At 52.6% G+C, this 115,343-nt stretch carries 108 protein-coding genes, 1 tRNA gene, 3 rRNA genes and 1 pseudogene (2 of these 113 running past the window's edge); 38 read left to right on the top strand and 75 right to left on the bottom strand.

The window, feature by feature from the left end:
* Positions 1–55: the 5' portion of a quinone oxidoreductase gene (locus tag HVZ39_RS23125; RefSeq protein WP_016155445.1), read on the bottom strand. Its footprint begins 929 nt before the window's first position; the window shows 55 of its 984 coding nt (coding positions 1–55); the start codon lies at positions 53–55; its stop codon lies off the left edge, out of view.
* A gap of 64 nt (positions 56–119) precedes the next feature.
* Between HVZ39_RS23125 and dnaB the strand changes: the two genes are divergently transcribed.
* The 5 genes from dnaB (at position 120) to HVZ39_RS23100 (ending at position 5,432) form a co-directional block, all read left to right on the top strand.
* Positions 120–1,535, top strand: coding sequence for a replicative DNA helicase (gene dnaB / locus HVZ39_RS23120; protein WP_003826610.1), 1,416 nt, complete (start codon positions 120–122; stop codon positions 1,533–1,535).
* A 47-nt stretch (positions 1,536–1,582) separates the two neighbouring features.
* The gene (alr, locus tag HVZ39_RS23115) at positions 1,583–2,662 is read left to right on the top strand and encodes an alanine racemase (protein WP_016155354.1); all 1,080 of its coding nucleotides are present in this window, start codon (positions 1,583–1,585) and stop codon (positions 2,660–2,662) included.
* 130 nt (positions 2,663–2,792) lie between these two features.
* Complete coding sequence (gene tyrB / locus HVZ39_RS23110) at positions 2,793–3,986, top strand: aromatic amino acid transaminase (protein WP_181633015.1); 1,194 nt, start codon at positions 2,793–2,795, stop codon at positions 3,984–3,986.
* Positions 3,987–4,235: 249 nt separating this feature from the next.
* Positions 4,236–4,949: an acid phosphatase AphA gene (gene aphA / locus HVZ39_RS23105; protein WP_003826615.1), complete on the top strand. Its 714-nt coding sequence runs from the start codon at positions 4,236–4,238 to the stop codon at positions 4,947–4,949.
* 126 nt (positions 4,950–5,075) lie between these two features.
* Positions 5,076–5,432 (top strand): MmcQ/YjbR family DNA-binding protein, encoded by a 357-nt coding sequence (locus HVZ39_RS23100; protein ID WP_016155357.1) that lies wholly within the window; start codon positions 5,076–5,078, stop codon positions 5,430–5,432.
* 94 nt (positions 5,433–5,526) lie between these two features.
* Here HVZ39_RS23100 and uvrA read toward each other — a convergent pair whose 3' ends face one another.
* On the bottom strand, positions 5,527–8,349 hold the full coding sequence (gene uvrA, locus HVZ39_RS23095) for an excinuclease ABC subunit UvrA (RefSeq protein WP_016155358.1): 2,823 nt from the start codon (positions 8,347–8,349) through the stop codon (positions 5,527–5,529).
* Between the two features lie 251 nt (positions 8,350–8,600).
* On the opposite strand from uvrA, the gene ssb1 reads away from it, so the two are divergent.
* Positions 8,601–9,128: a single-stranded DNA-binding protein SSB1 gene (gene ssb1 / locus HVZ39_RS23090; RefSeq protein WP_016155359.1), complete on the top strand. Its 528-nt coding sequence runs from the start codon at positions 8,601–8,603 to the stop codon at positions 9,126–9,128.
* A 66-nt stretch (positions 9,129–9,194) separates the two neighbouring features.
* Here the strand turns inward: ssb1 and HVZ39_RS23085 are convergent, their stop codons facing one another.
* Entirely contained in the window at positions 9,195–9,476 is a 282-nt protein-coding gene (locus tag HVZ39_RS23085) for a YjcB family protein (protein ID WP_016155360.1), read from the bottom strand.
* A 551-nt stretch (positions 9,477–10,027) separates the two neighbouring features.
* Between HVZ39_RS23085 and HVZ39_RS23080 the strand changes: the two genes are divergently transcribed.
* Entirely contained in the window at positions 10,028–11,614 is a 1,587-nt protein-coding gene (locus tag HVZ39_RS23080) for an EAL domain-containing protein (RefSeq protein WP_181633014.1), read from the top strand.
* A 2-nt stretch (positions 11,615–11,616) separates the two neighbouring features.
* On the opposite strand, the gene soxS is transcribed toward HVZ39_RS23080, so the two are convergent.
* Entirely contained in the window at positions 11,617–11,940 is a 324-nt protein-coding gene (soxS, locus tag HVZ39_RS23075) for a superoxide response transcriptional regulator SoxS (protein WP_016155362.1), read from the bottom strand.
* An 86-nt stretch (positions 11,941–12,026) separates the two neighbouring features.
* Between soxS and soxR the strand changes: the two genes are divergently transcribed.
* The 3 genes from soxR (at position 12,027) to HVZ39_RS23060 (ending at position 16,243) form a co-directional block, all read left to right on the top strand.
* On the top strand, positions 12,027–12,485 hold the full coding sequence (gene soxR / locus HVZ39_RS23070; protein ID WP_016155363.1) for a redox-sensitive transcriptional activator SoxR: 459 nt from the start codon (positions 12,027–12,029) through the stop codon (positions 12,483–12,485).
* Between the two features lie 604 nt (positions 12,486–13,089).
* Positions 13,090–14,439: a guanine/hypoxanthine transporter GhxP gene (gene ghxP / locus HVZ39_RS23065; RefSeq protein ID WP_016155449.1), complete on the top strand. Its 1,350-nt coding sequence runs from the start codon at positions 13,090–13,092 to the stop codon at positions 14,437–14,439.
* A gap of 157 nt (positions 14,440–14,596) precedes the next feature.
* Complete coding sequence (locus HVZ39_RS23060) at positions 14,597–16,243, top strand: Na+/H+ antiporter (protein WP_016155450.1); 1,647 nt, start codon at positions 14,597–14,599, stop codon at positions 16,241–16,243.
* A gap of 84 nt (positions 16,244–16,327) precedes the next feature.
* Here HVZ39_RS23060 and HVZ39_RS23055 read toward each other — a convergent pair whose 3' ends face one another.
* Positions 16,328–17,218 carry a LysR family transcriptional regulator gene (locus HVZ39_RS23055; protein WP_016155366.1) on the bottom strand — a complete coding sequence of 297 codons (891 nt, stop codon included), beginning with the start codon at positions 17,216–17,218 and terminating at the stop codon, positions 16,328–16,330.
* A gap of 101 nt (positions 17,219–17,319) precedes the next feature.
* Here HVZ39_RS23055 and HVZ39_RS23050 point away from each other — a divergent pair, with 101 nt between their 5' ends.
* Positions 17,320–17,730: a CidA/LrgA family protein gene (locus HVZ39_RS23050; protein ID WP_065554808.1), complete on the top strand. Its 411-nt coding sequence runs from the start codon at positions 17,320–17,322 to the stop codon at positions 17,728–17,730.
* A complete protein-coding gene (locus tag HVZ39_RS23045) occupies positions 17,723–18,412 on the top strand; it encodes an LrgB family protein (protein WP_016155451.1) in 690 nt (229 codons plus the stop codon). Before HVZ39_RS23050 ends, HVZ39_RS23045 begins: the two co-directional genes overlap by 8 nt.
* Positions 18,413–18,454: 42 nt before the next feature.
* Here HVZ39_RS23045 and actP read toward each other — a convergent pair whose 3' ends face one another.
* From actP to acs, 3 genes are all read right to left on the bottom strand, one after another.
* Positions 18,455–20,104 (bottom strand): cation/acetate symporter ActP, encoded by a 1,650-nt coding sequence (gene actP, locus HVZ39_RS23040; protein WP_016155369.1) that lies wholly within the window; start codon positions 20,102–20,104, stop codon positions 18,455–18,457.
* Positions 20,101–20,415, bottom strand: a complete 315-nt coding sequence (locus HVZ39_RS23035; protein WP_016155370.1) for a DUF485 domain-containing protein — start codon at positions 20,413–20,415, stop codon at positions 20,101–20,103. The genes actP and HVZ39_RS23035 overlap by 4 nt, the downstream gene beginning before the upstream one ends.
* A gap of 236 nt (positions 20,416–20,651) precedes the next feature.
* Positions 20,652–22,610: an acetate--CoA ligase gene (acs, locus tag HVZ39_RS23030; RefSeq protein WP_016155371.1), complete on the bottom strand. Its 1,959-nt coding sequence runs from the start codon at positions 22,608–22,610 to the stop codon at positions 20,652–20,654.
* A gap of 434 nt (positions 22,611–23,044) precedes the next feature.
* Between acs and nrfA the strand changes: the two genes are divergently transcribed.
* The 7 genes and pseudogenes from nrfA (at position 23,045) to gltP (ending at position 31,208) form a co-directional block, all read left to right on the top strand.
* On the top strand, positions 23,045–24,481 hold the full coding sequence (nrfA, locus tag HVZ39_RS23025) for an ammonia-forming nitrite reductase cytochrome c552 subunit (RefSeq protein ID WP_016155372.1): 1,437 nt from the start codon (positions 23,045–23,047) through the stop codon (positions 24,479–24,481).
* A 44-nt stretch (positions 24,482–24,525) separates the two neighbouring features.
* The gene (nrfB, locus tag HVZ39_RS23020; protein ID WP_131347398.1) at positions 24,526–25,092 is read left to right on the top strand and encodes a cytochrome c nitrite reductase pentaheme subunit; all 567 of its coding nucleotides are present in this window, start codon (positions 24,526–24,528) and stop codon (positions 25,090–25,092) included.
* Positions 25,089–25,760 carry a cytochrome c nitrite reductase Fe-S protein gene (gene nrfC / locus HVZ39_RS23015; protein ID WP_131347400.1) on the top strand — a complete coding sequence of 224 codons (672 nt, stop codon included), beginning with the start codon at positions 25,089–25,091 and terminating at the stop codon, positions 25,758–25,760. Before nrfB ends, nrfC begins: the two co-directional genes overlap by 4 nt.
* Positions 25,757–26,713: a cytochrome c nitrite reductase subunit NrfD gene (gene nrfD, locus HVZ39_RS23010; RefSeq protein WP_016155452.1), complete on the top strand. Its 957-nt coding sequence runs from the start codon at positions 25,757–25,759 to the stop codon at positions 26,711–26,713. Before nrfC ends, nrfD begins: the two co-directional genes overlap by 4 nt.
* A gap of 8 nt (positions 26,714–26,721) precedes the next feature.
* Positions 26,722–28,933 (top strand): annotated as a pseudogene (nrfF, locus tag HVZ39_RS23005) (heme lyase NrfEFG subunit NrfF).
* Positions 28,930–29,550, top strand: coding sequence for a heme lyase NrfEFG subunit NrfG (gene nrfG / locus HVZ39_RS22995; protein ID WP_016155455.1), 621 nt, complete (start codon positions 28,930–28,932; stop codon positions 29,548–29,550). The pseudogene nrfF and the gene nrfG overlap by 4 nt, the downstream one beginning before the upstream one ends.
* Positions 29,551–29,894: 344 nt before the next feature.
* Positions 29,895–31,208: a glutamate/aspartate:proton symporter GltP gene (gene gltP, locus HVZ39_RS22990; RefSeq protein WP_016155378.1), complete on the top strand. Its 1,314-nt coding sequence runs from the start codon at positions 29,895–29,897 to the stop codon at positions 31,206–31,208.
* Between the two features lie 50 nt (positions 31,209–31,258).
* On the opposite strand, the gene yjcO is transcribed toward gltP, so the two are convergent.
* The 3 genes from yjcO to HVZ39_RS26485 all read right to left on the bottom strand — a co-directional run bounded on the left by yjcO (position 31,259) and on the right by HVZ39_RS26485 (position 34,459).
* On the bottom strand, positions 31,259–31,948 hold the full coding sequence (gene yjcO / locus HVZ39_RS22985) for a Sel1 family TPR-like repeat protein YjcO (protein WP_016155379.1): 690 nt from the start codon (positions 31,946–31,948) through the stop codon (positions 31,259–31,261).
* A 103-nt stretch (positions 31,949–32,051) separates the two neighbouring features.
* Positions 32,052–34,199 carry a formate dehydrogenase subunit alpha gene (gene fdhF / locus HVZ39_RS22980; RefSeq protein WP_103928834.1) on the bottom strand — a complete coding sequence of 716 codons (2,148 nt, stop codon included), beginning with the start codon at positions 34,197–34,199 and terminating at the stop codon, positions 32,052–32,054.
* Between the two features lie 95 nt (positions 34,200–34,294).
* Positions 34,295–34,459: a hypothetical protein gene (locus HVZ39_RS26485; protein ID WP_176443285.1), complete on the bottom strand. Its 165-nt coding sequence runs from the start codon at positions 34,457–34,459 to the stop codon at positions 34,295–34,297.
* Positions 34,460–34,487: 28 nt separating this feature from the next.
* On the opposite strand from HVZ39_RS26485, the gene HVZ39_RS22975 reads away from it, so the two are divergent.
* Positions 34,488–35,219, top strand: a complete 732-nt coding sequence (locus tag HVZ39_RS22975) for a response regulator transcription factor (RefSeq protein ID WP_016155458.1) — start codon at positions 34,488–34,490, stop codon at positions 35,217–35,219.
* A 14-nt stretch (positions 35,220–35,233) separates the two neighbouring features.
* On the opposite strand, the gene HVZ39_RS22970 is transcribed toward HVZ39_RS22975, so the two are convergent.
* From HVZ39_RS22970 to HVZ39_RS22945, 6 genes are all read right to left on the bottom strand, one after another.
* Entirely contained in the window at positions 35,234–36,238 is a 1,005-nt protein-coding gene (locus tag HVZ39_RS22970) for a carbohydrate kinase family protein (RefSeq protein WP_181633718.1), read from the bottom strand.
* Positions 36,235–37,095: a ketose 1,6-bisphosphate aldolase gene (locus HVZ39_RS22965; protein WP_016155383.1), complete on the bottom strand. Its 861-nt coding sequence runs from the start codon at positions 37,093–37,095 to the stop codon at positions 36,235–36,237. The genes HVZ39_RS22970 and HVZ39_RS22965 overlap by 4 nt, the downstream gene beginning before the upstream one ends.
* A gap of 14 nt (positions 37,096–37,109) precedes the next feature.
* Positions 37,110–37,793, bottom strand: a complete 684-nt coding sequence (locus tag HVZ39_RS22960) for a D-lyxose/D-mannose family sugar isomerase (RefSeq protein WP_019077855.1) — start codon at positions 37,791–37,793, stop codon at positions 37,110–37,112.
* Positions 37,794–37,913: 120 nt separating this feature from the next.
* Complete coding sequence (locus tag HVZ39_RS22955; protein ID WP_019077849.1) at positions 37,914–38,855, bottom strand: ABC transporter substrate-binding protein; 942 nt, start codon at positions 38,853–38,855, stop codon at positions 37,914–37,916.
* A gap of 29 nt (positions 38,856–38,884) precedes the next feature.
* Positions 38,885–39,880 carry a hypothetical protein gene (locus HVZ39_RS22950; RefSeq protein ID WP_016155386.1) on the bottom strand — a complete coding sequence of 332 codons (996 nt, stop codon included), beginning with the start codon at positions 39,878–39,880 and terminating at the stop codon, positions 38,885–38,887.
* Positions 39,873–41,396: a sugar ABC transporter ATP-binding protein gene (locus tag HVZ39_RS22945; protein ID WP_181633013.1), complete on the bottom strand. Its 1,524-nt coding sequence runs from the start codon at positions 41,394–41,396 to the stop codon at positions 39,873–39,875. The genes HVZ39_RS22950 and HVZ39_RS22945 overlap by 8 nt, the downstream gene beginning before the upstream one ends.
* Before the next feature lie 114 nt (positions 41,397–41,510).
* On the opposite strand from HVZ39_RS22945, the gene HVZ39_RS22940 reads away from it, so the two are divergent.
* Both HVZ39_RS22940 and yjdP read left to right on the top strand, forming a co-directional pair.
* Positions 41,511–43,775, top strand: coding sequence for a hybrid sensor histidine kinase/response regulator (locus tag HVZ39_RS22940; protein ID WP_181633012.1), 2,265 nt, complete (start codon positions 41,511–41,513; stop codon positions 43,773–43,775).
* 69 nt (positions 43,776–43,844) lie between these two features.
* Positions 43,845–44,174, top strand: coding sequence for a DDRRRQL repeat protein YjdP (gene yjdP / locus HVZ39_RS22935; protein WP_101700875.1), 330 nt, complete (start codon positions 43,845–43,847; stop codon positions 44,172–44,174).
* 69 nt (positions 44,175–44,243) lie between these two features.
* Here the strand turns inward: yjdP and phnP are convergent, their stop codons facing one another.
* The 16 genes from phnP to HVZ39_RS22855 form a co-directional block, all read right to left on the bottom strand.
* Positions 44,244–45,002, bottom strand: a complete 759-nt coding sequence (phnP, locus tag HVZ39_RS22930; protein WP_016155390.1) for a phosphonate metabolism protein PhnP — start codon at positions 45,000–45,002, stop codon at positions 44,244–44,246.
* Positions 45,003–45,010: 8 nt separating this feature from the next.
* The gene (gene phnO / locus HVZ39_RS22925) at positions 45,011–45,445 is read right to left on the bottom strand and encodes an aminoalkylphosphonate N-acetyltransferase (RefSeq protein WP_046274567.1); all 435 of its coding nucleotides are present in this window, start codon (positions 45,443–45,445) and stop codon (positions 45,011–45,013) included.
* Complete coding sequence (phnN, locus tag HVZ39_RS22920) at positions 45,432–45,986, bottom strand: ribose 1,5-bisphosphokinase (RefSeq protein ID WP_016155392.1); 555 nt, start codon at positions 45,984–45,986, stop codon at positions 45,432–45,434. Before phnN ends, phnO begins: the two co-directional genes overlap by 14 nt.
* A 2-nt stretch (positions 45,987–45,988) precedes the next feature.
* A complete protein-coding gene (gene phnM / locus HVZ39_RS22915) occupies positions 45,989–47,125 on the bottom strand; it encodes an alpha-D-ribose 1-methylphosphonate 5-triphosphate diphosphatase (RefSeq protein ID WP_016155393.1) in 1,137 nt (378 codons plus the stop codon).
* A complete protein-coding gene (gene phnL, locus HVZ39_RS22910; protein ID WP_049269401.1) occupies positions 47,122–47,808 on the bottom strand; it encodes a phosphonate C-P lyase system protein PhnL in 687 nt (228 codons plus the stop codon). Before phnL ends, phnM begins: the two co-directional genes overlap by 4 nt.
* A gap of 116 nt (positions 47,809–47,924) precedes the next feature.
* Positions 47,925–48,683: a phosphonate C-P lyase system protein PhnK gene (phnK, locus tag HVZ39_RS22905; protein ID WP_053389716.1), complete on the bottom strand. Its 759-nt coding sequence runs from the start codon at positions 48,681–48,683 to the stop codon at positions 47,925–47,927.
* Positions 48,680–49,471 (bottom strand): alpha-D-ribose 1-methylphosphonate 5-phosphate C-P-lyase PhnJ, encoded by a 792-nt coding sequence (gene phnJ, locus HVZ39_RS22900; RefSeq protein WP_049259807.1) that lies wholly within the window; start codon positions 49,469–49,471, stop codon positions 48,680–48,682. Before phnJ ends, phnK begins: the two co-directional genes overlap by 4 nt.
* A gap of 46 nt (positions 49,472–49,517) precedes the next feature.
* Positions 49,518–50,585: a carbon-phosphorus lyase complex subunit PhnI gene (locus HVZ39_RS22895; RefSeq protein WP_016155475.1), complete on the bottom strand. Its 1,068-nt coding sequence runs from the start codon at positions 50,583–50,585 to the stop codon at positions 49,518–49,520.
* Complete coding sequence (gene phnH / locus HVZ39_RS22890) at positions 50,585–51,169, bottom strand: phosphonate C-P lyase system protein PhnH (RefSeq protein WP_181633011.1); 585 nt, start codon at positions 51,167–51,169, stop codon at positions 50,585–50,587. Before phnH ends, HVZ39_RS22895 begins: the two co-directional genes overlap by 1 nt.
* Positions 51,166–51,618, bottom strand: coding sequence for a phosphonate C-P lyase system protein PhnG (gene phnG, locus HVZ39_RS22885; RefSeq protein ID WP_019077841.1), 453 nt, complete (start codon positions 51,616–51,618; stop codon positions 51,166–51,168). Before phnG ends, phnH begins: the two co-directional genes overlap by 4 nt.
* Entirely contained in the window at positions 51,619–52,344 is a 726-nt protein-coding gene (gene phnF, locus HVZ39_RS22880) for a phosphonate metabolism transcriptional regulator PhnF (RefSeq protein WP_181633010.1), read from the bottom strand.
* A 20-nt stretch (positions 52,345–52,364) separates the two neighbouring features.
* Positions 52,365–53,144, bottom strand: coding sequence for a phosphonate ABC transporter, permease protein PhnE (gene phnE / locus HVZ39_RS22875; protein ID WP_016155398.1), 780 nt, complete (start codon positions 53,142–53,144; stop codon positions 52,365–52,367).
* 104 nt (positions 53,145–53,248) lie between these two features.
* A complete protein-coding gene (gene phnD, locus HVZ39_RS22870; RefSeq protein ID WP_016155399.1) occupies positions 53,249–54,265 on the bottom strand; it encodes a phosphonate ABC transporter substrate-binding protein in 1,017 nt (338 codons plus the stop codon).
* A gap of 80 nt (positions 54,266–54,345) precedes the next feature.
* The gene (gene phnC, locus HVZ39_RS22865) at positions 54,346–55,134 is read right to left on the bottom strand and encodes a phosphonate ABC transporter ATP-binding protein (RefSeq protein WP_181633009.1); all 789 of its coding nucleotides are present in this window, start codon (positions 55,132–55,134) and stop codon (positions 54,346–54,348) included.
* Between the two features lie 132 nt (positions 55,135–55,266).
* Positions 55,267–55,713, bottom strand: coding sequence for a VOC family metalloprotein YjdN (yjdN, locus tag HVZ39_RS22860; protein WP_016155401.1), 447 nt, complete (start codon positions 55,711–55,713; stop codon positions 55,267–55,269).
* A 139-nt stretch (positions 55,714–55,852) separates the two neighbouring features.
* Positions 55,853–56,188, bottom strand: a complete 336-nt coding sequence (locus HVZ39_RS22855) for a zinc ribbon domain-containing protein YjdM (protein ID WP_003031835.1) — start codon at positions 56,186–56,188, stop codon at positions 55,853–55,855.
* 539 nt (positions 56,189–56,727) lie between these two features.
* Here HVZ39_RS22855 and crfC point away from each other — a divergent pair.
* On the top strand, positions 56,728–59,085 hold the full coding sequence (gene crfC, locus HVZ39_RS22850) for a clamp-binding protein CrfC (RefSeq protein WP_181633008.1): 2,358 nt from the start codon (positions 56,728–56,730) through the stop codon (positions 59,083–59,085).
* Complete coding sequence (locus tag HVZ39_RS22845) at positions 59,082–59,975, top strand: diguanylate cyclase regulator RdcB family protein (protein WP_016155403.1); 894 nt, start codon at positions 59,082–59,084, stop codon at positions 59,973–59,975. The genes crfC and HVZ39_RS22845 overlap by 4 nt, the downstream gene beginning before the upstream one ends.
* A gap of 30 nt (positions 59,976–60,005) precedes the next feature.
* Here HVZ39_RS22845 and kdgT read toward each other — a convergent pair whose 3' ends face one another.
* Positions 60,006–61,004 (bottom strand): 2-keto-3-deoxygluconate transporter, encoded by a 999-nt coding sequence (gene kdgT, locus HVZ39_RS22840; RefSeq protein ID WP_016155482.1) that lies wholly within the window; start codon positions 61,002–61,004, stop codon positions 60,006–60,008.
* A gap of 699 nt (positions 61,005–61,703) precedes the next feature.
* On the opposite strand from kdgT, the gene proP reads away from it, so the two are divergent.
* Together proP and pmrR are read left to right on the top strand one after the other, a co-directional pair.
* Positions 61,704–63,206: a glycine betaine/L-proline transporter ProP gene (gene proP / locus HVZ39_RS22835; protein WP_016155405.1), complete on the top strand. Its 1,503-nt coding sequence runs from the start codon at positions 61,704–61,706 to the stop codon at positions 63,204–63,206.
* An 82-nt stretch (positions 63,207–63,288) separates the two neighbouring features.
* On the top strand, positions 63,289–63,378 hold the full coding sequence (gene pmrR / locus HVZ39_RS22830) for an LpxT activity modulator PmrR (protein WP_016155406.1): 90 nt from the start codon (positions 63,289–63,291) through the stop codon (positions 63,376–63,378).
* Here the strand turns inward: pmrR and pmrB are convergent.
* From pmrB to melR, 7 genes are all read right to left on the bottom strand, one after another.
* The gene (gene pmrB, locus HVZ39_RS22825; protein WP_016155407.1) at positions 63,372–64,454 is read right to left on the bottom strand and encodes a two-component system sensor histidine kinase PmrB; all 1,083 of its coding nucleotides are present in this window, start codon (positions 64,452–64,454) and stop codon (positions 63,372–63,374) included. The genes pmrR and pmrB overlap by 7 nt on opposite strands.
* Positions 64,455–65,123, bottom strand: a complete 669-nt coding sequence (gene pmrA / locus HVZ39_RS22820; RefSeq protein ID WP_016155408.1) for a two-component system response regulator PmrA — start codon at positions 65,121–65,123, stop codon at positions 64,455–64,457. It abuts the gene before it with no gap.
* A gap of 4 nt (positions 65,124–65,127) precedes the next feature.
* Positions 65,128–66,765, bottom strand: coding sequence for a phosphoethanolamine transferase EptA (gene eptA / locus HVZ39_RS22815; RefSeq protein ID WP_181633007.1), 1,638 nt, complete (start codon positions 66,763–66,765; stop codon positions 65,128–65,130).
* A gap of 145 nt (positions 66,766–66,910) precedes the next feature.
* Positions 66,911–68,248 carry an arginine/agmatine antiporter gene (adiC, locus tag HVZ39_RS22810; protein WP_016155410.1) on the bottom strand — a complete coding sequence of 446 codons (1,338 nt, stop codon included), beginning with the start codon at positions 68,246–68,248 and terminating at the stop codon, positions 66,911–66,913.
* A gap of 127 nt (positions 68,249–68,375) precedes the next feature.
* Complete coding sequence (locus HVZ39_RS22805; protein WP_016155411.1) at positions 68,376–69,137, bottom strand: AraC family transcriptional regulator; 762 nt, start codon at positions 69,135–69,137, stop codon at positions 68,376–68,378.
* Between the two features lie 315 nt (positions 69,138–69,452).
* Entirely contained in the window at positions 69,453–71,720 is a 2,268-nt protein-coding gene (gene adiA, locus HVZ39_RS22800) for an arginine decarboxylase (protein ID WP_016155412.1), read from the bottom strand.
* 277 nt (positions 71,721–71,997) lie between these two features.
* Positions 71,998–72,930 carry a transcriptional regulator MelR gene (gene melR, locus HVZ39_RS22795; protein WP_016155413.1) on the bottom strand — a complete coding sequence of 311 codons (933 nt, stop codon included), beginning with the start codon at positions 72,928–72,930 and terminating at the stop codon, positions 71,998–72,000.
* A 269-nt stretch (positions 72,931–73,199) separates the two neighbouring features.
* Here melR and melA point away from each other — a divergent pair, with 269 nt between their 5' ends.
* From melA to HVZ39_RS22780, 3 genes are all read left to right on the top strand, one after another.
* Entirely contained in the window at positions 73,200–74,555 is a 1,356-nt protein-coding gene (melA, locus tag HVZ39_RS22790) for an alpha-galactosidase (protein WP_049259806.1), read from the top strand.
* A gap of 92 nt (positions 74,556–74,647) precedes the next feature.
* Positions 74,648–76,078 (top strand): melibiose:sodium transporter MelB, encoded by a 1,431-nt coding sequence (gene melB / locus HVZ39_RS22785; RefSeq protein WP_181633006.1) that lies wholly within the window; start codon positions 74,648–74,650, stop codon positions 76,076–76,078.
* A gap of 2 nt (positions 76,079–76,080) precedes the next feature.
* Positions 76,081–76,335, top strand: coding sequence for a SemiSWEET transporter (locus HVZ39_RS22780; protein ID WP_016155416.1), 255 nt, complete (start codon positions 76,081–76,083; stop codon positions 76,333–76,335).
* Positions 76,336–76,361: 26 nt separating this feature from the next.
* Here HVZ39_RS22780 and HVZ39_RS22775 read toward each other — a convergent pair whose 3' ends face one another.
* From HVZ39_RS22775 to HVZ39_RS22750, 6 genes are all read right to left on the bottom strand, one after another.
* Positions 76,362–76,979 carry a DUF2238 domain-containing protein gene (locus HVZ39_RS22775; protein ID WP_019077832.1) on the bottom strand — a complete coding sequence of 206 codons (618 nt, stop codon included), beginning with the start codon at positions 76,977–76,979 and terminating at the stop codon, positions 76,362–76,364.
* A gap of 147 nt (positions 76,980–77,126) precedes the next feature.
* Positions 77,127–78,773 (bottom strand): class I fumarate hydratase FumA, encoded by a 1,647-nt coding sequence (gene fumA, locus HVZ39_RS22770; RefSeq protein WP_016155418.1) that lies wholly within the window; start codon positions 78,771–78,773, stop codon positions 77,127–77,129.
* Between the two features lie 96 nt (positions 78,774–78,869).
* Positions 78,870–80,210 carry an anaerobic C4-dicarboxylate transporter DcuB gene (dcuB, locus tag HVZ39_RS22765; RefSeq protein WP_003031873.1) on the bottom strand — a complete coding sequence of 447 codons (1,341 nt, stop codon included), beginning with the start codon at positions 80,208–80,210 and terminating at the stop codon, positions 78,870–78,872.
* A gap of 118 nt (positions 80,211–80,328) precedes the next feature.
* On the bottom strand, positions 80,329–80,619 hold the full coding sequence (locus HVZ39_RS22760; protein ID WP_220133217.1) for a hypothetical protein: 291 nt from the start codon (positions 80,617–80,619) through the stop codon (positions 80,329–80,331).
* 309 nt (positions 80,620–80,928) lie between these two features.
* A complete protein-coding gene (gene dcuR / locus HVZ39_RS22755) occupies positions 80,929–81,648 on the bottom strand; it encodes a two-component system response regulator DcuR (protein WP_016155419.1) in 720 nt (239 codons plus the stop codon).
* A complete protein-coding gene (locus HVZ39_RS22750; protein WP_181626599.1) occupies positions 81,645–83,276 on the bottom strand; it encodes a sensor histidine kinase in 1,632 nt (543 codons plus the stop codon). The genes dcuR and HVZ39_RS22750 overlap by 4 nt, the downstream gene beginning before the upstream one ends.
* Positions 83,277–83,873: 597 nt before the next feature.
* On the opposite strand from HVZ39_RS22750, the gene HVZ39_RS22745 reads away from it, so the two are divergent.
* The 3 genes from HVZ39_RS22745 (at position 83,874) to rrf (ending at position 88,767) form a co-directional block, all read left to right on the top strand.
* A 16S ribosomal RNA gene (locus HVZ39_RS22745) occupies positions 83,874–85,415 on the top strand.
* 234 nt (positions 85,416–85,649) lie between these two features.
* Positions 85,650–88,556, top strand: a 23S ribosomal RNA gene (locus tag HVZ39_RS22740).
* Between the two features lie 95 nt (positions 88,557–88,651).
* Positions 88,652–88,767, top strand: a 5S ribosomal RNA gene (rrf, locus tag HVZ39_RS22735).
* Together the 16S, 23S and 5S rRNA genes form the textbook arrangement of a ribosomal RNA operon.
* Positions 88,768–89,477: 710 nt before the next feature.
* Here rrf and HVZ39_RS22730 read toward each other — a convergent pair.
* The 16 genes from HVZ39_RS22730 to HVZ39_RS22655 form a co-directional block, all read right to left on the bottom strand.
* Positions 89,478–90,320, bottom strand: coding sequence for a DUF4942 domain-containing protein (locus HVZ39_RS22730; protein WP_001548928.1), 843 nt, complete (start codon positions 90,318–90,320; stop codon positions 89,478–89,480).
* An 84-nt stretch (positions 90,321–90,404) separates the two neighbouring features.
* The gene (locus HVZ39_RS22725; protein ID WP_000839269.1) at positions 90,405–90,602 is read right to left on the bottom strand and encodes a DUF957 domain-containing protein; all 198 of its coding nucleotides are present in this window, start codon (positions 90,600–90,602) and stop codon (positions 90,405–90,407) included.
* 11 nt (positions 90,603–90,613) lie between these two features.
* On the bottom strand, positions 90,614–91,102 hold the full coding sequence (locus HVZ39_RS22720; protein WP_001547769.1) for a DUF5983 family protein: 489 nt from the start codon (positions 91,100–91,102) through the stop codon (positions 90,614–90,616).
* On the bottom strand, positions 91,099–91,476 hold the full coding sequence (locus HVZ39_RS22715; protein ID WP_000854726.1) for a TA system toxin CbtA family protein: 378 nt from the start codon (positions 91,474–91,476) through the stop codon (positions 91,099–91,101). The genes HVZ39_RS22720 and HVZ39_RS22715 overlap by 4 nt, the downstream gene beginning before the upstream one ends.
* Positions 91,477–91,565: 89 nt before the next feature.
* On the bottom strand, positions 91,566–91,892 hold the full coding sequence (gene yafW, locus HVZ39_RS22710) for a type IV toxin-antitoxin system antitoxin YafW (protein ID WP_001548930.1): 327 nt from the start codon (positions 91,890–91,892) through the stop codon (positions 91,566–91,568).
* An 18-nt stretch (positions 91,893–91,910) separates the two neighbouring features.
* A complete protein-coding gene (locus HVZ39_RS22705; RefSeq protein ID WP_000691994.1) occupies positions 91,911–92,132 on the bottom strand; it encodes a DUF987 domain-containing protein in 222 nt (73 codons plus the stop codon).
* Positions 92,133–92,140: 8 nt separating this feature from the next.
* On the bottom strand, positions 92,141–92,617 hold the full coding sequence (locus HVZ39_RS22700; RefSeq protein ID WP_000811693.1) for a RadC family protein: 477 nt from the start codon (positions 92,615–92,617) through the stop codon (positions 92,141–92,143).
* Positions 92,618–92,632: 15 nt separating this feature from the next.
* Entirely contained in the window at positions 92,633–93,091 is a 459-nt protein-coding gene (locus HVZ39_RS22695; RefSeq protein WP_000211838.1) for an antirestriction protein, read from the bottom strand.
* A 97-nt stretch (positions 93,092–93,188) separates the two neighbouring features.
* Positions 93,189–93,428 (bottom strand): DUF905 family protein, encoded by a 240-nt coding sequence (locus HVZ39_RS22690; RefSeq protein ID WP_000194654.1) that lies wholly within the window; start codon positions 93,426–93,428, stop codon positions 93,189–93,191.
* A 76-nt stretch (positions 93,429–93,504) separates the two neighbouring features.
* Entirely contained in the window at positions 93,505–93,972 is a 468-nt protein-coding gene (ykfB, locus tag HVZ39_RS22685; RefSeq protein ID WP_001385283.1) for a protein YkfB, read from the bottom strand.
* Between the two features lie 22 nt (positions 93,973–93,994).
* Positions 93,995–94,438 (bottom strand): YfjS/YafY family lipoprotein, encoded by a 444-nt coding sequence (locus tag HVZ39_RS22680; protein ID WP_000649865.1) that lies wholly within the window; start codon positions 94,436–94,438, stop codon positions 93,995–93,997.
* A complete protein-coding gene (gene ypjK, locus HVZ39_RS22675; protein WP_001144031.1) occupies positions 94,438–94,674 on the bottom strand; it encodes a protein YpjK in 237 nt (78 codons plus the stop codon). The genes HVZ39_RS22680 and ypjK overlap by 1 nt, the downstream gene beginning before the upstream one ends.
* Positions 94,675–94,714: 40 nt before the next feature.
* Positions 94,715–95,416, bottom strand: a complete 702-nt coding sequence (locus HVZ39_RS22670) for a WYL domain-containing protein (RefSeq protein ID WP_042111317.1) — start codon at positions 95,414–95,416, stop codon at positions 94,715–94,717.
* Between the two features lie 216 nt (positions 95,417–95,632).
* Positions 95,633–96,454 carry a DUF932 domain-containing protein gene (locus HVZ39_RS22665; RefSeq protein WP_042111319.1) on the bottom strand — a complete coding sequence of 274 codons (822 nt, stop codon included), beginning with the start codon at positions 96,452–96,454 and terminating at the stop codon, positions 95,633–95,635.
* A 91-nt stretch (positions 96,455–96,545) separates the two neighbouring features.
* Positions 96,546–97,409 carry a GTPase family protein gene (locus tag HVZ39_RS22660; RefSeq protein ID WP_059362149.1) on the bottom strand — a complete coding sequence of 288 codons (864 nt, stop codon included), beginning with the start codon at positions 97,407–97,409 and terminating at the stop codon, positions 96,546–96,548.
* A gap of 106 nt (positions 97,410–97,515) precedes the next feature.
* Entirely contained in the window at positions 97,516–98,442 is a 927-nt protein-coding gene (locus tag HVZ39_RS22655; protein ID WP_042111109.1) for a hypothetical protein, read from the bottom strand.
* Between the two features lie 449 nt (positions 98,443–98,891).
* Between HVZ39_RS22655 and HVZ39_RS22650 the strand changes: the two genes are divergently transcribed.
* From HVZ39_RS22650 to HVZ39_RS22635, 4 genes are all read left to right on the top strand, one after another.
* On the top strand, positions 98,892–99,098 hold the full coding sequence (locus tag HVZ39_RS22650; protein WP_001547758.1) for an AlpA family phage regulatory protein: 207 nt from the start codon (positions 98,892–98,894) through the stop codon (positions 99,096–99,098).
* A 404-nt stretch (positions 99,099–99,502) separates the two neighbouring features.
* Positions 99,503–100,114 carry an inovirus Gp2 family protein gene (locus tag HVZ39_RS22645; protein ID WP_042111110.1) on the top strand — a complete coding sequence of 204 codons (612 nt, stop codon included), beginning with the start codon at positions 99,503–99,505 and terminating at the stop codon, positions 100,112–100,114.
* Between the two features lie 521 nt (positions 100,115–100,635).
* Complete coding sequence (locus HVZ39_RS22640) at positions 100,636–100,875, top strand: hypothetical protein (RefSeq protein ID WP_008325051.1); 240 nt, start codon at positions 100,636–100,638, stop codon at positions 100,873–100,875.
* A gap of 56 nt (positions 100,876–100,931) precedes the next feature.
* Positions 100,932–101,561, top strand: coding sequence for an SNF2-related protein (locus HVZ39_RS22635; RefSeq protein WP_042111112.1), 630 nt, complete (start codon positions 100,932–100,934; stop codon positions 101,559–101,561).
* A 10-nt stretch (positions 101,562–101,571) separates the two neighbouring features.
* Here HVZ39_RS22635 and HVZ39_RS22630 read toward each other — a convergent pair.
* From HVZ39_RS22630 to mug, 5 genes are all read right to left on the bottom strand, one after another.
* A protein-coding gene (locus HVZ39_RS22630; RefSeq protein ID WP_244606946.1) for an IS1 family transposase occupies positions 101,572–102,269 on the bottom strand; the annotation gives its coding sequence in 2 pieces (ribosomal slippage) (positions 101,572–102,020 and positions 102,020–102,269; 699 coding nt in all).
* A 50-nt stretch (positions 102,270–102,319) separates the two neighbouring features.
* Entirely contained in the window at positions 102,320–103,528 is a 1,209-nt protein-coding gene (locus tag HVZ39_RS26805) for a CatB-related O-acetyltransferase (protein WP_181633005.1), read from the bottom strand.
* Between the two features lie 17 nt (positions 103,529–103,545).
* Positions 103,546–104,211 carry an ABC transporter ATP-binding protein gene (locus tag HVZ39_RS22620; RefSeq protein ID WP_042111145.1) on the bottom strand — a complete coding sequence of 222 codons (666 nt, stop codon included), beginning with the start codon at positions 104,209–104,211 and terminating at the stop codon, positions 103,546–103,548.
* Entirely contained in the window at positions 104,208–104,984 is a 777-nt protein-coding gene (locus HVZ39_RS22615; protein ID WP_042111143.1) for an ABC transporter permease, read from the bottom strand. Before HVZ39_RS22615 ends, HVZ39_RS22620 begins: the two co-directional genes overlap by 4 nt.
* 548 nt (positions 104,985–105,532) lie before the next feature.
* Positions 105,533–106,039 (bottom strand): G/U mismatch-specific DNA glycosylase, encoded by a 507-nt coding sequence (gene mug / locus HVZ39_RS22610; RefSeq protein WP_023294604.1) that lies wholly within the window; start codon positions 106,037–106,039, stop codon positions 105,533–105,535.
* A 69-nt stretch (positions 106,040–106,108) separates the two neighbouring features.
* Between mug and HVZ39_RS22605 the strand changes: the two genes are divergently transcribed.
* The gene (locus tag HVZ39_RS22605; protein ID WP_001067855.1) at positions 106,109–106,813 is read left to right on the top strand and encodes an IS6-like element IS26 family transposase; all 705 of its coding nucleotides are present in this window, start codon (positions 106,109–106,111) and stop codon (positions 106,811–106,813) included.
* 239 nt (positions 106,814–107,052) lie between these two features.
* On the opposite strand, the gene HVZ39_RS22600 is transcribed toward HVZ39_RS22605, so the two are convergent.
* The 7 genes from HVZ39_RS22600 to aspA all read right to left on the bottom strand — a co-directional run bounded on the left by HVZ39_RS22600 (position 107,053) and on the right by aspA (position 114,529).
* Complete coding sequence (locus HVZ39_RS22600) at positions 107,053–108,318, bottom strand: integrase arm-type DNA-binding domain-containing protein (RefSeq protein ID WP_032170149.1); 1,266 nt, start codon at positions 108,316–108,318, stop codon at positions 107,053–107,055.
* A 196-nt stretch (positions 108,319–108,514) separates the two neighbouring features.
* Positions 108,515–108,590 (bottom strand) — tRNA-Phe (locus tag HVZ39_RS22595).
* Positions 108,591–108,899: 309 nt separating this feature from the next.
* Complete coding sequence (locus HVZ39_RS22590; protein ID WP_008785982.1) at positions 108,900–109,475, bottom strand: transcriptional regulator; 576 nt, start codon at positions 109,473–109,475, stop codon at positions 108,900–108,902.
* A gap of 36 nt (positions 109,476–109,511) precedes the next feature.
* On the bottom strand, positions 109,512–111,221 hold the full coding sequence (locus HVZ39_RS22585; RefSeq protein ID WP_181633004.1) for a protein-disulfide reductase DsbD: 1,710 nt from the start codon (positions 111,219–111,221) through the stop codon (positions 109,512–109,514).
* Positions 111,197–111,544, bottom strand: a complete 348-nt coding sequence (gene cutA / locus HVZ39_RS22580) for a divalent cation tolerance protein CutA (protein WP_003025447.1) — start codon at positions 111,542–111,544, stop codon at positions 111,197–111,199. The genes HVZ39_RS22585 and cutA overlap by 25 nt, the downstream gene beginning before the upstream one ends.
* A gap of 131 nt (positions 111,545–111,675) precedes the next feature.
* Complete coding sequence (gene dcuA, locus HVZ39_RS22575; protein WP_016151387.1) at positions 111,676–112,977, bottom strand: anaerobic C4-dicarboxylate transporter DcuA; 1,302 nt, start codon at positions 112,975–112,977, stop codon at positions 111,676–111,678.
* A 115-nt stretch (positions 112,978–113,092) separates the two neighbouring features.
* The gene (aspA, locus tag HVZ39_RS22570) at positions 113,093–114,529 is read right to left on the bottom strand and encodes an aspartate ammonia-lyase (RefSeq protein ID WP_016151388.1); all 1,437 of its coding nucleotides are present in this window, start codon (positions 114,527–114,529) and stop codon (positions 113,093–113,095) included.
* Between the two features lie 338 nt (positions 114,530–114,867).
* Here aspA and HVZ39_RS22565 point away from each other — a divergent pair, with 338 nt between their 5' ends.
* Positions 114,868–115,343, top strand: partial view of an FxsA family protein gene (locus HVZ39_RS22565; protein WP_016151389.1) — the 5' portion only. Its footprint extends 1 nt past the window's final position; 476 of the gene's 477 nt are visible here — the first part of the coding sequence; it begins with the start codon at positions 114,868–114,870; the stop codon is cut by the window's right edge — 2 of its three bases fall inside, at positions 115,342–115,343.

The following is a 115,343-nucleotide window of genomic DNA, read 5'->3' as shown; positions in this document are numbered from 1 at the left end:
CAGCCTTGAGTACATCAGGGCCACCATGCTTGTGAAATTCAATACGTGTTGCCATGCTTCCTCCAAAAGAAATGTGGTAATCTTTCGACCCAATCATTATCTCGGTAACTCCATTCACTATGGCAGGAAATAAACCCTTCAACAAACAACAGACTGATGCTCGTGAGCGCGATCCCCAGGTCGCCGGGCTGAAAGTACCGCCGCACTCGATTGAAGCGGAACAGTCGGTGTTGGGCGGTTTAATGCTGGATAACGAGCGCTGGGACGATGTGGCTGAGCGTGTGGTGGCGGAAGATTTTTATACCCGACCGCATCGGCACATCTTCACCGAAATGCATCGCCTGCAGGAGATGGGAAAACCCATCGATCTGATCACGCTCGCAGAGTCGCTGGAAGTTCAGGGGCAACTGGACAGCGTCGGCGGTTTTGCTTACCTGGCTGAGTTATCTAAAAATACGCCAAGTGCGGCGAACATTAGTGCCTATGCGGATATTGTCCGCGAACGTGCTGTTGTTCGTGACATGATTTCGGTGGCGAACGAGATCGCGGAAGCCGGGTTTGATCCGCAAGGCCGTTCCAGTGAAGATCTGCTGGACCTCGCGGAATCCCGCGTCTTTAAAATTGCTGAAAGTCGCGCCAATAAAGACGAAGGTCCGAAAAATATTACCGATGTGCTCGACGCTACCGTCGCGCGTATCGAACAGCTGTTCCAGCAGCCACACGATGGTGTCACCGGGGTCAACACCGGTTATGACGACCTTAATAAAAAGACTGCTGGTTTGCAGCCGTCAGACTTAATTATCGTCGCCGCGCGTCCGTCGATGGGTAAAACGACATTTGCAATGAACCTCGTCGAAAATGCGGCGATGCTGCAAGATAAACCGGTTCTTATCTTTAGTCTTGAAATGCCCTCAGAACAGATCATGATGCGTTCCCTGGCCTCACTCTCACGTGTAGACCAAACCAAAATCCGTACCGGTCAACTGGATGATGAAGACTGGGCGCGAATTTCCGGAACAATGGGTATTTTGCTGGAGAAACGAAACATCTATATTGATGACTCCTCCGGCCTGACGCCAACGGAAGTGCGCTCACGTGCCCGTCGTATCGCCCGCGAACACGGTGGTATCGGACTTATCATGATCGACTACCTGCAGCTGATGCGCGTGCCGTCGCTCTCCGACAACCGTACGCTGGAAATTGCTGAAATTTCCCGCTCGCTGAAAGCGTTAGCGAAAGAACTGCATGTGCCGGTGGTGGCGCTGTCGCAGCTTAACCGCTCTCTGGAACAACGCGCCGATAAGCGTCCGGTCAACTCGGATCTGCGTGAGTCCGGCTCCATCGAGCAGGATGCCGACTTAATCATGTTTATCTATCGTGATGAGGTTTATCACGAAAACAGCGACTTGAAAGGCATCGCCGAGATCATTATCGGTAAACAGCGTAACGGCCCGATCGGTACGGTGCGCCTGACGTTTAACGGTCAGTGGTCGCGCTTCGATAACTATGCTGGCCCGCAGTACGACGACGAATAACAACACTGAATCAGGTTACTCAAGCAAATACTTATCAAGGAATACAAATGCAAGCGGCAACTGTAGTCATTAACCGCCGCGCTCTGCGACACAACCTGCAACGTCTGCGTGAACTGGCTCCAGCCAGTAAACTGGTTGCGGTCGTGAAAGCGAACGCTTACGGCCATGGTCTGTTAGAGACCGCGCGAACGCTCCCCGATGCGGACGCTTTTGGTGTCGCTCGTCTTGAAGAAGCCCTGCGGTTGCGAGCGGGAGGGATCACGCAGCCCATCCTGCTGCTGGAAGGATTTTTTGATGCTTCCGATCTGCCGACTATCTCCGCGCAGCGTCTGCATACTGCCGTCCACAACCAGGAGCAGCTTGAAGCTCTGGAAGCCGCGGTACTGGCTGAACCGGTCACCGTCTGGATGAAGCTCGACACGGGAATGCACCGCCTGGGCGTGCGTCCTGAGCAGGCCGAGGCGTTTTATCAGCGCTTGACGCAATGCGAAAACGTGCGCCAGCCGGTCAATATCGTCAGCCACTTTGCGCGCGCGGACGAGCCTGAGTGCGGCGCGACCGAAAAGCAGCTCGATATCTTCAATAGCTTTTGCGCAGGCAAACCGGGTCAACGTTCGATCGCCGCGTCAGGTGGTATTCTGCTGTGGCCGCAGTCTCACTTCGACTGGGCGCGTCCGGGTCTGATTCTGTATGGCGTATCGCCGTTGGAAAACCACTCTATCGGTGCCGATTTTGGCTGCCAGCCGGTGATGTCGCTCACTTCCAGCCTGATTGCGGTGCGTGAACACAAAGCGGGCGAGCCGGTTGGCTATGGTGGAACCTGGCTGAGCGAGCGCGACACGCGTCTTGGCGTGGTGGCGATGGGCTATGGCGATGGTTATCCGCGCGCAGCGCCGTCTGGGACACCGGTACTGGTCAATGGCCGTGAAGTGCCGATCGTCGGTCGCGTCGCGATGGATATGATTTGCGTCGATTTAGGTCCCGAGGCGCAGGATAAAGCCGGCGATTCGGTTATCCTGTGGGGTGAAGGCCTGCCCGTTGAACGCATTGCTGAAATGACGAAAGTAAGTGCTTACGAACTTATCACGCGCCTGACCTCAAGGGTGGCAATGAAGTACATCGATTAAGTTCATGATGTGCCGGATAAGGCGGTTACGCCGCCATCCGGCAATATTCCTCTCAACATCCTCTCGATCTTCTCCCGCTTCCGGTTTATTGTGTTCTTAACCCCCTGCCTGTAAACCTGGAGAACCACACGTGTTTCAAAAAGTTGACGCCTACGCCGGCGACCCGATTTTATCGCTCATGGAGCGTTTCAAAGACGATTCACGTAGCGACAAAGTGAACCTCAGCATCGGTCTGTACTACAACGAAGACGGCATTATTCCTCAGCTTAAAGCGGTGGCAGAAGCGGAAGCCCGACTGAATGCCAAACCGCATGGCGCTTCGCTGTATCTGCCGATGGAAGGCCTGAACACTTATCGCCATACTATTGCGCCGCTGCTGTTTGGCGCAGAGCATCCGGTTCTCCAGCAGCAGCGCGTCGCAACGATTCAGACGCTGGGCGGCTCCGGTGCGCTAAAGGTTGGTGCAGACTTCCTGAAACGCTATTTCCCTGATTCTGGCGTGTGGGTCAGCGATCCGACCTGGGAAAACCACATCGCGATTTTTGAAGGTGCTGGGTTCGAAGTAAGTACTTACCCCTGGTATGACGACACCACCAATGGCGTGCGTTTCAACGACCTGCTGGCCACGCTGAACACCTTACCGGCGCGCAGCATCGTACTGCTGCATCCGTGCTGCCATAACCCGACGGGTGCGGATTTAACCCCCGCGCAATGGGATGGTGTCATTGAGATCCTGAAAGCTCGCGATCTGATCCCGTTCCTGGATATTGCTTACCAGGGTTTCGGCGGTGGAATGGAAGACGATGCCTATGCGATCCGCGCCATTGCCAGCGCCGGATTACCTGCACTGGTCAGCAACTCATTCTCGAAGATTTTCTCTTTGTACGGCGAACGTGTCGGCGGACTTTCAGTGGTCTGTGAAGACGCTGATGCCGCCAGCCGCGTTCTGGGGCAGCTAAAAGCGACGGTGCGTCGTAACTATTCCAGCCCGCCAAACTTTGGTGCGCAGGTTGTGGCCGCAGTGTTGGGTGATGACGCGCTGAAAGCCAGCTGGCTGGCGGAAGTCGAAGAGATGCGTACCCGTATTCTGGCGATGCGCCAGGCGCTGGTTAACGTATTGAATGCGGAGATCCCTGGTCGTAACTTTGATTACCTGCTGCAACAGCGCGGGATGTTCAGCTATACCGGGCTCAGCGCTGCTCAGGTCGATCGCCTGCGCGATGAGTTCGGTGTGTACCTGATAGCCAGTGGTCGTATGTGCGTGGCCGGGTTGAATCACGGTAACGTGCAGCGGGTGGCGAAGGCATTTGCCGCCGTCATGTAACCGGGTTTTTAGGCCTGATAAGCGTCGCTCCATCAGGCATTGTATTGCCGGATGGCGGTGTAATCACCTTATCCGGCCTACTTTCTTTCAGCGTGCTATTGGCCTGTTTTCCAATGTGATCATGCTCTTTTTCCAGGACAAAACCAGAGAAAATCCTTCCTTTCCCTCCCCCTAAGGGGTAAGGTCAGATAGTTTTTTGACCAGTTGTTAATAAAAAAATGATAACTAACTGACTACTTAGGGAAAAATATGCGCAAGTTTACGTTGGCACTGAGTGCCGTTTGTTTATTGTTCACGCTAAATCAGCCGGCCCAGGCGTTAGTTTCTTCTCCCTCTCAGCTTAATCCAGGCACCAACGTTGCAAAACTCGCTGAGCAGGCACCCATTCACTGGGTCTCCGTGGCACAAATTGAAAACAGCCTGACCGGACGCCCGCCGATGGCCGTCGGGTTTGATATCGATGACACCGTCCTCTTTTCCAGCCCAGGCTTCTGGCGCGGAAAAAAAACGTATTCTCCGGACAGTGAGGATTACCTGAAAAATCCGGCCTTCTGGGAAAAAATGAACAATGGCTGGGACGAATTCAGCATTCCGAAAGAAGTGGCGCGTCAGTTGATTGATATGCACGTGCGTCGCGGCGACAGCATCTTTTTCGTAACCGGGCGTAGCCAGACGAAGACCGAAACGGTGTCGAAAACGCTGTCCGATAACTTTCACATCCCGGCCGGCAATATGAACCCGGTCATTTTTGCCGGTGATAAGCCGGGCCAGAATACGAAAACGCAGTGGCTGCAGGATAAAAATATCCGTATGTTCTACGGCGACTCTGATAATGACATTACCGCCGCCCGAGACGTGGGTATTCGCGGCATTCGTATTTTACGCGCTTCTAACTCCACTTATAAACCGTTGCCACAGGCCGGCGCGTTTGGTGAAGAGGTGATCGTCAACTCGGAGTATTGAGGACGTTGCTTGCGGTTGTTGTTTTTTTAAACAAATTTGCGTTACCTGCTTTTACCTTTTGCGGACTTGCTGCACACTGAATAAAAGATGTTCTCATTAGGCAATATGCTGGTAAGGGGAATTAAGATGACGAATTCGGAGTTGCTGCAATACTGCATGGCAAAAATGGGCGCCGAGCAGAGCGTACACAGTGACTGGAAGGCCACACAAATCAAAGTCGAAGATGTGCTTTTTGCCATGGTAAAAGAGGTGGAAGAACGCCCGGCGGTGTCACTGAAAACCAGCCCGGAACTGGCAGAGTTGTTACGTCAGCAGCATAGCGATGTACGGCCAAGCCGGCATCTCAATAAGGCGCACTGGAGTACGGTGTATCTGGACGGCTCGCTGCCGGATTCGCAAATCTACTACCTGGTAGACGCCTCTTATCAGCAGGCCGTAAACACGCTGCCGGAAGATAAACGCCGGATACTGGCGCAGTCCTGATCTGTTTTCCGCAATGAGGCGCCAGCGCCTTATCCGGCCTACAAGCAATTATGCATATTTTGTAGGCCTGATAAGCGTAGCGCCATCGGCATGATTACAACAGTGGTTTGAGGAAACGGGCCGTGTGTGAGGCTTCACACTCAGCGACTGTTTCTGGTGTGCCTGAAACCAGAATTTCCCCGCCGCCGCTGCCGCCTTCCGGACCGAGATCGACAATCCAGTCAGCGGTTTTTATCACGTCCAGATTGTGCTCAATCACTACGATGGTGTTGCCCTGATCCCGGAGTTGATGCAGCACGTCCAGCAGTTGCTGAATATCCGCAAAATGCAGACCGGTGGTCGGTTCATCGAGAATATACAGCGTTTGACCGGTACCGCGTTTGGACAGTTCACGCGCCAGCTTCACGCGCTGCGCTTCACCGCCCGAGAGCGTGGTGGCGGACTGACCCAGTCGGATGTACGTCAGACCCACGTCCATCAGCGTTTGCAGCTTACGCGCCAGCGCCGGAACGGCATCGAAGAACTCACGCGCCTCTTCAATCGTCATATCCAGCACTTCGTGGATAGTCTTGCCCTTGTACTTAATCTCCAGAGTTTCGCGGTTATAGCGCTTGCCTTTACACTGATCGCACGGCACGTAGATATCCGGCAGGAAGTGCATTTCGACTTTGATCACGCCGTCGCCCTGACAGGCTTCACAGCGTCCGCCGCGGACGTTAAAGCTGAAACGACCCGGAGTATAACCGCGCGCACGCGACTCCGGCACACCGGCAAACAGTTCGCGCACTGGCGTAAACACGCCGGTGTAGGTTGCCGGGTTAGAGCGCGGCGTACGGCCAATCGGGCTTTGGTCAATGTCGATCACTTTGTCGAAATGTTCCAGACCCTGAACATCACGATATGGCGCGGGTTCAGCCAGCGTGGCGCCGTTCAGCGCCGTCTGCGCAATCGGGAACAGCGTGTCGTTAATTAGCGTCGATTTACCCGAACCGGAAACACCGGTAATGCAGGTAAATAAACCAACCGGCAGCGTCAGGGTGACATCTTTCAGGTTGTTACCGCGCGCGCCGGTCAGCTTCAACACTTTTTCCGGGTCTGCCGCCACGCGCTGTTTCGGCACTTCAATCTTGCGCTTACCGCTCATGTACTGGCCGGTCAGCGACTCAGGCACGGCCATGATATCTTTTAGCGTACCTTCGGCAACCACCTGGCCGCCGTGAACGCCCGCGCCGGGGCCGATGTCGATAACGTGGTCAGCGGCGCGAATCGCGTCTTCATCGTGCTCAACCACAATGACGGTATTGCCCAGATTACGCAGGTGGATAAGCGTACCCAACAGACGCTCGTTATCGCGCTGATGCAGACCGATAGACGGTTCATCCAGCACGTACATTACGCCGACCAGACCTGCGCCGATCTGGCTTGCCAGACGAATACGCTGGGCTTCGCCGCCGGAGAGCGTTTCTGCTGAACGCGACAGCGTCAGATAGTTGAGGCCGACGTTGACCAGGAACTTCAGACGATCGCCAATCTCTTTGAGAATTTTCTCTGCAATCTTCGCTCGCTGACCCGCAAGCTTCAGGTTGTTGAAGAAATCCATGGCGTGACCGATGCTCATGTCGGAAATCGCGGGCAGCGGCGTATTTTCGACAAATACGTGGCGGGCTTCCCGGCGTAAACGCGTCCCCTCACAGCTGGCGCACGGTCGGTTGCTAATGAACTTGGCTAATTCTTCACGTACCGCGCTGGATTCCGTCTCTTTATAACGGCGCTCCATATTGTGCAATACGCCTTCGAACGGATGGCGGCGTACGGACGTATCGCCGCGATCGTTCATGTATTTAAATTCGATATTCTCTTTACCGGAACCGTACAGCACCACTTTATGCACGGCAGGGTTCAGGCTGGCCCATGGGGCTTCGACGTCGAATTTATAGTGTTCCGCCAGTGACTTAAGCATCTGGAAGTAATAGAAGTTACGGCGATCCCAGCCGCGGATAGCACCACCGGCCAGCGACAGTTCCGGATTTTGGATCACCCGGTCAGGATCGAAATACTGCTGCACGCCGAGACCGTCACAGGTCGGGCATGCGCCCGCTGGGTTATTGAACGAGAACAGGCGTGGTTCCAGCTCGCGCATGCTGTAGCCGCAGATCGGGCAGGCGAAGTTGGCGGAGAACAGCAACTCTTCCGCTTTCGGATCGTCCATATCGGCGACCACCGCCGTACCACCGGACAGTTCCAGCGCGGTTTCAAAGGATTCAGCCAGTCGCTGGGTGAGATCGTCGCGTACTTTAAAGCGGTCAATCACCACTTCAATAGTGTGTTTCTTTTGCAGTTCAAGCTTGGGCGGATCGGAAAGGTCGCACACTTCACCGTCGATACGGGCGCGGATATAGCCCTGGCCTGCCAGGTTTTCCAGCGTTTTAGTATGCTCGCCTTTACGCTCTTTAATCACCGGCGCCAGCAGCATCAGACGTTTGCCTTCCGGCTGCGACAGAACGTTGTCCACCATCTGGCTAACGGTCTGGGCCGCCAGGGGAACGTCGTGATCCGGGCAGCGCGGTTCGCCAACGCGGGCAAACAGCAGACGCAGATAGTCGTGAATTTCGGTAATCGTACCTACCGTGGATCGCGGGTTGTGGGATGTCGATTTTTGTTCAATTGAGATGGCGGGAGACAGCCCCTCAATGTGGTCGACATCCGGCTTTTCCATCAGCGACAGAAACTGACGCGCGTACGCGGAAAGGGATTCAACGTAACGACGCTGCCCTTCGGCATACAAGGTGTCGAAAGCGAGCGAAGATTTGCCTGAGCCCGAAAGCCCGGTGACGACAATCAGCTTGTCGCGCGGGATGACGAGGTTGATGTTTTTGAGATTATGGGTGCGGGCGCCCCGAACTTCGATCTTATCCATTCATCTTTCCCGGATTAAACGCTTTTTTGCCTGGCTGCATGGTGCTACCGGCGATCACAAACGGTTAATTATGACACAACCTGACCTGAATGGATATACAGTATTGGAATGCAAAACGCAGATGCCTGTGCAACAATGTCTGTCTGGGGTTGTTTACTGGAATCGATCTCGCAACGTAGTAAAAGCGCTATTGGAAATGCTACAATCCCGCGCTTACACTTATTCAGTAACGTTTTTCAGGAGACACGATCATGGCCAGCAGAGGCGTAAACAAGGTGATTCTCGTCGGTAATCTGGGCCAGGACCCGGAAGTACGCTATATGCCGAATGGTGGCGCAGTTGCCAACATTACGCTGGCTACTTCCGAATCCTGGCGTGATAAAGCGACCGGCGAAATGAAAGAGCAGACTGAATGGCACCGTGTGGTGCTGTTCGGCAAACTGGCGGAAGTTGCCAGCGAATATCTGCGTAAAGGTTCCCAGGTCTATATCGAAGGTCAGCTGCGTACCCGCAAATGGACCGATCAATCCGGCGTAGAAAAGTACACCACTGAAGTTGTGGTTAACGTTGGCGGCACCATGCAAATGCTGGGCGGTCGTCAGGGTGGTGGGGCTCCGGCAGGTGGCGGCCAGCAGCAGGGTGGTTGGGGTCAGCCTCAGCAGCCGCAAGGTGGCAATCAGTTCAGCGGCGGCGCGCAGTCTCGCCCGCAGCAGCAGTCGGCTCCGGCAGCGCCGTCTAATGAGCCGCCGATGGATTTCGACGACGATATTCCGTTCTAATCCTTCTGCTTTTCGCTGAAAATTATGGCTACCTCAGGACTGGGGTAGCCATATGCAATTCTGTTATCAGTTCAACACCATCGGCCAGTCTGGCGGTGTATGGCTCATCACTTCAACCATTACGGTTTCAATGTTCTTCCAGATTGCGGACATATCCACCAGGGTTATGCCGAGTAATCCGGTCGCAAACCAGCAGGCAAATACCAGCCCTAAACCGCTGCTAATGACGGCCAGGCCAATATAATCTGATTTACGAAAACGGATATTGAGCGTACTGGCTAAAAACATCAGCACTGCACTGAGTAATTGCCACCGCAGAAGAACCACGCCAGTTGTTATCGTTGCCATGAAAAACGTCCTCAGAAAGTCTGGATGCCCAGGACAGCGCGGGGGTGTTCACCGAGGGTGTAGTACTCTGGCTATCGACGGGCAATAACATAAATGAAACATCGTTTCTGTTACATGATTTTTGTGAACTATATCACATATGCTCGTTTGTTCACCAGTGTTGGGCGTATTTTTTGCAGGACGATAACCATGTTAAATATGTGGTTATATTCAAGGAAGCAACGATACTAAATAATCAATCTTAAAGATGCATTTTTATTACCTGTTTTATTTATCCTAAATTCATCGTTAAAAAAATCTAATGAATTTCTTAAATAAAGCCAGGATAGTGCTTATAAAAAATTACTCCTTGGGGATAATAACGTTATGAAATAAGCATAACTTTAAGTTTGCCTTACGGAAAAATAATATCATCATCAACTATTATCAGACTTTTACATAGAGAAGTCTGTTGCTAATACTGATAGATTCATGCAACTTAATCAGTCGGTGTTTATAGCATCTTGCCTTAATGGGTTCTGGCATATACGAAACAGGGAAACAGGGCTGACATGAATCACAGTGCGCGACGCAAGATACTGAAGTTCCTCGGAACATTCATGGTGGTATTGCTCCCCGTGGTGCTGGCGTTATGGTTTGCTCAAATCCGGGCAATGTCCGAAACCCGTAATCAACTTCGCTCTTTTGCGCAACTGGTGTTAAATAAAACTGAATTGGTGATCCAACAAGCCGATTTAGCGCGAGATATGGCCCTGTTGTATCAAGGTAAGATGTGTACCCCGGCACATCAGAAAAATATGCTAGATATTATTCGTGGTCGTTTATATATCAGCGAGCTAATTTATGCGCAGGGCGATCATTTTTTGTGCTCTGCGTCGATGGCGCCGCCAGTCGCCTATATTATGCCGACCGCCGACTATAAACGTACGCCGGACATCTCCATCTATTACTATCGCGATACCCCCTTTTTCGCTGGCTACAGAATGACGTATATGCAACGTGGAAACTACGTTGTCGTCATCAACCCATTATCTTACAGCGAAGTTATGTCAGATGACCCGGACCTGTCCTGGGGCGTGTATGACACGGTAACGGGTACTTTTTTCTCTGCCAGCGAAGAGGCGCCTATTGCGCAGTTATTGCCGTTGGTGCACGGTGAAGCCTCAACCTTCCAGTTGGACGATCGCTTCTACACCAAAGTGCATTCAGAAAAACGCCCGATTGCGATTATTGTGTCGACCTCGGATAAACGCATACATTCGATTTTCTATCATGAGGCTGCGTTAACGATTCCTTTCGGGATTATCTGCAGCATCCTGATGCTGTTAATGTGGTGGCGCACGCGTCAGGAATACTTATCTCCCCGCCGCTTGTTAAAACGCGCAATCAAAAAACGTCAACTGTGTCTGCACTACCAGCCGATCATTGATATCGAAAACGGTCAGTGCGTAGGGGCTGAGGCTCTGCTGCGCTGGCCGGGCTGTGATGGTGAAGTAATGAGCCCAACCGAGTTTATTCCGCTGGCTGAAAAAGAGGGAATGATTGAGCGGATCACGGATTACGTGATTGAAGAGGTATTCAACGATTTAGGATATTTTCTTTCGGCGCATCCTCAGCTTTATATCTCGATAAACCTCTCTGCTTCTGACTTTCATTCATCCCGACTTATTGCCCTGATTACCGACAAAAACCGTGAGTACTCTGTGGCGGCCCAGCAAATTAAAGTCGAGGTGACGGAACGCGGGTTTATTGATGTAGATAAAATGACCGCGGTAATCCAGGCGTTTCGTCAGGCGGGTTATGAAGTGGCGTTTGATGATTTTGGGACGGGATATTCCAATCTACACAATTTATCCGCGTTGAATATCGATATCCTGAAGATCGACAAATCATTTATTAGTACGTTGTCCACCAACAGCACCAGTCACCTGATTGCCGAACATATCATCGAAATGGCGCAAAGCTTACACCTGAAGATGATTGCGGAAGGGGTAGAGACGGTTGAGCAAATCGAGTGGCTGCGCGAACGTGGCGTACAGTATTGTCAGGGCTGGTATTTTGCGAAGGCGCTGCCGCCACAGGAGTTCATGCACTGGATACAACGGTCGCCCGCCATACTGACGCAGAGCGGGCAATAATCTTACAGGCGGTGGCGGTAATCGCTAGGGGTACGATCAAACTCGCGGCGAAACACGCGTGAGAAGGTTTGTTGTGATACATAACCAAGATCCATCGCGATATCGAAAATAGGTCGCTCGGTCGTCCGCAGTTCAACAGCAGCCAGCAGGAGTCGACGCTGGCGGATATAGTCACCCAACGTCTGGCGCATCACCGTGCGGAACATTCTCTGTAAATACCACTTCGAGTAACCTGATTTTTTCGCCACCGCCTCAATGTTCAGCGGCTGATCGATATGGTCGTCAATCCATTCAATAAGGGTCTGAATAATCTGCTGATGGGACATAGGGCTGCCTCTTTTTCAGTATTCGATTCGTCGTTTTGTCTGTGGGCGAGTATAATTCCTCAAGTTAACTTGAGGTAAAGCGATTTATGGAAAAGAAATTACCCCGAATAAAAGCGCTGCTCACGCCTGGTGAAGTCGCAAAGCGTAGCGGCGTGGCGGTATCAACCCTGCATTTCTATGAAAGCAAAGGGTTAATCAGCAGTATGCGCAACAGCGGCAATCAGCGCCGATACAGACGTGATGTGTTGCGTTATGTGGCGATTATCAAGATTGCTCAACGCATCGGGATCCCGTTGGCAACGATCGGTGATGCGCTCGGCGTATTACCTGAAGGACATTCGCTCAGTGCTAAAGAGTGGAAGCAGCTCTCTTCGCAATGGCGTGAAGAGCTGGATCGACGCATTCATACTTTAGTGGCGCTACGCGATGAACTGGATGGGTGTATTGGTTGCGGTTGTTTGTCGCGCAGCGATTGCCCGTTGCGTAACCCAGGCGATCAGCTTGGCGAGAAGGGGACCGGGGCGCGTCTGCTGGAAGATGATTGATGTGAAATATCTGATGGATTGACGGATATAAAACTAAAGCGCCACAGAGGGCGCTTTAGTTTGGTTCCGGTCTTTGTCTTTCACTCTATCCCGCTGGTTCACGGGAGGGTTTCCCCCGACATCAACACCCCTCAGTCGAGCACATTAGGTGAGGTTCCGGTCTGTGTTGATAATGTAATTGTAAGCCACCTCTCTCCATTTACCAGTAAAATGGTGATTTTTTAGCCAAAAAATTTTCCGCATCTTCACCGGTTTTCTTGCGCAAGTTTGCGTGAAAAAGGCACACCGATGTTGTAATAACTCCGCAAATTTTGTTGCCAGACTGCGCATTGACGATAACGTTTGCGCATCGACTGATTATTTATTGCGCGTTATAAGAAGAAATGAGTAAAAAGCGGCAAAGTTCAGTTGAAAACCAGCGTATGATCGCTGGATAATCGTTTGCTTTTTTTTACCACCCGTTTTTTATGCGCGGAGCTAAACGTTTGCTTTTTTGCGACACCCCTATTGACGCAAACCTGGCACATGGAGAAAACGTTTAGCAGGCAGTGGATTGTCCAGCACGCATAATGACGAAAAAATAAACTCTCAGGGGATGTTTTCTATGTCTACGCCTTCAGCGCGTACCGGCGGTTCACTCGACGCCTGGTTTAAAATTTCGCTCCGCGGCAGTACCGTTCGTCAGGAAGTCGTTGCCGGATTAACAACGTTCCTGGCCATGGTCTACTCCGTTATCGTGGTTCCGGGGATGCTGGGTAAAGCCGGATTCCCGCCTGCCGCTGTATTTGTGGCAACCTGTCTGGTCGCGGGCGTCGGTTCTATTGTGATGGGCCTGTGGGCAAACCTGCCGCTGGCGATTGGTTGCGCCATTTCTTTGACGGCGTTTACCGCATTCAGCCTGGTACTGGGACAACATATCAGCGTGCCTGTTGCGCTGGGTGCGGTGTTCCTGATGGGTGTCCTGTTTACCATCATTTCCGCGACCGGTATTCGTAGCTGGATCCTGCGCAATCTACCGCAGGGTGTTGCGCACGGTACGGGGATTGGTATCGGCCTGTTCCTGCTGCTGATTGCGGCAAACGGCGTGGGTCTGGTTATTAAAAACCCGCTGGACGGCCTGCCGGTTGCGCTGGGCGATTTCGATACCTTCCCGGTGATTATGTCGCTGGTAGGTCTGGCGGTGATTATTGGCCTCGAAAAACTGAAAGTACCGGGCGGCATCCTGCTGACTATTATCGGTATTTCCGTAGTGGGTCTGATTTTCGACCCGGCCGTACATTTCTCCGGTATTTTTGCCATGCCGTCTCTGAGCGACGAAAACGGTAACTCGCTGATCGGTAGCCTGGATATTATGGGCGCACTAAACCCGATCGTACTGCCGAGCGTGCTGGCGCTGGTCATGACCGCTGTCTTCGATGCGACCGGAACCATCCGTGCGGTAGCCGGACAGGCGAATCTGCTGGATAAAGACGGACAGATTATTGACGGCGGCAAAGCGCTGACCACCGACTCCCTGAGCAGCGTGTTCTCTGGCCTGGTGGGCGCTGCACCGGCGGCGGTTTATATTGAATCCGCAGCGGGTACGGCGGCAGGCGGCAAAACTGGCCTGACGGCGATCACCGTTGGCGTACTGTTCCTGCTGATCCTGTTCCTCTCTCCGCTCTCTTATCTTGTACCAGTATATGCAACGGCGCCTGCGCTGATGTATGTGGGCCTGCTGATGTTGAGCAACGTAGCGAAAATCGACTTTGCTGACTTTGTCGACGCTATGGCGGGGCTGGTAACGGCCGTATTTATCGTGCTGACGTGTAACATCGTGACCGGCATTATGATTGGCTTTGCTACCCTGGTGATTGGCCGTATCGTCTCTGGCGAATGGCGCAAACTGAACATCGGCACTGTGGTCATCGCCATCGCGCTGGTGGCCTTCTACGCTGGTGGTTGGGCTATCTAATCCTCATTTGATGAAGATTCTGAAAACGGGTGGCTTTGGCCGCCCGTTTTTATTTTCACAACACTCTCGTTGTCTTTTGCGTTACTCTCAAGTAGATAGAATTGAGGCACGACGCCTCTCATCACTGATCATAAGAAACATCGCAAACAGGGAACGCATGGAAATCTTTTTCACCATACTCATCATGACCCTTGTGGTCTCGCTGTCGGGGGTTTTTACTCGCGTATTGCCATTCCAACTCCCTTTACCCCTTATGCAGATCGCCATCGGCGCCTTGCTGGCGTGGCCGACGTTTGGTTTGCATGTGGAATTCGATCCTGAGCTTTTTCTGGTTCTGTTCATCCCGCCGCTGCTTTTCGCCGATGGCTGGAAGACGCCAACCCGTGAGTTTCTGGAGCACGGGCGAGAGATCTTCGGCCTTGCGCTGGCACTGGTTCTGGTCACGGTGGTCGGGATTGGCTTTATGATTTACTGGCTGGTGCCGGGGATCCCTCTCATCCCGGCCTTTGCGCTGGCCGCTGTCCTGTCGCCAACCGATGCCGTTGCCCTTTCCGGCATAGTGGGGGAGGGACGCATACCGAAGAAAATCATGGGCATCCTGCAGGGCGAAGCGTTGATGAACGACGCCTCCGGTCTGGTGTCACTGAAATTTGCCGTCGCCGTGGCGATGGGCACGATGGTGTTTACGGTTGGTGGCGCAACGCTTGAATTCTTCAAGGTAGCGATTGGCGGTATCCTGGCCGGTTTTGTCGTCAGTTGGCTGTACGGGCGCTCCCTGCGTTTTCTCAGCCGCTGGGGTGGTGATGAACCGGCAACGCAAATCGTTCTGCTGTTCCTGCTGCCGTTTGCGTCTTACCTGATTGCGGAACACATCGGTGTTTCCGGCATCCTCGCGGCGGTCGCAGCCGGGATGACGATTACCCGTTCCGGGGTAATGCGCCGGGCGCCGCTGGCGATGCGTTTACGTGCTAACAGCACCTGGGCGATGCTGGAGTTTGTGTTTAACGGCATGGTTTTCTTGCTATTAGGACTGCAGTTGCCGGGGATTCTGGAGTCTTCTTTGGCGGCGGCAGAAGCCGATCCGAATGTAGAAATCTGGATGCTGTTTACCGATATCGTGCTGATTTACGTAGCGCTGATGCTGGTACGTTTTGGCTGGCTGTGGACGATGAAGAAGTTTAGCCTGCGCTTTCTGAAGAAAAAGCCGATGGAGTTTGGTTCCTGGACGACGCGTGAAATCATGATCGCCTCCTTTGCGGGCGTGCGTGGGGCCATTACTCTCGCCGGTGTGCTCTCCATTCCGCTGCTGTTACCGGATGGTAGCGGCTTCCCGGCGCGATATGAGCTGATCTTCCTTGCCGCGGGCGTGATTCTGTTCTCGCTGTTTGTTGGCGTGGTGATGCTGCCGCTTCTGCTGCAACACCTGGAAGTGGCAGACCACTCGCAGCAGCAGAAAGAGGAACGAATTGCCCGCGCTGCCACGGCGGAAGTGGCGATTGTCGCCATCCAGAAAATGGAGGAACGTCTGGCCGCAGACACCGAAGAGAACATCGACAATCAGTTGCTCACCGAGGTAAGTTCACGCGTCATCGGTAACCTGCGTCGACGCGCCGACGGACGCAACGACGTGGAAAGCTCGATGCAGGAAGAAAACCTCGAGCGGCGTTTCCGTCTGGCGGCCCTGCGCTCCGAGCGCGCGGAACTTTATCACCTGCGCGCCACGCGGGAAATTAGCAATGAAACGTTGCAAAAACTGCTGCACGATCTGGATTTGCTGGAAGCGCTGTTGATCGAGAACGAATAAACGGTTGTGCCTGATGGCGCTATGCTTATCAGGCCTACGGAATCCAATTGTAGGTCTGATAAGCGTTAAGCCGCACCCGGCATTTTACGACTCTTGCGTTAGCCAGAACCCTTCACAGCATTTGAGCCACGCCTGGGCGCTGTGCGACAGATACACACCTTCGCGCCAAATCATGCCCAACTGCCAGCGTAAATCACTCTCCAAAGGGATCCAGCGCAGCGTCTGCTTATCCAAGCGCTGGCAAATCGGCTCCGGTAAAATGGCGATCCCGACTCCGGCTTGCACCATCGCCGCCAGAAAATCCCACTGCCCACTGCGTACCGCGATGCGGGGTTTGACATTGTGCTGGTTAAACAGCTCAAGCAACTGACGGCTCAACGCGAAATCTTCGTTATAGATAAGCAGGGGATGCTCCGCTAACGCCTCGGGGGAAATGGATTCACACGTTGTCCACTGACCGGAACGGGGGACCAGCACGCAGAGCGGATGGCTAAAAAGTGGTAAGGTCGCCAGGCCGCTCTCTTCTTCAACCGGCAGCGCGGTCATCGCGACATCCAGATCGCCATTCATCACCGCCTGCTGGACGGTTAAGCCTCCAAATTCAGACACCTTCAGTTCAACGCCGGGATAGCGCTGGCGAAACAGGCTGATAGGCCCGGCCATCAACATACCGACCATGGGCGGAATGCCGAGGCGTAGCACTCCCTTGTTGAGGTGATTAATGTCGCTGAGTTCTGCTTCGAGCTGGCGAAACTCGGCGAGGATCGCCAGGCCGCGTTCGAAAACAACCTGTCCAGTGTCGGTTAACAGCAGTCGCCGACCGTCGCGGATTAACAGCGTGCAGTTAAGCTCGTCTTCAAGGTTCTTCAACATCTTGCTGATGGTGGGCTGGGTGACAAAAAGCTTCTCCGCTGCGCGGGTAAAGCTCTGCTGACGAACCACCTCAACAAAATAGCGCAGCGTTCTGATATCCATGATTATTCCTTAAGACTATGCCTGCAATGAGTTTAATTCATTTCAGTCCTGGACGGGGGCTCTCTATACTGGCGCTCTCTATTTTTTAAGGACATACCCTCATGGCTGTGGCGATAAGCCGCGTGACGCCTGCCGTTATTCATCGACTCCAGATCCCCGTTCAGGTTCTGTTGTACGCAGGTCTATTTGTATTTGCTCAATATCTTGTCTCCTGGCTGCATCTGCCGCTTCCTGCCAACCTGGTTGGGATGGTGCTGATGTTGGCGCTGATTGTCTGTCGGGTTATCCCGCTGAACTGGATTCGCGCAGGCGCTCGCTGGTTACTGGCTGAAATGTTGCTGTTTTTTGTTCCGGCGGTGGTGGCTGTCGTCAACTATACGCAGCTGTTGTTGGTCGATGGTTGGCGCATATTTGCCGTCATTGCGCTAAGTACGTTGATGGTGCTTGGCGCAACGGCATGGGTCGTGGATAGAGTGTATCGCTATGAAATGAGCAGGCTAAACCGTGAGTAATTTCCAGCTAAGCGTGCTGTGTCTGGTGATTACGCTGGGCATCTATTTTGCCAACAAGCGCCTGTATCGCCGTTTTCGTAAATTACCGCTGATGCCGTTAGTGTTCACTCCTGCGCTGCTGGTCCTGATACTGGTCTTTGGGCATATCTCCTGGCAAAACTATATTGGTGAATCGCACTGGCTACTGTGGCTGTTAGGCCCTGCGACCATCGCCTTTGCCGTTCCGGTCTATGACAACCTTGCCGTGATTAAGCGGCACTGGATGTCACTGACGGCGGGCGTGGTGACGGCAACGCTGGTGGCCGTTACCAGTTCCGTGTGGCTGGCGCGTCTGTTTATGTTGCCTGATGAAATCCAGCGTAGTCTGGCGGTGCGCTCCGTCACCACGCCATTTGCGCTGGCGGCAGCAGAGCCGTTGGGCGGGCAACCAGACCTGGTGGCATTGTTCGTGGTAGTGACCGGTGTATTCGGTATGGCGGTTGGCGATGTACTGTTTTTACGGCTTTCTATTCGGGAGGGGATGGCGAAAGGCGCAGGATTTGGCGCAGCCTCGCATGGTGCGGGCACGGCGCGCTCTTATGAGCTCGGCCAGCAGGAGGGCGTGGTCGCCAGCCTGGTGATGATGCTTTCCGGCGTGGTGATGGTGCTGGTGGCACCGCTGGTCGCGATGGTGATGTTCTGAAAAAATGCCCCGGTCGTTCAGACCGGGGAAGAGGAGGAGTGGTTAGTGCGCGCGACCTTGTTCTACGCCGTACCCGGTCTGGGAACGGATGAACTGGGCACGGAACTGCTCGCGTTCGCGATTACCTTCTTCTGAGTTATCGGTAGCAGAGAAGAACCAGATCCCGAGGAACGCTACGCTGATGGAGAACAGCGCCGGATATTCATACGGGAAAATGGCTTTTTCGTGACCAAGGATCTGGACCCAAATCGTCGGGCCAAGCACCATCAGCACCACCGCCGTCAGCAGACCTAACCAGCCGCCCAACATCGCGCCACGCGTGGTCAGTCTTGACCAGTACATGGAGAGCAGAATGATCGGGAAGTTGCAGCTGGCTGCGATAGCAAACGCCAGACCTACCATGAAGGCGATATTCTGGTTCTCAAACAGCACGCCGAGCAGGATGGCAATCACGCCCAACACCAGTACGGTGATTTTCGACACCTTCAGCTCTTCACGTTCGGTTGCGCCTTTACGGAACACGTTGGCATACAGGTCGTGAGAAACGGCCGATGCGCCCGCCAGCGTCAGGCCTGCAACCACCGCCAGGATGGTGGCAAACGCCACGGCTGAGATGAAGCCCAGGAACAGGTTGCCGCCCACTGCATTCGCCAGGTGAACCGCCGCCATGTTGTTACCGCCGATCAGCGCGCCAGCAGCGTCTTTATACGCCGGATTAGCGCCCACCAGCATGATCGCGCCAAAGCCGATGATAAAGGTCAGGATGTAGAAATAACCCATAAAACCTGTGGCATAGAACACGCTCTTACGCGCTTCGCGGGCATCGCTGACCGTAAAGAAGCGCATCAGGATGTGCGGCAAGCCTGCCGTACCAAACATCAGGCCGAGACCTAACGACAGGGCGGAGATCGGATCTTTTACCAGTCCGCCCGGGCTCATAATGGCTGAACCTTTCGGGTGTACCGCCATTGCTTCGGTGAACAGGTTGTTGAAGCTAAAGCCGACGTGCTTCATCACCATAAAGGCCATAAAGCTGGCGCCGAACAGCAGCAGAACGGCTTTGATGATCTGTACCCAGGTGGTCGCCAGCATGCCGCCAAACAGGACGTACATCATCATCAGCACGCCAACCAGTACGACGGCGATGTGATAGTTCAGACCAAACAGCAGCTCAATCAGCTTACCTGCGCCGACCATCTGGGCGATCAGATACAGCGCGACCACCACCAGAGAACCACAGGCCGACAGAATACGGATTGGTCCTTGCTTCAGACGATAAGAAGCAACATCTGCAAAGGTGTAACGACCCAGGTTACGCAGACGCTCAGCAATCAGGAACAGGATAATTGGCCAGCCGACCAGGAAGCCGAGTGAATAGATCAGCCCGTCATAACCGGAGGTAAACACCAGCGCGGAAATCCCGAGAAACGATGCCGCCGACATATAGTCGCCCGCAATCGCCAGCCCGTTCTGGAAACCAGTGATGTTACCGCCGGCGGTGTAGTAGTCATTACGCGAACGTACGCGCTTAGACGCCCAGTAAGTAATACCGAGCGTAAAGATGACGAAAATCAGGAACATGACAATCGCCTGCCAGTTGGTTGGCTGGCGTTGGACTGCACCGCTAATAGCATCCGCCGCGTTTGCGGCGAAGGGCAGCGTGGCGGCAAGCGCCGTCAGGACTCTCTTCATGATGCTTTAACCTCGTGCAGAACCGCATTGTTCAGGCGGTCGAATTCACCGTTTGCCCGCCAGATATAGATCCCGGTCAGGATGAAGGAGATGAGGATCACACCGACCCCAATCGGAATACCCCGGGTGACGCTGGTTCCCGCGTGTAGCGGCGTACCCAGCCAGCCAGGCGCAAAGGCAATCAGTAAAATAAAGCTGATGTAAACTGCCAGCATGATGATGGACAGAATGGTGGCAAACCGTTGCCTTTTTTCAACTAACTCCCTGAAACGCGCACTGTCTTCTATCCGCTGATAAATAGAGTCATTCATCACAGAGTTCTCCAGAGGCCCCCTTCGTCTTTCACGTTGCAGGTATGTTGGCCGCACTCGCCCACCTCAGTCACATAGTGAACTATGCTCCTGGGGATGCGCTCGCTTGCCGTCTTCCTGCAACGCGAAATCCTTTGGGGTGGGTTATTATATTTTCCCTCCCGGTCAGGGGAGGGGTAGGGGTAGGATTTGTAGGCCCGATAAGCCGCGCACCATCGGGCATTTCACGGTTATGGTTATGATGGCATCGCGATGGCCTGCTTCTCTTCGAGCAGTTTCTCTACCACGCCAGGATCGGCGAGGGTCGAGGTATCGCCCAGATTGCTGGTATCGCCCGCCGCGATTTTACGCAGAATACGGCGCATGATTTTGCCGGAGCGGGTTTTCGGCAGTGAGTCGGTCCAGTGCAGCACGTCTGGTGTTGCCAGCGGACCAATTTCTTTACGTACCCAGTTGCGCACCTCGGCGTACAGCTCAGGTGACGGCTCTTCGCCGTGATTCAGCGTGACGTAGGCGTAGATCGCCTGGCCTTTAATATTATGCGGAATACCCACCACCGCGGCCTCGGCAATCTTCGGATGCGACACCAGCGCCGATTCGATTTCTGCCGTTCCCAGACGGTGGCCAGAGACGTTCAGCACATCGTCCACACGACCGGTGATCCAGTAATAGCCATCTTCGTCACGACGCGCGCCGTCGCCGCTGAAGTACATATTCTTGAAGGTAGAAAAGTAGGTCTGCTCAAAGCGTTCGTGATCGCCAAACAGCGTTCTCGCCTGGCCCGGCCACGAGTCGGTAATCACCAGGTTGCCTTCGGTCGCGCCTTCCAGCGGATTACCCTCGTTATCGACAATCGCAGGCTGTACGCCAAAGAACGGACGGGTTGCGGAACCCGCTTTCAGCTCGGTGGCGCCCGGCAGCGGGGTGATCATGAATCCACCGGTTTCGGTCTGCCACCAGGTATCGACGACCGGGCATTTTTCGTTGCCGATCTTCTTCCAGTACCACTCCCATGCTTCCGGGTTAATCGGCTCGCCAACGGAACCCAGGATACGCAGCGAGGAGCGGTCAGTGCCTTCAATCGCTTTATCACCTTCTGCCATCAGGGCGCGGATGGCGGTCGGCGCGGTATACAGAATATTGACCTGGTGCTTGTCCACAACCTGCGACATACGCGCCGGGGTTGGCCAGTTTGGCACGCCTTCGAACATCAGCGTGGTTGCGCCGCAGGCCAGCGGACCGTACAGCAGGTAGCTGTGCCCGGTTACCCAACCCACGTCAGCAGTACACCAATAAATATCGCCCTGATGGTAGTCAAACACGTACTTAAAGGTGGTTGCGGCGTAGACCAGATATCCGCCGGTGGTATGCAGTACGCCTTTTGGCTTGCCGGTTGAACCGGAGGTATAGAGGATAAACAGCGGATCTTCCGCGTTCATTTCTTCCGGCTGATGTTCCGGGCTGGCTTTCTCGATAAGATCGGACCACCACAGGTCACGGCCTTCCTGCCATTCCGTTTTTCCACCGGTACGTTTGAGGACGACCACATGTTCCACGGTTTTCACGTTCGGGTTTTTCAGCGCATCATCGACGTTCTTTTTCAGCGGGATGGCGCGGCCGGCGCGCACGCCTTCGTCGGCGGTGATCACCAGACGTGAATTGGAGTCGATGATACGTCCGGCGACCGCCTCTGGTGAAAAACCACCGAAGATGACCGAATGCACCGCGCCAATGCGGGCGCAAGCCAGCATAGCAACCGCCGCTTCCGGCACCATCGGCATATAAATGGCCACTACGTCGCCTTTTTTAATGCCTAAATCCAGTAGCGTATTGGCGAAACGGCAAACATCGCGATGCAGTTCGCGATAAGTAATGTTTTTGCTTTGGGTGGCGTCATCGCCTTCCCAGATGATGGCGGTGCGATCGCCATTTGCCTGTAAATGACGGTCAAGGCAGTTTGCGGCCAGGTTCAGGGTGCCGTCTTCGTACCATTTAATCGACACGTTGCCTGGTGCGAAGGAGGTGTTCTTCACCTGGCTGTACGGCTTGATCCAATCAAGTATCTTTCCCTGCTCGCCCCAAAATGTGTCGGGTTCGTTAACGGATTGCTGGTATTTCTCTTCGTACTGCTCCGGGTTTATCAGGCAACGATCCGCAATGTTTGCGGGAATAGCGTGTTTATGTATTTGGCTCATGGCTTTTGTTCTCCTTGTAGGATGTTAATAATATGTCTCATAAACGTTAAATGTAGGGGCTTTGAGAGTTTTGTTTAGTATTTGCGCGGCAGATCACGCAATAAACGAATTGTGCAAATTAGCGGCAAACTTAATTTTGAAGGGAACTAGCAAAAATTGATTAAATCTCGCGATAACATGTAGTTATCTAAAGGATTATTGAAAAGGTGATCTATCTCTGAATTAGACAAAAGAGTGAGGAGTTAGAGGGGGGTTATAACTCTAAAGTGGTATTTTACATACACTTACAATTGATTAAAGACAATATTTTCAGTGTGGTTTCTTGTTACAAATAGGGTGGAGCAATGTCATGACAGTATTCGTGTGGTTGCTGTTATGGAAAACAATAAAAGAACCGCCATTGCAGATAATGGCGTCATCTGGATGAGACCCCTATGGCAAGGATAAAATCACGCGTACGCCGTTTCTTCAGCCTGTTATTACCTTTATTATTTATTTCTGCTGTTCACGCTGAACAAACTCCTGTACCCGCAAAAACCGTCACCGTTGAAGCGAAGAATGAAACCTTCGCTCCTCAGCATCCCGATCAATATCTCTCCTGGAAAGCCACGTCTGAGCAATCAGCCCGTGAAGATGCGCTGGCAGAAGATCCGCGTCTGGTGATCCTGTGGGCGGGATATCCATTCTCGCGCGATTACAACAAACCGCGTGGACACGCCTATGCCGTGACCGATGTGCGTGAAACCTTACGTACCGGCGCACCAAAAACGGCTGAAGACGGCCCGCTGCCGATGGCCTGCTGGAGCTGTAAAAGCCCGGACGTAGCGCGTCTGATCCAGAAAGATGGTGAAGATGGCTACTTCCATGGTAAATGGGCGCGCGGCGGTCCGGAAATTGTTAACAACCTCGGCTGTGCAGATTGCCATAACACTGCGTCACCAGACTTCGCCAAAGGCAAGCCAGAGCTGACGCTGTCGCGTCCTTATGCAGAACGCGCAATGGAAGCAATCGGCAAACCGTTTGAGAAAGCCGGTCGCTTTGATCAGCAATCCATGGTCTGCGGTCAGTGTCACGTGGAATACTACTTCGACGGTAAAAACAAAGCCGTTAAGTTCCCGTGGGACGAGGGCATGAAAGTCGAGAACATGGAGAAATACTACGACACCATCGCCTTCTCTGACTGGACCAACTCCCTGTCGAAAACGCCGATGCTGAAAGCGCAGCACCCGGAATATGAAACCTGGAGCGCGGGCATTCACGGCAAGAACAACGTGACCTGTATCGACTGTCACATGCCGAAAGTGCAAAACGCGGAAGGCAAGATCTACACCGACCATAAAATTGGTAACCCGTTCGATAACTTTGCTCAGACCTGTGCGAACTGCCACACCCAGGATAAAGCGTCCCTGCAAAAAGTGGTCGCCGAGCGTAAACAGGCTATTCATGACCTGAAAATCAAGGTCGAAGATCAGCTGGTTCATGCGCACTTCGAAGCGAAAGCTGCATGGGATGCGGGTGCGACTGAAGCGGAAATGAAGCCGATTCTGGAAGATATCCGTCACGCACAATGGCGCTGGGACCTGTCTATCGCCTCACACGGTATTCACATGCACGCTCCGGAAGAGGGTCTGCGGATGCTGGGTAGCGCCATGGATAAAGCCGCCGATGCGCGTACCAAACTGGTCCGTCTGCTGGCGACTAAAGGCATCACCCATGAAATCCCGTTACCGGATATCTCTACCAAAGAGAAAGCCCAGGCGGCGATTGGTCTGAACATGCAGCAAATCAATGCTGAGAAGCAGGACTTCATCAAAACGGTGATTCCGCAGTGGGAAGATCAGGCGCGTAAAAACGGTCTGTTAAGCCAATAACCCCATTTCGCCCCGTCAGGGGCGGATAACTCAACGGAGTGAATATGAGCGTATTACGTTCGTTATTAACTGCTGGGGTGCTGGCGTCAGGCTTGTTCTGGAGCCTGAGTGGAATCACTGCCACGCCAACGTCGCAGGAGTCGGATCAACGCTGGACGGTTACCCAACAGCGTAATCCGGATGCCGCCTGTCTGGATTGTCACAAGCCAGATACCGAAGGCATGCATGGTAAGCATGCAGAAGTCATCAACCCGAATAACAAACTGCCGGTCACCTGCACCAACTGTCACGGCCAGCCGTCACCGAACCACCGTGAAGGGGTGAAGGATGTGATGCGCTTTAATGAGCCGATGTACAACGTTGAACAGCAGAACAGCGTCTGTATGTCCTGCCACCTGCCTGAGCAGCTACAAAAAGCGTTCTGGCCACACGATGTTCACGTAACCAAAGTGGCGTGTGCCAGCTGTCACTCACTGCATCCGAAGCAAGACACGATGCAGACGCTAAGTGATAAAGGACGGATCAAGATTTGCGTCGATTGCCACAGCGATCAGCGTAACAATCCGAACTTTAACCCGGCGTCGGTTCCGTTGCTTAAGGAGCATCCATGAGTTGCTCTCGTCGCCAGTTTATCACCCGCGTCGGCGCGCTGGTGGCAGTGAGCGGGACGGCGGGACGCGTTGTGGCGAAGACGCTGAACATCAACGGCGTACGTTACGGTATGGTACATGATGAGTCACTATGCATCGGCTGTACGGCCTGCATGGATGCTTGTCGGGAAGTAAACAACGTGCCGGAAGGGGTATCGCGTCTGACGATTATTCGCAGCGAGCCGCAGGGGACGTTTCCTGATGTGAAGTATCGCTTCTTCCGTCATTCGTGCCAGCATTGCGACCATGCCCCCTGCGTTGACGTCTGCCCGACGGGGGCATCGTATCGCGATGCCGCCAGCGGTATTGTGGATGTGAACCCGGACCTGTGCGTTGGCTGCCAGTACTGTATCGCCGCGTGTCCTTATCGCGTGCGCTTTATCCATCCGGTTAGCAAAACGGCGGATAAATGCGATTTCTGTCGGAAAACCAATCTGAAAGCGGGCAAGCAGCCCGCCTGCGTTGAGTCGTGTCCGACGAAGGCGCTGATGTTTGGTAATCTGGACGATCCCAACAGCGATATCTCCCGCTTGTTGCTGCAGAAAACCACCTACCGTTACAAGCTGGCGTTGGGCACAAAACCGAAGGTCTACCGCGTTCCCTTTAAATTTGGGGAGGTGAGCCAATGACATCCGCTTCTGCATTTCATTTTGAATCACTGGTGTGGGACTGGCCCATTGCCATCTATCTGTTCCTGATTGGCATCTCCGCCGGACTGGTCACGCTGGCGATTCTGCTGCGTCGTTTCCATCCGGAGGCGGGCGGTTCTGACAGCACGCTGCTACGCACTACGCTGGTGTTAGGGCCGGGGGCGATTATCTTCGGTCTGCTGATTCTGGTGTTCCACCTGACGCGTCCATGGACCTTCTGGAAACTGATGTTCCACTACAGCTTTACTTCGGTGATGTCGATGGGAGTCATGTTGTTCCAGTTGTATATGGTGGTGCTGGTGCTGTGGCTGGCAAAAATCTTTGAAAAAGAGGTGATTGCTCTGCAACAGCGCTGGCTGCCGCGATTAGGGATCGTACAGAAAATGCTGACGTTGATTGCGCCGTTTCATCGCGCGCTGGAGACGTTAATGCTGGTGCTGGCGGTCCTGCTCGGGGCGTACACCGGTTTTCTGCTATCGGCGCTGAAATCCTACCCGTTCCTGAATAACCCGATCCTGCCGGTGCTGTTCCTGTTCTCCGGGATCTCCTCCGGCGCGGCGGTGGCGCTGATCGCCATGGCGTTACGTCATCGTAGCAATCCGCACAGTACCGAAGCGCACTTTGTGCATCGCATGGAAGTCCCGGTGGTATGGCTGGAGATCTTCCTGCTGGCGGCGTTTTTCGTCGGTCTGGCGCTGGGCGATGACGGCAAAATGCGCGCGCTGGCGGCGGCACTGGGCGGCGGATTCTGGACCTGGTGGTTCTGGCTGGGCGTGGCCGGGCTTGGGCTGATACTGCCGATGCTGCTAAAACCTTGGGCCAACCGCAGTTCGACGTTTCATGGCGTGCTGGCAGTGTGCGGTGCCAGCCTGACCGGCGTACTGCTGCTGCGCTTTTTTATTCTCTATGCGGGTCAGCTAACCGTTGCGTAAGGTGATATCTGGACGTTCTCCTTCCTGAAGCCGGTTTTCTGGCACTGTTGTTAAGCCTCGGGGTCAACGTGTTGACCCCGCTTGCCGTGTTGGTGGGTGTCCGCCAGCGCTGGCAAGGCGTAATGCGCCTGGCAAGCGTGGGCATGTGGACGCAGTTTTCGCTGCTGCTGCTGGCCTTTGCCATTCTGATATTCTGCTTTCTGACCAGCGATTTTTCGGTGGTCTACGTTGCTCAGCATAGCTACAGCCTGCTGCCGTGGGGATTAAAACTGGCGGCGGTGTGGGGCGGGCATGAAGGATCGCTGCTGCTGTGGGTGCTGTTTCTTTCCGGCTGGAGCGCGCTGTTTGCCTTGCGCTATCGGCGTGATTCCGACCTGCTGTTTCCGTTAACGCTCAGCGTCCTCGCACTGATAACGGCCCTGCTGCTGCTGTTTGTGGTGGTATGGTCCGATCCGTTCGTGCGTATCTTCCCGCCAGCCATTGAAGGGCGCGACCTTAACCCGATGCTGCAACATCTCGGGTTAATCCTCCATCCGCCGCTGCTGTACCTGGGTTACGGTGGCTTGATGGTGGCGGCAGGCGTGGCGCTGGCCTCGCTGCTGCGCGGTGACTTTAATGCGCAGAGCGCCGGGGTGTGCTGGCGCTGGGCACTGCCTGGCTGGTGTGCGCTGACGCTGGGGATTATCCTCGGCTCCTGGTGGGCCTACTGCGAGCTGGGCTGGGGCGGCTGGTGGTTCTGGGACCCGGTAGAAAATGCCTCCTTATTACCCTGGCTTTCCGCCAGTGCGCTGCTGCATAGTCTGTTCATCACGCGCCAACGTGGGATCTTCCGCCACTGGTCGCTGCTGCTGGCGATCGTCACGCTGATTTTATCGCTGCTGGGGACGCTGATTGTGCGTTCCGGCATTCTCGTTTCCGTGCACGCTTTTGCGCTGGATAACGTCCGCGCCACGCCGCTGTTTGCGCTGTTTACCGTATTGAGCCTGGCATCGCTCGGGCTGTACGCCTGGCGGGGACAGCAAGTCCGCCAGAATGCGCGTTTTGGCGGCTGGTCACGCGAGATGCTGATTCTGGTCGCGCTATTACTTTTTTGCGCGGTGCTGCTGATTGTGCTGATTGGCACCCTTTACCCGATGATTTACGGGTTGTTCGGCTGGGGGCGGCTCTCCGTGGGCGCACCGTACTTTAACCGTGCTACGCTGCCCTTTGGCCTGCTGATGCTGCTGGTTATCGTGCTGGCGACGATCAGAAGCCGCAAAGTGTCTGTGCGTTGCCAGTTTCCGGCACTGCTGGCGCATGCCGGGGTGCTGGTGTTTGCGGCTGGGATCGTCTTTTCCAGCGGTAGTCGTCAGGAGGTAAGCCTGAATCTGAGCCCCGGGCAGCAGGTGGAACTGGCGGGCTATATTTTTCGTTTTGAGCGTCTCGACCTGGAAGCAAAAGGTAACTACACCAGTGAAAAAGCGCAAATCACGCTGTGGCAAAATGAGAAACGCATTGGCAGCCTGGAGCCTGAAAGACGCTTCTATGCCGCGCGCCGTCAACAGATGATGGAGCCTGGGATCCGCTGGAATCTGATGCATGACTGGTATGCGGTAATCGGCGAAAAAACCGGACCGGACCGTTATGCCATGCGCTTGTACGTACAGACCGGCGTGCGCTGGATTTGGGGCGGGGGACTGTTAATGGTCTTTGGTGCGCTGCTGAGCGGATGGCGAGGGAGAAAGCGCGATGCATAAACTAATCAACGCGTTGCCAGATGGCGGCGAACGGGGTGTGAAAACGGTAGGTCGGATAAGCGCAGCGCCATCCGGCAGAACATGTTTGCTCTTAGCTATCATTTTGTTTTTCATCGCCTTCGCGACACATGCCCAGGTTGTGGACACATGGACTTTTGCCAACCCGCAACAACAGGAAAAAGCGTTGTCTATTGCCAGCCAACTGCGCTGTCCACAGTGTCAAAACCAAAACTTGCTGGAATCCAATGCGCCGGTAGCGGTCAGTATGCGCCACCAGGTTTATAGCATGGTGGCGGAAGGGAAAAGTGAAGCCGAGATAACGACGTGGATGACCGATCGCTACGGTGATTTTGTGCGCTACAACCCGCCGTTGAATGAGCAAACGCTGCTGCTGTGGGCGTTGCCGTGCCTGCTGTTATTACTGGTGGGCGTGGTGGTCTGGCGGGTGAGAAGGCGTCAGTGCGTAGAGGAGGATGTGCAATGAGCCAGTCCAACCATTCCCCTGCGCCGTTACGCCCACTCCCCGTGAAGTGGCTGACCGCTGCGACGGTGCTGATGGTTGTGGCCTGCATCGGAGGTTACCTGTTGACGCCCAAATGGCAGGCGGTGCGTCAGGAACAGACGCGACTGGCGGACCCATTACATGCGTTCGCCGATGAAAATATTCAGGAAAAACAGCTGCTTTTGCTGCAATCGCAAATTCGTGCTAATCCACAGGACGGTGTGAAATGGGCGCAACTCGGTGAGTACTATCTTTGGCAAAACGCGTATCATAATGCGCTGCTGGCCTACGAGCAGGCGCTGCGTGTAGGGGGTGAAAATGCTGAGATCTATTCAGCGCTGGCAACGGTATTGTATTACCAGGCCGGGCAGCATATGACACCGCCCACTCGCGAGATGATTGATAAGGCTCTGGCGCTGGACCCGACAGAGGTCACTGCGCTGATGCTGTTAGCCTCAGATGCGTTTATGCAGGCAGACTACGCCCAGGCCATTTCAGTGTGGCAAAAAGTTATGGATTTAAACTCGCCGAGGGTGAACCGGGCACAGCTCATTGACTCTATTAATATGGCGAAGTTGTTGCAGAATCGGCAAAAATAAATTTGTTTCTTTTGTGATTTGTATCATTTGGCCTGTTTAAAAAACAGGCGAACGAACAAATGAGCAAAAAAAACTCACGCCATGACTTCTTCATTTTTGAACATATTAAAATTCTTTTATAACAAAAAGTTATTCATCATTACCCCGACAAAATTGCATTTTTATGCATAAATTCAGCTGAAGGCTCTGTTCCTGGAGGGTTGCGCGAGACAGTACGCAAATGATAATGATAATAAGCGTTAAAAAACTCCATAAACGAACGCAACACAATTCATACCCTTTCAGTATGTACTATTACCACACATCGCATGTGGAATAGCGCTCCATCGAGGAAGTCCGTTGTTATGAAAAATTTGAAAGTCAGCCTGGCATGGCAGATTCTGATCGCTATGGTGCTGGGCATTCTGCTGGGGAGTTACCTGCATTACCATAGTGACAGCCGTGAATGGCTGGTTGTAAACCTGCTGTCACCGGCGGGCGATATCTTTATCCATCTGATCAAAATGATCGTGGTGCCCATTGTTATCTCTACGCTGGTTGTCGGTATCGCCGGGGTCGGTGATGCAAAACAGCTGGGCCGTATTGGCGCCAAAACTATTATCTATTTCGAAGTGATCACCACCGTGGCGATTATCCTGGGTATCACGCTGGCTAATGTGTTCCAGCCAGGTACCGGGGTGGATATGTCGCAACTGGCGACCGTGGATATTTCGAAATATCAAAGCACGACCGCAGAAGTACAGAGCCACGCGCATGGCCTGATGGGGACAATTTTGTCACTGGTGCCAACCAACATCGTCGCATCGATGGCAAAAGGCGATATGCTGCCGATTATCTTCTTCTCGGTGCTGTTCGGTTTAGGTCTGTCTTCACTGCCGGCAACTCACCGCGAGCCGTTGGTTACCGTATTTCGCTCTATTTCCGAAACCATGTTTAAAGTCACTCACATGGTTATGCGCTACGCGCCAGTCGGCGTTTTCGCGCTGATTGCCGTTACCGTCGCGAACTTCGGTTTTGCCTCCTTGTGGCCGCTGGCGAAGCTGGTGCTGTTGGTGCATTTCGCCATTCTGTTCTTCGCGCTGGTGGTGCTGGGGATCGTGGCGCGCATCTGCGGTCTGAGCATCTGGATCCTGATCCGCATTCTGAAAGACGAGCTGATTCTGGCCTACTCTACCGCCAGCTCCGAGAGCGTGCTGCCGCGCATTATTGAGAAGATGGAAGCCTATGGCGCGCCCGCTTCAATCACCAGCTTTGTGGTGCCGACCGGCTACTCATTCAACCTTGATGGTTCAACTCTGTACCAGAGTATCGCCGCTATCTTTATCGCGCAGCTGTACGGTATCGACCTGTCGCTGTGGCAGGAAATCGTGCTGGTGCTGACGCTGATGGTGACCTCAAAAGGGATTGCGGGTGTGCCGGGCGTATCATTCGTGGTGCTGCTGGCTACGCTGGGCAGCGTGGGGATCCCACTGGAAGGCCTGGCGTTTATCGCCGGTGTTGACCGTATCCTCGACATGGCGCGTACCGCGCTGAACGTGGTGGGTAATGCGCTGGCGGTACTGGTTATCGCCAAGTGGGAGCACAAATTTGACCGCAAGAAAGCGCTGGCCTATGAGCGCGACGTGCTGGGTAGATTTGATAAGACCGCTAATCAGTAATTCATGACAGCTTGCCGGATAAGCGTAGCGCCATCCGGCAATGCAAATCATTACCCGTTTGTTAACTTATCAAACTCTTCGCAGCCGGTATCGAATCCTTCCATACAGCTCAGATTCAGCCAGTGCAGCGCCTTCTGTTTATTCTTCACGATAAAACCCTGTTCACCGTTTAAGAACATCATCCCTGCCCAGTATTCGGAATAACCCGTGCGGGAAATGGCTGAGCTTCGTTTGAAATACCACGTCGCTTTCTCATCGTCAGCGGGAATGCCCACGCCGTTGGCGTAAATCAGGCCGAGCAGCATTTGCGCGTCGACGGCGGAGTCATTTTCCAAGTCTTCGGAGGCGTTTTGCAGCAAGGTAATGGCTTTAGGGTAATCGGTACGTCCAGCCTGGGTGTTGACCAGAATCCGCGCCAGGGTAAGTTCTCCCGCTTTACTGCCTGCTTTGGCTGCTTTTTCCGCCAGCGTTTTAGCCTGGGGGTAATCCAGACTGACCGGATTCGTAATTTTGATTTGCGCCAGTAGCGCGCAGGCGTCGGCATCGCCGTTGTCGGCGGCTTTTTGCGCCCAATACTCGGCTTTGCTCAAATCGCCCGAACTGAACCAGGTATCGGCAAGAAAGTACTGTGCGCGACGATCCCCTGCCTCAGCGGCCTGCAAGTACTGGCTTCCTGGCTCAGTATCACTGGCATGGGCAAAGAATGTCATAAAGAACATCAATGCAATGAGTTGTTTCATTTTGAGTTTTATTTAGGGTACGGAATGAACAGTATAAAGAGATCGTATGGATAAAAAAACAGCCTCCGGGCGGAGGCTGTTGCAGAACAGTTACGTAAACGGACTAACCCATCGCGCTTTCGCGCAGGCTGGCTTTCAGCTTGGTGTACTCATCAATGACATACTGCTCGGCAGCGCGCTGATCGGCAATGCGTTCAACGTTAACGGCACAGTACTTGTACTCCGGCGTTTTGGTAATCGGGCTTAAGTTCTCGGTTACCAGTTCATTACATGCGCCAATCCACCACTGGTAGGTCATGTAAATCGCGCCTTTGTTTGGACGATCGCTGACTGCTGCACGGGTAATGACCCGGCCTTTACGCGAGTTAACCCACACCAGCTCTTCATCCTGGATGCCCAGGCGTGCTGCGTCGGCGGTGTTGATCTGGGCATAGCCCGGTTCATCCGCCAGCGCGGCCAGCGCCGCACAGTTACCGGTCATCGAACGGCAAGAGTAGTGGCCGACTTCACGCACCGTGGACAGCACCATCGGGTACTCCTCAGTGAGTTTGTCGATTGGCGCTACCCAGTCGCAGGTAAAGAACTGCGCCAGACCGTTCGGGGTATCGAACTTCTCTTTGAAGAGATAAGACGTACCCTGGTCGGCTTCTGAGGTGTCGCGGCAAGGCCACTGGATATAGCCCAGTTCGCCCATTTTCTCGTAAGTGGCACCGTAGAAATCCGGGCACAGATGACGCAACTCATCCCAGATTTCCTGGGTGTTGTTGTAGTGCATCGGGTAGCCCATACGGGTGGCGATTTCACTGATAATCTGCCAGTCCGTTTTCAGATCCCACTTCGGCTCAACGGCTTTAAAGAAGCGCTGGAAGCCACGGTCAGCCGCGGAGAAGACGCCTTCATGCTCGCCCCATGACGTAGACGGTAAAATAACGTCTGCGGCAGCGGCAGTTTTGGTCATGAAGATATCCTGCACGATGACCAGTTCCAGATCCTCAAAGCCTTTGCGCACTGCGGAGAGTTCAGCATCGGTCTGTAATGGATCTTCACCCATAATGTACGCCGCGCGGACTTCGCCATGCGCCGCACGGTGCGGCAGTTCACTGATGCGATAGCCGGTATGTGCAGGCAGACTTTCCACGCCCCAGGCTTTAGCGAACTTCTCGCGGTTAGCCGGATCTTTCACATACTGATAGCCCGGATAAGTATCCGGTAGCGCGCCCATGTCGCATGCGCCCTGAACGTTGTTCTGGCCACGAACCGGGTTAACGCCCACGCTTGGCTTACCGAGGTTGCCGGTCAGCATTGCGAGGCTGGTCAGTGAACGCACGGTTTCCACACCCTGATAGAACTGGGTAACACCCATGCCCCACAGGATGGCCGCGCTTTTTGCCGTGGCGTACATACGAGCAGCCTGACGAATATCCTGTGCGCTAACGCCAGTGATATCTTCGACGGACTCCGGCGTGTAGCCTTCGACAATCTTGCTGTACTCTTCGAATCCTTCGGTACGGGAGGCGACGAACGCCTGGTCGTACAGTTTTTCTTCGATGATGACATGACCCATAGCGTTGAGCAGCGCGATGTTCGAGCCGTTTTTCAACGCGATGTGCATATCGGCAATACGCGCGGTTTCAATTTTGCGCGGATCGCAGACGATAATTTTCGCCCCGTTACGTTTAGCGTTAATCACGTGATTCGCCACGATCGGGTGGGAATCCGCCGGGTTGTACCCGAAGATGAACACTAAATCTGTGTTATCAATTTCATTGATAGCATTACTCATTGCGCCGTTACCGACCGATTGGTGCAGACCTGCAACCGAAGGGCCGTGTCAGACGCGAGCGCAACAGTCAACGTTATTGGTACCAATAACGGCGCGCGCGAATTTTTGCATTACATAGTTGGTTTCGTTACCCGTACCGCGAGATGAACCGGTCGTCTGAATAGCGTCCGGGCCATACTTCGCTTTGATGGCGCTCAGACGAGTGGCGACGTAATCAAGCGCTTCATCCCAGGAAACGGATTCCAGTTTGCCGCCACGCTGGCGACGGATCATTGGGGTTTTCAGACGAGGGGTCAGGATCTGGGTATCATTGATAAAATCCCAGCCATAGTAGCCCTTCAGACACAAGGTACCCTGGTTGGTTTTCCCCTGCGCCGCTTCAGCCCGGACGATTTTGCCGTTATCGACCACCAGGTTGATTTTGCAACCTGATGCGCAATATGGGCAAACCGTGACGACTTTTTTCATCGGTCTCGCTCCAGTTAATCAAATCACGCATACGCGCTTGTCGCTTGAGTTATGCATCTTTTATGCCATGTTTTTATCAGGGGCATTAGTCGATATTACGGGCGAATTTTGCGCAAAACCCTGACGAAAAACAGGCTGTCGTCATATTTGACGTGACGAATCTCCAATACGTGACGGCCCGGCAGTGTGACCGAGGTTATGTTTCCCACACATCCTTGTGCCTTATCGCTGTCACTCTGTGCAGAATCAATCACACTCATTTAAGTTGGCCAGAAATGGGGAAAAACAATGAAGCCAGCCATACTGGTTGTGGATGATGACATCGCTGTCTGCACGCTTTTACAGGATGTGCTGAGCGAACACGTCTTTGCAGTGACCGCATGTCACACCGGGCAGGAGGCGCTGCGCTGCATTGAGACTCAGCCGGAAATCGCTCTGGTATTGCTGGACATGATGTTGCCTGATATTAACGGTCTGATGGTGCTGCAGCAGGTGCAAAAGATCAGACCCGGACTACCGGTGGTGATGCTGACCGGGCTTGGCAGCGAGTCGGATGTGGTTGTCGGGTTGGAAATGGGCGCTGACGACTACATCGGTAAACCGTTCAATGCGCGGGTGCTGGTGGCGCGGGTAAAGGCGGTACTTAGACGCGTCGGCGTGTTAACGGCAGAAAGCGGCAGCCCGCAAACCACGGGGCTTTCTTTTAACGGTTGGCATCTCGATACCGCCGGTTGCCAGTTACATAATCCTCAGCAACTGAAGGTGGAGTTGACGCAGGGGGAATACAGCCTGCTGCTGGCGCTGGCCCAAAACGCCCGCCGGGTACTTAGCCGAGAACAGCTGCTGGAACTGACGCGCAGCGACAGCGTTGAGGTATTTGACCGCACCATTGACGTGCTAATCATGCGGTTACGGCGAAAAATAGAGAACAACCCGCATCAGCCGATGCTGATCAAAACCCTGCGCGGGCTGGGCTATGTGTTTGCCGCCGACGTTCAGCATCATGATAAGGCGGCGTAAACGTCTTATCCGGCTTACAAGGACGCTATATCGGTTTTTAGCTCTGCCAACGTTTTCGCGCCGTCTATCGCGTTGGCGCACAGCAAACTGGCCCGTGCGCAGGCGTGTGCCAGCCTGACGCTGTCCGTCAGCGACCAGCGTTCATGACAGCCATACAAAAATCCGGCGCAAAACGCATCTCCCGCCCCGACGCTGCCAACGATCTCCTCCGGCGCCAGGTACTGTGACGGGATCCAGACGCCCGGCAGATCCGGCGCTTCACCCCAGGCGCCTTCCGGACAGTGGATAACCACCCGCAGGCGAACGCCCGCATTCAGCAGTTCGCGCGCAGCGGTGGCGATGTGCGCAATATGCAACTCCCCGTTGGGCAGGCGGATCTCCAGCCCGCTGAATTCCCCGGCTTCCAGCTCGTTAATTACCAGATAGTCGAGATGGCGCAGGGCTGGCATCACCAGCGGCTGATAGCGCGGGTCGCCCTTGCGTGAAACCAGATCCAGTGATGTTTCAAAGCCGTTGTCGCGCATTTGCGCCAGCAGCCGTGCGCTACGCGTGCCGTACTCCTCATCCGGCATGTCCAGACTGTCGAGCAGCAGCAGATAGCCAAGATGGAAGATTTTCATCGAGGTATCCAGTTGCTCAAAAGCGGGCAGATCCAGCAGCCGGTTGGCGCCGGGCGAGTGGAAAAAGGTGCGCTGACCGCTGGGATCGGTCATCACCTGTGACATCGACGTGGGGGCGAAAGTCGTGCGCTGCACATGTTGGCGATTAACATGATACTGCTCCAGCATCGCCATGATGTAGTCGCCGTCGCTATCCTGACCGATTAACCCCACTGCCTGCAGTGGCAGTCCGGTGTGCATTTTCGCCAGCGTCAGCAGTACGTTCAGCGGCGCACCGCCCGTGGCGCGTTCGCTACGGATGATTTCCGCCAGCCAGCCGCGTTCCGGCCACTGCACAATTTGATGCACATGATCGACCAGCATGTTGCCTGCGGCGATAACGCCTCTGCGTTCCATCAGACCCGTCCCGCGCTGCCAAAAATACGCATCTGTTCTGAAACGGTATCGGTAATGGCCTCTTCAATGGCGAGCAGCAGTTCGGCAAATTCGTCGTACAGGGGCTGACGATTCGCTATTCTTGTCTCTACTGCCGACAGCGCCGCCTGCGACATGCCGGTATAGAAGTTGATTTTGTGAATGCCGAGTTCAATTGCGCGCTTGAAATCGTCGTTGCTGATGCCGGAACCGCCGTGCAGTACCAGCGGGATCGCCGCCTGCTGGCGAAGGGCGTCCAGACGCGGAAAGTCGAGCACCGGTTCGCCTTTATATTTGCCGTGTGCATTACCAATGGCGACCGCCAGCGCGTCAATCCCGGTTCTGTCGACGAAATCACGCGCCATCATCGGGTCGGTAAATAGCGACTCGTCGGCATGACCATACAACGCGCCGCCCTCATCGCCTCCCACCGCGCCCAGTTCGGCTTCCACCGATACGCCGACGGCGTGACACATCTTCACCACTTCGCGGGTTTGACGAATATTTTCTTCATACTCCAGCGTGGAGCCATCAAACATCACTGAACTGAAACCTAAGCGCAGTGCCCGAACCACCGACTCAAAGTGCAGGCCGTGGTCAAGGTTCAGCACTACCGGAATGTCATGCCGCGCGGCTTCGAACTTGACCGCTTCGACCAGAGAATCCAACGAGATATATTTAAAATGCACCTCGGCGATGTTGATGATAAACGGCGAACGTTCCTGCTTTGCCGCGGCAAACAGCGCGCGCAGGAAGTGTGAGTCCAGAACGTTAAACGCCCCTAAGGCATAGCGGTGCTCGCGGGCATGGGCAAGGCCATCGGCGAGAGATATCAACGGCATAATGCGCTCCTTGGTTAGCGGAACAGGCGATACTCATTACACAGCACCAGCTGCGCCGGTTCGTCTTCTTCAATGTCGTTATAGCGGGCGATCGGTTGCAGAAAGTGGTTATCGTGGTCGTCGTCATTAACAGAAGAAACCTCGCCGACCAGCACGTCGCCAAAACCTTCTTCCGCCCAGAAGCTGTGATACAGGCCCGGCGGCAGGCAGATGCTTTCACCCGGCGTCAGGCGCAATTGACTGCCTGCCGCATGGGTTTGCCGACAGCCGTCAATCACCACGCTCACGTCGCTGTCCTCCGTTTGTTCTCGGATCCCCGCATTCCACAGTTCCACAATTAAATTACCGCCGCCGCGATTGATAATGTCTTCGCGTTTGCGCCAGTGAAAATGCATCGGCGTGACCTGTGCATCGCGAACATGCATGATTTTCTCGGCGTAGCATTTCTCGTAAGGCATTCCTTTCGGCGAGCCATTACGCAGGGTAAACAGCGTTAACCCTTGCGCGGCGAAATTGTTGCCGCCAAACGCGGTGACATCCCAACCGAGCTTAAGGTCGAAAACTTCTCTCCAGGCGGCGGGATCAAGCTTGCGCCATTGGGTCGGCGGGAAACTGGCGAAAGGGGGGAGATGCACGTCGTGCTGAGAGAAAAACTGGCGCGTGTGGCCCAGTATCTCGTTGATAGCGGAACGTTTCATCGGCAGAATCCTCCTTAATATCATGCCGGATGGCGCTGCGCTTATCCGGCCTACAAAATCATACCGATCTTGTAGGTCGGATAAGGCATTTTTGCCGCCATCCGGCGTTGTTGTGGCGGGTTATTTCACCGTCCAACCCTTATAGCTGCCGACGTTGTTTTTATCGATCATCGTCACCGGGATCAGTACGGGCTCTTTCGGGGCGGGTTTCCCCTGCAATATGTCATAGCCGATTTCGACCGCTTTGGCAGCCATCACCTGCGGATCTTGTGCAGGCGTCGCCACAAATAGTGAGTTTTCCCGCTTCAACGCTTCTTCAGCGTCTGGCGATCCGTCTACGCCGACAATAAAGAATTCGCTACGTTGTGCCTGTTTTGCTGCCAGATCGGCACCGATCGCCGTAGGATCGTTAATGGCGAATACGCCGTCGATCTTCGGATTTGCCGCCAGCAGCGCGGTCATGATCTCCAGTCCGCCTTCGCGACTGCCTTTAGCATTTTGGTTATACGACAGCACCTTGATATCCGGGTGGCGTTTAAACTCTGTCTGGCAGCCTTCGACGCGGTTCTGGACGGCGGAAACCGGCGGCCCGTTGATAATGACGACGTTGCCTTTCCCTTTCAGACGGTCGGTAATGTATTTACAGGCCATTTCACCCGCCTGGGTGTTATCGGAGGTAATGGTCGCATCTGCGCCTTCCGCCGCTACGTCAACGGCAACCACCACAATCCCTGCGTCTTTCGCGCGTTTTACCGCTGGGCCGATGCCTTTGGAGTCGGCGGCGTTAAGAATAATCATGTCGACCTTGGCGGCAATAAAGTTGTCGATTTGCGACACCTGTTGTCCCAGATCGTAGCCGCTGGAAACCAGCGTCACTTTAACGCTATCACCCGCCAGTTTGCGTGCTTCCAGCTCCGCGCCTTTGGTGATCTGCACGAAGAACGGGTTGGCCAGATCGCCCACCGTAACGCCGATCGATTTCAGTTCTTTTGCCTGCACAAACGGAGCTGCAGCAAGCAGTGCGCCAGCACAGAGCGCGGTGACTAAGGGCTTCAATCTCATGCTGTATTCCTCGAAGTAAGATGTTGTTGTTATGCACTTTGATGGTGTCGGGTACGGTATTTGTCGATCAGTACCGCTATGATGATCACCGCCCCTTTGATCACCAGTTGCCAGAAATAGGAGACGCCCATCAGCGTCATGCCATTATTGAGCGTGGCGATAATCAACGCCCCTACCAGCGTGCCGGTGATGGTGCCGATCCCCCCAACAAAGCTGGTACCGCCGAGGATCACCGCCGCGATGGCGTCCAGCTCGTAACCCATGCCTAAGTTGCCGTTGGCGCTGTATAGCCGCGAGGCGCTCATCACCCCGCCAAGACCTGAGAGCACACCGCTCATGCCGTAGACGAACAGCAGTACCAGCCACACTTTGATACCGGTTAAACGAGCGGCCTGCATATTGCCGCCGACCGCATAAATATGAACGCCGAGTGTGGTGCGCCTAAGAATGAACCAGCACATCACCACCACCGCCAGCGCAATGACCACTAGCCACGGAACCGGGCCAAGATAGTTGTTACCGATCCACTCAAAGCTGATATTGGAATTGATCACCGTCGTGCCGTCGGCCAGCAGGTAGGCCGCGCCGCGCAGCGCCGTATACGTTCCAAGTGTGACGATAAACGGTGGCAGTCCGGCAAAAGCAACCAGCGCGCCGTTAAACAACCCCAGCACCAGACCGAGCATCAGCGCCGCCGGAATCGACAGCATGGCAAACTCAGGGATCAGCGAAACGACCATAGCCGCGACGGCGGTGGTGCCGAGAATCGAGCCAACCGAGAGGTCGATCCCACCGGTCAAAATAATGAAGGTCATGCCAGCCGCCAGCACGATGTTGATCGACGCCTGGCGGGTAATATTCAACAGGTTGCTTTCGGTAAAAAAGTTTGGCGCGATAAAGCCAAACACCGCCACTATCAGGATGAGAATCGGCAAGATGCCGACCGTTTGCATCAGATCGCTCATCAGCAATTTTTTCGCGGAGGCGGATTTCGCCACCTGCTGGGGAGTGGTTGGATTATTCATGGGACACCGCCTGATGATGGGAGTCGTTCACGCCGGTTGCCAGCGTCATAATATTTTCCTGGGTAATACTTTGCCCGTTCAGCTCACCGGCAATGCTGCCTTCCCGCATGACGTACACGCGATCGCTCATACCGACAACTTCCGGCAATTCGCTGGAGATCATCAGGATCGCCACGCCTTTGCGCGCCATGTCGTTCATGATCCGGTAGATCTCGCTTTTGGCGCCAACATCCACGCCGCGCGTGGGTTCATCGAGGATCAAAATGCGTGGGCCGATCGCGACCCAGCGAGAAATCAGCAGCTTTTGCTGATTACCACCGGACAGCCCGCCCGCGCGTACCTGGGCGTGCGGAACGCGGATGTTGAGCAATTGGATGGCGTCATCGGAAATAGCCTGCGCCTTTTTGCGATCGAGCATGCCCCAGTTGGCGTCACGTTCCAGCGTCGCCATGGTGATGTTCTCTGCTGCCGCCAGCTCTAAAAACAATCCCTGCTCTTTGCGGTTTTCCGTCAGAAAGCCAATGCCGTGGTCAATCGCTTCGCGAGGGGAGTGGATCACCACCGGTTCACCGTCTACTTCAATCATGCCGCCGATGGCTTTACGCACGCCAAAAATCAGCTGAGCCAGTTCAGAACGCCCGGCGCCGACTAACCCGGCAAGGCCGACGATCTCCCCGGAGCGCACCAGCAAACTGCACGGCTGGACTTTATGGCCGTCGGTCAGGTGGTGGACGTTGAGGCGCGCTTTACCTAAGGGAATATCGCGCTCTTTGTTGAACAAATCGCTTAACGGTCGGCCCACCATCATGCGCACCAGCTCAGAGGCGTTGAGTTTGTCGCGGGTCAGGCTGCCTACATATTGCCCGTCGCGCAGGACGCTGACGCGGTCCGAGAGTTCATACACCTCCGCCATGCGGTGGCTAATGTAGATAATCGCCATCCCCTCATCGCGCAGGCGCATGATCAGTTCAAACAAGCGGTGGGTTTCACGTGAGGAGAGGGCGGCAGTGGGTTCATCCATCACCAGAATGCGGCTGTTACGGTGCAGGGCGCGGGCGATTTCCACCTGCTGCTGTTCGGCGATGGTCAACGTCATCACGCGATCGCTGGCCTTAAACTGGGCGCCGAGCCGGTCGATGACTTTTTGCGACTGCATCACCATCTCTTTACGCTGGACCAGACCGCCGCGCGACAGCTCGCTGCCAAGAAAGATATTTTCCGCCACCGTCAGGTTCGGCGCGAGCTGCATCTCCTGGTAAATCAGCGTGATGCCTGCGCTGAGCGCGTCTTTTGGCCCGCGAATGTGAAACGGCTGACCGTCGATCAGGATCTCACCGCTGGTGGCGGTATACGCGCCCGCGAGGATCTTCATCATGGTGCTTTTCCCCGCGCCGTTCTCCCCCATCAAGGCATGAATCTCACCCGGCCAGACCGTTAAATCGACCCCTTTCAGCGCGTAAAATTTACCAAACGCTTTGGCAATGTTGCGCATCTCCAGAACCGGTGTCCTGCTCATAGCGGATCTCCTGTGGGGTGGCCGATATCAGCAGTCCATCACAGGAATGTAAATGCAAAATGTCAGAAGCCGTTCATATTTGTCATATTGCGATTTTTCTTCACGGAGCGTGATATGCCGCAACCAGGACGTCACTTTTTCGCCAGTGCGCGCGGACGATTGCTGTTCTTCAATCTGCTGGTGGTGACGGTCACGCTGATGGTAAGCGGTGTGGCGGTGCTGGGGTTTCAGCATGCCAGTCAAATCCAGGAACAGGTGCAGCAGCAAACCGTTGACGACATGACCGGCAGCATGAACCTGGCCCGGGATACGGCGAACGTGGCGACGGCGGCGGTGCGGCTGTCGCAGGTGGTCGGCGCGCTGGAATACAAAGGTGAAGCGGAGCGGCTGCAGGAGACGCAACGGGCGCTGAAGCATTCGCTGGAACAGTTGGCCACTGCGCCGTTGGCGCAGCAGGAGCCGGCGCTGGTCGAGCGTATTATTCAGCGCAGCCAGGAGCTACAAAGCAGCGTGGAAGGTATGCTGCAGCGCGGGCAACGGCGACATCTGGAACGTAACGCCCTGCTCAGTTCGCTGTATCAGAATCAAAGTTATTTACGTCATCTGCAAAAGCTGACCGGCGCGCAGGATGACGTGCTGCTGGGGCAGATAGACCGCTTAATTGTTGCCGCCATTGAAACACCCACGCCGCGTTCGGTGGTGAAACAACTGGACGGCGTGATGCCCGCGCTGCCTGTGCAAAATAGCAATCCGCTGATTACCAACATCCTCACCGACTTCAACCTGGAGTTGCATAAGCTGGAGCCGCTTTCTTCTGCGCTTGAGCAGAGCGATTTGGCGATCAACTGGTATATGTTTCATATCAAAGCGCTGGTGGCGATCCTCAACAGCGATATCAACCGGTATGCTTCGCAGGTGGCGCTGATCTCCGAACAGCGGGTGGCGCAAAGTCATCAGGAACTGCAATCTGGCGCGTTGTTTATTTTGGTGTTTGCGCTGTTGGCGGTGGTGATCACCGGTTTTGCCGGCTGGTATATCTACCGTAACCTCGGCTCTAACCTGACGGCCATTTCGCGGGCGATGACCCGACTGGCGCATGGTGAATCGGACGTTAGCGTCCCGGCCCTGCAGCGGCGCGATGAGCTGGGCGAACTGGCCCGCGCCTTTAGCGTCTTCGCCCGTAATACGGCATCGCTGGAGCACACCACCCGACTGCTAAAAGAAAAAACCAGCCAGATGGAAATCGACCGCACCGAGCGCCAGGGGCTGGAGGAAGCGCTGTTGCACAGTCAGAAACTGAAGGCGGTAGGGCAACTGACGGGCGGATTAGCGCATGATTTCAATAACCTGCTGGCGGTCATTATTGGCAGCCTGGATCTGGTGAACCCAGACTCTCCTGACGCGCCACGGGTCAATCGGGCGCTAAAAGCCGCCGAGCGCGGGGCGCTCCTTACCCAGCGGCTGCTGGCCTTTTCGCGCAAACAGTCGTTGCATCCCCATGCGGTGGAGCTGAAAACGCTGCTGGAAAATTTGGGCGAACTGATGCGCCACTCTCTTCCGGCTACGTTGACGCTGGAGATTGAAGCCCAGTCTCCCGCCTGGCCCGCGTGGATTGATGTCAGCCAACTGGAGAACGCCATTATCAATCTGGTGATGAATGTCCGTGACGCCATGGACGGGCAGGCGGGCACCATTAAAATCCGTACCTGGAATCAGCGGGTCACGCGCAGCGATGGGCGTAAGCAGGATATGGTGATGCTGGAAGTTGCCGACCAGGGAAGCGGGATGTCGCAGGAGGTGAAAGCTCAGGTCTTCGAACCGTTTTTCACCACCAAACAGACCGGCAGCGGCAGTGGGCTGGGGCTGTCTATGGTCTACGGTTTTGTGCGCCAGTCCGGTGGCCGCGTGGAGATTGAAAGCGCTCCTGGGCAGGGAACGACGGTCAGATTGCAGCTTCCTCGCGCGGTTGTGCCGGTGCAGACACCGGTGGAGACAATCGCACAGCACACCCCGAATCGCGGTGAAAAACTGGTGCTGGTTCTCGAAGATGAAGCCGATGTGCGCCAGACGTTATGTGAGCAATTACACCTGCTGGGCTACCTGACGTTAGAGGCCGCCAACGGCGAACAGGCTATGCATATGCTGGCGGCTTCATCCGAGATTGATATTTTTATCAGCGACTTAATGCTGCCCGGTGGTTTAAGCGGTGTGGATGTGGTTAATCATGCGCTGGCACATTATCCACAACTGAACATCCTACTGATTAGCGGCCAGGATTTACGTCCGGCGCATAATCCGGCGCTGCCAGATGTGGCGTTATTGCGTAAGCCCTTCACTCGGGGAGAACTGGCGCAGGCGCTGCGGCATTCGCGTAATTGAGATTCCTCCGCTACCCGCGCAAATACGCTTTGATTACCGTGGGGCGAGTTTCTTGATGAGGCTGGTTTTATGCAACGCTCCGCGACATTCTTACTTTTCACTCTGCTGATGATGACCACCGTATCGGCGCAGGCCGATATTATCGATGACACCATCGGTAATATTCAGCAGGCGATTAACGACGCCTACAAACCGGACAGCGGGCGGGACTATGACGACTCTCGTGATGAAAGCTGGCAGCGACAGATGAGTGACGATCGTCGCAGGCAGTATGATAATCGCCGCCGCCAGTTTGAAGACCGACGCCGCCAACTGGATGACCGCCAGCGCCAGCTCGATCAGGAACGGCGTCAGTTAGAAGACGAAGAGCGCAGAATGGAAGAAGATTACGATCGTTAGCGCAATCTTTCGCTGGCAAGGTTATAGGGGGCAGAGACCTGTTAACAAGCCTTTAAGTGCGATGTAAACCTACCTCAGCACAATCTCCATTCCGTCATACCCGGCTTCAAGCCCTGTCGGTAGCGGATTCTCCATCATCCACAAATCAAACTGATGACTGATATGCGTCAGGATCACCCGTGGGCAGCGGATAACCTCGTTCAAGGCGATAACGGTATTTACATCGCTGTGATTGCGTGGCGGCTCGGCGCGCGGGGCGTGGCTGCAGTCGATGATAATCACCTGAGGCTGGTTATTGTGGAGAAACTTCAGCGTCTTGTCGGGAAGTCCGGCGGTATCGGAGAGCCACGCCACGCGGCTGTGCGCGGTTTCCAGCAGATAGCCAAACGTCAGCTTTGAATGGTTGAGCGGGAGTGGCGTCACCTGCAACCCTTGCAGGTTAAACACCACGAATGGCGCGACGGTATGGCTAAAATCGAGGATGCCAGGGTGCTTAAACAGATCGTCGCATCCCTGTTCATCCGGCGGACCGTACACCGGGATAGTCGCCCCCACGCCCCAGCGCAGCGGAAACAGCCCCTGCACGTGATCCATATGGTAGTGGGTGAGCAGAAACTGCTGGAAGCTGCCTGCTGGCCAGTCGTCCATCAGATGCGGGATCCCCGCGTCCAGCAGCGTCACCGCATTGTTAAATTTGACCACCCCGCTACAAGGGCGTCGACGGTATTGCGCCTGTAAGCGTGCTCGTTGGCAGGCCGCACAGTCACAGCCAAATGCTGGCACCAGTTGCGCGCCGCCGGTTCCCGTCAGCGTAATGGTCAGACTCATGGCTCCCCCTACAACGGTTTGGTGAAGCGAAAATGGCTCATGGTATAGCCTTCGCGCTGGTAAAAGCGGTGCGCGTCAAGGCGTTGGGTACTGGTAGAAAGCTCGGTTATTTCTGCGCCCGCTTCGCGCGCGGTGGCTTCGGCCCAGGCCAGTAACTGACTACCCACTTTTAGTCCTCGTGCCTGTGGCATCACCACCAGTTCCTGGATCTCGCCAATCCAGTTGGCGTGGTGCAGATGAAACTGCAGGTGCAGACCGATCAAGCCGACGACCTGTCCGTCGAGCAGCGCCAGCTGGTAGTGCATATTGGGATCTTGCAGATTTGCGGCGTAGCCGGCGCTAAAGGCCTGCAGGTCGAATTGGCCCTGTTTCAACTCACAGATAAGCGCGTAAACCGCATCGGTATCGTATAGCGTGGCGCGGCGTAATTCACAGACAGACATGTTTCTTCTCCTTGCGTCCCATCAGTGTGAGCAGTGTATCGACAGACTGTAGCAAACTTCCATCATTGTTCAGGACGTGGCAGTCATATGGCGTGTAGCGTGCCGCGCGTTCAAGGCGGGCAGCGATTTCCGTTTCGCTCTCCCGTCCACGTGCCTGCAGGCGCTGGCGTAAAATGGCCGGGGAAACCTGTAAGCAAATGGGAAGTAAAGAAGCGCCGTAACGGGCCTGCGCCTGGGGCAGATGCGCGCGCGAGCCGTTGACCACCACATCAAAACCGGCGTGCAGCCAGAGGTCAATCTCTACGCCGACGCCGTAATAGAAGCCGTTGGCATGCCAGCTCAGCGCCAGCAGGTTCTGCCCGGCGCGGGTAAAAAACTCTGGTTCGCTGAGGGCAATATGGTTTTCATTCCCTGCGTTGGCGGCGCGGGTGATGTAACGGTGCGCTACCAGCAGTTGCGCAGGTTCCTGCTGGCGAAGTTCTGCCAGTAGACTGTCCTTACCGGAGCCGGACGGCCCCATCAGCCAGATCAGTTTCCCCATAGTCAGAATACCCTTTTGCCCTGACGCCAGACGTGGTCGATATGGATGTGATCGCCTTTGCGATGCGCCAGCACCAGATCCGCGCGTTTACCTTCGGCTACAACGCCACGATCGTCGAGATTTAATGCCCGCGCCGGATTGCGGGTCACCAGACGAATGGCCTGCGGCAGCGTAAAGCGGTTGGCGTCATCGTCCGCCACGCGGAATGCCGCATCGAGCAGGCTGGCGGGGTAGTAGTCGGAGGAGAGAATATCCAGCAGCCCCAGCTCAGCCAGCTTATGCGCCGCCACGTTGCCGGAGTGAGAACCGCCGCGCACGATGTTGGGCGCGCCCATCAGCACGTTCATGCCATGCTGGCGCGAGGCCTCTGCGGCGGCAAAGGTAGTAGGAAATTCGGCAATCACGCTGCCAAGTTGATGCGATTCCAGCACATGATCGCAGGTGGCATCGTCATGGCTCGCCAGCGCTATCTGGCGCTCACGACACATCTGAGCAATCGCCGTGCGGTTGGGTTGCGACCAACGTGCAGCCAGAGCTAACTGTTCTTCTTCGTAGCGGGCCATTTGCTCGTCGGTAAGTGAATACTTGCCCTGATAGTACTCGCGGTACTTCTCGCGATTGGCAAACTGACGCTGGCCGGGGGAGTGGTCCATCAGCGATACCAGCGTCACCGGCTCACGACTGACCAGTTTTTCAAACAGCGGTAGGGTGGTGTGATGCGGCAGCTCGCAGCGCAAATGCAGGCGGTGCTCGGCGCGATTGACCCCGCGCTTTTGCGTCTCTTCCACCGCGTTGATCATCTTCTCCAGATTTTCCAGACGGTCGCCACCGTCGCGCACATCGCCAATCGCCACCGCGTCCAGCACGGTGGTAATGCCGCTGGCGACCATCAGCGCGTCGTGGCTGCTCATCGCCGAGTGGGCGGGCCAGTCTACCTTCGGGCGCGGGGTGAAAAACTTGTCGAGATTGTCGGTATGCAGCTCGATAAGCCCTGGCAGCAGCCAGCCGCCTTCTCCGTCCATCGCTTGGGCCAGTTGGCTCTGACTTTCGGCAAAGGCGCGGATCGTTCCGCCCTCAATTTCCAGCGATCCTTGCACCACTTCATCTTCCAGCACCAGCTTTACATTATTGATAATCATGCTGTTGTTCCCATCAGGTGCAGGCGATCCGCGACGCGGTCGCGCACGGTTTGATCGTGAAAAATGCCGACAATTGCCGCGCCGCGGGCTTTCGCTTCTTCAATCAATGCGACGACGGCGGCGCTGTTTTTGGCGTCCAGCGAGGCGGTGGGCTCATCGAGGAGTAGAATCGGGTAATCGACGATAAACCCTCGGGCGATATTGACGCGCTGCTGTTCGCCCCCGGAAAACGTCGACGGCGCCAGATGCCACAGCCGCTCCGGCACGTTCAGGCGGGTAAGCAGGTTAGCCGCTTTGGCTGCGCACTCCTCGCGCGACACGCCGAGATCCAGCAGCGGCTGCATCACCACATCCAGCGCAGAAATCCTGGGGATCACGCGCAGGAACTGGCTGACCCAGCCGATGGTTGAACGGCGAACTTCCAGCACTTTACGCGCCGGAGCCTGCACCAGATCGACCCATTCGCCGCTGTGGCGGATGTGGATGTGTCCTTCATCCGGCAGGTAGTTGGCGTACAGCGAACGCAGCAACGTGGATTTGCCGCTGCCAGAGTGACCGTGCAGCACCACGCATTCGCCGTTGTTAACTTCCAGAGTGGCGTCTTGCAGCACCGGCAGACGCACGCCGTTTTGCTGATGCAGTACAAAGGTTTTACTGACGTTTTCAACGCGAATCGCGTTCATTTTTAGCCTCTTTAAGCATTTTTGCGTTCGATTGCCTGATGGCGCTTCGCTTATCAGGCCTACAACCGATGCCGATCCGTAGGCCGGGTCGCGAAGCGCCACCCGGCAAGACAAAATCAGTTTTGCAAAACAGATGACACCAGCAACTGGGTATACGGATGATGCGGGTCGTCGAGTACGCGGTCGGTTAACCCACTTTCCACCACCTGACCCTGCTTCATCACCAGCAAACGGTCGGCCAGCAGGCGCGCTACGCCCAGATCGTGGGTGACAATAACCACTGCCAGATCCAGTTCCACCACCAGGCCGCGCAGCAGGTCCAGCAGTTTGGCCTGTACGGAAACGTCCAGACCGCCGGTGGGCTCGTCCATAAACACCAGTTTGGGATGGGTGACGAGGTTGCGGGCGATCTGCAGTCGCTGCTGCATGCCGCCGGAAAAGGTGGTTGGCAGGTCGTCGATACGCGAGGCCGGGATCTCCACTTCTTCCAGCCAACGCTGCGCGGTGGCACGGATGTCGCCGTAGTGGCGCGCCCCGGTGGCCATCAGGCGTTCGCCGATATTGCCGCCAGCGGAGACCTGACGGCGCAGGCCATCCAGCGGATGCTGATGCACCACGCCCCATTCGGTGCGCAGCAGACGGCGACGGTCGGCCTCGTTCATGCTGTACAGCGAACGGTTCTGATACAAAATCTCACCGCTCTGCGGCGTTAGCCGTGAAGAGATCGATTTCAGCAGCGTGGTTTTGCCTGAACCGGACTCGCCGACGATACCCAGCACTTCGCCAGGCCACAGGTCAAAAGAGACATCGCTGAAGCCCTTGCCCGGCGCGTAGAGATGGGTCAGGTTGTTGACTGAAAGCAGCGGTTGCGTCATTTGCTGAGGGCCTCACTCTGTTGGCGGCAGTAGTCGGTGTCGGAGCAGACAAACATGCGTTTGCCGGTGTCATCGAGCACCACTTCATCGAGATAGCTGTGGGTTGAGCCACAGATGGCGCAAGGCTCATCCCAGCTCTGCACGGTAAACGGGTGATCGTCGAAATCGAGGCTTTCCACGCGGGTGTAAGGTGGAACGGCATAGATGCGTTTTTCGCGGCCTGCGCCAAACAGTTGCAGGGCCGGCATCATGTCCATCTTCGGATTGTCGAATTTTGGAATTGGCGACGGGTCCATGACGTAGCGGTCGTTGACCTTCACCGGATAGGCGTAAGTGGTGGCGATATGGCCGAAGCGGGCGATATCTTCATACAGTTTCACCTGCATGATGCCGTACTCTTCCAGCGCGTGCATGGTGCGGGTTTCCGTTTCGCGCGGCTCGATAAAGCGCAACGGCTCGGGGATCGGGACCTGGAAGATAATGATCTGGTCTTCCACCAGCGGCGTTTCCGGGATGCGGTGGCGGGTCTGGATCAGCGTCGCGTCTTCCGTGCGCTCGGTGGTGTTCACCCCAGTCACGCGTTTAAAGAAGTTGCGAATCGACACGGCGTTAGTGGTGTCATCCGCGCCCTGGTCAATTACCTTCAGCACGTCCGGCTCGCCAATCACGCTGGCGGTGAGCTGAATACCGCCGGTTCCCCAACCGTAGGGCATCGGCATTTCACGTCCGCCAAACGGCACCTGGTAACCGGGGATCGCCACCGCTTTCAGAATCGCGCGGCGAATCATGCGTTTGGTCTGCTCATCAAGATACGCAAAGTTGTAGCCGGAGAGGTTAGTGGTCACGGGTGGCCTCCTGTTGCAGGCGTTTGAGCAGTTCCAGCTCGGCCTGGAAATCGACGTAATGGGGAAGTTTGAGGTGCGAAACAAAACCCGCCGCCTCGACGTTATCCGCATGCGCCAGCACGAACTCTTCGTCCTGCGCCGGTCCCGTGACCGCTTCATCGTATTCGGCTGCCTGTAGGGCGCGGTCCACCAGCGCCATCGCCATCGCTTTACGTTCGCTCATGCCGAACACCAGCCCGTAGCCACGGGTAAAATGGGGGGATTCGTTTTCTGGCGCGACAAAACCGTTGACCATTTCACATTCGGTCATCAGCAATTCACCGACGTTCACCGCAAATCCCAGCTCTTCCGGTACGGTTTCCAGTGCCACATAGCCGCTGCGAATTTCGGCGGCAAACGGGTGATTACGCCCGTAGCCGCGTTGGGTGGAGTAGGCCAGCGCCAGCAGATATCCCTCATCGCCGCGCATCAGCTGTTGCAGACGTGAAGCGCGTGAACAGGGGTAAACCGGTGGCGTGCGGGTAATATCATCCGGCTGCGCGCCGTTATCCTCTTCACGCTTTGCCAGTCCCTGGTTGGCCAGCAGGGAAAAGACGTGCGGAGAGGCGTCCTGCGCGTCGTCTGCGCTGCGCAGGGGTGGCGTTTCGCCATTGGCCAGCAGGGTAAAATCCAGCAGGCGATGGGTGTAGTCATAAGTGGGACCTAACAACTGCCCGCCGGGAATATCCTTGTAGACCGCAGAGATTCGGCGCTCAAGGCGCATTTCTGCACTGTTAACCGGTTCGCTGACCGCCACCTTTGCCAGCGTAGTGCGGTAGGCACGGAGCAAAAAGATGGCTTCGACGTTATCGCCGCTGGCCTGCTTCAGCGCCAGCGCGGCCAGTTCGCGGTCGGCGATGCCGCCTTCGGTCATCACCCGGTCGACGGCCAGGTTCATCTGTTGTTCGATTTGCGCCACGCTCAGTTCAGCAATGGTCTCATCGCCCCGGCGTCGGTTTTCCTGCAGGGCGTGGGCGTTGGCTATCGCCTTTTCGCCCCCTTTGACGGCGACGTACATCAGCACACCTCCACATGGGTAGTTCGCGGAATAGCCAGCAGGCGTTCGCCGCAGGTGAGGATCAGGTCGACCCCCAGCGGGAACGGATGCGGGCGTTCGGTGAGTTCGTGAATCAGGCATTCCGGTAGCTGTGGCGCGATCATGCGCTCTTCAGCGATACCGGCGCCGGTCAGACGCAGCATGCGTCCACCGCTTAAGCCAGAGACCTGCACAATCAGCGTGGCGCTGGTTTCTGGCGCGACGGCGGAACCGGCGGAGAGGGCGTTAAGCTGTTCGCTACTGATGCGTTCGTCGGCGACGGCAAAGGCCGCCAACTGCGGCTGCTCCACCAGCGGCGCGTTGGTGTGAAAACGCAGATTCTGCCGGGCGATATCGTTATCCATCGACGGCGCAAGCCAGACCGGCGTGTCGCCATCGACCAGGGTCAGTAGCACGCTGGTGGTTGCCAGGCCCAGTGGCTGCCAGCCGTGTTTCAGTTGATGCAGGGCGACGATCACGCCCGGCTCACTCATGGCCTTCAGCAGGCGACGAAAGCTCTGCTGAGCATCCTGAACGGGTAAATTAAAAGCGGTTTGTAAGGTCATGCGTTATCTCCGCGTACCAGCGTGAAGAAGTCGACCCGGCTGGCGTTGACTTCGGCACGGCGAGCGCTAATCAGCGCATCGCGTTCCGCTTCCAGCGGGGCAATTAAGGTTTCCATTAGGCTCTGGAAATGCGTTTGTTCCTGCAGCAGCGCGTCAATGACCGCGCACTGCTCGGCGTGTTGTTTGTTGCGTCCCAGCAGGTAGCTGTAGCCCAGCGTGCCGCTCTTCAGGCGTACCACTGCGCGGGTAAGCGTGGTATCACCGGCAAAGAAGCGGTTGCCGGTGCCGCCCATGCGAGCCTGGAGCTGCATCAGTCCGCTTTCCGGTGCGCGGATAAGTTCATAGTCTGGCGTCAGTTTGAGCGCGTGGATGCGGGCGTTCAGGGCATCGGCATTGCTGTAAGCCAGCGCGCGCATCCAGCGCTGGCGGGTAGCGGTATCGAAATGCATTCAGTGCTCCATAGTGAATTCGATCATGTCGGCGCGGGTCAGGCTGACGGAGTATTCCGCCGCGTGTTCTTCGCCTTCACGGTGGTTCAGGGTGCGCACGCACAGCAGCGGCGCCATATTGGGGATTTCCAGCACTTTGCTCTCTTTAGCCTGTGCGCGGCGGGCGCTGATGCGCGTTTGTGTGCGCAGGAGCGTCAGACCGGACTGTTCGCGCAGGTAGTCGTGCAGTGAGCCGTTGTTAAAGCCCTGCAGCAGCGGCCATAGCGTGAGGTCGGAAAAATAGTGGTCGATCTGGCACAGTGCGATACCGTTTACCCGACGCAGGGTGCGCAGATGAATCACGTTATCGCCCTCGTTAATGCTGAGCGCATCGGCAATGTGGCTGGAGGCCGGGCGCAGCACCGCCAGCAGTTTTTCGCTGGTGGGGTGGCTGCCCTGGTCCAGCAGGTTCTGGCTAAAGCGCGCCTGGGCATTAAGCGGGTAATCGAATGGGCGCATCAGTACCAGTACGCCAACGCCCTGGCGACGCTGGACCCAACCACGCTCAACCAACTGGTCAATAGCGCGGCGCAGGGTGTGGCGGTTTACCTCGTAGCGCGCGGCAAGCTGATGCTCGGCGGGCAGATAGTCACCGCAGCGATAATGATGACGAAGCTCCTGCTCAAGTCTCGCGGCAATTTCCTTATAACGCGTTGGATAACTGGTCGGATGTGTAGACAAGTGCATAGCAATCAATGCCTCGCTAATCAGATAAAGTGCTTACGCAAACGCTGGGAAAGGAAATCCAGCAGGCTGACGGTGACGATGATTAACACCATCAGGGCGCAGGTTTGCTGGAACTGAAAGCCGCGAATCGCCTCCCATAAGGTCACGCCAATACCGCCCGCACCCACCATTCCGACCACCGTGGCCGAGCGAACGTTGGATTCAAAGCGATATAGCGAGTAGGAGATAAGCAGCGGCATGACCTGTGGCAGAACGCCGTACAGAATCTCTTCAATTTTGTTGGCCCCGGTGGCGCGAATGCCTTCTACTGGACCCGGCTCAATGGCTTCTACCGCTTCGGAAAGCAGCTTGGAGAGCACCCCGGTGGTGTGGATAAACAGCGCCATTACCCCGGCGAACGGACCTAAACCCACGGCGACCACGAACAGCATGGCGAAGACCATTTCATTGATGGCGCGGCAGGCGTCCATCAGGCGACGCATCGGCTGGTAAATCCACCACGGTACGAGGTTATCGGCGCACATCAGGCCAAAGGGAATCGACAGCACAACGGCGAGGGCGGTACCCCAGACGGCAATTTGCAGGGTGACGGCCATTTCACCGAGATAGTCCTGCCACTGACTGAAGTCTGGCGGAAAGAAGTCGGCGGCGAAGGTCGCCATATTGCCGGAATCCTGGATCAGCGTGAGCGGAGCCATTTCGGCACCTTTCCACGAGACCACCAGCACGGCGAGAAGAATGGCCCAGCTCAGCAGTGAGAACCAGCTACGTTTGGGCGGGGCGACGGTGATGGTTTGCATGTTTAGCTCCGTGCGTAGGTTATCGCCGGATGGCAGCGTTTACGCCTTATCCGGCCTACAGAACATCGTCTGCCCGGTAAGCGAAACGCCACCGGGCATCAGGTTTACTGCACCGCTTTAGTCACGCTGGTCATGGCGCCCAGGGCGGCGGTTAAACGGTCAAGATCGTCGAGCTGCGCTTTCAGCGCCGAGGTTTTGCTGGTTTTCTCTTCCTCGTTCAACCCTTTGTTGCCCTTCACGCCCTGCATCTCTTTAAACAGCGCCAGTTGGCGAATCGGTACCAGTTGCAGGTCGCTGGAGGCACGGAACGGTGCCCATCCCAGGCGTTCCAGTACGGTTTTCTGTTCCGGCGTTTTGCCGTAATTCATAAAGAAGTCGTACACCTTGTCCTTGGTGGTTTCGGAGAGGTTTTTGCGCCAGACGATCGGATCGCCCGGGATCAGCGGTGACTTCCAGATAACCTTCAGCTCTTTCAGTTTTTCCGGCGCGGAGGTTTTCAGCTTGTCGAGGTTTTCGGTGTTGTTGGTGGCGACATCGACCTGTTTGTTGGCGACGGCCAGCGCGTTGGTTTCGTGTCCGGCGTTAACGGTGCGTTTGAAGTCGCTGGCGGAGATGTTGTTTTTGGCGAAGACGTAGTAACCGGGGACGAGGAAGCCTGACGTTGAGTTGGGATCGCCGTTGCCGAATGTCAGATCCTTACGTTTGGCGATCAGATCGTTCAGGTTGTTGATCGGACTGTCTTTGTTAACGATCAACACGCTCCAGTATCCCGGGGAGCCGTCGGCAGCGACGGTTTGGGCAAACACTTGTCCGTTAGCGCGATCCACCGCTTCCATTGCCGAGAGGTTGCCGTACCAGGCGATATCAACTTTGTTAAAACGCATTCCCTGAATGATCCCGGCGTAGTCCGGGGCGAAGAAGGCGTTCACTTTCACGCCCAACGATTTTTCCATGTCCTTCAGGAACGGTTCCCACTGTGGCTTCAGGTTTTGCTGTGATTCGGTCGAAATAATGCCAAAGTTCAGCGCTTTTTCTTGCTCTTCGGCCTGCGCCGGGCTGAACAAGGTGCTGATGCTGAACATGCTGGTAAAGGCCAGCGCGGCAACGGTCTTATAGCTCATGTTGTTTCCTTAATTAGTCTTTGTTCCAGGCTATTTCACTTGCCAGCCTGGCTGCGCCAATAACGCCTGGTTTTTTAGAACTATGCAGCCTGCGCGTTCTGTTCGACGCGGTTCATGCTGCGGTAGAGATGGTCAAAACGATCGTTATCAAAATGCTGGCTGCTGCCATCAAAGAAGACGTTGCCCTGACGAAGCGCGACAATGCGTTCGCAGTAGCGCAGGGCGTAATCCACCTGATGCAGCGTGACGACCACGGTGATGCCGTCGGTCTGGTTAATGTCGCGTAGGGTGTCCATCACGATGCGTGCGGATTCCGGGTCCAGCGAGGCTATCGGCTCGTCGGCAAGGATCACTTTGGCTTGCTGCATCAGCGCGCGGGCAATCGCCACGCGCTGCTGTTGCCCGCCCGAAAGCGTGGAAACGCGCTGGTATGCAAAGTGCGCCATGCCAACGCGGGTCAGCGCCTGTAATGCACGCTGTTTCTGTTCCTGGCTAAACCAGCTAAAACAGGTGCGCCAAAACGGCGTGCTGCCGAGTGCGCCAATAAGGACGTTTTCCAGTACCGTCAGGCGGTTAACCAGATTGAACTGCTGGAAGATGTAGCCGGTGTGGGCGCGGCTTTTGCGGATATCGCGCGCCAGGCGGCCTTCATGTTGAACGGTGCGACCCAGCAGTTCGACGTGGCTACCCAGGGATTTATCACCGACGATCAAACCGCTTAAATGACGTAAAAGGGTGGATTTGCCGGAGCCAGACGGCCCAAGCAGAGCCACCATCTCACCGGAACAGATGTTCAGATCAACCGCATTGAGCGCCTGATGTTGATTGAAGGACTTGGAGAGTTTTTCGACGCGAATAATCTTTTGCATGATGCGGCCTCCCTTAAAAAGTGGCCCCATCGTGGCGGATCAATGTGACGTTTTCGTTAAGGGATGGTTACTTGGTGATGAAGAGTTGAGCGATTTTTGATGACAGTACGGGAGGGCTGGCCTCCCGTTGGATTACTCTGTAGGTTGCTGCTGTTTGACGACGTTGATCATCCACGGCACGCCATACCGATCGCTCACTTTACCGAAACCATGAGCCCAGAAGGTTTCCTGCCAGTCCATTTCGATTTTTCCGTTTGCTGCCAGGTTATCAAACCAGCGTTTGCCTTCGTCGACGTTTTGCGTGTCGAGTACCAGCGTAAAGCCAGAGTAGTGGGCATTTCCGTCGGGGGCGCTATCGCTCATCATGATGTCGCTGCCCGCAACGCGCAGGTTGGCGTGGGCAATAGCGGTATCGGGGAATTTCATGCCTGAAGGGCAACCCTCTTCGCTGTTCTGCGCCGGTTTGGGCATTTCACCGAAGTTGATTTTGTAGAGTAGCTCAGCGCCTAATGTTTTTTGGTAGTAGGCGATAGCATCAGCGCAGTTGCCTGCGAAGGAGATATAGGGACTTAACGGCATAATCTTTACCTCAGGTAAAAGAAACCAGTTAAGTGTAGTTATCGTCTGCAAAAATAAGCCAGGCGGGAAGTATGAGCTTCCCGCCTGGCAGATGAGCTGGCGTCGGCCTGATTGACGTAGCGCCATCAGGCAATTTGCATCAGTTCTTTTTCACAAACTCAGATTTCAGCTTCATTGGGCCAAAGCCATCGATTTTGCAATCGATGTTATGGTCGCCTTCAACCAGACGAATGTTCTTCACTTTGGTCCCGATCTTCAACATGGAAGAGCTACCTTTTACCTTCAGGTCTTTCACTACGGTAACGCTGTCGCCGTCAGCCAGCAGGTTGCCGTTGGCATCTTTAACGATCAGTTCGTCGCTGTCCTGAGCCGGTTCAGCATCGTTCCATTCGTGAGCGCATTCCGGGCAGATGAACATGCCGTTATCTTCGTAAGTGTATTCGGAGTTGCATTGTGGGCAGTGTGGTAATGACATGTGGATTTCCTCAAAAGTCAGCAGGGGCAAATGCGCCCAAAAATGGCAGATTGCCGAAAAAGGCCGCAATTATACATAAAATCCCTGCTTTTGTCGGGACTACTGCGCGATTATGCAAAATGATCTGCTGTAAAGACCCTTTGCTTTTACCTCAATGAAAGTATGGCAGAATATTTTTTAAGGGAAATTGCTACGCTTAGGTATTTAAGATAAGGTGAGGCGAAATATCTGATATTCATAGGTAACGTTGCTTACGGATGCCTAAGCCATTGTGATTGAATATCATTGACCCCCTTAATTTTAGTAGGGGGATTACGCGGGTATTTTTTAAAACTGAACTACGCTGTTTATCTTTCTTACTTATTACATAAGTGAGAGGCATCCGGCCAGCGGTTATACGCCAAATTTATTTTAATAATATCAGTTGGTTGTTTTGATTTTAATTATTTCTACACGTAATTATAAAAGCCAAAAAATCTATAAATAAAACGATTGGGCTAAATAAAAGTAATGCCATTTGCGTTAAGGAAGAATTTTCCATGCACACACAGACAATATATGAATTAAGTCAGGAAGCGGAACGCTTGCTGATGCTCTCGCTTGAACATCTCAGGCAATTGCAAAAATTGCCTATGACGTCGTTGGATGATGTCGCGCTAAAACAAGGAGAGCATAGCAGACAGGTGGTTCAGCCTCTGCATTTCAGCGCGCGTGGCATGGATGTCCAGCAGGCAACGCTCAATAATGAACTGCGTAAGATTACGCGTCTGGAAATGGTGCTGGCGATTGTCGGTACCATGAAAGCGGGAAAATCGACGACGATTAACGCGATTGTAGGGACCGAAGTTTTACCTAATCGTAATCGTCCCATGACGGCGCTACCAACGCTAATTCGCCATACGCCGGGGCAGAAAGAGCCGGTGTTGCATTTTTCACATGTCACGCCTATCGATGCCTTAATGAAGGTTTTACAGCAGCGCGTACGCGAGTGCGATCGCCAGCGTCTTACGCAGACCCTGGAAATTGATAAGGATATGAATGTCCTGCTGCAGCATATTGAAAACGGCGTGGCATTTGAGCGGTATTATCTTGGCGCACAGCCTATTTTCCATTGCCTTAAAAGTCTGAATGACCTGGTGCGTTTGTCAAAAGCGCTGGAAGTGGATTTTCCTTTTGCCGCCTATGCCGCGATTGAGCATATTCCGGTTATCGAGGTCGAATTTGTCCATTTGGCCGGTCAGGCGAGCTATCCTGGGCAATTAACCCTGCTGGATACGCCGGGGCCGAATGAGGCCGGGCAACCGCACTTACAAAAGATGCTGAATGAACAGCTGGCGCGGGCTTCTGCGGTACTGGTGGTGATGGATTACACCCAACTGAAATCGATTTCCGATGAAGAAGTGCGCCACGCTGTCATGGCGGTCGGCAAGTCAGTGCCGCTGTATGCGCTGGTGAACAAATTCGATCAGAAAGACCGCAACAGTGACGATGAAGAGCAGGTGCGGGCATTAATTTCCGGCACGCTGATGCAAGGCGGGATTGCCCCGGAGCGAATCTATCCGGTTTCTTCGATGTGGGGGTATCTGGCGAACAGGGCGCGTCATGAGCTGATGACTCGTGGGCGGCTGCCGGATCACCAGGTGCAACGTTGGGTACAGGATTTTGCCGAAGCGGCGCTTGGCCGACGCTGGTGCACCAACGATCTTGAGGATACGGAGCACATCCGCCATGCAGCCGATCTGTTGTGGGAGGATTCGCTGTTTGAGCAGCCGATCCAGAAAGTGATTCATGCCGCTTACGCCAATGCTTCGCTGTATGCGCTACGCTCAGCGTCGCATAAGTTATTGAACTATGCGCAAAGCGCGCACGAATATCTGGAGTTTCGCGCCCATGGGTTAACGGTTGCCTATGAAAAACTGCGGCTGAACATCACGCATATTGAAGAGGATATGCAGCAGTTAGAAGTGAGTCAGGGGCGGGTGAGTGATGAAGTCAGTCATGAGGTCGAGCTGGCGCTGGAGGCTGCCGCGGCCTATCTCAATGAGCAACAGACTGAGATTCTGTGCGGCATCAACACGTTCTTTATCAAAGAAAACGTCCTGATGATGTCACAACATGGCCAGGGGGCTGGCGTTTCCTCGGCAGAAATGGCCGGAGAAATGCTGGTGTTGCACGATGAAGGGCAGGCGAAAATCGTGCTGGATAAAATGCGCTCGTCCTGTGAAGTTGTCTTGCTGGCAGCGCAGGAAAGCATCAGTCGGGATTTAGCTCTGCGCTTTGAACAGCTTGAGTCGACGCTGTCCCGGGCGCTAAATGACGCCATGCGCCCCATTGAGCAGCGGGTGAAAGAGGAGCTGAACCACGCTGGTTTTCGTGCGCGGATCCGTTTTCCGGCGTTTCATGCGGCGATGTTTAACTTCAACACCCGCCAGTTGTTTAACGAGGCCATTGAGCAGGATATTCCGGCGGAAAATGCGCCGTCAACTGGCGGTGTGGTGCGTGATACCTTCTCTCGCTGGTTGAATCAGCCCAACTGGGGATGGAATGAGTACGTCGAAACAAAAACGCGTTATCTCATTGATATGGGTGCACTGCATAAGAACCTTGTGCACTATGTCACCCAGTTTTGCCAACAAATTCGTAAAGCTTTAGCTGCGCAGGTCGATATTTCCGTTACGGCAGGCATGGCCACGTTTTTTGCTGATTTTTCACTGTGTTTGACGCAATTACAGGCGAGCCTGCGTGAGAGTCTGACCCTGCGCCAGCAAAATGAATCTGCGGTGAATTCCTTGAACGAACAACTGCAGCATCGCATTACGACTGCGGCATGGCTTTATGAAGATTCCCGCTTGCTGCGCGACGATATCAATACCCTTTTTGCAACCGAGCACACATGACTAACGTGTTACTGGAAGGCCCCGGGCGGACGCTGGAGTGTGTCTACCCGAAGTTTATGGTCGATCTGGTTCAGGGAGATGAAACCAAACGTTCCGGCGGTTTTCTGCAACAGCAGCAGCGGCTGCGTGCGCGTCTGACGCAGGAGGTGCTATCCCAGACGCAACTGCGAGCATGGGTGTTGGCAGGCGTGTCCAGCGAGCATCTGGTGATGCGTCTAAAACTGGTGGAAAAACTGGCGGGCATGATCGATCCGGGCCATCTGGCGCTGGTACGGATCGCCGAAGGGTTGATGTTTTTACAACAAACCGAACACCCGCGTGGACTCTCCACGCCCGGTCTTCTGCAGCAGATAAATTCACTCGCTGACTGGTTTACCCAGCGCGGCGCTTATAAAGAGAAGGCGGTGACGCAACGCGGCCTGACGGTGCAAGCGGGCGAACATAGCGAGCAAATTTTTACCCGCTGGCGGGCTGGCGCGTATGACGGCTGGTCGTTACCTGGACGCTGTTTTGTGGCGTTAGAGGAGCTGCGCTGGGGAGCCTTTGGTGACGCCTGCCGGTTAGCAAATGCCGATGTGGTGTCAATGCTAAAAGACAACCTGCGAACGATGGCCGCTCAGGCGCTGGCAGACAGCGTGAATGCGGCCCCCGCCACGCGTCATTACTATCATCATTGGCTCAGTACGCCGGTTGTTGGCGGCTCGGGTGAGCACAACGATATGTTGAGCTGGCTCGGAGACTGGTGCGATGCGCAGCGTCATCCGGTGAGCTGGTCGGTGACGCAGCGTTGGCAAAATGTGGCGTTGGGCATGCCGAGATTGTGTTCGGCGAAGCGGCTGGTTGATGCGATGGTTGAGGAGATTTTTGCACCGTCCCCGCTCATCAATTGAGCAGGAACGGTGAGTGGGATAAAGGCAGGTTTAGTGGTGCAGGGAGTCTGCCGGGGTAGCCGCCGTCTCATTGACGACCGGGTTTTTATTAAAGCGTTTGGCATACAGCGCGGTGATAATCGGCACCAGAATCGCGGTGACTATCACGCTGGCGGCAACCAGCGCCGTAGCGGATGCGGCAACCGGTTCAAATGCCGGGTTAATCTGGGCGATAATCACCGGGTTTGCCACTGCAGCGCCTGCCGCAGAAGAGGCTGCTACGCCTGCCGTACCGTTCCCGCCACCAATAACGCGGTCAGCAATAATCAGCGGAATACCGGTGATGACGATAACCGCGACGCCCAGCAGGATGCCCAGCAGACCCGTATCAACGATGACACTCAGGTTAATCGTGTTGCCCAGCGCGAAGCCGAAGAACGGGATCAGCACCGGCGTGGCTTTGCTGAAGAAGGAACGCAGATCGTGATCCAGGTTACCCAACGCAAAACCAATCAGGAACGGTAATACCGCGCCGACAAAATGGTGTGGTTCGAAGGAAGCCAGACCCGCGGAGCCGAGGATCACCATGGTCATTAACGGACCGGATTCCAGAGACATCAACACAAATGCGCCAGACTCTTCTTTGGTTCCGTACTGGTTCATCAGGCTGGCGTACAAACCGCCGTTGGTCATGTCCATCGCTGAAACAATTGCCAGTACCGAAAGACCGGCAAAGAACCCGGTTTGAATACCGGTATCAGGAATAAATGAAGCAGCAATCATTGCCACTACCCATGCCACGGCTATTTTAGTTAATACCAGTGTGCCGGATTTGCGTAATACCGTGCCGGTTGCCCGTAAATCAATAGATGCACCGATACAAAAAAACCACACTGCCAGAATCGGCACCGTTCCGCTGATCATTCCTTTGGTAAACGAACCGAAATACGCGCCGGTATCCGGAGCTAACGTATTTAACACTGCGCCTAATAACAGAGGAATCAACATCATTCCGCCAGGGATGCGTTCAATCGTGGCTTTAATTTTCATAAGCGTCCTCATCTCTTGTCGCAGGTAATACACGCGCAAGGAAGTAAAAATTAATAAATTCAAGTAGTTACTGATTTTTCTTAACAAAGAAAACAGCTATCTCTTTGTTTTATAAAATCTAACGCGGCATACGTTGAGCGTGTTACTGCTCCCAGGGATATTGCGTCTGGAATTAGTTTGCATTCATGGGAACATTGATTCAATAAAAATAAAACGATGTTTTAGTTATCTTCATCACATATTCCGAGCAAAAGTTCCTGAGTGCTCTGATTATTAAAAAAGCTGTGATCTTTTTGTGAAGAGATTAGGTGGGTTTTTGCCTAGCAGAATAATAGTGACTGTTGTGATTGTTGGTGCAACAAAGCGATTTATTCTTGTATTTAATTGCCAGAAAATCGCAAGCATTACATGTAAAAAAGTTGACTAAGAATGACCTGATTTACGCATGTTGACGAAATGGAAATCTATATGTGAAGTTGATCACAAATTTAAACACTGTTAGGGTAAAGAGGTCATTAACCGCCCAATCAGGCGTCAACAGGTTCGGTTGTACTGCTCGTTTCTCGTCAGTGTAAGTAAACCTGCTACGCTTGTTACAGGGAATGCGTCTGTGCATTCCCCGCTCGGTGATGACCTTGACGCAGGGGCGTTGAGGGACTCGATCTGTAGCGTGACAGGGCTAAGTCTATGAGGACGAGTATGCTAAAAAGGAAAAAAATAAAACCAATTACGCTGCGCGACGTTACCATCATTGATGACGGTAAACTGCGAAAAGCCATTACCGCGGCGTCTTTAGGTAATGCGATGGAGTGGTTTGATTTTGGTGTTTATGGGTTTGTTGCTTACGCATTAGGTAAAGTGTTCTTCCCGGGGGCTGACCCCAGCGTACAGATGGTTGCTGCACTTGCCACCTTCTCTGTTCCCTTTCTGATTCGACCGCTTGGCGGATTGTTCTTCGGTATGCTTGGCGATAAATACGGTCGTCAGAAGATCCTCGCTATCACCATTGTGATTATGTCGATAAGTACCTTCTGTATCGGTCTCATTCCCTCGTATGCCTCGATTGGTATCTGGGCGCCGATTCTGCTGTTGCTGTGTAAAATGGCGCAGGGGTTCTCGGTCGGCGGAGAGTATACCGGGGCGTCGATTTTTGTCGCAGAGTACTCGCCAGACCGTAAGCGCGGATTTATGGGCAGCTGGCTGGACTTCGGCTCGATTGCCGGGTTTGTGCTGGGTGCGGGCGTGGTAGTCCTGATCTCAACTATCGTCGGCGAAGAAAACTTCCTTGAGTGGGGCTGGCGTATTCCGTTCTTCCTGGCGCTACCGTTAGGGCTTATTGGCCTGTACCTGCGTCATGCACTGGAAGAGACTCCGGCGTTCCAGCAGCACGTGGATAAACTGGAGCAGGGCGATCGTCAGGGACTGCAGGACGGTCCGAAGGTGTCGTTTAAAGAGATTGCGACCAGACACTGGCGCAGCCTGCTGGCATGTATTGGTCTGGTGATTGCCACCAACGTCACCTACTACATGCTGCTCACCTATATGCCGAGCTACCTGTCGCATAACCTGCATTACTCTGAAGACCACGGCGTGCTGATTATTATCGCCATCATGATTGGTATGCTGTTTGTGCAGCCGGTGATGGGTCTGCTCAGCGACCGCTTCGGACGCCGTCCGTTTGTGATTATGGGCAGTATTGCGCTGTTTGTGCTGGCTATTCCGGCATTTATTCTGATTAACAGTAACGTCATCGGCCTGATTTTCGCCGGGTTGCTGATGCTGGCGGTGATCCTCAACTGCTTTACCGGGGTGATGGCGTCAACGTTACCAGCGATGTTCCCGACGCATATTCGCTACAGTGCCTTGGCTGCAGCGTTTAATATCTCGGTATTGGTCGCCGGTCTGACACCGACGTTGGCCGCATGGCTGGTGGAAAGCTCTCAGAATCTGATGATGCCTGCTTATTATCTGATGGTGATTGCGGTGATAGGTTTAATTACCGGCGTGACCATGAAAGAGACGGCTAATCAGCCGCTGAAGGGGGCTACGCCTGCCGCTTCGGATATTCATGAAGCGAAAGAGCTCCTCGGCGAGCACTACGATAATATTGAGCATAAAATCGAAGATATCGATCAGGAAATTGCTGAGCTGCAGCTTAAGCGTACGCGCCTGGTGCAGCAGCATCCGCGGATTGATGAGTAATCATGTGATTTATCATATCCACTTAAGGTTGGCTTAATCTGCGTCAGGCAAACTCTCCTCCAGAGTATCGGAGGAGAGTGTCATGAAAAACCGCATTTATGAAAGTTTGACCACCGTGTGCAGCGTGCTGATCGTCAGCAGCTTTTTGTACGTTTGGGTGAGTTCTTACTGACCTTTCGCTAATTCCACCCAAGCGCGAGTGCCGGTGGTTCCCTGACGATTTTGCAAATAGAAATGCCCGTGATGTAATTGGGTGATACGACTGACAATGCTCAGCCCCAGCCCAATCCCGCCAAAACGGCTGTCCATACGCACAAACGCTTTACTCAGCTCCCCGCATTTACTCTCATCAATGCCAGGGCCTTCATCTTCGACGGCGATAACGGCATCATGCTCTGTATTTAGGCTAATCGTAATATGGGTGCCTTCCGGGCTGTAACGATGCGCGTTCTCCACCAGATTTCGCAGCAGCATTCGTAATAGCGTCGCATCGCCACGTACGACAACGTCCGCCGTGCTTTGCGGTAGGAGCAGCGTCTGCTGACGCTGGTCCAGCATGGTGCTGAGTTCATCGTAGGAGGGCAAAATCACGTCCTCCAGCAGTTTGACGTGCTGGTAGCTCCCGGCCGAGAACGACTGTCCAACGCGGGCGAGTTGCAGCAGTTGCGACACGCTGTCCATCATTTGGTCAAGGCGGGCAATTAACGGTGAAACGTCGACCTTATGGGTTTTGGACAGTAATTCCAGATGCAGGCGAACGCCTGACAGTGGGGTGCGCAGTTCGTGGGCGACATCGGCGGTAAATAAGCGTTCGTTTTCAATGGTGCTCGTCAGCCGCGTCACCAGCTCGTTGAGCGCTGAGACGACCGCCTGGATCTCAACGGTTGAACTGTGAACTTCAATCGGAGCAAGGTTATCGGCTGCCCGCGTTTCTAACTCTTTTTGCAGATCCGCCAGCGGGCGAGTAATACGTCGTACTGCCTGGTAGCAAATCAGCAGCGTCAGGCTGACCATAAAGATACCGGGGACGATCAGGCTGGCGATGGCCTCGCGGATTTCATGCAGGATGTGGCGATCGTTGTTACGATTTTCGCGTAACGCCTGCTCAAATAGCTGTATTTGTTCGGTGCTTTCGTGCCACAACCAGAAGGTGCTAATCAACTGGAAGACCAGCAGAATAAGACCGATGGTCAGCATCAGGCGATGACGCAGCGGGAGCGGTTTTTTTAGATATTGCAGTAGCTTCACTTAGCTTTCCTCAGTGGCAACCAGCATATAGCCAAATCCCCTGACTGTGCGGATACGTGATTTACCCACTTTGTCCCGCAGGTTGTGAATGTGCACTTCCAGCGTATTGGTCGACGGTTCGTTATCCCAGCTGTAGATGTCGTTATACAGGATTTCCCGGTGTACCGGGCTGCCCGCTTTAAGCATCAGGCGCGACAGGAGTGCGTATTCTTTCGGCGTTAAGATAACTTCTTGTCCATCCATCCACACCTGGCGACGACCGATATTCAGCGTCAGGTTACTGACAATGAGTTCACTTTCACCCTGATTGTTATGACGACGCAGCAGCGCCCGGATGCGGGCATGCAGTTCTTCCAGTGCGAACGGTTTGACCAGATAGTCATCGGCGCCAACGTCCAGCCCGCTGACCCGGTCTTTCACTGTATCGCGGGCGGTGAGGATAAGCACCGGCACGGTGTATTTTTTCTGTCTGATGCGGTTCAGGAAGTGCAGGCCGTCTTCATCCGGTAAGCCCAGGTCCAGAACCACCAGACTGTAATGGCCGGTCTCCAGACACTGCTCCGCGGCACGGGCCGTTGATACGCCGTCGCAGGCATAGCCTTCTGTTTGCGCGGCGAGTATCAGTCCCTGTAATAACAACGTATCGTCTTCAACAATCAGAATTTTCATTCGTTTAGCCTCCCCGGCAGGGTTGCAGAATATCATCTGCCGCCTGATATTTCTGTGTTTGCACGCCTGTTAATCCCAGCAGGGTTGAGAAGAGATTATCCTGTGAGAAGTCCTCTGAGCCTGCCCGTTTTTGCAAACATGTCTGAGAGACTTGATAGCGTTGCTGATAATCTTCTGAGAGCCACAGCAGCATCGGCACATGTTTTTGCGTTTCTGGCGCAATCGAATACGGCAGGCCGTGTAAATAGATGCCATTTTCCCCTAAGGATTCACCGTGATCGGAAAGGTAGACCAGGCTGGTGGTGAAATTATCCTGATGCTCTTTCAGTATATTGATTGCTTTATCAACAATATAGTCGACGTAAAGAATGGTGTTGTCATAGGTATTGACCAATTGTTGCTGTGAACAAGTCTGGATTTCGTTGGTGTCACAGGTTGGCGTAAATTTCTTGAACTGCGCAGGATAGCGGTTGTAATAGGTCGGACCGTGGCTGCCGATGGTGTGCAGCACAATCACGCCGTCGCCTTGCAGGTTATTAATGTACTCTTCCAGCCCGTGGAACAGCACGTCATCGTAGCATTCCCCGTCAATACACTGCCCTGGCAGGTTCAGCTTAGTCATATTCTGGTGCGGTACCCGGTCGCATGCCCCTTTGCAGCCGCCGTCGTTGTCGTTCCACAGAACGTTAATTCCCGCCCGCTGAATAATGTCGAGCACGCCTTCCTGATGCTGCGCCAGTTCTTCATCGTAGTGCGCGCGTGGCATACCCGAGAACATGCAGGGGACAGATACTGCCGTTGCCGTTCCGCAAGATGTGGTGCGGGGGAAATAGACCACATCATCTTTTTCCAGCAACGGGTTGGTCTGGCGCGAATAGCCTGACAGCGAGAAGTTATCGCCGCGTGAGGTCTCGCCGAGCACCACAATCGTCAGGTTCTTACGCTTTTCTTTCACCATCAACGGATTGCGATGGGCGTCTTCGCCAATGCGTACCAGCGGCAGGTGGGCCAGCCTCTGGTGTGAATACCAGGAAGAGGTCGCCACAATGCTGTTGGATGGGCTGAGGGATTTCACCAGTTCTTTATTGTTGCGAAACAGTGAGGCGTAATCTTTGTAGAAGAACGCGGCGACCAGCACGATCAGCAGCGCGGAGATCAGAATATTCGCGCCACGGAACAGTACGCTGCGCATGGCCGGGGCGATCGGTTTGATTCTTATCCAGCAGGCAATGAGCGCGGCGAGAATGCCGCTCACTCCGAGCGTGATGAGCATTTGCGGCGTCAGCAAAGCAAAGGTTTCGGCGGGTGTGGTGTCCATCATATTGGCGATCATCGAGCGGTCAATGATGATGCCGTAGGTCATGATGAAATATTGGGCCGATGCGCCAACCAGAATGAAAACGCAGGCCACCAGGCGATTAAGCCACAGGAATGAGGCCAGCGTCAGCACAATGTTCATGACGCTGAAAGCGACGACCGGCATCGACAAAAACACCAGCAGGTTGCGCACGGAATCCAGGGGCAGTTCTTGCAGCACTTGTTTATAGAACGCAATGTTCAGGAAAGTCGCAAGATAAAATGAGATCAGGAGAAGCCAGCTGATTAGCCCGAGAGTGGGTCTTTTAAACAGGTGCTTTAACATTAAGGGGGTTCCATCGACTAAGTGGTACAAATCCTCTCAAAGTAAAATTAAGCCAACCTTAAGTTCTTAATGTTGATTTCAGGAATCGCGGGGGGCTGCGTTGGCCCGATGAACTTACGCCATCGGGCAACGACGACTGTTTGTGTTAGTTATTGTTTACCGGAGCATCCAATGGATATGGGTTTTTATGGATCCGATTGTAGTTCAGTGCATACAGCGCGGTGATGATCATCAGTGTGACGAATGACCACATCACCTCTTTGGCACCGGAACCGACAACGGCCCAAATGCAGTAAACAAAAGCGATAAAGGTCACCAGTAAGTACATCGGACGCGCTTTACCAAAGTGACCATGGCCGAGCAGCAGCAGCGCGGCGCAGGTGTACAGATACGGCACCAGCGTGAAGATAACGGAGACTGAAGAGACCAGACCAAACTCTTTCGCAGCGTTTGGCGACATGCTGCTGAACTGGAAGATGGTCATCAGAACGCCGACGATAATTAACCCGGCTACCGGCGTACCGGCTTTGTTAACGCGGGCAAAAATCGGTGGGAACAGGCCGTCATCGGCTGCCGCTTTGGCGGTTTGCCCGGCAAGCAGCGTCCAGCCGCCCAGGGAACCAAGGCACCCGGCCGCGGCACAGAAGGAGACAATCGCCCCAGCGGTGTCTCCCAGCGCCATGCGTGCGGCATCACCGAACGGGGAGGCTGAAACACGCAGCGCCGCGTTAGGGATCATACCCATAATCGCCGTGGTGGAGAGCACATAGCAAACGGCGGCGATCAGCACGCCGCCCATGGTGGCGATAGGCACGTTACGTTTGGGATTTTTAACCACACCTGCCGCGACGGAGGCGCTTTCCACGCCGATAAATGACCACAAGGTTACGTTCAGAGTGCTTTGAATCGCACCGAAGGTGTTCATACCGCTGACGTTCCATGCCGCCATATAGGTTTCACCCCGGAACCAGAACCAGCCGAAGACGGCAATACCGACAATTGGCACCAGCGCCAGTACCGTTGCGACGGCCTGTACACGGGTGATCATTTTCGGTCCGACAATGTTCAGCAATACGAAGATCCACAGTACCACGACGCAGGTCAGCGTCAGGACCAGCGGATCTTTTAAGATGGGGAAGAAGTAGCTCAGGTAACCGACGCCAATAACCACCATGGCGATGTTACCAATCCAGCAAGCCAGCCAGTACAGGACGTTGGTCTGGTAGCCCAAAAAAGGACCGAAACAGCGGCGGGCATAAGCGTAAGAACCACCGGGACTGGAGTCTAAGGACGACATTTTCGCGTACACCATCGACAGCGCCAAAGCACCGATAATAGTGACCAACCATCCGTAGATTGCAATCCCGCCAGTTGACGCAAGGTTTGCGGGTAGCAGGAATACACCGGAACCCATAATATTCCCCGACACCATAAGGGTGACGGGGATTAAGCCCACTTTGTGAGCATCAGCATCCGTCGACATATTTAGTAACTCCTGATAAGGATAAATGACGTCTTATCATACCTCTTCAGAAGACTATTTTATGATGGCGGACTGGGGGTATCGCTAATGCTGATATTATTGTGGCTTATCGCTAACTGATTAAAAATCAGGCAGCGGATGGCTCCCTATGTTGACTGACATAATGCAGAGGCGTCATCCCATAGAACTCTTTGAATACGGAAATAAAGTACGAGGTACTGTTATATCCGCACAGTTGAGAGACCTGGGAAATGTTTTTGCCATCCATCAATAATTGATTGACGGCATAACGCATGCGACACGTGGTAATTATTTGGCTGTAACTTGTATTTTCACTTTTGAGCTTTTTCTTTAACAAACTGGGGCTCAGGCATAAGCAACTGGCAACCATGCTTAAATTCCAGTCTTTATGTATATCGCTCTCAATAATGTGATAAACGCTGTCGCTGATACGACTGCGTAGTATATGCATGAGCAGAGAAATAAACTTTTTGCTGCCGAGAAAGCGTGATAACACCGTGAACAGTAGCGAGCGCGTGCGCACACTTTCACCTTCGTCCATTGTGTCCATTACGCTATATTGGGCAGCCACCCGGAAGACATCCGGCGTCAGACAGACGGCGGTCATCACTGGGTTGGCACTGCGTTGCCAGAGTGGGATCTGTGAAAGGTCTTTATTTAAAAAACGTAGATAGTCTTTAATGATATCACGGCTGATATGTACGACCAGTGCGTTATTAAGTGATGAGAAATCGATAATATTATTATCGCATGCTACCAGCGCCATATGATTAGCTTTTAAGCTGATGGCTTCTTTACCGTTAATCCTTAACCAAACATCCTTCTCCGTTAATACAACAACACAAGCTGCTCTGCTGCAAACCCTCATACCCAAACTCCAGGAATATGAACATAAAACACCGTAGCTCACCATCAGATGAACCATATCGGCTAAATTGAAATTGTATGATGAATCCAGGACCGCATTAAAATAACGTGTCTGAAATTAATTACAATGTTTGGTGGGAATTTTCTTATGTATACTTTTTTTTACGCAAGTGGAAACGTGATATTTGCGTATAAAAAAAGCGCGGGGTGGTCCCGCGCAAAAAGGTATGACAATGTTATTGTTTTGCAGCAATACTCAGGAATTACTCAAGCATGACATGTCTACCTTAAAAATCGGACTATCTATAAAGTGACATTATGCTTTCACGCACATGACGTGATATACACCGTCAATAATTTCCGTTCCTTCGGTTTCATGTTCAAATCCAGGGAAGTGGTGGTCCCAGGACTGCAACGAACGTAGATAACTAATCTGCGGGCTATTGGCGTCGCCAAAGTTCTCCCCGGACAGCAGCATTGGAATTCCCGGTGGGTAAGGAATCACGGAATTCGCAGCTATACGACCCGGCAGATTTTCAATGGCCACCATCTCAACGTTATCGCTGACTATCGCGTTATAGGCTTCACGCGGGGTGATTTCAGCAACAGGCAGGCCGGAGTAGGCCGCGTTGAGTCGGCTGCCAGGGTTGTTCTCTTTCAGCCAGGCAAACATGGTGTCGCCCAGATCGTGAATGCCCATGTTGGCGTAAGTGTCAGGATGTTCCTCAACCAGTTCTGGCATCACCTGCGCCAGCGGTGTATTGGCATCGTAATGGTGTTTGAATGAGCACAGGGTATTGATCAGCGTGCCCCATTTCCCACGGGTAATCCCCATTGAGAACAGGAACATAATCTGGAAATCGGTGGTACGGGTCGGCACGATACCGTGGCGGCCAAGCCAGGCGGTGACCAGCGCTGCCGGTACGCCGCTCTCTTCCAGTTCGCCATCATCGCCCATCCCCGGCGCCAGAATACTGACTTTGATTGGGTCCAGCATGCTCCAGTTATCCGGCAGGTCTTTAAACCCGTGCCAGGATTCACCCGGACGCATCACCCAGCAGTTCTGGTCAGTGGTCAGGAGTTGAGTTGGCGCATCGGCAAAGTCATAGGTTTTGCCGGTTTGCGGGTCAGTCACCACTTCTTTGTTCCACGGTTTGAAGAACCAGTCGCCTTCGGCGGAAAATTCTTTGTACAAACGCGCCATAGCCTGACGGAAATCGACCGCTTCGTCGATCACTTCCTGGGTGAGCGACAGACCGCTGTTGCCGTCCATCATGGAGACCGCCACGTCGTTTGATGCGCAGATGGCATACAGCGGAGAGGTGGTGGCGTGCATCATGTACGCCTGGTTAAAGCGGGAGAAGTTCACGGCCCCACGACCTTCACGGACGTGAATGTAAGACGCCTGAGAGAGCGCGTTCAGCAGTTTGTGGGTCGAGTGGGTCGCAAAAACGGTAGGACCGTTATGATCGCCCGGCGCGCCACGCATAGCGTAGTGATCGGCATAAATTGGGTTAAAGCGAGCATAGCCGTACCAGGCCTCATCGAAGTGGATGCGATCGCTGGTTTGCGCGAGCAGGTCCTGGGCCTCTTTGGCGTTGTAGCAAACACCGTCATAAGTACAGTTGGTCACAACGCTGTAAGACGGTTTTTGCCCGGCCTTGCCTTTGGTCAGCGGGCTTTCGCTGATTTTTTTCTGCAATGTTTCAGGTTGCATTTCTTGCGGGTAGATAGGGCCGATAATGCCGTACCGGTTGCGACTTGGCACCATGTACACCGGTTTTGCGCCGGTGAGGATCAACCCCTGCTCGATAGATTTGTGGCAGTTACGATCCAGCACCACGACGTCGTTGTCGGTCATACAAGCCTGCATGATGGTGCGGTTAGAGCCGGAAGTCCCGACCACTACGGACCAGGAGCGGTCAGCGCCAAACACGCGGGCGGCATATTTTTCGCTCTCGCCAAATGCGCCGGTATGATCCAGCAGTGAGCCGAGCGATGCGCGTTCAATACCCATGTCGCTACGGAATAAGTTTTCACCGTAGTAATCATGGTAAAAACGACCCGCCGGCGTTTTAGTAAATCCGACACCGCCCTGGTGACCAGGCGCCGCCCAGGAGTATTCATGGATGTCGCCGTATTTCATCAGCGCGCTGAACAGTGGCGGCAGAAGCTGCTGGCGGTAACGGGTCATCGCCGCAACGGCACGTCCGGCGATAAAGTCTGCGGTATCTTCCATAATCCAGGCGAATTCATCGACAAGCTCCAGCAGGTCGCGATCCAGCGATGCGGTGGCTTTTTCGCGATCGCCCAGCAGGAAAACGGGAACGTTTTGCTGGCGCTCGTGGAGCTTGCCGATCAATTGCCTGACGTTCAGGTGCTCGTCTTGTTGTTCCATTTGATAGCTAAACATCAGGCAATCAATGGCTTCATTAGCGGCGAGGATTGCGTAACCATCGTCGAATGAGGTGGACTTAATGACGGTAACATTTTGGCGGCTTAATGCGTCAGCCAGACGTTCGACAGCGCTACCGACCCAGGTGTCCTGATGCAGAAACTCACTTTCAACAATTAATACTTTCATCATCTTTTACCCGGTTGTGGAAAGGTTGCAATTTATGGATTGCAGACACACCGTATGAATGTGACGCAGGCAAGTATTATCCTGACAAAATGGGCTGTAAAGCGGGTGATAAATAGTCTGATCTGTGTTTAATTTGTTTTTAAACAAATAGTTATGTTTGCTTATTGGCGATTTTTCACCGCTGTTTATCGACAGGGGGAATATTTTTTTGGCTGATACTGATATCGGCGAACGATAGGGATCGTAGGCCGGGGTAACGCCGGTGGTTTCTGGCTGCTCAGCCAGCCATTGTTTGCCGGCGCTGCTGGCTCAGTTTGCGGTACTGCTGCGGCGACATGCCGACAAACTTGCTGAAGGTGTCATAAAAACGGCTGCTGGATCGGAATCCCGCGGTCAACGCGACGTCAAGAATGGTTTTATCGGTATCGCTAAGCAATGCGCGGACGTGATTGATCCGCATTGCGGTGATGTACTGCTTCATGGTGAGTTGCATCACGCGCTGGAAAATCCCCATCGCGTAGTTGGCGTTGAGCTTCACGTGTTCCGCGACGTCGTTGATAGTGAGCACCTGATCGTAGTTATCGGCAATAAAACTCAGCATCTGGCTTACGTAAAACTGGGCGTGCCGCGAAACGCTGTTTTTGTGCGTCCGCGAAGTTTTATTGACCAGGATTGGCTGCCAGCCGGAAAGGCTAAACCGCTTGAGCATCAGACCAATTTCATCAATGGCGAGCTGGCGAATTTGCTCGTTCGGGTTGCTCAGCTCCTGTTGCCAGCGCTGAACTTCAAAGGTGCTTAGCTGCTGTGACGCCAGCGATTTGATGACCATGCCATGGGTAACGTGGTTGATCAGTTCGCGATCCAGCGGCCAGGAAAGGAAAAGGTGCATCGGTAAATTGAAGATAGCCATGCTTTGGCAGCTGCCCGGACGCGTGAGCTGATGCGGCGTACAGGCCCAGAAAAGCGTAATGTGCCCCTGTTTTATCTGCACCACTTCGTTGTTGATAAGGTACTCAACGTCGCCATCAAACGGCACATTAATCTCCACCTGCCCATGCCAGTGGCTGGCAGGCATAGCATGCGGTGAGCGCAGCTCAATATCCATCCGTTGATATTCTGAGTACAGCGACAATGGGCTGCGGGTTTGCTCTTCATCGCTGCTGCACATGTGCGGATCGGGGGGAAGAGGCGATGTTGGTAATGTACTCATGGTTGCTCCATTTCCTGAATTATCAGAATCATGTCATTTGCTGCGCATTAAGGCTGAGAATCAGGACACAAATCGGACCGATATCATTGAGCATAGTGAGATTTTGGGGCCGCATACTCTGCTTTTTGTGCAATTTTGTCCCATAAACTCAGATCCAGTATGGGGCAAAGAGGCGATCTGAGTTTATGGGAATGCTCGCCAGGGAAGTCGGAAGTTTTCATCAATGCGCTGTGCCACCATGACTGTGTTCACTAATGTTCTGGAGAGTCATGATGTCTGCACCCAAAATTACCTTTATCGGCGCCGGTTCCACGATTTTCGTCAAAAATATCCTCGGGGACGTCTTTCATCGTGATGCGCTGAAATCTGCGCATATCGCCTTGATGGACGTCAATCCTACTCGGCTGGAAGAGTCACACATTGTGGTGCGTAAGTTGATGGACTCAGCGGGCGCGTCCGGGCGTATCACCTGCTATACCGATCAAAAAGCGGCATTGCAGGATGCTGATTTTGTGGTGGTCGCTTTCCAGATTGGTGGCTATGAACCTTGTACCGTTACCGATTTTGCGGTGTGTAAACGTCATGGTCTGGAGCAGACGATTGCCGATACGTTGGGGCCTGGCGGCATTATGCGCGCGCTGCGCACTATCCCGCATTTATGGCAGATTTGTGAGGATATGACCGAAGTCTGCCCGCAGGCCACCATGCTTAACTACGTTAACCCGATGGCGATGAACACCTGGGCAATGTATGCGCGCTATCCGCATATTAAGCAGGTTGGATTGTGTCACTCGGTGCAAGGGACAGCGGAGGAGCTGGCCCGCGATTTGAACATCGACCCAGCCTCTTTGCGCTATCGCTGCGCCGGGATCAACCATATGGCGTTTTATCTGGAACTTGAGCGTAAAACGGCTGACGGTGCTTATGTGAATCTCTATCCGGAGCTTCTGGCGGCCTATGAATCTGGTCAGGCGCCGAAACCGAATCTTCACGGTAATACCCGTTGTCAGAACATTGTGCGCTATGAAATGTTCAAAAAGCTGGGCTATTTCGTCACTGAGTCATCGGAGCATTTCGCGGAATATACGCCGTGGTTTATCAAACCAGGGCGTGAGGATCTGATTGAGCGCTATAAGGTTCCACTGGATGAGTATCCAAAACGCTGTGTGGAACAGCTGGCGAACTGGAACAAAGAGCTGGAAGAGTACAAAACGGCGGCGCGGATCGAGATTAAACCGTCACGTGAATATGCCAGCACTATCATGAACGCTATCTGGACCGGTGAACCGAGCGTAGTGTATGGCAACGTTCGCAATGACCATCTGATCGATAACCTGCCGCAAGGCTGTTGCGTGGAGGTGGCTTGCCTGGTCGATGCGAATGGTATCCAGCCAACGAAGGTGGGTACTCTCCCGTCACATTTGGCGGCCATGATGCAAACCAATATCAATGTTCAGACCCTGCTAACGGAAGCCATTCTGACGGAAAATCGCGATCGCGTTTATCACGCGGCGATGATGGATCCGCATACCGCCGCGGTATTGGGGATTGAGGAGATTTATGCGTTGGTGGACGACCTGATCGCGTCTCATGGCGACTGGTTGCCGGCCTGGTTACACCGTTAACACACCATTACGCCGGGCAGAGCATCCGGCGTTTAACCTCTGACGTTTCCTCTAACAGAAGGCGGGCGCTGGTAACGGCGACCCGATACCCTATGAGCATCTCTCTGAAAACAAAACTCAGTTACGGATTTGGAGCGTTTGGTAAGGATTTCGCCATCGGTATTGTGTACATGTACCTGATGTATTACTACACCGACGTGGTGGGATTATCGGTGGGGCTGGTCGGAACGTTGTTCCTGGCGGCAAGGGTCTGGGATGCGGTAAACGATCCCATCATGGGCTGGATTGTGAACGCCACCCGGTCGCGGTGGGGAAAATTTAAACCCTGGATCTTACTCGGTACGCTGGCGAACTCATTGGTGCTGTTTTTGCTTTTTAGCGCACATCTGTTTGAGGGCACTGCGCAAGTCGTATTTGTCTGCGTGACGTATATATTATGGGGAATGACCTACACCATTATGGATATTCCATTCTGGTCGCTGGTGCCAACTATTACGCTGGATAAACGCGAGCGTGAACAACTGGTGCCGTTCCCTCGTTTCTTCGCAAGCCTGGCTGGGTTTGTCACCGCGGGGGTAACGCTGCCCTTTGTGAGCTATGTTGGCGGGGCCGATCGCGGCTTTGGTTTCCAGATGTTTACGCTGGTGCTGATTGCATTCTTTATCGTTTCTACCGTTGTTACGCTGCGTAATGTGCATGAGGTTTATTCGTCAGATAGCGAGGCAACGGCGGACAGCAGTCGTCTTGGGCTGAAAGCGATCGTTGGGCTCATCTATAAAAACGACCAGTTATCCTGCCTGCTAGGCATGGCGCTGGCTTACAACATTGCCGCCAATATCATTGCTGGCTTTGCCATTTACTATTTTACTTATGTGATTGGCGATGCAAGCCTCTTCCCGTACTACATGTCTTACGCAGGAGCGGCAAACCTGCTGACGCTGATTTTCTTTCCTCGATTGGTAAAAGCGTTGTCACGACGGATCTTGTGGGCTGGGGCATCAGTGCTGCCAGTGCTCAGCTGTATCGTGCTGCTGGTGATGGCGTTAGCCGGTTTCCATAACATCTTACTCATTGTTATTGCTGGTATTTTACTGAATATTGGTTCAGCGCTTTTCTGGGTGTTGCAGGTCATTATGGTGGCGGATACCGTTGATTACGGCGAATACAAACTGAATGTACGTTGTGAAAGTATCGCTTATTCAGTGCAGACGATGGTGGTAAAAGGAGGGTCTGCGTTTGCCGCTTTCTTTATCGCAGTGATACTTGGGCTGATTAATTACGCGCCGAATGTCGCGCAGTCTGCAGAAACCATTGTTGGTATGCAATTCATTATGATCGCGCTACCAGCACTCTTTTTTGTGGTGACCTTAGTCCTTTACTTCCGCTTTTACCGACTGAACGGCGACACGCTGCGCAGGGTCCAGATTCATTTGTTGGATAAGTACCGTAAGGTGCCGCAGCAGCATGAGCAACCGGATATCCCGGCTATTGCGATAGTCACCCCAGGTGATGTGAAGGCGTAGCTATGGAATGGCATTCGTGGATTGGGTATTTGGCGGCTAGCCTGACGACGCTCTCATTCTTACCGCAAGCGATTAAGGTCATTACCACCCGCAACACGCAGGGTATCTCCGGTTTAATGTATGTAATGTTTGTGTGTGGGCTGGTGTTGTGGCTGATTTATGGATTATTGATTGAAGATACTGCCGTCAGCATGGCGAACTTTCTGACACTCCTGTTCGCCTTGCCGATTCTGGTTATCAAGTCTCGCAATGGGTAGGGCTGATTGCCGGATAAGCGTCAGCGCTATCCGGCAGTTTTTAACTGTCTGTTGTGCCAGCCCGCCAACACGAGCACCGTGGTTAGCGCACCGAGCAGGGCGCAGAACATATCCGACTGGGTATCCCATGGGTCGCCCTGCGTCCCGAGAAAATCATCCGCTCCCTGACCCATCGCCAGCGCTGCCCACCATTCGATCAGCTCATACATCGCGCTAATCGCCAGCGCCACGCAGCAGACCAAAAATGCCAGCATTTTGCGGCCACGAACTATATTACCGCGCACTAAAATCTCTCTTGCCGTCAGGGCGGGCACCAGACCCTGGAAGAAGTGACCCAGCTTGTCATAGGGGTTACGACTGAGATCCAGCCACTCCTGAACCTGAAAACCGACAGGGACTTTAGCGTAGGTATACATACCGCCGACCATCAGAATGATGGCGTGCAAGAAAATGAGCGTGTAGAGCAATGGCGTCAGCGGGTAGCGCTTCACGGTCGCCAGCAACAGTGGGACGACAATAATGACCGGCGTAACTTCCATCAGCCAGGTGATTTTCTCCGTGGCTGAGATACCGGTGTAGATAAGTATTAGCGCCAGGAGCAGCGCGCCAGAGTGCAAGATTGTGGAGTTCAGTGTGCGGAGCATGGCGAATTCACAAGTAATGGAAAAGGTTACTATTCCCTGTGAGCGGCAAAAATTCAACGCCAGTAAATGGGGGGATAAAGTTGGCCCGGGGGGATCACTGGACTGACGCCAAAAATCTGTTGTCAGTCCAGTGCCGGGCCGAATGGGTTACTTCGCGCAGTTAGCGCATTGTTTGCTGACGATTTGCTGGAAGAAATCGTTGCCTTTGTCATCGACCAGAATGAAAGCCGGGAAATCTTCGACTTCGATTTTCCAGATAGCTTCCATACCCAGCTCCGGGTATTCCACGCATTCCAGATGTTTAATACTCTGCTGCGCAAGTACCGCTGCCGGGCCACCAATGCTGCCTAAATAGAAGCCGCCGTGTTTGTGGCAGGCGTCTGTCACCTGCTGGCTACGGTTACCTTTTGCCAGCATGATCATGCTGCCGCCGTGAGACTGTAGCAGGTCAACATAGGAGTCCATACGACCCGCAGTGGTTGGCCCTAAAGAGCCGGACGGATAACCCGCAGGTGTTTTGGCCGGGCCCGCGTAGTAGATAGGGTGATCTTTCACGTACTGCGGCAGACCTTCGCCGGACTCAATACGTTCTTTTAGCTTCGCGTGGGCAATATCGCGACCGACAATGATGGTGCCGCTCAGCGACAGACGGGTAGAAACCGGATACTGAGAGAGCTGAGCGAGGATCTCTTTCATTGGGCGGTTAAGGTCAACTTTAACCACTTCACCTTCGCCTGCCTGGCGCAGCGACTCCGGAATGTACTGGGCTGGGTTATGTTCCAGTTTTTCGATCCAGATCCCTTCGCGGTTAATCTTGGCCTTGATGTTACGGTCTGCGGAGCAAGACACACCCATACCAACCGGGCAGGATGCGCCGTGGCGAGGCAGGCGGATCACGCGGATATCGTGCGCGAAGTATTTCCCGCCAAACTGGGCGCCGAGGCCGAGTTTCTGCGCTTCTTCCAGTAGTTCCTGTTCCAGTTGCAGATCGCGGAACGCCTGGCCGTGCGCATTACCTTCAGTCGGCAGTGCGTCATAGTAGTGTGTGCTGGCCAGCTTCACCGTTTTCAGGGTGCTTTCCGCTGACGTGCCGCCAATGACGAATGCAATGTGGTACGGCGGGCATGCTGCGGTACCCAGCGTGCGCATTTTCTCAACCAGGAAGTTTTTCAGTTTGCCGGGCGTGAGCAGCGCTTTGGTTTCCTGATACAGATAGGTTTTGTTCGCTGAACCGCCGCCTTTGGCCACGCACAGGAATTTGTATTCGTCACCATCCACGCTGTACAGGTCGATTTGTGCGGGCAGGTTGGTGCCGGTATTCACTTCTTTGTACATATCCAGCGCCGCGTTTTGCGAGTAGCGCAGGTTATCTTCAATATAGGTATTAAATACGCCCTTGGAGAGTGCCGCTTCGTCGCCGCCACCGGTCCAGACGCGCTGACCTTTTTTACCCATGATAATTGCCGTACCGGTGTCCTGGCAGGTTGGCAATACGCCTTTAGCAGCGATTTCGGAGTTTCTCAGGAACTGCAGCGCTACGTATTTATCGTTTTCGCTGGCTTCGGGATCATGGAGAATTGAGGCGACTTGCTGTTGGTGTTCAGGGCGGAGCATGAAGGAGGCATCGTGGAAGGCTTGTTGGGCCAGTAGCGTAAGTGCTTCAGGGGCTACTTTCAGGATTGTTTCGCCTTCAAACTCGCCGACGCTGACGTGATCGGAGGTCAGCAGGTAGTACTCAGTTTTGTCTTCCCCCAGTGGGAAAGCCGCCTGATAAGTGAATTCAACTTTTGACATTTGCTTCCAGCCTTTTCATTTTTCTCAGGAATTTTAAAATTCTCTGTGTCTTGACGGTGGCGTGCCGTTCCAAAGCGGACGGCACGCGCACTGTAATTACAGGAAACCGTACATTGCAGCGAAGATCCAACCAAAGACACAGGATACGCTCACGCCGATCAACCCAGGTAGAATGAAGCTGTGGTTGATAACGAAACGGCCAATGTGGGTGGTGCCGGAACGGTCAAACTGAATAGCCGCCAGATCGCTCGGGTAAGTCGGCAGAATGTAGTAACCGTAACATGCCGGAGCGGAAGCAACGATGTACGCTGGATCAACCCCAATTGCCAGTGCGACCGGAACAATCGCCGCCAGCGCCGCAGCCTGGGAGTTTACAAATTTGGAAACCAACAGCAGAACAATTGCATAGGCCCACGGATACTCTTTCACCATATTGCCCAGCACACCTTCGATTTCCGTCATGTGCGCGCCGAACATTGTTTCGGCCATCCAGGCAATACCGTACACCGCCACAATCGCGATCATACCGGAACGGAAGACTTCGTTTTTAGATATTGAAGCGGGATTGGTCTTCGTCAGGATAATAATCAGCGCACCGGTCAGCAGCATGAACATCTGGATAACCAGTACCATTGACAGCGGTTTGCCGCTGAAGGTAGGGCGCAGCTCAGAGAACGCGCCGAGCACGGCAACAACGGCGATAGCGGCAAGGAAGATCCACATGGCCAGCCAGTTGCTTTTTGGCAGCTTTTTGTCTAACAGTGTGGCGGTATCGCCATAAACGTAGTTGTGGTTTTCAGGAACGGAAATAAACTTCTGGAACTCTTCATCTTTATCCAGATCTTTACCGCGGAACCAACTGAAGATACCGATCGCCAGGATACCCAACAGGGTAGACGGGATAGTGATGCTGAGCAGGTCGAGGAATTCAAGATGCTTGCCTTCAAACGTTACGTTACCCAGCATTGCGACCAGTGATACAACGGCCACGGACACCGGGCTGGCGATAATCCCCATCTGCGCACCGATAGAACTCGCCGCCATCGGACGTTCCGGGCGAATATTGTTCTTAATGGCAACGTCATAAATGATTGGCAGGATGGTGTATACCACGTGGCCTGTACCGCAGAGAATCGTCAGGGTGCAGGTAACGAACGGGGCGACGATGGAAACGTATTTTGGGTTACGGCGCAGCAGCTTTTCAGCGATTTGCAGCATAACGTCAAGGCCGCCGGAGGCTTGCAAGGTTGCCGATGCGGCCACCACGGCAATAATAACCAGCATTACATCTACAGGTGGTTTACCCGGCTGGAGATGGAAAACGAAAACCAGAATGACCAGGCCGATACCGCCTAATAAACCCAGCGCGATACCGCCCTTTCTGGCACCATAAAACAAACATATTAATATTATAAGAAGTTGTATACTAAATAACATTTTATTTACCCTCGCGAAAAAACCAGTCAATTTTTTGAAAAATGGATCTGTGCCACATTCTTTTTTGCCGGAATAGGCATCAAAAAATGGTCAGTATTCGATATGTCCGTATTTGCGATTAATGTTCAAATGTCTTGCTAGAATGTTTTTTTAACGTTATGGCGATATTTAGCTTTTTTCTGTGGCTTTGATCAGAGGAGAGAATCCTCAGGCGATGGGAAGCAGAGCTGGACATGGAGAGCTGCGGTTGACGCTGTAATTTATCTGTTTTGCGTTTTCCGCTATTTCGTGAACCACCGACAGAATGGGTGAGTAGGTTATTTGTGTGATCACGCTCACGCCATTTCATAATGTGATGAGGTTGGCGTGCGGATACTTTTATTTGCTCACAAAAATGTACGGTGTCCATGGTACGTAGCATGGTCTCCATTGCTACCAGTCTAGATTTTGTATGTCTGGTTAATTTCAGACTAATCCTTTATGGGTAAAAATACACACTCTGCGAGCTAGATAATACTTAATTAACTTTTGTTAGCGATTTTGAAATTAAAAACAGTGTGACGTTAATCAATATTAAAATAATACATGTAACATGCTGGATACAAATATATTTGATCTAACGCAAATTTATAATTCTGCAGCATGATTCAGAAAAGTAGGGATTTTTCATTATTTTAATAATTGTTACTTTCAAATAACAAATAATCCCAAATTGTTTTTATTGGCAATATTGTTTTAGTAATGAGTAATGTTCAGCCTGAACGCGGTAACGATAAACCGGTCTACCGGTTACGCCATAATGGATGCTGGTAAATAGGATGTGACAATTGACGAGCCAGATAAGATATTTACGGCAAGAAACGCGCGAGATATTGACCTCGTTGGCCAGTTCATCGGTGGAGAATTCCTGATCCTGATGCTCATCAATCCACTGGCACAGCGTGCGTAACGTTTGTGGCGTTAATCCTTTAGGTAAGCGCCGCGCTTCCTGTTCATTGGAGGAGCTGCCGTGAATCAACTGGTCAAGCTCAGACTGTTCATAGTACTGATGCTTTTCCATCTCGGTTTTCTTTTGTAGCCAGCCGGTCAGCGCCTCTTCAAAACGGGATGCCTGGAACGGTTTGATCAGGTAGTCAACGACACCATAGTGGAGAGAGTCTTTGATGGTCGTCGCGTCAGCGGCGGAAGAGATGACAATGACATCACACTTGCAACCTTCGCTGTGCAATACAGGCAACAGATCCAGACCGTTTTCTTTTTGCATATAAATATCAAGCAAAATCAAATCGATATGATTGCCGCTATGAAAGATTATCTCTTTTGCTTTCTCCAGCGTGGAGGCTGTGCCGCAGCAATGAAAACCGGAGAGTTGCGCGACATAACGGCGGTTTAATTCCGCTACCATTGCATCGTCATCGACAATTAAGACATTGATCATCTGCTGGCCCTCTCACCATTCCACGGTAACTGTACAAAAAATTGGGTGAAGATCCCAGGTTCAGACTCGACGGAAATATTGCCGCCAACGTTTTCAACCTGTTGTTTAACAAGCGCTAAACCAACGCCCCGTTCGGTTCCTTTTGACGAAACGCCCTTCTCAAAGATGTGCTCAATGTGTTCGGGGGGGATCCCCGGACCATCGTCATTCACTTCGCAATGCAACCAGCCGTGTCGATAATGCAAGGATACGCTGATCTCGCCACCAGGTTCTTGACCTAGCGCCTCCAGGGCGTTTTCAATTAAATTCCCCAGAACGGTAATCAGCACAGCCACCTGATCTTCGTTGCTGTTTTCCGGTAACTGGCTTTCATTGCTGATCACCAGGCTATGGCCTAAATCAGATGTGCGATTAATCTTACTGAGTAAAAATCCTGCGATCACCGGGGATTTTATTTTTCCTAACAGTGAGCCAATCTCTTCCTGATAACTGTTTGCGGTCTTCAGGATGTAATTTTCAAGCTGCTTATAACTTTTCAGATGCAATAATCCCAGAATCACGTGCAATTTATTCATGAATTCGTGGGATCGTTCACGAAGTGCGTCGGCATAGTTGACCATGCCGTCCAGTCGTTGCATTAATTTTCGGACTTCAGTCTTATCTCTGAATGTTGAAATGGCCCCGATGATTTTACCGTTGCTGAGTACCGGAACCGTGTTAATTAAGAGTAGCCGATCCTTCACCATGATCTCTTCATCGCGACGCGGCGTTCCGTCATGCAGTACCTGTGAAAAATCGACCACTTTTGACCATGCGTGGCTGAGCGTGGAGAGCTGGGCATCGTCTTGCGATTTGTGGTAATCCAGCAGCTCTTGTGCCGCCTGGTTTATCAGCGTCACTTCACCGCACTCGTCAACGGCAATGACGCCTTCCTTTATAGAGTGCAGCATCGCCTGGCGTTGTTCGAACAGATTGGAGATTTCATACGGCTCCAGACCAAACAGAATACGCTTGAGGACTTTGACAAATACCCATGTGCCGAGCAGCCCAACCAGCACGCCAAATAAGATGGACCAAAAGATGCTGCCACGGCTGTTATTGATCTGCTCAGTCACCCTGCTTAGCTCAAGGCCGATCGACACGACGCCTATCTGCCGGTGATGCTCGTCATAAATAGGGGTAAATACGCGCAGGGCTTGCGCCAGAAATCCGCGATTAATGGCGACATTCTCTTTCCCTTGCAGGGCCAGCAAAATGTCATCGCCTTTAAACGGCTGACCGATTCGCTGCGCTTCGGGATGGGAGTAACGAATGCTTTGCATATCGGTGACGACGATGAACAAAAAATCGTTGCTCTTATTCACCGCCTGGGCAATCGCCTGAATACCGCTTTCCTCGGGCTTTTTCATTAGCCCCTGGCGGATCTCCGGGGAGTTTGCCAGCGTTCGTGCGACCGCAAGCGCTTTACCTGCTAATGCATCGCGCGTCATGTTGCTGATTTGCGAGAAATAAATCAGATGAACGACAAGCAGTACGGAGAAGAGTACCGCACTGACCATGAGGATCACGGTAGTGCCGAGCTTCATTGGGCGTTTGCGTATAGCAGTACGTTGCAGAGAGTGTCTCATCACAGTCCTGGAATCACGGTTTGTATGGGTATTATCGCCTGATGGGATGCGTAATTCAAAGGTGGTAGGGATGATGGGGCATGGGCTGCCTGTGCTTTTCTTCTATATATAGCGTAGAGCGAGTCTCTTTTTATATAGAGATTTCCTTATCTGTTTTCTCTTCTTTCAGGGAGGCTGACCGCTATTTTGCTTACGATTGTGGATAACTCTGTGTGTAAATGGGTATAAGGTGGGTTTTTGCTGTGGAATGCAGCAGTCAGTCATTTTTCTGCAATTTAAGGGTTGCGGGCCGCAGGAAACTCCCTATAATGCGCCTCCATCGACACGGCGGATGTGAATCACTTCACACAAACAGCCGGTTCGGTTGAAGAGAAAAACCTGAAAATGAGGGTTGACTCTGAAAGAGGAAAGCGTAATATACGCCACCTCGCGACAGAGCGCTAAAGCGCGTCGCAACTGCTCTTTAACAATTTATCAGACAATCTGTGTGGGCACTCGAAGATACGGATTCTTAACGTCGCAAGACGAAAAATGAATACCAAGTCTCTGAGTGAACACGTAATTCATTACGAAGTTTAATTCACGAGCATCAAACTTAAATTGAAGAGTTTGATCATGGCTCAGATTGAACGCTGGCGGCAGGCCTAACACATGCAAGTCGAACGGTAGCACAGAGGAGCTTGCTCCTTGGGTGACGAGTGGCGGACGGGTGAGTAATGTCTGGGAAACTGCCCGATGGAGGGGGATAACTACTGGAAACGGTAGCTAATACCGCATAACGTCGCAAGACCAAAGAGGGGGACCTTCGGGCCTCTTGCCATCGGATGTGCCCAGATGGGATTAGCTAGTAGGTGGGGTAACGGCTCACCTAGGCGACGATCCCTAGCTGGTCTGAGAGGATGACCAGCCACACTGGAACTGAGACACGGTCCAGACTCCTACGGGAGGCAGCAGTGGGGAATATTGCACAATGGGCGCAAGCCTGATGCAGCCATGCCGCGTGTATGAAGAAGGCCTTCGGGTTGTAAAGTACTTTCAGCGAGGAGGAAGGTGTTGTGGTTAATAACCGCAGCAATTGACGTTACTCGCAGAAGAAGCACCGGCTAACTCCGTGCCAGCAGCCGCGGTAATACGGAGGGTGCAAGCGTTAATCGGAATTACTGGGCGTAAAGCGCACGCAGGCGGTCTGTCAAGTCGGATGTGAAATCCCCGGGCTCAACCTGGGAACTGCATCCGAAACTGGCAGGCTAGAGTCTTGTAGAGGGGGGTAGAATTCCAGGTGTAGCGGTGAAATGCGTAGAGATCTGGAGGAATACCGGTGGCGAAGGCGGCCCCCTGGACAAAGACTGACGCTCAGGTGCGAAAGCGTGGGGAGCAAACAGGATTAGATACCCTGGTAGTCCACGCCGTAAACGATGTCGACTTGGAGGTTGTGCCCTTGAGGCGTGGCTTCCGGAGCTAACGCGTTAAGTCGACCGCCTGGGGAGTACGGCCGCAAGGTTAAAACTCAAATGAATTGACGGGGGCCCGCACAAGCGGTGGAGCATGTGGTTTAATTCGATGCAACGCGAAGAACCTTACCTACTCTTGACATCCAGAGAAGTTTGCAGAGATGCGAACGTGCCTTCGGGAACTCTGAGACAGGTGCTGCATGGCTGTCGTCAGCTCGTGTTGTGAAATGTTGGGTTAAGTCCCGCAACGAGCGCAACCCTTATCCTTTGTTGCCAGCGATTCGGTCGGGAACTCAAAGGAGACTGCCAGTGATAAACTGGAGGAAGGTGGGGATGACGTCAAGTCATCATGGCCCTTACGAGTAGGGCTACACACGTGCTACAATGGCATATACAAAGAGAAGCGACCTCGCGAGAGCAAGCGGACCTCATAAAGTATGTCGTAGTCCGGATTGGAGTCTGCAACTCGACTCCATGAAGTCGGAATCGCTAGTAATCGTGGATCAGAATGCCACGGTGAATACGTTCCCGGGCCTTGTACACACCGCCCGTCACACCATGGGAGTGGGTTGCAAAAGAAGTAGGTAGCTTAACCTTCGGGAGGGCGCTTACCACTTTGTGATTCATGACTGGGGTGAAGTCGTAACAAGGTAACCGTAGGGGAACCTGCGGTTGGATCACCTCCTTACCTTAAAGAAACGTTCTTTGTAGTGCTCACACAGATTGTCTGATGAATGATGAACTTCTGAATGTACTTTCGAGTGCATTAAGAAGTTTTGCTCTTTAAAAATCTGGATCAAGCTGAAAATTGAAACGACACACTGTTTCATTTCTCCGTAAACAAGAAATGAAAAGCGGTGTGTCCGAGTCTCTCAAATTTTCGCAACACTGAAGTGTTTTACGAAACATCTTCGGGTTGTGAGGTTAAGCGACTAAGCGTACACGGTGGATGCCCTGGCAGTCAGAGGCGATGAAGGACGTGCTAATCTGCGATAAGCGTCGGTAAGGTGATATGAACCGTTATAACCGGCGATTTCCGAATGGGGAAACCCAGTGTGATTCGTCACACTATCATTGCGTGAATACATAGCGTAATGAAGCGAACCGGGGGAACTGAAACATCTAAGTACCCCGAGGAAAAGAAATCAACCGAGATTCCCCCAGTAGCGGCGAGCGAACGGGGAGCAGCCCAGAGTCTGAATCAGCATGTGTGGTAGTGGAACGGTCTGGAAAGTCCGACGGTACAGGGTGATAGTCCCGTACACAAAAGTGCATGTGTTGTGAACTCGAAGAGTAGGGCGGGACACGTGGTATCCTGTCTGAATATGGGGGGACCATCCTCCAAGGCTAAATACTCCTGACTGACCGATAGTGAACCAGTACCGTGAGGGAAAGGCGAAAAGAACCCCGGCGAGGGGAGTGAAAAAGAACCTGAAACCGTGTACGTACAAGCAGTGGGAGCCTCTTTATGGGGTGACTGCGTACCTTTTGTATAATGGGTCAGCGACTTATATTCTGTAGCAAGGTTAACCGAATAGGGGAGCCGAAGGGAAACCGAGTCTTAACTGGGCGTTAAGTTGCAGGGTATAGACCCGAAACCCGGTGATCTAGCCATGGGCAGGTTGAAGGTTGGGTAACACTAACTGGAGGACCGAACCGACTAATGTTGAAAAATTAGCGGATGACTTGTGGCTGGGGGTGAAAGGCCAATCAAACCGGGAGATAGCTGGTTCTCCCCGAAAGCTATTTAGGTAGCGCCTCGTGAACTCATCTTCGGGGGTAGAGCACTGTTTCGGCTAGGGGGTCATCCCGACTTACCAACCCGATGCAAACTGCGAATACCGAAGAATGTTATCACGGGAGACACACGGCGGGTGCTAACGTCCGTCGTGAAGAGGGAAACAACCCAGACCGCCAGCTAAGGTCCCAAAGTCATGGTTAAGTGGGAAACGATGTGGGAAGGCACAGACAGCCAGGATGTTGGCTTAGAAGCAGCCATCATTTAAAGAAAGCGTAATAGCTCACTGGTCGAGTCGGCCTGCGCGGAAGATGTAACGGGGCTAAACCATGCACCGAAGCTGCGGCAGCGACACTATGTGTTGTTGGGTAGGGGAGCGTTCTGTAAGCCGTTGAAGGTGTGCTGTGAGGCATGCTGGAGGTATCAGAAGTGCGAATGCTGACATAAGTAACGATAATGCGGGTGAAAAACCCGCACGCCGGAAGACCAAGGGTTCCTGTCCAACGTTAATCGGGGCAGGGTGAGTCGACCCCTAAGGCGAGGCCGAAAGGCGTAGTCGATGGGAAACAGGTTAATATTCCTGTACTTGGTGTTACTGCGAAGGGGGGACGGAGAAGGCTATGTTAGCCGGGCGACGGTTGTCCCGGTTTAAGCATGTAGGCGGAGATTCCAGGTAAATCCGGAGTCTTGTTAACGCTGAGGTGTGATGACGAGGCACTACGGTGCTGAAGTAACAAATGCCCTGCTTCCAGGAAAAGCCTCTAAGCATCAGGTAACACAAAATCGTACCCCAAACCGACACAGGTGGTCAGGTAGAGAATACCAAGGCGCTTGAGAGAACTCGGGTGAAGGAACTAGGCAAAATGGTGCCGTAACTTCGGGAGAAGGCACGCTGATATGTAGGTGAAGTGATTTACTCATGGAGCTGAAATCAGTCGAAGATACCAGCTGGCTGCAACTGTTTATTAAAAACACAGCACTGTGCAAACACGAAAGTGGACGTATACGGTGTGACGCCTGCCCGGTGCCGGAAGGTTAATTGATGGGGTTATCCGTAAGGAGAAGCTCTTGATCGAAGCCCCGGTAAACGGCGGCCGTAACTATAACGGTCCTAAGGTAGCGAAATTCCTTGTCGGGTAAGTTCCGACCTGCACGAATGGCGTAATGATGGCCAGGCTGTCTCCACCCGAGACTCAGTGAAATTGAACTCGCTGTGAAGATGCAGTGTACCCGCGGCAAGACGGAAAGACCCCGTGAACCTTTACTATAGCTTGACACTGAACACTGGTCCTTGATGTGTAGGATAGGTGGGAGGCTTTGAAGTGTGGACGCCAGTCTGCATGGAGCCAACCTTGAAATACCACCCTTTAATGGCTGGTGTTCTAACGTAGACCCGTGATCCGGGTTGCGGACAGTGTCTGGTGGGTAGTTTGACTGGGGCGGTCTCCTCCTAAAGAGTAACGGAGGAGCACGAAGGTTAGCTAATCCTGGTCGGACATCAGGAGGTTAGTGCAAAGGCATAAGCTAGCTTGACTGCGAGAGTGACGGCTCGAGCAGGTGCGAAAGCAGGTCTTAGTGATCCGGTGGTTCTGAATGGAAGGGCCATCGCTCAACGGATAAAAGGTACTCCGGGGATAACAGGCTGATACCGCCCAAGAGTTCATATCGACGGCGGTGTTTGGCACCTCGATGTCGGCTCATCACATCCTGGGGCTGAAGTAGGTCCCAAGGGTATGGCTGTTCGCCATTTAAAGTGGTACGCGAGCTGGGTTTAGAACGTCGTGAGACAGTTCGGTCCCTATCTGCCGTGGGCGCTGGAGAATTGAGGGGGGCTGCTCCTAGTACGAGAGGACCGGAGTGGACGCATCACTGGTGTTCGGGTTGTCATGCCAATGGCATTGCCCGGTAGCTAAATGCGGAAGAGATAAGTGCTGAAAGCATCTAAGCACGAAACTTGCCCCGAGATGAGTTCTCCCTGACCCTTTAAGGGTCCTGAAGGAACGTTGAAGACGACGACGTTGATAGGTCGGGTGTGTAAGCGTAGCGATACGTTGAGCTAACCGATACTAATGAACCGTGAGGCTTAACCTTACAACGCCGAAGATGTTTTGGCGAAAGAGACACGATTTTCAGTTTGATTACAGATTACATCGACATGCGAAAAGCGTGTTGATAGACAGAATTTGCCTGGCGGCTGTAGCGCGGTGGTCCCACCTGACCCCATGCCGAACTCAGAAGTGAAACGCCGTAGCGCCGATGGTAGTGTGGGGTCTCCCCATGCGAGAGTAGGGAACTGCCAGGCATCAAATAAAAGCGAAAGGCCCGGTCGAAAGACCGGGCCTTTTGTTTTATCTGTGGTCTGTCGGTGAGTGCTCTCCTGAGGAGGACAAATCCGCCGGGAGCGGATTTGAACGTTGCGCAGCAACGGCCCGGAGGGTGGCGGGCAGGACGCCCGCCATAAACTGCCAGGCATCAAACAAGTGAAGAAGCCCATCCTGCCGGATGGGCTTTTTTGCGTCTGCAGGGAGTGAGAACTGCCGGATGCAGCGTACCATTTTATCCAGCCCATCATGTTGTAACCGGTGTTCAGGCCTGAGAAGCGCAGCACACCAGGCTCTCCCGGCAGCACATTGCCTGCTATCCGTGCACGGGGTTGAGTAACAGGTACTGTCGCTCAGGATCGCGGACCTCTGTACGTCCCATCACGTTAACCCCCATCTTCTTATAGAACCCAGATGTCAGCTTGTTAAAAGGCACGGCTAATCTTGCATATGGATTTTGTGGGGGGTAGAGCAGTAAAGATATTGAGAGATGATCGGTTGGAAAGTATCAGAAACTATAAAAGCAAAAACCCGCCTCTAGGGCGGGTTCTTTAAATAGTGGTGCCGGACTCGGAATCGAAAATTTCTTTTACCATATTGATATTAATATAATTTATTTGGTTTGATTAAAAATGTACCCTCAATTATACCCGCAGTCCCTTTTGATATCGAAAGGGAATCACACTCGGGATCAGGCTGAGAGCACAGAAGGAAAGTACCTGGCTATTATATCGTTAATTCTGTCAATCAGTTCCAGCCTTTTGAAAGTGATGTGTGCAGATCCCTTCTTAAAGTATTTAATGATGAACATCTCGTCTTCATAGCGCTCTTTACCCTGAACGGACTGGATGTGACCATCCAGACGAATAGTGATGTTTTCCCGGTTGTCGGGGATCGGTTTGCCGCTGAACAGGTGTAGCATTCTTTCCAGATCGGCAAGTCGATCGGCCTGTTGCCCGCTGTTCAGATGAAGCCCCCACCGGTCCCACCTCACCAGATTGTTGACGATAATTTTACTGCCAAATTTACAGGGTGAGTTGGTTTTGTAATCCCAGCTCAGTCCCCTGAAGACGTTGATCACCCCTCGCTCAAACACCTCATCCTTATTCTGGTGCAGTTGTTCGAATGTACTCAGGATATTCGCTTCACTGATTTCCGGAAAATTATCATATTCCAGTGATCGGTACCATGTGTCCCGGGCCTGCGCATCCATCAGACTCAGCATCCCGGAACGTTGCATCAGGTCACGCCAGATTTCTCGATCGAGATTGCGGGTGATGGCTTTCATTGCTGCTTCCGGTTTTTCCATCAGCCAGCAGCCACAGCGAAAATTCTGTTTCATCGCCCAGTCCAGGGCGGTTTTGCCGCCAATGCCTGCTGTCAGCACTGAGATTTCTGCCAGTTGCCGGATAAGCGTTTCGGTTTGTTGCAGTGCTGCATTCCGTACCGTCACAACGTGTTGGATACTGGTGGAGCAGATAACGTCCGTATGCCCGGTGACCACTTCCGGACGGGAGATTGTGATGTCTGACATTATCGGTTTTCCTTTTGGTTTATAAACGAAAACGCCAGCTGTATTCAGGCTGGCGTCAGGGGAATGAAGTATGGTGAGTGATATTCACCGGTTCTGGTGCAGAAGCTGCAGATGACGAAGAGCACGGACATCCTTCCGGGCCTGTTCGATGCAGGGCAACAGTGCTGCTGAATCCGTTCTATCCTCATCGTTGTCAAAGATAATTCCCGATTCGCAGTCGATATTGTCCTGTAGCCACGCAATCAGAATATCCAGTGCGGTTTCCGTGGTTAATGATTTCATGTTGTTCCTGGTTACCAATCGAAAGTGGGCTGGTCCGGCAGACATTCAGCGCTGGCATCCAGATGAATGAGACTGACGCCATAACGTTGGATGAGTGTGACAACCAGACGACGGAACGTTTTTGACAACCCCAGGCGTTTAAGCCGCAGAACCGGATATGACCACGCATCGGTACGTAACAGATATCCGCTACCTGTGAAATGAATCCATTCTGATTCACCGAAGTCACTGGTCTGGTGTGACAGCGAGTACAGCCAGGCGTTATCCTTTTCCGTGATATGTGCGGTACTGCAGCGTATGCCGGCAAGGGTTGCAAACGGTGGTAGTGTGCAGGTTGACTGTTGGTCGGATTCCTCCACCACGCGGAGTGAATAACCGTTTTCAGCGACCTTGTTAATCAGTTCAGTGAGATTAACACCATCGACATCAACGACAATTCGCCCCATGTTCAGTGCCTGCACATTAATGCTGTCGGCTTCCAACGTCAGGGCCAGTTTCATTGTTTCGCCTCCGGATGCTTCCCCTGGGTAATGTTATTTACCGTTCTGTAGTTATCGCGGGTCATCAGGCCGGTTGCCCTGCGAGCCCGGAGAATATCAATACTGTTTATTAACTGAGAGCGGGTACAGGCGCTGAATCCCGGCTGGTCGGTACGTACCAGTGCGTATTTTTCAACGAGAAAGTTCACCGCATCACACAGTGAAATGCCAGCTTCAATATGCTGCTCAATCACACGTTCATCGGCGAACGGTGTGTCATTCAGCGTAAGGCCGTAATGCTGGTCCAGCAACCGGGACAGCAGTGTCTGCCAGATGGTGACGGGAGACGGGCAGCGCGATGCCTCCCGTACGTGTGTGTCGGGTAATGTTTTCATACTGAAGATTTTCCTGATATGCAGAGATGAAAAATGGAAAAGTGGCGTGGTGAAAACACCAGGCCGGAGCAGAAGATTATTCTGATGATTTACTTTTTCGTTTCGGGCGTCGGATAAACAGCCAGATAAACGTAACCACAGGAGCCGAAGGTGTCGGCTTCGCAGGTTAAATCGTTGTGGTACAGGGTAACGCAGTGGGCATGGTGGGGGCTGAGTTCACCGGTGGTCAGCATCGATTCCATCTGGCGGATAAAGTGCGGGAATGTTTCATCCAGCTTCCGGCATTCGATGTCACTGAACTTGCCGGTGATGCTGGCCCGGTCAGCCAGATAATGCAGTCGGTTGCCTTCCTGCACCAGACGGGCTCCCAGGCGCAGTGTAATCTCCCGCTGCAGGCCCCTGGTAGGGTTGCTCATTACAGTTCTCCACTATTGTCAGTTCAGGGTGATGCTCATCAGGCAGGTATAGGGCCCATTGCGGTCCTGGCGGCGTTCGGCGTATACCGCGAGGACTCCGGCGATATCCGGAACGTCCCTGCCGGTGTAATGACAGACGCTACCGTGCCACTGGTATTTGCCGGTGCAGTAGCGAAAGATTCGGGACTCAGGATGCTGGCGGTATATCGTCATTGCCCTGCGTTTACTGATAATTTTCATGTAATACCTCAAAGCAGACCGTGTTCTGCGAACGAATAGATTTGCCTGCCACCGACAATCAGATGGTCAGGGACACGGATATCCACCAGCTGAAGCACCTGAACCAGTCGCTGCGTGAGGGTTTTGTCGGCCTGGCTAGGTGTCGTCTCGCCGGAAGGATGGTTATGCGCGAGTATCACCGCCGCCGCGTTGAAGTGCAGAGCACGTTTGACCACCTCCCGGGGATGCACCTCGGTGCGGTTAATCGTGCCGGTGAAGAGCGTTTCATGGGCAATCAACTGATTCTGGTTGTCCAGATACAACACCCGGAACTCTTCCCGCTCAAGCGCGGCCATATGCAGTCGCAGCCATTCACGTACGGCGTGGGTAGAGGTGAAGGCTACGCCGGGCTCATGCAGGTGGCGGTCCAGAGCCCTGAGCGCCCGCTGAATGAGACGCCGGTCCTGTGGCGTCATCTCGCCGGGTAAAAAGGAAAGCTGTTTCATCTGTTGCTCCTTCGGTCAGTCGATAATACGCAGAATGGCGTGAGCCTCTGGATGTTGCATGGCATACTCCCGCAGGCGGTAATAGTGTGCGGTCATCGCGTCACATTCTGTACGGCAGGCATGGTGGCTATACGCAATCAGGCAGACAGCAATACCTGCTGCTTCTGCACTCATTTGGGCATCGTTACCGTTCAGGCAGTTAAACAGACGCCATGTCTCATCGTTGTCAGGCTCGGGGGACATAAATGCGCCGCCATTGCTGAGGGTGTAGAACGACCAGATACCACCGCTGTAGCCCTCACAGAAGCGGTCCATCCAGGCGAAGATATGCGGCTCCAGGAGTAGCCACTGCGGGATAGCGCCAAAGTACTGTGGCCAGAAATCGATACGCTGTTCATCGGGGACCGGCGTGACGGTCAGTTCAAATTCGGGTTGGTTAGCGGGTGCGAGGTCGTGCTGCGTCTGTGTTGTCATGGGTATGTCTCCGTCAATAAAAACGCCAGCGGCGATGGCTGGCGTATGGGGATATAAAGTGTGTTCGGGGAGGTGAATGCGGGTAAATGCTTCGCGATCAGCGGGTGGCCGTGTCTGTACGGATGCCTGAGGTGCGGATATAGCGGTTAAGACCTTCACCGGCATCCGGCTCAAAGTTCCATGCCCGCCAGACCATCCGGCCTTCAGTATCACGAACCACCAGACGGAAGTGACTGCCCTGGTCGTCTTCGAGTGTGATATTGCTGTACGTGGTAGTGACCGCTTGCGCTTGTCTCCGGGTGAAAGGCCCCGGTGGCAGCAACACGGATTGGGTCATTTTCGGGCTCCTGATAAAAGAAAACCCCGGCAGCCTGCTGGCTGTCGGGGTGGATTTGCTGGGGAAGATACTACTATCAGTCGTTGCTGCAGTCTCCGAGAGTGGACAGAACTTTCTCAGTGTTCTTCCGGTCCGCAGTGAAGGTCCCTGCTTTGTGGTCATTGACGTAGACGTCGAACTGCCCGGCCTCAGAGATATTGCTGATGAAGTCAAACCAGGCGTTATCGCCGTTACGCCAGCCCAGGCTGGACGGAATAATGTACTGCTGGTGATCCATCACTACGGTGATAGTAGTGTCGTCATCGTGCGAACTGACCATCTTGTCATCGGCAAGGGTAAGAAAGACTGAATGCTGATAGAAACCATTCTGGTCCGGGTTCCCTGTGCAGTTGATGGTAAACGTCTTTCCGCTGGCTTCGGTCACGCTGTATTCCGTATTGCCCTGACCGTAACCCTGCTGCCAGAACCCCGGGATAGCAGAGGCATTAAAGCTCGCGAGCAGTACACCCGCCAGCATAAACCGACTTAGTGAAAGTATTGTCATTCTTGTCTCCTTTGTCGTTGTTTTATTCCTGATTGTCAGGGTTCGAGGGTATCAGTAGCTGCCCCATCAGTTTGCCGTCATGGGCGTACTCAAAGTATTTTTCTTTGGTATACGGGTCCGTCACCTCCTGGTATTCCAGTTTGATGTTATCGGCAATACACAGCGCATTCATCAGCGGCTGGATGGTTTTTTCCTGCATATCCACGAGGTAGTAGTAACTACCGCCCTCGCAGCCATCGGGCGACTCACGGGTACGTAAGACCTGCAGGGTGAGACCTGATGAAAAGCCAACCTGTGACCATTCTTCGCTGACATCATCCTGCCGACTGACCACATCGCTGAAGCGCGGAGGCGTGAGGTCCTTAAATTTACTGATAGCTTTCAGGTCATCACTCCTGTCATCGCAGGCGCTCAGAAACAGAGTGGTGGCAACCATCGCCAGCAGAGGTAGTGTTTTACATTTCATTATTTTTTCCCTGAAATCAGACGTACCACTTTGGCAAAGACATAAATGCCGACGAAAATACCCACCGGCACGCCGACGAACGGTGTCAGCGCGACACTGGCAGCACCGGCTGCGCCACCTCCCGTCAGCAGTGCGGCAACAGTGGCAAGGGTCAGGGCCGCGAGACTGTCGGACACCCCGGTTTTGTTCAGAATGATGACGATGACAACAATGGCGATAATGGCAATAACGGGCATAGGGCTCCTCCCTGTTGCCGGGTTGATAACAATGCCTGCGCTATTCCGGTGGGCTGTCAGCCGGAACAAATGTAAGCAATGACTGCTGGATAAAGCGAAAATGGGGTAAGGACTGAATAAAGCCCGGGTCTTCAACAAGACGACACAGACTGTCGTTACGCCGGAAAGTCTCCTGCAGGGGCTGAACCAGATGGATTTCATCCAGGGTGAATACGGCGATATGTCCGTCGTGCTCTGCCACCAGATACCAGGCCTGCTGGTGGATGAGTAACCGACAGGGAGCCAGCCGCTCACAGCGCTGCTCCTCGGCAATCAGCGTTACCCGCCTGCGCCCGGTAATGGCCTGAATCAGTCTCCAGAAAGACAATGCTCCTGATGGCGAAGGAACAGGACTGGCGGGTGCGATTACGCAGGGAGACTCATCGCACATCAGCAGTGCGTTTACCTGACGACGGTCAAAGCCAGGGAAAAGACCGGCCATCCCGCTGCGGTGGGCAAAGATAAGCACGTCGGGCACCATCTGCGTCTCACTGCCCGCAGTGCGTAAGCGGCAATATCCGGACTGATACTCCAGGTCCAGATACATCAGCCGCTCACGAAAATCACGCCGCAGCGTGCGCACCGACACACCAAACTCAGCGGCAAGCTTACGCACACTCAGCGTTTCCCCTGCCACCAGACGGCTGATTATCAGTGACAGCCTGACAGCCAGCCGGTCATGGCGGCGTTCTGCCTGTGTCATGAGACGTTCTCCGTGAAAGTTAACTGACTGAAAATGATGTGATTACTTTAAATAAGGGGGCGGACAGGGTATGGACATCACAGAAACTATTTTTTATTTCTGCAAAAGCCAGATGTAGCGGGGGTTACAGGCCATCCCCCGGTGAGTGAGGACCACCAGCACGTTGCAATGCGGACAGGTGGTGTCCGATATTAACAACGTGGCAACATGAAACGCTTATTGCAGCTGCGTGAGCATCGCTTCCGCCATCACCCATAGTGCCCGGTTAAGTTTCACGTCCCCGTCAATACCACGAACGGCACGGGTATGTGACCGTCCTCCTTTGGCGTTACGCCCACTGAGACCGCCCTTAATCAGGTTCTCCTGAATACGCTGGTACGTGGTCCACAGGTCATTGCTCTCATCCTGCCAGCGACGTGGGGACAGTATCTGCGATTCAGTCACCGGCTGGTGGTCTTCACCGAACCGGTACGTGAGTGCAGCTTTTGCCAGTGCCTGCTGCGCCGGTGATGGCAACAGCAACGACTGCATGGCATCCCGTTTCTCCTCCACCCGGTCAAAAATCCCCAGTACCTCATACGCCCCTTCTATTACCTGACTTACCACGTCCCCCTTGTGCGGCACCCGCACCTCCCCAAACGACTCACCGCAGACAAGACCGTTTTGGCACACAGCCCTGAACAGGCCAGGCAACATCTGGTAAGAGCTGGTGCCATCATGGGAGTTAAGCAGAATGATTTCCGGGACCTGTTTACCGGTGATCTGTCCCTCCCGGCGCAGACGCAACATGTGCTTTGTGTGCTCACGACGCGCCGGGTCACGCACACGGGTCTGACAGGCAAAGAACGGCTGGAAGCCTTCCCGCTGCAGGCTGTCGAGCAGGGAGATGGTGGGTATGTATGTGTAGCGTTCACTACGGGACTCGTGTTTGTCCTCACTGAATACACTGGGCACCACGCGAAACAGCTCTTCGCGGGTTAACGGGCGGTCGCGACGGATAAGATTTGCTGCGCCAAAGCGCGAAGCCAGACGGGTCATAAGCAGACTCCTCATAACGGGAAAACAAATAAAAGGGATCCCCGTCGCATCGGCGACAGGGGCAGGGAAGTAACAGGGATGGGTTAAATACTCAGAAGAAGAAATCCCAGACGGCGTGGGCCACTGACACCACCGTGGTGCGCACGGCCTGAATGACAGCCCGTACCGGGGCGGGTATCAGGGGAAAGGCACTGATGCTATCGAGTACGGCCCCGACGGTTTCACCAAAATCGCTACGAGCCTGTTCCCGGACTACCGTCGTGCGAAAGGAAGACTGGAGTTGCGACACCACCGGGCTGGTGGCCTCACGTGGCAGGCACTTAATCATTCGCTCGGCCATCACCCGCAGTCCCCACTGAAGACGGACCGACACGGCACACACCGGATGTACGGGCTGGAACAGCTCATGCAGCAGACAGATTTTACGGCTGATATTCTGCTTCTGCGCCGTGGACAACGGTCCCCCACCGCTGGTGGGTTCGGCCTTATCCGACTGGCTGATAACAAACAGCACCTTATGCCGGTATACCTCTCCAATCACCTGATGATAAAAATGTTCATCCACCGCCAGCGCCCGGTCATCGGCCTTAATCAGCCACAGAACCAGGTCGAGCCGGGGGAGTTGTTCGCGGTACATCGCAGCATACTCGGTATCGCGAGCACCACTTTCGCCCACGCCGGGCAGGTCCACCAGCGTCATATAGCGGTCGCCGACTTGCAGGCGAAAGCGCAGTGGCTCACGGGTACATGCAGCCACATCGCTGACCGGTGATATATCTCCGGCAAACAGGGCATTGCACAGACTGCTCTTCCCAACACCGGTTTTACCCATAATGCCGATCACTGGCTCGTAGCGGGTTAACTGATTTATCTGCTGCAATATACGTTCAGACACCCACTGTGGCAGACCAGCGAGCGATTGCTGAAACGGCTTCAATCCTTCAGAATTGTTCATTACTACTCCTCTGAAAAATAATACAAAAACGGCAGAATCGTGAGATTCCACCGTTAATCTGGTATGTTCAAAGGGATGATATATATCTGAAAATTATTAACTTGATCTACTTTTTGTCTTTTTTACGTGATGAAACAGCCTGCTGCCAAGCATGCTTCATTTTCTGAATAAAGAAATATTTTTCTTCAACTCCAGTGTCCCAACTATCCATGCATGCAATGATCATCTGTATTCTCATTGCAGTGTTATATGGTTTTAAATAAAAGGGGATCATATTTTTATTTCTCAGATACTCCCAGCAATAGATAGCTTGCTTTTCATCTTTTTTATCTAGCCAGTCATAATCAGTAAGAAATGTATTATATTGCTCTAGCCATTTATCATGCAACTTACGAAAATAGGAAATTTTCTGACTTAAACTTACAGGAGCTAAATCAATAAACCTCATCAAAGTACAAATGCGTTCTTGTTCGGATGTTGTATTCGGGCTGTAGTTGTCGGGATCTGCGCCAGATGTTAAATAAAATCTACGCGAGTATTTTTCAGGTGTATCTCTATTTTTTTCTTTATTGCTAGGGGAGATTCCCACCTGCATTTCGGCTTGTACTTCATCAAGTGAGAAATTTTTAATTTCATCAATGTTTTCAAATTCAAAAAAGGATGCAGGAGTTGAGTTCGGGTTGTAAATATTATCTTGTGCAAAGATATTCACGCTCGAGGAGGTTTCAGGACTGATTCTGTTGTTATATATATACATTAAGGCAAACCACGATCCTCTATCAGAACCTTTGAAACAATCGAACTTCTCTTTGTCAATGATTTTGTAATGGAACTGTTTTTTCAAGTAAGTACGCGCACTTTGTATTGCTTCATTATTGAATAGGAATTTAGTGTTCAATATATGATTAATGAGTTTTTGAAATTCCTCAGGCGTGTCGAAATTACTCGCCTGCTTAATGTAATCTTCGTTGTAATACAGACTCAGAACGTAAAGGGAAAAGAACTCCTCTCTCACTTCGTCATACCTAAGCATGTACCCTCCAGTGTGATATCACATCTGTCCGATGCTTTCAAAAGTATAAATGAACCATGATGATTTGGCATCTGCAAGGTGACTGTTGACTGGTTTTTTGCTGATTTTTTAATGATAAAGTAGTGATTACTAACTGATTAGTAAGTGATTAATGGCTGGTTGCCTCCTGTGATTTTTCTGCCTCTGGTAAATTGGGGGAGAGTACTGATCAACTCACCACTCTGAATAATTTTCATGATTGCACTCTACAAAGTTTCGACATCCGTCAAATTGTAACGGTCAGAGAACAGCGTTACACGAGGTTTTCCGTATCTATGCATTCTTAGTTGGGTAGCTCAACTGCTCCTTCCAGATCTTTTTTTACGTCACACCCCATTCATGTGGAGGAGAAGGCGTGAACAATTAGTTATCGCCTGCTCCGGTGCTCTTCTCGCAATGGGACACTCAGCATGAAAACTAAACCTGCACTACTGGAAGATGAGTTCATCGATATGAAGTTTATCACACGCCTTACTGGCCTGAGTGATAAATGGTTCTATAAGTTGATACAGGAAGGGGTATTTCCGAAACCCATTAAGATGGGTAGAGCTTCTCGCTGGTTAAAAAGCGACCTGGAGGAGTGGTTGCAGGCTAAAATTAATGATTCCAGAAATTAAATATTTTGGACTGTGTTTATCAAATTCCATGCCCTTTTTGCTGCTTAATTTTAAATGACACTCTGATCATGCACCGTGATTGAAATAAGTTATAGCCACCCCTTAATCATTTTTTTCAGACGACATTAACTTCGGAGTAAATAATTTAACACAATGAAATATCAAACCGCATCTGGCCTGAATGTTGAGTATTAATACGTGACGGATTGTTAATATATATCAGTACATAAACCCCAATATTCCAGTAATACACACCTACACAATACACATTAAGCAATTTAGTCAGCATCACCCAACTAACATCCAACACAAACTCAATAAGCCAGATTTGATACCACCTAATTACCTCAACCATCGCGGGTAAGGTTCCGTCCTGCCCGATATTCAGATCACAGGAATCTATTATGCTTAATGATATTTATCTTGACCAACGTCATGCCCCATTCAATACAACGTATTTGCAACGGATGCTGGGTGTAATTGATAACGCTATAGCACAACACCCAAGGACAATGGCTGTCCGTGTCGATCTACGTCTGCCTGATGACAACTGTAATAGGAATAGTGGTCTGATATCCCGTTTCATTGAATCGCTTAATGCAAAAATCGATGCTCGGTACCGAAATAAAATAAAGCATGGCATCAGGATCTACCCATGCCAGTTGCGTTACGCCTGGGTTCGGGAAGTGGGAGAAATAAACGAGAAGTCCCATTACCACATGGTACTTTTCGTGAACAAAGACACATTCAATGGACTTGGGAGCTATGGAGAAGGGGGAACGGGATTAGCCAGCCTGATACGTGAAGCCTGGCTGAGCGCTTTGCAACTAGGCCCTTACCCCGAATACCGAACGTTGGTCCACATCCCAGATAATCCCCTGTATTATCTGGATGCCAACGCCACAGACTATCGTGCGGTTTACGATAAGCTCACTTTCCGTCTGAGCTACTTTGCGAAGGAACGGACCAAGTCATACAGCCGAGATGAACGCTCGTTTGGCTGCAGTCAGTCCTGATATAAATCCTGCTGCCCAGCCTAGGTATTAGAGCCAGCCCCTTAGCTTGGCTCTAATACCTGCTTTTGAGTCTTTAAGGCTTCAGACAATTGCCTGTGGGGTCACTGGGGCCACTTGGCACTGCAATCCCTTGGGTAACATCAAGAGTAGTGATAGCACGACTTACAGTGAGGTTGCGCTGGGCAATGTGCGGATAGCAACCCGAAAACCGGAGTGCAGGTGACCTGGCATGGGGTTAGCCTAGGTAGTCTGCGAACGTCTGACGGTACAGTTTGCAGAATCGATACGTTGGCCTGTCTGAAGCGTGCCGATGATAGTAGACCTCCCTCGTGGTTGATGGGGAAATGATCACTTGATTTGCGCGAGGTTTAGGGAAGGTACGAATGTTTACCGAGTAATGAATAATCGGCAGAACAAAAAATAGTCAGTTGAGTAACGCCAAAGGTTGATGATGCTTGCACTGACGGTATTCAGTAGCTAATTTAGCTAAATTAGCTGTATTAATTTACTTGGAGTCATTAGTGTCTGAACAAGAGATCTATCAGCAGATCAAGCATGCCTTGTCAGTTGCACCTCGCAACCAATATACAGTCGAGCTACATCTGCAAATGCTCAAATATGCAGATGAGCTTAAACACGTGACTTCGCGGGAGTTTTGTGAAGGGGTTGGGCTCAAAGAGAGCCTTGGTACCGAATTCAGCAAGATGCGTAATCTGACTACTCGACTAAAGCTTGCTGGGCTCGATACCTACAAGCTCTAATATCGTTCAACTTCGCGAAAACCGTTTTATAAACCAGCAAGTTATTAAGGAACAACATGCTCAAGCTCGAAGAGATCAAGAAAGATGCTCAGGTCCGCGGCATTGTCGAAGGGCAAGTGGTTCGCGTGGTGACAGTGGAGCAGATCGGTGAGCACGCTCTGACTGTTTACTACAAAGACAGTAAGGGCGTATTGGCAGAACGCATGTTGTTTCGAAGTGATGAGATGGCGCTTGAGCTCGCGACAGTGGGCCGAGCATGGGCTTTTGATGCTGACGGAGGCGATTTCAAACTGGGGCTGGAAGCATATCGGATATCACAGGCAGCTCTGTTTGATCCGATGATGGCTGTCAACATGGCCAATGTTGACCCCTTGCCGCACCAAATTTCAGCTGTTTACGAATATATGCTACCTAAGCAGCCGCTGCGCTATGTCTTGGCCGATGATCCTGGCGCGGGCAAAACGATTATGGCTGGCTTGTTCATTTCTGAGCTGCTGCTGCGAGCTGATGCCAGACGGATTATGGTGGTATCGCCTGGCTCACTGACCGAACAATGGCAAGACGAACTATTTGAAAAGTTTGGCCTGCAATTTGAAATCTTCAGCAAAGAAAAGCAGGAGCAGTGTGCAACGGGCAATTTTTTTACCGAAACCGATCGCCTGATTTGCCGTCTGGATCAGCGGTAATGACTCCAACTTATTGATAGTGTTTTATGTTCAGATAATGCCCGATGACTTTGTCATGCAGCTCCACCGATTTTGAGAACGACAGCGACTTCCGTCCCAGCCGTGCCAGGTGCTGCCTCAGATTCAGGTTATGCCGCTCAATTCGCTGCGTATATCGCTTGCTGATTACGTGCAGATTTCCCTTCAGGCGGGATTCATACAGCGGCCAGCCATCCGTCATCCATATCACCACGTCAAAGGGTGACAGCAGGCTCATAAGACGCCCCAGCGTCGCCATAGTGCGTTCACCGAATACGTGCGCAACAACCGTCTTCCGGAGCCTGTCATACGCGTAAAACAGCCAGCGCTGGCGCGATTTAGCCCCGACGTATCCCCACTGTTCGTCCATTTCCGCGCAGACGATGACGTCACTGCCCGGCTGTATGCGCGAGGTTACCGACTGCGGCCTGAGTTTTTTAAGTGTCGTAAAATCGTGTTGAGGCCAACGCCCATAATGCGTGCACTGGCGCGACATCCGACGCCATTCATGGCCATATCAATAATTTTCTGGTGTGTACCGGGCTGAGAGGCGGTGTAAGTGAACTGTAGCTGCCATGTTTTACGGCAGTGAGAGCAGAGATAGCGCTGATGTCCGGCAGTACTTTTACCGTTACGCACCACGCCTTCAGTAGCTGAGCAGGAGGGACAACTGATGGAGATGGAAGCCACGGGAGCACCTCAAAAACACCATCGTACACTAAATCAGTAAGTTGGCACCATTACCCATCATTTATTGTATTTTCTAGTACATTAATTCCAATCTCCTCCACAAGAACCATTTTTTCCTGATATTTTTCTTTTAGTTCGCTTAAATTCCAAATAGGATGCTTATAATTACCATCAAAAATAAATTTACCATCTCTTTTATTAATTGACTCTCTCCCAGAGAGGCACCAAAAAATGTAATGAACATTTGTTATAGTAGCCATATCATCTAAAAATGAAATTCCTCGTTGATAACAACGCTTGTCATTTTCATTATTCATAAGATTGGGGTCTATGAATAAACCATCCTGCTCATCAGTCTCATCATTTAATAGACCAGCATTACCAATACGGAAGTCTGGCACAAAGTAATATACTTCTTTAAAAATATTGCTTAGCCATTTTATTGTTTTAGTAAAATTTTCACTAAAGGAAGAAACGCCTTGTATTCCTACTAAAAAATAATTATTAGGCATGTATTGACCACTAGATATTGCCTTTTGCCAAAGATAAATATGTGACGGACCAATAATGACATTTTCTTTTTTTAATGGAGTCAGTAGCCCATCGAAATTATTATAATAATAAGTATTAATTTTTTTATCCGGGAGAATTGCATTCGCAATCTTATCAATAAAGTCACTATTATTAACAAGATTGATTTTCTTATCCTCAAACAGTGCTGAAATATCTTTATCCCACCACTTTACTTTTTTAAAGAGAAAAATTTTATCTTGAGGGAAACGGTAGCCAATGATTTTTGCAGGAATTCCAGCAACGATTGCATAATCTGGAACATCCTCGACTACAACTGAATTAGCATAAACAACAGCGCCATCGCCTATGGATACACCTGCGTAGACTGTTACTCCTTTATGAATAAAAACATCATTGCCAATTAATGTGATTTTTTCCTTTTCGTAAAAATATCTTTCCGGTTTAATAGATTGATAGTACTCGTCATTTCTAAATGGTCCATTTTCAGCATAATTAAAGAAATGATTACTGAACGCTCCTTTTTTTTCTTTATTAAGCCCTAATGTGCATAGATCATCTACTCTACTATAACGACCAATAAAGCAATTTTGTACCTTACTTAAGTGAGAAAGAAATGTATATGCTCCTACGTAAAATTTCCCTTCGATTTTACTCTTAGCATAGCAGGGTGATTCAAGAACGCCGGACCCTTGTATCTTATCTTCGTATAAAATAACATTTTGCATTTCAGTCACTTCTATTATTAATTTGCTTCACTATTTGAATAAGTTTTAATAGCGTCATTGACATTCTCGAAAAAGAGCACTTTATTATCTCTACCAATAAATAAAGCCACATCACAATATTTACTTAAAGAATGAAGGCTATGCGAAACCATAATAAAACTTGCCTCGCGGCTTTTCTCTTCGAACAGATCCGCACATTTTTGTTTGAACCGCGCATCTCCAACAGCCATGACTTCATCAACGAGATAATAATCAAATTTAAAGGCCATGCTTAAGCCAAAACCTAAACGGGAACGCATTCCAGAAGAATATGTCTTAATTGGCATATCAAAATATTTTCCAAGCTCTGCGAATTCTTCTACGAAAGCAACTTTTGCCTTTACTGTTTCTTTTGTTGCGTAAAGCCTTGCAACAAATTTAACATTCTCTCTGCCAGTCAAACTTCCCTGAAAACCACCAGCCAAACCCACAGGCCATGATATGCTTTTATCGGTAATAATTTTTCCGCTATCAGGACGATCTATACCCCCGATCATTCTTAGAAGGGTAGATTTGCCGGCACCATTACGGCCTATTAAAGCAATACTCTTTCCTGAAGGCAATTCTATATTCAAATCTCTAAATACGTAATGTCTGCCTTTGGGGGTTTTATAAGATTTTGTGAGATTTTCGATTTTTATCATGAGGTTAGCATAGCCTTTTCACGTGTACGATATATTGAAAGCCCTAAAAAAAGAGCAATTAACGCGCAAAATGCCAAATACTCTAAGCTAACTCCTTCGCTAACATAACCTGTAACAACTGACTCTCGGCTTAATTCAACTGCGTGTATGAGTGGGTTCCAAAGGAGATATGACCAATAATCTTTTGGAATTGCATGCAAGGGAAACATCACGCATGAAATAAAATATAATGGTTTAATCATTATAGGAAGGAATTTTTCTGTCTCAGGGAGGGTTTTGCCTAAAGTCATAAAGACCAAACCAATCCCGAAAGAGAATATAACTAACAAACTCCATGTTAGTACTAACGTTAATATACTTGTTATTGAGATTTCCTCACCAAGCATACCAACAACACACATAAGAATTATATAAACACCGCTATAGATTAAAGTTTCTAATAAAGCCCGCGCAATAATCGTATCTACTGGTTTTACTGGCCTATAATTAAATAAGCCTTGGTTTGCTTCTATTGCACCTATAGATCGAGTCGCAATATTACTAAATAGAAAATAAGGTATTAGACCATTGAGAAGAAATACTGGAAAAGATATATCAGGCATAGTTCGATGCATGATAAAACCAAAAATAGTAAGTAAAACAAGTAAATGCGCCGCTGGCTCTAACACGGCCCACAAGTACCCTAACCGATACTTACCAAAACGCGTCTTTATCTCGCGTAAGAACAGCGCCTTCACCGCTGCTTGCTGAACTTCTAAACCACTTCTGGCCATGGGTGATCTCACCTTGACGTCTTAGGACACGCTACCGCCCCTGGCTATAGCTACCAGAGCGCTCAGTGCGTAAAATATGAGCATGCCAATAATTAGGCAGCTAACTGTGACAAAAAGCAGGAAAACGCTTTTCGATGAATTGTGTTGTTTGTAGGAAGGTTAAGTAATTAGCGTAAATAAGCGGAAATCTTCCTGACGCAAACGTCCTTAAGTCTAAATCGGCTCTAAATGTAACGGGGTATCAGGACAAATCCTATAAGTTCTAACCTATCAATTGAGCATTATTAATTATCATTAACTATTTATAAGATAAATCCATGGAATGGAGCTGAATTTTTATGTGAGATCATATGGTTATAATCTGTTCATTTTCGTGCCCATTTCCCAAATTACGTTTCTATAGAAGAATTTTTATGGAAACTTAAGCAAAACGCTTTGTATCACTGCTGGAGGATTTTTTCAATTCAGCCTCGGTTAACCCCTTAAAAGAGGTAGTATTACGAAAAGCGATCTCGTCATAAAGGCAGGCTGTTAGTGTGGATATGGTTTCACACTCCCCTCATCGCCAGCGCTTCATCCAGCTCCCGATAGGACTCCACCAGCTTTTCAAGCGTTGCCCTGTTAAGTCCGCTCGGGTTCGGCAGCACCCAAACCTGTGTAACGCCAATAGTGAATTTCTGTTTCCCCCAGGGCGCTCCGCGAACGCTAAAAGCTTGCTCAAAGGCTTTTTTACCCAGCACCGCCAGCGCAGCGGGCTGGTAGTCCTCGATCTTTTTAATCAGATCCCTGCCGCCAGTCCTCAGCTCATGCAGCTCCACTTCACTTGCCTGAACGGTCGGTCGTTCAACCAGCATGGTGATTCCGCAGCGCGTATCCAGCAGGTGACGCTCCTCTTCTGGCTTAAGTAACCGATCGGTGAAGCCAGCCTGGTGGATGACTTTCCAGAATCGATTGCCGGGATGGGCAAAATGAAATCCCGTATGGGCTGATGACTTACCAGGGTTAATACCGCAAAACACGACGCGCAAGCCAGGCGCCAGGATGTCATGAATCATTTTTACGGCACTGTTGCAAATAGTCGGTGGTGATAAACTTATCATCCCCTTTTGCTGATGGAGCTGCACATGAACCCATTCAAAGGCCGGCATTTTCAGCGTGACATCATTCTGTGGGCCGTACGCTGGTACTGCAAATACGGCATCAGTTACCGTGAGCTGCAGGAGATGCTGGCTGAACGCGGAGTAAATGTCGATCACTCCACGATTTACCGCTGGGTTCAGCGTTATGCGCCTGAAATGGAAAAACGGCTGCGCTGGTACTGGCGTAACCCTTCCGATCTTTGCCCGTGGCACATGGATGAAACCTACGTGAAGGTCAATGGCCGCTGGGCGTATCTGTACCGGGCCGTCGACAGCCGGGGCCGCACTGTCGATTTTTATCTCTCCTCCCGTCGTAACAGCAAAGCTGCATACCGGTTTCTGGGTAAAATCCTCAACAACGTGAAGAAGTGGCAGATCCCGCGATTCATCAACACGGATAAAGCGCCCGCCTATGGTCGCGCGCTTGCTCTGCTCAAACGCGAAGGCCGGTGCCCGTCTGACGTTGAACACCGACAGATTAAGTACCGGAACAACGTGATTGAATGCGATCATGGCAAACTGAAACGGATAATCGGCGCCACGCTGGGATTTAAATCCATGAAGACGGCTTACGCCACCATCAAAGGTATTGAGGTGATGCGTGCACTACGCAAAGGCCAGGCCTCAGCATTTTATTATGGTGATCCCCTGGGCGAAATGCGCCTGGTAAGCAGAGTTTTTGAAATGTAAGGCCTTTGAATAAGACAAAAGGCTGCCTCATCGCTAACTTTGCAACAGTGCCGTAAGGTGAAAATTCAACTACATGCATTATCAGTACATGGACTGCCCCTCATGGTCGCCATGAGCGTAACAATTCCGGTCCTATCAATCAGCGTGCTCCCTGATTATCTTCGGGGTTGTACGCCAGTATTTTATCAATGAGTGCTCTTCCCCTGTGAGGGAAGAGCATGTGTGTGTATGGAGTTCTGTCACCTTCTCAAAGGATTATTAATTTTTGCATAGTCAAAAGGGCTGACACTCTGTTCCCTGTTAGCATCCAGAAAATCAGCCCACCACTGCAACATCAGCTTTCGCTCATCCAGATGTTCCGCTTTATGGATATACGCAGCCCGCACTGTGTTACGTTCCATATGGCTCATCTGACGTTCGACCGCATCTCTGGACCAAAGACCTGACTCAATCAACGAACTACAGGCCATTGCCCGGAAGCCGTGACCACAGACATCGACCTTTGTATCATAGCCCATCAGACGCAGTGCGTTATTTACAGTGTTCTCACTCATGGGTTTCCATGGATTGTGATCGCCGGTGAAAATCAGTTCATGTTCTCCGCTGATAGTGTGGATCTGCTTCAGTATATTCACCGCCTGAGTAGATAGTGGCACAAGATGCTCTGTTCGCATTTTTGAGCCACGATGGGAATACTTGACCCCTTCAATAGGTTTCCGCTCAGGAGGAATGGTCCACATGGCTTTCTTGAAGTCGATCTCAGACCACCTGGCAAAGCGTAGTTCGCTGGAACGGATGAAGATAAGCAGGGTGAGTTTAGTTGCCTGCCGGGTGAGAGGTTGTCCTCTGTAGGCATCCAGTCGTTCAAGAAGCTCTGAAATGCGATTTAAGGCGAGGGCAGGGCGGTGCTGGCGTTTCACTGTGGTTAACGCGCCAGCCATATCCAAGGCAGGGTTATAGGTGATAATGCCTGACTGGGCAGCATAGCGCATGATTGCAGTGATACGCTGCTGAAGGCGCGCTGCGATTTCATATATCTCCTTTGCTTCGGCTGCTTTAACGGGAACAAGTAAATCGGGAGTCCTGAGGGTGGTAATGTCACGTGAACCAATAAAGGGGAAAACATGAGTTTCGAGGCTTTTCAGTATCCTCTCATTGTGTGAGGCTGACCATTTTTTGTTGCTCTTATGCCACTGTCTTGCGATGCCTTCAAATGTCTGAGCTGTTTCGGGTACCGACTTTTTGATCCTTTTCTGTTCGCATGGGTCAGTTCCCTCAGCTATCAGCTTTCTCGCCGTATCGCGTTTTTCCCTTGCTTCTGATAACGAGACTTCAGGATAGACCCCCAGAGCGAGCGTTTTCTCTTTGCCCAGAAACCGATAGCGGAGCCGCCAGTAGCGAGAGCCGTTAGGGTGAACGAGCAAGAACATGTTGCCGCTGTCGGCAAGTTTATAAGGTTTTTCATCCGGTTTAGCGGCACGGATTTTAGCGTCAGTGAGCGCCATTGGCGGTATCTCCTGATAGTAAAAAGGGGTATAAATTTTATCGAATCAGACTATACCCTCAGTTGTACCCTCGCAAGGGACTTGATGCGGGTTGAAGTTGATTGAGTTGGGTGGAGTTAAGGGATTGTAGGAATGTTGGTTTTGGCGGGCTTAGAATGCAAAAACGGACCTCCGTGGAGGTCCGTTGATATGAATTTGGTGCCCGGACTCGGAATCGAACCAAGGACACGGGGATTTTCAATCCCCTGCTCTACCGACTGAGCTATCCGGGCAACGGGGCGCATTAAACCGTATTCACGTCTGCCAGTCAATCAAATTTCGGGAAAAGATGTTCAACCGCTTAATATTGCGGCAATCTGTGCGATTATGCCTGAAGTTTGCACAAAACTTCCAGGCAATTTACCTATCTGACCTTCTATATGAGCAAAGGCTGACGAAAACGTTACGCGGCCTGTATTACTCCCGCACACTACCGCAAGTTGTGCACAAGCCTTTCCGACGTTTCCAGTAACTAACGGTGCAATTGCTGTGGCAGGACCCGCTGGTGTGTTGACTCATTTCGGCCTGGCGGGCATGCTTGCTTAGGTCAGCGCACCGCCCATACGGCACTGAGCAAAGCGCAGGATATCTTCAGCCAGACGGTGTGCCGTTTCGACATCAGCATGGCTACGATTCACCAGCATGCGGCTCAGACAGCCCTCCAGCACCAGTTCCATCTGTTTGGCAACCATTGCAGGGTCGTCAACTTCCAGCGTCGTCAGCAGCTCATGGGTGAAGTCATGTGCCGCCTTTTTTTGCTGATCGGCTAACTGATGGATCGGATGCCCGGGATCGGGGTAAAACGTACAGGCGGCGATAAACAGGCAGCCTGGGTAGCGATTATTGCTCACGCATTCGGACAGCGCGGTGTAGCGTGCCAGTAATTTCTGTTCAGCGCTCAGGGTGTCATCCAGCAAAAGTTGACGCCGCCAGATATCCACCCGCTGGCTGAGGTAACGTAACGCATCGTACAGAATGGCCTCTTTGTCGGGCCAAAAGCGTTGTAGTTCATCAAGAGGATAATCGATACGTTCGGCCACCATTTCCAGTGTGGTATTGGCTATCCCTTGAACCTCAAGTAATTTCAGGGCTTCTCCCAGGACATCTTCACGTTGCACGGTATTCTCCTCCGTATTTCCTGTTGCAAGTGTCGCTCACGGTTGGCGATCGCGCAAATGTGCGCTGAAGGTCGCGGCATCCATAAAGCCGGTTACCCGAGCCTCCGGATGCTCTTTCCCCTCGGCGTCAAAGAACAAAATAGTCGGCAAACCTAAAACCTGTAGATGTTTCAGCAGAGCGACATCCTGGGCATTATTTGCAGTCACATCCGCCTGCAAAAGCACTGTGTCGCCTAGCGCTTGCTGAACCTGCTGATTGCTAAACGTATACTTCTCAAACTCCTTGCAGGCCACGCACCAGTCAGCATACAGATCCAACATCACGGGCTTGCCTTTAGCTTGTGCCAGCGCCTGATGTAGCGCATCCACCGAAGCCACAGGCGTGAAGTTAAGGTGTGTCTGGGTTTGAGCATGCGGCACGCCGAACGTCCAGTCCTGCAATGGCCGAACGCTTACCAGCGCTGCAGCTAACAGGATAATCTGCACGATGCGCATCCAGGCGTGCTTTGCCTGCAGGCTGGTGATAAATGCCCAGCTAAAGAATGCGACGCCCAACAGCGACCACAGGCGAACGCCCCAGTCGTCGCCAATGATGCGTTCGAGTAAGAAGACGGGGAGCGCCAGAATGACAAAGCCAAAAGCGGTTTTGACATGTTCCATCCATGGGCCGCTTTTAGGTAACAGACGATTACCGAATACGGTAATTAGCATCAGAGGTAATCCCATCCCCAGCGCGTACAGATACAGCGTGCCGCCTCCCAGCCACATGTTCCCGCTCTGAGCGATATACAGCAAAATCGCGCTTAGCGGGGCCGTTGTACAAGGAGAACAGATGAGGCCGGCAATCGCCCCCATCGCAAAGACGCTACCGGGGGAACCGCCTTGTTGACGGTTACTCATCAATGTAAGGCGTGTTTGCAGCGATGAAGGGAGTTGCAGCGTGAACAAGCCAAACATCGAAAGGGCCAGCAGCGTAAAGACGACGGCAAGGCCAATCAGGACGTAAGGATGCTGTAGCGCAGCCTGGAACTGCAATCCAGCGGCGGCAACAACCAGACCCAGCGCGGTATAAGTGAGCGCCATTCCCTGGACGTAGATAAACGTCAGCAGCAGCGCGCGTCCGGTTGATAAGCGTTGTTTGCCGCCCAGCACGATACCGGAAATCAGCGGATACATCGGCAATACGCAAGGTGTAAACGCGATGCCAATTCCGATTAGCAATGCCCACAGCGCAGAGAAGGGAAGCTGGGTTGCGGGTTGTGGTCTCTCTTGCAAAGTATCGGTGGCAGGAACTGGCGCAGGTGTCGCCCTGGTATCGGCAGACACTTCACTTAATGGCACCGTTTTAGTTTCAGGCGGATAGCAAAAACCGGCGTCGGCACAGCCCTGGTATGTGACCGTTAATGTTGCGCCAGATTTAGCCTGATTAACCGTGACCGGGATAGTCAACTGTTTACGGTAAATCTCACTTTTGCCATAAAACTCATCTTCATGCCAGACGCCTGGTGGTAGTTTTACCTCGGCGATATCGGCCTGAGATGGCGTAATGCTTATCTGTTTTCGATACAGATAGTAGCCATCTTTAACCTGCCATGAGAGGTTCAGATCGTGTTGGTTTTGCTGAAAATCAAAAACAAACGCCCGATCGGCAGGAACAAACTGCGAGCGGCCAGGCGCGTCAAATAATCCGGCAAAGGTAGATGTGCTGCACAGCAGCAGGATCAGCGTAAGGATGCGTTGAGCCATGAGCGGTAATCAAAGTCTCCGTGAGTGACGGGTAAAACCAGAAGTTCAGGCGTTTGGTATGGATGATGTGACTTCAGGCAATCGAGAAGGGCTTGCTGGTGTGTGACGGTGGTTTTTAAAATCATCTGGACTTCATATTCCTGCTCCAGTTTACCTTCCCAATAATAGAGGGAAGTCGCGCCAGGCAGCAGCGTCACGCAGGCAGCCAGCTTTTCCGCCAGCACTTTGGCGGCCAGATCCTGGGCGGTTGCTTCATCCGGGGCGGTACAGAGCACCACAACGGTATCGGGGATGGAAATATCCTGACTCTTTACATCAAGCATAAACACCTCGAAAGAACAGAGTAACCAGCTAAAGAGTGGTCACTATACAACGGACGAGGGAAGGATGTTAGTTAAAGCGGGATGATGAGGAGGAGGAACTGCAGGGCGCGAAGGCACCCTGCAGTAAAGTCTTACAGCATGAAGCTGCCCAGCAAGAAGCCAAAGCAGACAGCCAAAAGCACGCCCAGAGTACCCGGGATGAAGAACGGATGGTTAAAGACGAATTTACCGATGCGGGTTGTACCGGTGTCATCCATCTGCACCGCCGCAACCAGAGTTGGGTAGGTTGGCAGAATGAACAGGCCAGAAACAGCTGCGAAAGACGCAACAGCAGTCAGTGGGGAAACGTTCAGAGCCAGAGCCATCGGCATCAGTGCTTTAGCGGTTGCAGCCTGAGAGTACAGCAGCGCAGAAGCAAAGAAGAAGATGACAGCCAGCAACCACGGATGACCCTGAATTACGCTACCTGCAGTATCTTTGATCCAGTCAATGTTGTGAGATACGAAGGTATCACCCAGCCATGCAACACCCAGGATACAAATACAGGCGCTCATACCCGCTTTAAAGGTGCTGGAGTTCAGGATGGAGTCAGTTTCAACGCGGCAGACGATCGTAGTCAGCGTCGCGACGCTCAGCATGATGATCAGGATTGCGTTGGTGGTGTTCATCAGCGGTTTAGCGACCAGGCCGAGGCTTGGGCTGTTGATGATGGCGTATACAACTACGCAAATCACGCCCAGCAGGAACAACCAAACGGAGGTTTTCGCGCCAGCTTTGATTTCAACTTGTCTTTCACCACGTAGTTCAACCAAACCTTCTTCCAGACGCTTACGATAAATCGGGTCGTCAGACAGTTTGGAGTTGAACAGCATCGTTACCAGGAAGGACATCACCAGAACGGCCAGCAGAGTGGACGGAATGACCACGGACAGCAGGTGAATGTAGCTGATGCCATGACCTTCCATTACGGAAGACATGTAAACCACGGCTGCGGAGATTGGCGACGCCGTAATCGCAATCTGTGCAGAAACCACTGCGGTAGAGAGCGGACGGCAAGGTTTGATACCTTGTTCCTTCGCGACTTCAGCGATAACCGGCAGAGTTGCCAGAGAGATGTTGCCGGTACCGGCAAAGATAGTCAGGAAATAGGTCACGATTGGTGCAAGGATCGTGATGTATTTCGGGTTTTTACGCAGCAGTTTTTCAGTTTGATGAACCAGATAGTCCAGACCACCGGCAATCTGCATGGCAGAGATGGCAGCGATAACCGCCATGATAATGGAAATAACATCGAACGGAATATTACCTGGTTTTACGCCAATAGCGGCAAGAACCAGAACACCCAGCCCACCTGCAAATCCAATACCGATACCCCCAAGTCTGGCACCTAAAAAGATTGCCAGCAAAACGATGATAAGTTCTAAAACTATCATATTAGCCTTCCTTGTTGTTTAACAAGTTGATATTAAATTGTTGTTTTTAAGTAACTTCGAGTAAGAAAAAAGGCACGTCATCATGACGTGCCTTCTCCGGTACTACCCTACACGATTACTGTTCGCTTTCATCAGTATAACGTTTTGCTTTATAAGCAGGGTGCATCAGGTTCTGTGCAGAGAAGATATCGTCCAGTTCAGACTCGGTCAACAGACCGCGTTCCAGGACAACTTCACGTACGCTCTTACCGGTTTCGGCACAAATTTTACCGACGATGTCGCCGTTGTGGTGACCGATGAACGGGTTGAGGTAAGTAACGATGCCGATGGAGTTGAATACAAACGCTTCACAGACTTCTTTGTTAGCAGTGATACCACTAACGCATTTTTCCAGCAGGTTGTAGCAAGCATTGCTCAGAATGTGAATGGATTCAAACATTGCCTGGCCAATGACCGGCTCCATTACGTTCAGCTGCAGCTGACCAGCTTCAGATGCCATAGTAACGGTGATGTCGTTACCGATGACTTTAAAGCAAACCTGGTTTACGACTTCTGGAACAACTGGGTTCACTTTTGCTGGCATGATAGAAGAACCAGCCTGCAGTTCCGGCAGGTTGATCTCGTTCAGACCAGCACGTGGGCCAGAGGAGAGCAAACGCAGGTCGTTACAGATTTTGGACATCTTAACAGCCAGACGTTTCAGTGCGCCGTGAACCATAACGTATGCGCCGCAGTCAGAAGTTGCTTCAATCAGGTCTTCTGCCGGAACACAGGCGAAGCCAGTGACTTCAGCCAGTTTCTGTACTGCCAGCGGGGAGTATTCTTTCGGCGTGTTCAGACCCGTACCGATTGCAGTTGCACCGAGGTTAACTTCCAGCAGCAGCTCAGCGGTACGACTAATGTTTTTCACTTCTTCTTTCAACAGTACGCTGAAAGCATGGAATTCCTGACCGAGGGTCATCGGTACAGCATCCTGCAGCTGGGTACGGCCCATTTTCAGGATGTCCTGGAATTCAACAGCTTTTTGTTCGAAGCCTTCACGCAGCTGGTTCAGGGCATCGATCAGTTTGATGATGGATGCGTATACCGCGATACGGAAGCCAGTTGGGTAAGCGTCGTTGGTAGACTGACATTTGTTAACGTGGTCGTTCGGGTTCAGGTACTGATATTCACCTTTCTGGTGACCCATCAGTTCCAGACCGATATTGGCCAGCACTTCGTTGGTGTTCATGTTGACGGAGGTACCCGCACCACCCTGGTAAACATCTACCGGGAATTGATCCATGCATTTTCCGTTATTCAGGACTTCATCACACGCCGCGATGATGGCATTTGCCACACTCTTAGGAATGGTTTGCAGCTCTTTGTTGGCCATTGCCGCTGCCTTTTTAACCATTACCATACCGCGAACAAATTCAGGAATGTCGCTGATTTTGTTGTTGCTAATGTAGAAGTTTTCAATCGCTCTCAGAGTGTGAACACCGTAGTAGGCGTCCGCTGGAACTTCCCTGGTACCCAACAAGTCTTCTTCGATACGAATGTTGTTTAACATGTGAACCTTCTTTTTCAAGCTGCCAATGATTTGACTAAACACACAGGATATATGTGATTTCGATTGTTTCTCGACCGACGATTATCCCCTGCATCGGTCTGATACTTGAGATCATATGCTGGTTCAGGATTTCTACCGTAATCTGGATCACTTAAAGCGTGGAATTTACCCCTTATTTATTATTCTGTGAAATGGATCACCCCTTTAGGATTAATACTAAAAATAAGTGTACAAGCGACTTGAAATTTTGCTAACCACCTCAACATCTAATTGATGCGAGTCACATAATTCATCGGGCAGGCGTTGAAAAAAACGACTGTTATTGACAGGAGAACCCTTTGCGCTGGATACCATTACTTGCCATTTTTCTCTATGTTTACATAGAGATATCTATTTTTATTCAGGTTGCCCATGTCCTGGGTGTCCTGATGACGCTGATTTTGGTTATTTTTACGTCGGTTATCGGTATGTCTCTGGTTCGTAACCAGGGATTTAAAAACTTTTTACTGATGCAACAAAAAATGGCGGCTGGTGAAAGTCCGGCTGCAGAAATGATCAAGAGCGTGTCGCTGATCATTGCTGGTCTGCTGTTGGTACTGCCCGGCTTTTTCACCGATTTCCTCGGTCTTCTTCTTTTATTACCCCCGGTGCAAAAACATCTGACGATGAAACTGCTGCCGCATTTGCGTTTTTCGCGTATGCCGGGCGGTGGTTTTAGCGCCGGAACCGGTGGCGGTGAGACCTTTGATGGCGAATTTCAGCGCAAAGACGACGATCGCAACCGTATTGATCATAAAGACGATCCTCGGGATTA

The sequence above is a fragment of the Citrobacter sp. RHB35-C21 genome (assembly GCF_013816515.1).
In the GTDB taxonomy this organism is placed as follows: Bacteria; Pseudomonadota; Gammaproteobacteria; order Enterobacterales; family Enterobacteriaceae; genus Citrobacter; species Citrobacter braakii.
The sequence above is the reverse complement of the archived record's forward strand: the minus strand, read 5'-3'. Positions and strand labels throughout refer to the sequence as shown.

What these genes read in the sequence shown, in the direction of transcription:
- fumA (WP_016155418.1), bottom strand. Translation starts at nt 78,773, where the DNA reads ATGTCAAAAGTTGAATTCACTTATCAGGCGGCTTTCCCACTGGGGGAA.
- HVZ39_RS23035 (WP_016155370.1), bottom strand. Translation starts at nt 20,415, where the DNA reads ATGAATGACTCTATTTATCAGCGGATAGAAGACAGTGCGCGTTTCAGG.
- phnP (WP_016155390.1), bottom strand. Translation starts at nt 45,002, where the DNA reads ATGAGTCTGACCATTACGCTGACGGGAACCGGCGGCGCGCAACTGGTG.
- HVZ39_RS22680 (WP_000649865.1), bottom strand. Translation starts at nt 94,438, where the DNA reads ATGAAATGTAAAACACTACCTCTGCTGGCGATGGTTGCCACCACTCTG.
- pmrR (WP_016155406.1), top strand. Translation starts at nt 63,289, where the DNA reads ATGAAAAACCGCATTTATGAAAGTTTGACCACCGTGTGCAGCGTGCTG.
- crfC (WP_181633008.1), top strand. Translation starts at nt 56,728, where the DNA reads ATGCACACACAGACAATATATGAATTAAGTCAGGAAGCGGAACGCTTG.
- HVZ39_RS23100 (WP_016155357.1), top strand. Translation starts at nt 5,076, where the DNA reads ATGACGAATTCGGAGTTGCTGCAATACTGCATGGCAAAAATGGGCGCC.
- melR (WP_016155413.1), bottom strand. Translation starts at nt 72,930, where the DNA reads ATGAGTACATTACCAACATCGCCTCTTCCCCCCGATCCGCACATGTGC.
- melB (WP_181633006.1), top strand. Translation starts at nt 74,648, where the DNA reads ATGAGCATCTCTCTGAAAACAAAACTCAGTTACGGATTTGGAGCGTTT.
- HVZ39_RS22760 (WP_220133217.1), bottom strand. Translation starts at nt 80,619, where the DNA reads ATGGACACCGTACATTTTTGTGAGCAAATAAAAGTATCCGCACGCCAA.
- dcuA (WP_016151387.1), bottom strand. Translation starts at nt 112,977, where the DNA reads ATGATAGTTTTAGAACTTATCATCGTTTTGCTGGCAATCTTTTTAGGT.
- HVZ39_RS22715 (WP_000854726.1), bottom strand. Translation starts at nt 91,476, where the DNA reads ATGAAAACATTACCCGACACACACGTACGGGAGGCATCGCGCTGCCCG.
- yjdP (WP_101700875.1), top strand. Translation starts at nt 43,845, where the DNA reads ATGCAACGCTCCGCGACATTCTTACTTTTCACTCTGCTGATGATGACC.
- ypjK (WP_001144031.1), bottom strand. Translation starts at nt 94,674, where the DNA reads ATGCCCGTTATTGCCATTATCGCCATTGTTGTCATCGTCATCATTCTG.
- ghxP (WP_016155449.1), top strand. Translation starts at nt 13,090, where the DNA reads ATGTCTACGCCTTCAGCGCGTACCGGCGGTTCACTCGACGCCTGGTTT.
- HVZ39_RS22775 (WP_019077832.1), bottom strand. Translation starts at nt 76,979, where the DNA reads ATGCTCCGCACACTGAACTCCACAATCTTGCACTCTGGCGCGCTGCTC.
- dcuR (WP_016155419.1), bottom strand. Translation starts at nt 81,648, where the DNA reads ATGATCAATGTCTTAATTGTCGATGACGATGCAATGGTAGCGGAATTA.
- HVZ39_RS22695 (WP_000211838.1), bottom strand. Translation starts at nt 93,091, where the DNA reads ATGACAACACAGACGCAGCACGACCTCGCACCCGCTAACCAACCCGAA.
- HVZ39_RS22600 (WP_032170149.1), bottom strand. Translation starts at nt 108,318, where the DNA reads ATGGCGCTCACTGACGCTAAAATCCGTGCCGCTAAACCGGATGAAAAA.
- phnJ (WP_049259807.1), bottom strand. Translation starts at nt 49,471, where the DNA reads ATGATTCGCCGCGCGATTCTGAAAGCGGTGGCGATCCCCGGTTACCAG.
- HVZ39_RS26485 (WP_176443285.1), bottom strand. Translation starts at nt 34,459, where the DNA reads ATGAGTGTGATTGATTCTGCACAGAGTGACAGCGATAAGGCACAAGGA.
- HVZ39_RS26805 (WP_181633005.1), bottom strand. Translation starts at nt 103,528, where the DNA reads ATGCAAAATGTTATTTTATACGAAGATAAGATACAAGGGTCCGGCGTT.
- HVZ39_RS22940 (WP_181633012.1), top strand. Translation starts at nt 41,511, where the DNA reads ATGCCGCAACCAGGACGTCACTTTTTCGCCAGTGCGCGCGGACGATTG.
- phnC (WP_181633009.1), bottom strand. Translation starts at nt 55,134, where the DNA reads ATGCAAAAGATTATTCGCGTCGAAAAACTCTCCAAGTCCTTCAATCAA.
- phnO (WP_046274567.1), bottom strand. Translation starts at nt 45,445, where the DNA reads ATGTCTGTCTGTGAATTACGCCGCGCCACGCTATACGATACCGATGCG.
- gltP (WP_016155378.1), top strand. Translation starts at nt 29,895, where the DNA reads ATGAAAAATTTGAAAGTCAGCCTGGCATGGCAGATTCTGATCGCTATG.
- HVZ39_RS22645 (WP_042111110.1), top strand. Translation starts at nt 99,503, where the DNA reads ATGCTTAATGATATTTATCTTGACCAACGTCATGCCCCATTCAATACA.
- HVZ39_RS23055 (WP_016155366.1), bottom strand. Translation starts at nt 17,218, where the DNA reads ATGGATATCAGAACGCTGCGCTATTTTGTTGAGGTGGTTCGTCAGCAG.
- yafW (WP_001548930.1), bottom strand. Translation starts at nt 91,892, where the DNA reads ATGAGCAACCCTACCAGGGGCCTGCAGCGGGAGATTACACTGCGCCTG.
- phnK (WP_053389716.1), bottom strand. Translation starts at nt 48,683, where the DNA reads ATGACGCAACCGCTGCTTTCAGTCAACAACCTGACCCATCTCTACGCG.
- HVZ39_RS22945 (WP_181633013.1), bottom strand. Translation starts at nt 41,396, where the DNA reads ATGAGCAGGACACCGGTTCTGGAGATGCGCAACATTGCCAAAGCGTTT.
- HVZ39_RS23085 (WP_016155360.1), bottom strand. Translation starts at nt 9,476, where the DNA reads ATGGCAACGATAACAACTGGCGTGGTTCTTCTGCGGTGGCAATTACTC.
- HVZ39_RS22585 (WP_181633004.1), bottom strand. Translation starts at nt 111,221, where the DNA reads ATGGCTCAACGCATCCTTACGCTGATCCTGCTGCTGTGCAGCACATCT.
- yjdN (WP_016155401.1), bottom strand. Translation starts at nt 55,713, where the DNA reads ATGCCGTTAAGTCCCTATATCTCCTTCGCAGGCAACTGCGCTGATGCT.
- HVZ39_RS22855 (WP_003031835.1), bottom strand. Translation starts at nt 56,188, where the DNA reads ATGTCATTACCACACTGCCCACAATGCAACTCCGAATACACTTACGAA.
- HVZ39_RS22665 (WP_042111319.1), bottom strand. Translation starts at nt 96,454, where the DNA reads ATGACCCGTCTGGCTTCGCGCTTTGGCGCAGCAAATCTTATCCGTCGC.
- aphA (WP_003826615.1), top strand. Translation starts at nt 4,236, where the DNA reads ATGCGCAAGTTTACGTTGGCACTGAGTGCCGTTTGTTTATTGTTCACG.
- dnaB (WP_003826610.1), top strand. Translation starts at nt 120, where the DNA reads ATGGCAGGAAATAAACCCTTCAACAAACAACAGACTGATGCTCGTGAG.
- alr (WP_016155354.1), top strand. Translation starts at nt 1,583, where the DNA reads ATGCAAGCGGCAACTGTAGTCATTAACCGCCGCGCTCTGCGACACAAC.
- phnE (WP_016155398.1), bottom strand. Translation starts at nt 53,144, where the DNA reads ATGCAAACCATCACCGTCGCCCCGCCCAAACGTAGCTGGTTCTCACTG.
- HVZ39_RS22845 (WP_016155403.1), top strand. Translation starts at nt 59,082, where the DNA reads ATGACTAACGTGTTACTGGAAGGCCCCGGGCGGACGCTGGAGTGTGTC.
- HVZ39_RS22700 (WP_000811693.1), bottom strand. Translation starts at nt 92,617, where the DNA reads ATGAAACAGCTTTCCTTTTTACCCGGCGAGATGACGCCACAGGACCGG.
- HVZ39_RS23060 (WP_016155450.1), top strand. Translation starts at nt 14,597, where the DNA reads ATGGAAATCTTTTTCACCATACTCATCATGACCCTTGTGGTCTCGCTG.
- ssb1 (WP_016155359.1), top strand. Translation starts at nt 8,601, where the DNA reads ATGGCCAGCAGAGGCGTAAACAAGGTGATTCTCGTCGGTAATCTGGGC.
- HVZ39_RS22950 (WP_016155386.1), bottom strand. Translation starts at nt 39,880, where the DNA reads ATGAATAATCCAACCACTCCCCAGCAGGTGGCGAAATCCGCCTCCGCG.
- HVZ39_RS22780 (WP_016155416.1), top strand. Translation starts at nt 76,081, where the DNA reads ATGGAATGGCATTCGTGGATTGGGTATTTGGCGGCTAGCCTGACGACG.
- HVZ39_RS22650 (WP_001547758.1), top strand. Translation starts at nt 98,892, where the DNA reads ATGAAAACTAAACCTGCACTACTGGAAGATGAGTTCATCGATATGAAG.
- HVZ39_RS22605 (WP_001067855.1), top strand. Translation starts at nt 106,109, where the DNA reads ATGAACCCATTCAAAGGCCGGCATTTTCAGCGTGACATCATTCTGTGG.
- phnD (WP_016155399.1), bottom strand. Translation starts at nt 54,265, where the DNA reads ATGAGCTATAAGACCGTTGCCGCGCTGGCCTTTACCAGCATGTTCAGC.
- HVZ39_RS22635 (WP_042111112.1), top strand. Translation starts at nt 100,932, where the DNA reads ATGCTCAAGCTCGAAGAGATCAAGAAAGATGCTCAGGTCCGCGGCATT.
- nrfA (WP_016155372.1), top strand. Translation starts at nt 23,045, where the DNA reads ATGGCAAGGATAAAATCACGCGTACGCCGTTTCTTCAGCCTGTTATTA.
- melA (WP_049259806.1), top strand. Translation starts at nt 73,200, where the DNA reads ATGATGTCTGCACCCAAAATTACCTTTATCGGCGCCGGTTCCACGATT.
- nrfB (WP_131347398.1), top strand. Translation starts at nt 24,526, where the DNA reads ATGAGCGTATTACGTTCGTTATTAACTGCTGGGGTGCTGGCGTCAGGC.
- HVZ39_RS22805 (WP_016155411.1), bottom strand. Translation starts at nt 69,137, where the DNA reads ATGAGGGTTTGCAGCAGAGCAGCTTGTGTTGTTGTATTAACGGAGAAG.
- HVZ39_RS22955 (WP_019077849.1), bottom strand. Translation starts at nt 38,855, where the DNA reads ATGAGATTGAAGCCCTTAGTCACCGCGCTCTGTGCTGGCGCACTGCTT.
- phnN (WP_016155392.1), bottom strand. Translation starts at nt 45,986, where the DNA reads ATGGGGAAACTGATCTGGCTGATGGGGCCGTCCGGCTCCGGTAAGGAC.
- ykfB (WP_001385283.1), bottom strand. Translation starts at nt 93,972, where the DNA reads ATGACAATACTTTCACTAAGTCGGTTTATGCTGGCGGGTGTACTGCTC.
- aspA (WP_016151388.1), bottom strand. Translation starts at nt 114,529, where the DNA reads ATGTTAAACAACATTCGTATCGAAGAAGACTTGTTGGGTACCAGGGAA.
- yjcO (WP_016155379.1), bottom strand. Translation starts at nt 31,948, where the DNA reads ATGAAACAACTCATTGCATTGATGTTCTTTATGACATTCTTTGCCCAT.
- HVZ39_RS23080 (WP_181633014.1), top strand. Translation starts at nt 10,028, where the DNA reads ATGAATCACAGTGCGCGACGCAAGATACTGAAGTTCCTCGGAACATTC.
- pmrA (WP_016155408.1), bottom strand. Translation starts at nt 65,123, where the DNA reads ATGAAAATTCTGATTGTTGAAGACGATACGTTGTTATTACAGGGACTG.
- HVZ39_RS22725 (WP_000839269.1), bottom strand. Translation starts at nt 90,602, where the DNA reads ATGAAATCATTAACCACGGAAACCGCACTGGATATTCTGATTGCGTGG.
- HVZ39_RS22660 (WP_059362149.1), bottom strand. Translation starts at nt 97,409, where the DNA reads ATGAACAATTCTGAAGGATTGAAGCCGTTTCAGCAATCGCTCGCTGGT.
- HVZ39_RS22965 (WP_016155383.1), bottom strand. Translation starts at nt 37,095, where the DNA reads ATGCCGTTGATATCTCTCGCCGATGGCCTTGCCCATGCCCGCGAGCAC.
- cutA (WP_003025447.1), bottom strand. Translation starts at nt 111,544, where the DNA reads ATGCTTGATGTAAAGAGTCAGGATATTTCCATCCCCGATACCGTTGTG.
- proP (WP_016155405.1), top strand. Translation starts at nt 61,704, where the DNA reads ATGCTAAAAAGGAAAAAAATAAAACCAATTACGCTGCGCGACGTTACC.
- soxR (WP_016155363.1), top strand. Translation starts at nt 12,027, where the DNA reads ATGGAAAAGAAATTACCCCGAATAAAAGCGCTGCTCACGCCTGGTGAA.
- HVZ39_RS22750 (WP_181626599.1), bottom strand. Translation starts at nt 83,276, where the DNA reads ATGAGACACTCTCTGCAACGTACTGCTATACGCAAACGCCCAATGAAG.
- adiA (WP_016155412.1), bottom strand. Translation starts at nt 71,720, where the DNA reads ATGAAAGTATTAATTGTTGAAAGTGAGTTTCTGCATCAGGACACCTGG.
- HVZ39_RS22975 (WP_016155458.1), top strand. Translation starts at nt 34,488, where the DNA reads ATGAAGCCAGCCATACTGGTTGTGGATGATGACATCGCTGTCTGCACG.
- adiC (WP_016155410.1), bottom strand. Translation starts at nt 68,248, where the DNA reads ATGTCGACGGATGCTGATGCTCACAAAGTGGGCTTAATCCCCGTCACC.
- phnF (WP_181633010.1), bottom strand. Translation starts at nt 52,344, where the DNA reads ATGCACTTGTCTACACATCCGACCAGTTATCCAACGCGTTATAAGGAA.
- uvrA (WP_016155358.1), bottom strand. Translation starts at nt 8,349, where the DNA reads ATGGATAAGATCGAAGTTCGGGGCGCCCGCACCCATAATCTCAAAAAC.
- HVZ39_RS22620 (WP_042111145.1), bottom strand. Translation starts at nt 104,211, where the DNA reads ATGATAAAAATCGAAAATCTCACAAAATCTTATAAAACCCCCAAAGGC.
- soxS (WP_016155362.1), bottom strand. Translation starts at nt 11,940, where the DNA reads ATGTCCCATCAGCAGATTATTCAGACCCTTATTGAATGGATTGACGAC.
- phnL (WP_049269401.1), bottom strand. Translation starts at nt 47,808, where the DNA reads ATGAACGCGATTCGCGTTGAAAACGTCAGTAAAACCTTTGTACTGCAT.
- nrfG (WP_016155455.1), top strand. Translation starts at nt 28,930, where the DNA reads ATGAGCCAGTCCAACCATTCCCCTGCGCCGTTACGCCCACTCCCCGTG.
- HVZ39_RS23050 (WP_065554808.1), top strand. Translation starts at nt 17,320, where the DNA reads ATGGCTGTGGCGATAAGCCGCGTGACGCCTGCCGTTATTCATCGACTC.
- eptA (WP_181633007.1), bottom strand. Translation starts at nt 66,765, where the DNA reads ATGTTAAAGCACCTGTTTAAAAGACCCACTCTCGGGCTAATCAGCTGG.
- HVZ39_RS22655 (WP_042111109.1), bottom strand. Translation starts at nt 98,442, where the DNA reads ATGCTTAGGTATGACGAAGTGAGAGAGGAGTTCTTTTCCCTTTACGTT.
- HVZ39_RS22615 (WP_042111143.1), bottom strand. Translation starts at nt 104,984, where the DNA reads ATGGCCAGAAGTGGTTTAGAAGTTCAGCAAGCAGCGGTGAAGGCGCTG.
- HVZ39_RS22670 (WP_042111317.1), bottom strand. Translation starts at nt 95,416, where the DNA reads ATGACACAGGCAGAACGCCGCCATGACCGGCTGGCTGTCAGGCTGTCA.
- HVZ39_RS22720 (WP_001547769.1), bottom strand. Translation starts at nt 91,102, where the DNA reads ATGAAACTGGCCCTGACGTTGGAAGCCGACAGCATTAATGTGCAGGCA.
- HVZ39_RS22705 (WP_000691994.1), bottom strand. Translation starts at nt 92,132, where the DNA reads ATGAAAATTATCAGTAAACGCAGGGCAATGACGATATACCGCCAGCAT.
- nrfC (WP_131347400.1), top strand. Translation starts at nt 25,089, where the DNA reads ATGAGTTGCTCTCGTCGCCAGTTTATCACCCGCGTCGGCGCGCTGGTG.
- HVZ39_RS22960 (WP_019077855.1), bottom strand. Translation starts at nt 37,793, where the DNA reads ATGAAACGTTCCGCTATCAACGAGATACTGGGCCACACGCGCCAGTTT.
- actP (WP_016155369.1), bottom strand. Translation starts at nt 20,104, where the DNA reads ATGAAGAGAGTCCTGACGGCGCTTGCCGCCACGCTGCCCTTCGCCGCA.
- nrfD (WP_016155452.1), top strand. Translation starts at nt 25,757, where the DNA reads ATGACATCCGCTTCTGCATTTCATTTTGAATCACTGGTGTGGGACTGG.
- phnM (WP_016155393.1), bottom strand. Translation starts at nt 47,125, where the DNA reads ATGATTATCAATAATGTAAAGCTGGTGCTGGAAGATGAAGTGGTGCAA.
- phnH (WP_181633011.1), bottom strand. Translation starts at nt 51,169, where the DNA reads ATGACCTTACAAACCGCTTTTAATTTACCCGTTCAGGATGCTCAGCAG.
- mug (WP_023294604.1), bottom strand. Translation starts at nt 106,039, where the DNA reads ATGATTCATGACATCCTGGCGCCTGGCTTGCGCGTCGTGTTTTGCGGT.
- phnG (WP_019077841.1), bottom strand. Translation starts at nt 51,618, where the DNA reads ATGCATTTCGATACCGCTACCCGCCAGCGCTGGATGCGCGCGCTGGCT.
- HVZ39_RS22690 (WP_000194654.1), bottom strand. Translation starts at nt 93,428, where the DNA reads ATGACCCAATCCGTGTTGCTGCCACCGGGGCCTTTCACCCGGAGACAA.
- dcuB (WP_003031873.1), bottom strand. Translation starts at nt 80,210, where the DNA reads ATGTTATTTAGTATACAACTTCTTATAATATTAATATGTTTGTTTTAT.
- HVZ39_RS22730 (WP_001548928.1), bottom strand. Translation starts at nt 90,320, where the DNA reads ATGTCAGACATCACAATCTCCCGTCCGGAAGTGGTCACCGGGCATACG.
- HVZ39_RS22895 (WP_016155475.1), bottom strand. Translation starts at nt 50,585, where the DNA reads ATGTACGTCGCCGTCAAAGGGGGCGAAAAGGCGATAGCCAACGCCCAC.
- acs (WP_016155371.1), bottom strand. Translation starts at nt 22,610, where the DNA reads ATGAGCCAAATACATAAACACGCTATTCCCGCAAACATTGCGGATCGT.
- kdgT (WP_016155482.1), bottom strand. Translation starts at nt 61,004, where the DNA reads ATGAAAATTAAAGCCACGATTGAACGCATCCCTGGCGGAATGATGTTG.